The sequence below is a fragment of the Dehalogenimonas sp. W genome (assembly GCF_037094495.1).
Taxonomy (GTDB): Bacteria; Chloroflexota; Dehalococcoidia; order Dehalococcoidales; family Dehalococcoidaceae; genus Dehalogenimonas; species Dehalogenimonas loeffleri.
On sequence record NZ_CP146612.1, the window covers coordinates 1 to 115,343 of the forward strand.

The window sequence follows — 115,343 nt, forward strand, 5'->3', positions numbered from 1 at the left end:
AAGAACTTTGTCAGGCTATACTTGCAGGGTTAGTGAAATACTACCAATTTCCAATATTTGAATAAGGGTACCGAGATTGCTTCGCAGCAGGCTCGCAATGACGGGGGGGGCGAGCTATCAGCGGTCAGCCGTCAGGTATCAGATGAGAGGACCGAGACTGCTTCGGCGCAGCCTCGCAGTGACAGGTAAGAGTTGGCAGTATTCGGTTCCAGTGTATTGAACCGGATGCCGGTGTTCCGTCATAATTACGACAATGAAACTCATTGATTCTCACGCACATCTGGATTTGCCGGAGTTTGCCCCCGATTTTGACGTGGTGTTGCGCCGGGCGGCGGGCGCAGGCGTGGCGAAAATCATTACCATCGGCATTGATCTGGAGTCCAGCCGCAAAGCGGTGGGGCTGGCGGCGGCGCACGAAAATGTCTTCGCGTCGGTGGGTATTCACCCCTGCGACAGCGCCACGGCCACCTACGAAAATCTGACCGCACTGGCCGCACTGGCGACAAGCCCCGGAGTGGTGGCGATAGGTGAGACCGGGCTGGATTTTTACCACAAGCCGTTCTCGGAGGCGGAACAGCGGAAATCGCTGGATTTTCACCTGAACCTGGCGGTTAAGACCGGCTTGCCGGTAATCATCCACAGCCGTGAGGCTGATGAAGCGATGGCGCCGCTGCTGTCGGCCTGGGCGGCGGCCAATCCGGTTCATCCCAAAGGCGTAATTCATTGTTTCAACGGGGATACGGCGACGTCCGATAGCTACCTGGAGTCCGGTTTTTATATCGCATTGGGCGGTTATGTCAGCTATCCATCGGCCCGAAAGAATCATGACATCTACCGTCAGATTCCGCTGGAACGATTGCTGCTGGAAACCGATTGCCCGTTTCTGCCGCCTCAGGCATACCGGGGGCAGCGCAATGAACCGGCGTACCTTATGCAGACAGCAGAAGCGCTGGCGGATATCCGTGGGATTACGATGGAAGCACTGGCACGGGCGACGACAGAGAATGTGACGCGGTTGTTCCGGCTTACAGGCTGAGGTAACGCCTTTTTACCCGGCAGCCGGCGATTTACCCTTATCCAGCTTCAACAATAAACTATCCACCGCGGCTTCCAGCGTCCGGCGATTGAACGGCTTGGAAATTACCGGAATACTGATTGTTTTCAGATAATCCCGGATAACAACGTCCGAACTGTCTCCGGTGATAAAAATGACGCAGCCGGCCAGCCACGGCCATCTGGCGCAGATGGCATCGTAAAGCTCCATGCCGCTGGTACCGGGCATGCGGATGTCCAATAGCACCACGTCATAATTATTGCGCTCCAGTAAGTCCAGGGCTCGCGATGCCTCATCACACTCCTCCACCACATGCCCGTTTTGGACCAGGAGACGCTGAATTAAGGCTCTAACGAAGGGTTCATCGTCAATTACCAGAAACCGGGCTTTGTTCTCCGACCGACGGTTCTCTACCACCGGTGCCGTCGCCAATTGTCCGGCCGGATGGTGCGCCGCCGGCAATTCAATAACGAAGGTGGTGCCGTGACCGCGCTGACTCTCTACCCGGATGGAGCCGCCGTGTTCCTGAATTATGCCGAAGGACAGGCTCAGCCCCAACCCGGTACCTTCACCGGTGTCTTTGGTGGTAAAGAACGGTTGAAAAATGCTCTGTTGAATCTGTTCATCTATACCCGTGCCGTCATCGGTCACCAACACCCGCACGTTATCACCATATTGTTCGGTGGTGAGGGTCAGCGTGCCCTGGTTGCGGGCCTGTTTCATGGCATATTCAGCATTGACGATAAGATTCAGAAATACCTGTTGTAGTTGTCCCGGATCTGCCTTGACCCGGGGTAAATCCGGGGCGTAGCGTTTAACCACCTGAATATTGGAGGTTTTCAGGACATAGCTGCGCAAGCCGATGGTATTGTCAATAACTTCGGCTAAATCAGTGTGTATTTTTTCGGGGCTTGACTGCCGGGCAAAAGTCAGCAGCCGGGCGACGATGTCTTTGACTCGCTGGCTGCCTTCATAAATGACTTTTACTTCAGCCGCGGCGTTTTCCGGCAGGTTTTCCTCCAGCAACAGCAGTTCGGCGAAGCCGATAACACTGGTCAAAGGATTGTTTATTTCATGCGCGATACCGGCGGCCATTTCACCGATAGCCGCTAAACGACCGGATAACTCAGACTTTTCCCGCAGGCGCCGGTTTTCGGCTTCCTTCAACTTCTGATCGGTGATGTCCCGAATGAACACCACCAGGTAGCCGTCATCAACCGGGCGATACTGGGCACTGATTTCCACGTCGTAAATGTTGCCGTCTTTGCGCCGGTGTTGAGTTTCAAAACGGGCGTCACCGTATTCCCGGATATGCTGGATACGCTTTTTTGTCTCATCAATTGTTTCGTGAGCTTCAAGATCAGAAACCTTCATGGATTCCAGCTCTTCCATGCTGTAGCCGCTCATGCGGCAATAGGTATCATTAACCTCAAGCAGGCGCCCGTCAAGATCCGTCATCCAGAAACCGTCCAGGGCGGTCATCAGGATGGTGCGATGCCGCTCCTCAATGTTCTTAAGCGCACACTCAGCGATTTTACGCCGGGTGATGTCGCGGACGACCGATAAAACCATTTTCTGGTTGTCATGCCTGATGGTCTGAGCATGAACCTCAACGGGAAAGACGGCGTTGTTTTTACGCTGGTGGGACGTCTCATAGATAACTTCGTTGGAATTAACTGTTTTCCGACGGTTTTCTTCCCAGGTAGTCAACGCGTTTGGCGGTCTTAACGCCTTAATGTTGAGGCTGATAAGTTCAGTCAGGGTGTAACCCCGGGTTTTGAAAGCATTTTCATTGGCATAAATAATCTGGCCGTCCGGAGTTGTTAAGAATATTGAATCAGTGGCGGCGTCCAAAAGGCGCGCTTTCAGCTCCAACTCCTGCGACACCTTTTTTTGATCATCAATGTCATAGGTCAAATGCAGAAAGATTGGCTCCCCTTCATCCGTGAATTGACCGGTAGGATAAATAGCCGGTTTCAACCAACGGTTATGGAAGGCATCAAACGCCTCAATCTCAACGCCTTTTTCGGTGGCGATCGCCTGTTGCAACGGGCAGTATTTAAAGTGGTCAACACCGTGAACCAGTTGCGGACAGTACCGTCCGATAACGTCTTTGGCATCAAGTTTAAGCGCCCGGCACATGGTGTTGTTAGCGAATAAGATACGATGATTGGCATCTATCAGCATCACATAAAACGGTAGGGCATCAAGTGACCGGCCTATATCCAAGCCTTCAACGTTTATATGTGAATAATCACTTCCGCCGGTATTTTGAGCTTTTTCAAGTGAATTATAACCGGAACTATCGGGTGTCATATCCAGCCTCGCCACCTCTGCCGCAAAGTATTGAAAATATCTTAAAATCGGGTACTAATACTTAAGGTCTATGTTACAACGGATTTGATTAATACCGAAGGCGCATTATAACATTTATTTATATTAATTGGTATCAATTTATGAGCCGGAAAAGCCTTCATGGTGACCCGTGTGGGCCATTTGCGCCATGGTTTACGCCTGTGGTTATGAGACCGGACCAAGGAGAGTGATTCCCGAGCCTTCAAGGTGACGCGCGATGATGAATCGGTTCGGCCCGATTACACCTTAAACGCCGAGGGGCAGATATCGTTCAGAAAGCACTCGGCGCACCGGGGCTTGCGGGCAAAACAGACGGCGCGGCCGTGGTTCTGAATCAGGTGCGGAAAGCGGCCCCATTCATCGTGCGGTACCAGTTGCATCAGGTCTTTTTCAATTTTTACCGGGTCTTTCTGAATGGTGAAGCCCAGGCGCTGCGACAGACGCGCCACATGGGTGTCCACCGCGATACCCTCAATTTTTCCGAAAGCATTCCACAGCACGATGTTGGCCGTCTTGCGTGCCGCACCGGGGATTTGAATCAGCTCCGCCATGGTCTGCGGCACCTGACCGTTGAACTTTTCCACCAGCGTCCGGCCCATGCCGATAAGGCTTTTAGCCTTATTGTGATAAAAACCGCTGCGCTTGATGATGGTTTCCAGTTCGGTTATGTCGGCCTCGGCATAATCCCGGGGTGTTTTATACCGGGTAAAAAGCGCCGGGGTGACGGAATTGATGGCGGCATCGGTGGTCTGGGCGGACAGAATAACGGCGGCTAATAATTCCAACGGGCTGGAAAAATTCAGAGCAATCACGGTCTGAGCGTAGGCCTTCTTAAGCCGCTTAATAGTCTCAACAATATCTGCGGGTTTGTCAGTCATAAACCAAGTTTAACCCGATAACATCATTTTGACAAGAACGATTGCGTCCACTCAATTAAACCTATACCACGGGCACGGTAATTGCTATAATAGCGATTATGTCTGAAACAAAAGTGATTATGATCCAGGGCACATCATCCAACGTGGGCAAAAGCGTGCTGGTGGCAGCGCTGTGCCGCATCTTCAAACAAGATGGCTACAAAGTGGCGCCGTTTAAGTCCCAGAACATGGCGCTGAACGCCTTTGTAACGCCGGAGGGCGGCGAAATAGGCCGGGCACAAGCCATGCAGGCAGAAGCAGCCGGAATAGCCCCCAGCATCCACATGAACCCGGTGCTGTTAAAACCGGAGGCTAATTCACGCTCTCAGATTATCCTGCACGGCAAAGTGTACAACAATACCTCCGCCGCCGCCTATTATCAGCATACGCAATTTTTACTGAGTAAAGTTAAAGAGTCTCTGGATTACCTCAAAGAACGTTACGACATTATCGTCATTGAGGGTGCTGGATCACCGGCGGAGATTAACCTGAAGTCCCGCGAGATTGCCAATATGCGCATGGCGAAACTGGCCAATTCACCGGTGCTGCTGGCGGGTGATATTGACCGCGGCGGGGTGTATGCCTCATTCGTGGGAACGCTGGAAATACTGGACGAAGAAGAACGCAAGCTGGTCAAAGGTTTCCTGATCAACAAGTTCCGCGGCGATGTCACGTTAATCAAAGATGCCAACGATTACCTGGAAAACAAAACCGGCCGGCCAGTGCTGGGCGTGGTGCCCTATTTCCGCGACATATTGCTGGCGCAGGAAGACTCGGTGTACCTGGATGAACGGCAAAATAAAGATTCCACGGCTGATTTGGATGTCGCTATTGTCCGCATCCCGCGGATTTCCAACTATGATGATTTTGACGCTCTGGAAGAAGACGGAGCTAATATCCGTTATATTACCCGGCCGGATGAAATGGGCAGCCCGGACCTGATTATCATTCCCGGCTCCAAGACTACCGTGCCGGACCTTTTGGCTATCCGGCAGTCCGGAATTGCGGACGCTATTATTAAACGAGCCAAAGCCGGAACTCCGGTTTTCGGTGCCTGCGGCGGTTATCAAATGCTGGGCAAACTGATTCATGACCCGAATCATGTGGAATCAGAGCAGGACACCGTTGAAGGATTGGGCCTGATCAATGCTGAGACCACTTTTGCCGCCACCAAAGCGACTACCCAGGTTAAAGGGGTGATCACTGAGGACCGCGGACTGTTGGCGGGACTTAAAGGGGAGATTATCGGCGGCTACGAGATCCACATGGGCCGGACGGTCAGCCCCGACCGCCCCTTCCGCATCACCGAAACTCAGGACGGCGGCGCGGATTATCCTGACGGCAGCGTCAACGAGGCGGGTACGGTTTTCGGCAGCTATATCCACGGTATCTTTCAGAGCCACGGCTTCCGGCGCGGTCTGATGAATAACCTGCGGCGGCGCAAAGGCTTGCCGGAGCGCGTCTATGACGCGCCGCTGGACAAAGAGAAGCACTATGACGCCCTGGCCGACCTGGTCAGACAGTCGGTGGACATGGACGCCATTTACCGCATCCTGAACGAGGGTATTAAAACTTGAGCCAGGAGAACATTGAGAAGCTGCGTCAGGGGAGTCTGGTTGAGCCGGCCTGGCAATTGCTGGGCATCAAACTGGTTGAACTGGACGACGGATACGCCAAAGTCAGTTTGACGCTCAAGCCCGAATTTACGAACTTCGTGGGCAGTGTACACGGCGGAATTATTGTGACCCTGGCTGATTCAGCTTTCGGCTATGCCGTTAATGCATTGCATTACCCGACAGTGGCGGCCCAATTCAATACCCATTTCCTGAACCCGGCCTACCCGGACTCCGAGCTGACCGCAGAGTGCCGGGTGGTCAAAGCCGGCAAGCGGGCAATCATGGCCGAAATTAGCGTTGAAGACGCCACTGGCAAACTCATCGCCCGGGCGACGGGAACCGGCATACCGCTTTAACATAATCGCGATATCCAGGAATACATCGGCAAAGGTTTGTATACGGCAAAGTTAAAGCCGCCGGTTTAACGCCCGCTTAGCACCTTGACAATACCCGACACGGTTAACAGCGTGCCGAGAACGCCGAGAGTTCCGGTGACCAGCCACTGGATGAACGGCGAGACATAACCGATAGCCAGACCGCCGGCGGCCAGACCGAACACCATGGCGGCCCCGATCATCATTGAAACCCCCTGGTCCCTGGCGTCAACTGCGGCGGCGATGCTGAAAGACGAGTCTTGTTTTTTGTAATACTGTTGCTGTTCCATCTGCTTACTCCGGTGAATTCCTTACACCTCATATAACGCAGGAAATCAACAAAAGTCAGTTATCCCGGCTGAAAAGATATGATATAATACGCTTGATGAATAAACCGACCTGGCAACTGACCGCCACCACCATTAAATGTGAAGCCGTGGACGATGAGATTACCATCATGGTCAATCCAGACGGCACGGCGAAATGCGCCAGTTATGACAAATACGGCTCACCGGATAAAAAGACCCTGGCGGATATGGAAAAAAAGGCTCGCAAACTGGGGTTCAGCCCTAAATGCGAAGGCCCGATGTGCCGCCGGATCACCGACTATCGCGACCGGATAATAGCTGAAGAAGACTAAGTCTGAATCAGTGTTTGGCGCTCTGGCCCAGATAGGCTGAGATAACCTGGGGGTTGTTGCGGATTTCTTCCGGAGTGCCCTCAGCGATTTTCCGACCAAAATCCAGCACCACGATGCGATCCGCCAGATCCATGACCACGCCCATATCATGTTCAATCAGGACGATGGTATTCAGGCCGTCACGGAGTACCGGCGTATCCGGATAACATTCACCCTGACCCTCAAAAATATCCACGATAAACCGGGCGATGTCTTCTTTTTCTTCGCTGTTCATGCCGGCCATCGGTTCGTCCAAAAGCAGCACTTTCGGTTCCAGCGCCAGGGCGCGGGCGAATTCAATGCGTTTGCGCATGCCGTAAGGCAACGAGGCGACTACATGATGGCGTACCGCCTCTATCTCCAGAAAATCAATGATATCTTCCACCACCCGGCGATGCTTTATTTCTTCGTTATGGGCCGGGCCGAAGTACAGCCCGCCGGTCAGCAGATTCTGTTTCATGAAGACATGGCGGGCGGCCATGGCATTCTCCAGCGTGGTTAAGCCGGAAAAAAGCTCAATATTCTGAAAGGTGCGCGCCAAACCCATTTTGGCGGCCTTGTCCGGGCGGATACCCCTGATATCCCGGCCTTCAAAAATAATCTCTCCTTTTTGCGGCTTATAGAAACCGTTAAGGCAATTCAACAGACAGGTCTTGCCGGCACCGTTAGGCCCGATAATAGCCAGAATTTCATTTTCCCGAATGTCCACGGAAACATCTTTTAAGGCGGTGATACCGCCGAAAGACAGGGTGATGTTACGCATGCTGACCTTAACCGGATTCTGTTGTTTGACAAGGGTGTCTGTCATGCTAATCCCATTTCCGTTCATCAATGACTATTTTAGCGTCGGCGGGAATAGTTCCCGTCGCCAGCAGTTCTAAATCATCCAGTTTGACCACGCAGGAGTTGTGGAACGCCCGGGCGATTTCAGGCTTAAGATTACCGGTCTCAGAAATCGCTGCCATTTCCAGCCGCAGGGTCAAATAGTCCCGATTGCCGTCACGCCTTACAACCAGTTGAAAACGACCGGCATCCGCAAAAGAACCTAACATTTCCTGCACCTGCTTGGGCACGACAAACATGCCGCGCACTTTAACAGCTTCACCACTGCGGCCCAGCAGGCCGACCAGTTTGGGTGCGGTGCGCCCGCAGGCGCACTGGTCAACGATGAGTTTAGACAGGTCTCCGGTGCCGAAACGCAGCAAACCCCAATGCGGGTTATGTAACGGCGTGACTACAACTTCGCCGATTTCGCCCGGCGGCAACTGCTGTCCGGTGGCCGGATCAACAATTTCAATGACGTAATCATCCATCAGGTGCAGACCGGACTTGTCAGCACATTCATAGGCCAGCGCACCGCCCGGTTCGGTAACGGCATAGACCTGATAGGTATCAATACCGTAGTCAGCCTCAAGTTTCCGGCGGATTGACGGCGACAGCATTTCGCCGGTAAACCAGGCTTTTTTGATTTTCAGGTCCTTTTTAAAATCGCCGGTTTCCTGAACCTTGTTAATCAGGCCCATCAAATAACTGGGCGTACCGACAAAGCCATTGCATTTAAGTTCCTTCATCGTCCTGATATGCACGTCGGTATTGCCGGCACCGGCGACGACAACCGTTGCGCCGCATTGCCGGAGCGCCTCACCAAACAATGTACCGGCAGGAGAGAGGTGATAGGTAAAGGTATTGATAACGATATCCCCTTTGCGGAAACCGGCCGCCCAGAAAGAACGGGCAAACCACTCAATTTTGGGTGAATGCAGAGGCTCATAAACCGGCCCCGGCGAAATAAAAATGCGTTCAATATCCTCTGGTCGGCCGATGTAATAACCGCCGTACGGCAAGTCATTTTGCTGCTGTTCAATTAAATCCGGCTTACGGGTGATGGGCAGTTTTACCAGATCGGCAGCGCATTTTATGGCCGCCGGTTTTACTCCGGCGGCTTTCATCATCTTGTGAACTGCCGGCGCGCCGCGGTAAGCCCGGGCCACCGCCTTTTTCAGCCGATTGTCCAGATATTCCCGCCGGTCCTCCGGCCTCATTGATTCCAGTTTATCGTAATGTTGTTTCATCAAATACCTTGTGGTGATTTACCGCAATAATTATAACCAGCGTTTGCGCCGTTTGTAATGCTTGACGTCGCGATAGCTCTTTTTCTGGCCTACCGCGGACAGCCCCATATAAAATTCCTTGACGTCTTCATTGTTCTGCAGGAAATCCGCCGTGCCGTCCAAAACCACCCGGCCACTCTCCATGACGTAGCCGTAATGGGCAATGGACAGGGCAATACGGACATTCTGTTCTACCAGCAGCACAGAAGTCTGCTGTTCTTCATTAAAACGTTTGATAATGGAGTAAATCTCGTCCACCATCATCGGCGCCAGACCGAGCGAAGGCTCATCCAGCATCATCAGTTTAGGCCGCGCCATCATCGCCCGACCGATAACTACCATCTGCTGTTCACCACCAGAGAGATAGCCGGCAGTATTGTTGCGCAAATTCTTCAGACGGGAAAAGTAATTGTAAACCATTTCCAGGTCATCTTTGACCGCCTGCCGGTTGGTACGGTTAAAGGCCCCGACCATAAGGTTCTCCTCAGCAGTCAGGTGTTCAAAAACCCGTCGGCCTTCCAGTGCCTGCACCAATCCGAGCCGTCCGATGTATTCCGGATTCTTCTTATCAATGCGTTCGCCGTCCCATTCAATGTTACCGTCGGTGACTTCACCTTCTTCAATGTGCAACAGGCCGGAAATGGCTTTCAAAGTAGTGGTTTTGCCGGCGCCGTTAGCCCCCAGCAAGGTGACAATCTGACCGTCCGGAACCGATAGCGAAACGCCGTGAAGAACCCGGATAACATTCAAGTAGGCGACTTCAATATTGTTCAGTTTAAGCATGATATCAGATAATTCCAACCAGTTCGCCAGGCAGGGGGATGTTCGTAATCCCCCTGCCTTTGGTATTTTTAACTAAATCCGTAGTCAATGTAAACGGCATTAATCCAATCGGTTTTCGGAATGATAGCTCCTCCGGCGACTTCAAAAACCCGCATGGCTTTGCTTAAACGGTTGTCACCGGGGGTATAGTTTACCGGGCCGTGCAGCCCCGAAACGTCGTAGTTAGACAGCATTTGAATACCATATTTTTCAACATTTTCAGGTGTCAGATTTGCGGCCCCTCCGGGAGTATTTTGAATAGCTGTTTCCAGAATTTTGGCAATCAATAAACCTTCTGCCCAGGCGGTGATATAGTCCATATTGTCTTTATATGCCGGGTGATACTGGTTAACGTATTCGGTCATTTTTGCCATACCGGCAACATTATCGCCCCAGCTAACGGTGGGGAAGACACCCAATACGCCGTTAGCATTTGCGGCGCCAGCCAGCGCTATCATTTCGCTGGTAAAGCTTGCGTGCCCGCAGCCGATGGTAATTCCGGTCAGCCGTGGGTTAGCTTGATTAGCCTGAAGTGTTCTGATATTTTTGATGATCACAGAAGTAGGCGCAGGCGTACTGGAGATAAAAATGACATCAGGATTTTTAGACGCGATAGTAGTTAGAGCAGTAGTTTCATCCGACGTAGTGCCTGTATGGGTGGAAATATCCACAATCTCTATGCCCAAATCGGCGGCTAATTTGTCCGCCGCATCTTTGGCACCGGAACCTGTGGGGTTATTGAGCAACATAAGTGCCATTTTCGGCTTACCAGTGCCCTGCCAGACATTTTCCATATAGTATTTGGCAAAAATCGCCCAACCATCACCATAATCAGGCATTTGAGCATAAATATGTTGGGCAGGTTGAGTGATATTCGGGGAGCTGAACACCGTAAAGCCCGGCAACCCGGCTTCATTGGCGATATTCATTACCGGAGTCATCATGGCCGAAGCCTGAGTGGTGAACATCAGGACATTCTGAGAAATAAATTCATTAATTATTGTTGTGGCTCTAGAAGATTCGTAGGCATTATCTCTACTAACCACCTGAATCTCATGCCCCAAAACCCCGTCAAGTTCTTCGTTGACATATTTAATAGCGTCCAAAACCCCGGCTGCCATCGGCTGCCCTTTGGAGGCTGCGGCACCGGTTTGTGGATACATGATACCGACTTTCAGCGGTTGCTTCACCGTTTCAGTCGGATCAGGGTCACCGTTACCATCGCCGCAACCGGCCGCTAATACCGGCAGGCCAACCAGGATCAAGATAAGAGAGATGACTGATAATTTTGATAACCAATTCTTGCTAATCATGCGAAATCCCCTTTCTACTATTCTGTGTCTGTGACTTCCAATTTACGCTGCTCACATATTCCAAACCTCCAACTTTAGTGAGAAAACGGCCATAGCCGGTAGGAAGCTTTGAAGAGTTGCCAGCGGTGTGCCAGGCCTCTGGGTTCACGTACTAAAAACACGACGATTACCAGACCGAAAACCAAAGGCGCCAAACCGGCGGTAAAACCAGAAGGTGCATCCGGCAGGGCTGATTCCAATGCCGGCGATACCATGGTAACTCCCTGCTGAAGCAGACGAATGGCGACCACCCCTAATACAGGACCCAGTGTGGTTCCCGCCCCGCCGATAATAATCATGCCGACATACAAGATTGAATCTGTGATGGAGAAATGTTCGGTACTGACGAACCCTATCCAGTGAGCTGTCAATGACCCGGCTATGCCGGCAAGAAAACAGCCGATAAAAAAGGCGATTAACTTGTATCGGAACAGATTTATGCCCATAACTTCGGCAGCCAAATCATTATCCCGAACGGCTACAAACGCCCGGCCAAGCCGGGTTCTGGCTAAATTCTTGGCATAAAATACAACCATAACAGTCACCACAAAAATCAGGAAAAAAAGACTGGCCTGCGAACGGAAGGTAATGCCGAATATCTCTGCCCGCGGTACGCTGAGGCCGGTGAATCCCCCGGTAATCTCAAGATGACTGATAACCCACAAAATGATTATCTGCGCCGCAATGGTGGCAATGGCCAGATAAAAGCCTTTGACTCTAAGCGAGGCCACGCCGAAAATTACTCCGATTAAGCCGGCCATGATCCCGGCAGCCGGTAAGGCGATTAAAAAGGGCAAATCTAATTTGGCCGTCATTACTGCCGAAGTAAAGGCGCCGACGGCAATAAAACCAGCGTGACCCACTGATAGTTGTCCGCAGTAACCAGTCAAAATATTCAAACCGGTGGCCGCCACAATAGTGATACCAATCAGGTTGGCAACACCCAGCCAATATACTGATAAATACATTGGAGCAGTAAACAATACCAGCAACCCGATTATCAGCAGCGCCCAATGAGTCCTGGTGCGAAAAATAGCCATATCCTTGGCGTAGTTAAAGTTTCGCGTGCCGCAAGGCAGACCGGTACTCATGAATGGCTTAACCTTTCTACGAAGGATATATTATTGAAAATAATTGACAACCGGCTATATCCTTTCAATACGAACCTGCCCGAACAAGCCGTAAGGTTTAATGAACAATACGATTATGATAATAATGAAGGGGATAACGTCTTTAATTCCCGGCCAGGTGTATTGGGTTAAATAGCCGCCGCCAAGATTCTCGGCTAAACCGATAATCGGCCCGGCGACCATGGCACCAAGGAAGGAGTCAAGCCCGCCGAGAATAACCACCGAAAATGACTTCAGGCCGGTTTCCACCAGACCATGGGTAATGCCGCCAATGCTGGACATCAATACGCCGCCGATTGCCGCCAAGGCACCGGCGAACATCCAGGAAACCGAGAAAATCTTAGTCACAGGGATGCCGCAGGCCCACACCGCCATCTGGTCATCAGCTGTAGCGCGCATGGCCACCCCCATTTTGTGATAACGGAAGAAAATGCTGACCAGGACGAATAATACCAGCGCAATACCCGCCGCCCACAGATATTCCTGGGATACAACAGCACCGAATATCTGCACCGGTTCATCCGGAATGAATTTCGGCATAGCCGCCGTGGATATAGGCCAGAACATAGAAACGAGACCTTCAAAAATAAAGGCCACACCCAGAGTTACAGTGATAAGCGAAAGTATCGGTTGCCCGATAAGGGGCCGCAGCACAACCCTTTCCAGTATCCACCCCATCGTGGCCGCAGCGGCAATAGTCACCGGCAGTCCAAGCCAGAACGGCATACCCGCTTGGTGCATCGTACCATAAGCAATCCAGGAAAATAGTAACACCATCTGCCCAAGGGCCAGATTGGCGACGCTGGATGATTTCCAGATAAAGGTAAAACCCAGCGCGATCAAAGAGTAGACCAGACCAACGGTAATACCGGTCAGTACGAATTGCATCAGGTCAGCCATACTAAAGCTCCCTCACCTTGATTGATGTGGTCACGACACCCTTGCGGCCGTCACGATAGGTGACCGGCGCTTCAACTTTGACCTCCTGGTGTTCACCATACATGGCTTCTATAAGTTCCTTGTAGCGGTCATACATGGCGCCCCGGCGCAGCTTGCGGGTGCGGGTTAGCTCAGCTTCATCCGGATCAAATTCCTTATGTAAAATAACAAACTTCCTGACTCTGGAATGTTCCGGCAGAAAGCCGTTGACTCTGGCAATATCTTTGGTAACGAGGTCGGCCACCTCTTTTTTCTGAGAAAGGTCAACGTAAGTGGTGAAGTTGAGGTGGTTATTCTGGGCCCATTTACTGACCATGGAAAAATCAATATTAATAATGGCCGAGACAAAATCCTTGTCTTTGTCCCCCAGCACCATCGCGTCCTTAATATATGGTGAAAATCTGAGACGCCCCTCTATATACTGCGGGGCGAATTTGACCCCGCTCCTAAGTTCGCCCATATCTTTCAGACGATCCAAAAATATTATGTGCCCATCCGAATTGATATTGACGGCATCACCGGTGCGGAACCAGCGGCCCGGCGCAAAGCTCTCGGCGGTTTTGGCTTCGTCCTTGTAATAACCGGAGAACATACAGTCTGAACGGACAAACAGCTCCCCTTCAGCAGTCAGGCGGACCTCGGTGTTCAAAGCCGGTCTCCCGACGCTTTCAAAGGCAATCTCCCCACCGGAATGGGAGGAAATAAAACCGGCTTCAGTGCTGGCATAATTTTGCCGCAGTTCAATGCCGATAGCATGAATGAGTTTAAAGGTATCCAGCGCAAGAACTGATGAACCGGTAACGGCACAACGAACGCGGGACAAGCCTAGTCGATCCTTAAGTGGCCGGAACATCAGACCGTCTGATATTTTACCCAGCACCTTCCACATCGCCCCGGGGTCCTTACCTGACAACCGGGCCTCCGCCAGACGATAACCTACTGGTAAAAATGTCCGATAAGCCAACCGTTTGAACGGATGAGCGTCCATCATCTTGACCTGAATGTCAGAAACCACGCCTTCCCACTGCCGGGGACCGTAGATAACGAAATGAGGTCCGATTTCCCGGGTATCAGCAGCAATTGTTTCCGGTTCCTCCGGGAAATTCAGCCGGGCACCGGATATTAAGTGAGGAATGGTGGCAAAGAAACTGTCGCCGACCCAAGCGGCGGGAAAGTTGGAGATGAGGTCACTCTTGTCATCCAACGGATACCGGGTAACAAATCCGGAAGCGGTGGCAATAAGCGCGCGGTGATTCAACATAGCGGCTTTTTGCTGACCGGTGGTTCCGGAGGTGTAGTAGATAAAGGCGGTGTCGGAAGGGTCAATCCGGTTGAGGTTTTCTTCAAACATTTCCGGGTGCTCCCGTTCAAATGCTTTGCCCAGCTCAAGCACTTCGGGAAAACTAATCAGCAGCGGATCATCATAATTCTTCAGACCTTTGGGATCCCAATAGACAACCTTTTTTAGCTGTGGGGTTTCAGCGTGAATTTCCAGGAACTTATCAGCTTGCTCCTGGTCATTAACAATGGCAAAAGAGGCACCGGAGTGATTGACCACGAATTTAACTTCTTCAGGTACAGCATCAACATAAATGCCGGTAGGAATAGCCCCGGCGCCCTGTACCGCAAATTCAGCCCAAAACCATTCCGGCTCATTGTCGCCGATAAGGGCTACCACGTCAGCCCGCTTCAAACCCAGGGCGATCAACCCCAGCGAAAAATATTTTACTTTTTGGAAATATTGAAGCCACGTATAGCGGTGCCAGACGCCAAAATCCTTATAACACATGGCGGTTTTATCCGGCCAGCGTTCGGCATTTCTTTTTATTAGTCCCGGTACCGTCTGTGGATCCACCTGGTTGCTTCTACCCCCATAAACAGAAACCACCCCCGCTTGGGAGGTGGTCTTAAATTCGCCTTCTAAGTATTTTAGTCTGTATTCGACCCGCCCAAGCGCACTCTGGTGCGCTTGGTAAAGGCGAATTTAAAGCTGTGCCTGTCAAAAAATACCATAGCGCGGTAAGAGTAACATACGCCATAATACCTGTCAAATCTGCTATGACTTAAGAACTAAGACTCAATGAATACTGACAGCCGGTTTGGGTGGGTGGTATAATTATATTTAGACAAGCTGAACCTCAGAGAGGAGGATGCAGTAATGAATATTGCCGGTATCCTGCTGATTGCCGTGGCGATTGGTCTGTTTGCCGCAGAGGCATTAACTTCCGGTTATGTACTGTTCGCCGCTGCCGGTTTAATCGCCTTGATTTTAGGCGGTATTCTGTTATTTGATTTTGCCGTAGCACCGTGGGTAACCGGTTTCCTGCTGGCATTGATTCTTATCCTGTCACTGACAGCAACCATTCTTATAGCCCGCCGTGTCGCAGCGGCTCACCACCAAAAAATCGCCACCGGCAGCGAAGAATTAATCGGGCTCACCGCCAAGGTGCGTTCTCCATTGAAACCAACCGGTACCGTTTTCATTGAAGGTGAAATCTGGACAGCGGTTCTGCCGGAAGGAACCGCCGCCATTGGGGATACCGTTACGGTCACCGCCGTGGACGGGTTAAATTTAAGGGTAACTAAATAATATTTTGACGGAGGTCTGACATGGATGAAGCAACCATCAATGCCATGGTGCCCTGGCTCATCGTATTCTTTTTCCTGATTGTTTTAATGGCCATGAGCATCAGGGTAGTCAGCGAGTACGAACGAGGCGTTATCTTCCGGCTCGGGCGGTTAATAGGAGCCAAAGGACCAGGTTTGTTCCTGCTTATACCTTTTATTGACCGAATGGTGAAAGTAGACCTCCGCGTAGTCACTATGGACGTGCCGGCGCAGGAGGTTATCACTAAAGACAATGTAACGGTCAGAGTCAACGCAGTGATTTACTTCCGGGTGGTTGACCCGCAGTCTTCGGTGGTGAAGGTCGTGGACCACATCCGGGCAACATCACAGATTGCCCAGACCACCTTGCGTAACGTGCTTGGTCAATCCGAGCTTGATGAACTCCTTGCTGAACGGGATAAACTGAATGACATTGTTCAGGATATCATTGATAAACACACCGATCCCTGGGGTATTAAGGTCAGCACCGTTGAGATCAAAGAAGTTGAGCTGCCTGAAACGATGCGCCGCTCAATGGCTGCCCAGGCTGAAGCCGAACGTGAACGCCGGGCTAAGATCATCCATGCCGAAGGTGAATTCCAGGCCGCGGCCAAGCTTTCCGAGGCCGGCGCGGTGATTGCCAAGGAACCGGTTACCCTGCAACTGCGTTATCTCCAGACCTTGACGGAGATTGCTTCTGAACGCAACTCCACCCTGATATTCCCGGTTCCGATTGACTTAATCAGCATGTTCATGAAGCATGTGGAAGGCAACAAGAAGGAATAGTGTTTCAATTCAGGAGACGTGCCGCAGCATGACATCGCCGGCAATGATGTTATGACTGCGGCCGTCGTCCGACCGTATGATTAGAGACCCGTCCATTTTAACGTCCTCAGCCAGACCCTCTATAATTGCCTTGCCGGTAACCGCCGTGACCCTGCAACCCAGAGTAACCAATCGTTGACGCCATTCGTTATATATGCCTTGGGAATTAAAATTGACATACAAGGCTTCCGCTTCAACGATAATTCCCCGTAATAACTTCAGAACATCAACCTCGGCACCCGATTCTACCGACAGGCTGGTGGCAATATCGGCGATCTCGGCGAACTTCATGGCATCCAGATTCACGTTAATGCCGATGCCGATAACCGCGAATTGCCGGCCCTCGACATAACCGCTCTCTACCAGAATGCCGCCAACTTTCCTGCCTCTGATAAGCAGGTCATTAGGCCATTTAAGGTCAACTTGTATTAGAGCCGCGTCTGAAATAGCCCGGGCTACCGCCAATCCGGCCATCATGGTCAACGACTGGAGTTTATCCTCCGACGGATAAAGCAAAATAGATAGAGACAGCGAACCTTCCGGCGATGACCAGGAACGGGCCAGTCTCCCCCGCCCTCGGGACTGGCAGGCGGCCATAACGACGGTGGCTTCAGGCGCTCCAGATGTGGCTGCTTCCCGGGCGACGTCCATGGTTGAATTGACGTTGTCATAGGTTAGGATATGCTGAACCCAGCGACAGCCGCCTAAAGCACGTTCTACATTTGTTTGATTAATCTCAGCCATGGCACAAGTATAACATCGGGACTATTCAGCTTCCATTGACACAAGACCTAAGCGGACTGATAATAGTTTTCAGGAGCAGAATTTATGACTGACGAAGACAAGCTGAACCAATACCGGGCTAAACGTGATTTTCAACGCACCTCCGAGCCACCGCCCAAAGCCGAAACAACCTCGGATAAGCCGGTGTTTGTGATTCAAAAACATGATGCTTCCCGACTGCATTACGACTTCCGGCTGGAAATTGACGGCGTGCTTAAAAGCTGGGCTGTCCCCAAGGGACCTTCCCTGGACCCTCAAATCAAACACCTGGCTGTGCCGACCGAGGATCATCCGATGGCGTACGCCAACTTTGAGGGCACAATTCCAAAAGGCGAATACGGCGGCGGGACAGTCATGGTCTGGGACTTCGGGAGCTATCAAAATATCCAAGCCACCAAAGAAAAACCGCTGTCCATGACCGAGGCTTTCCAGGCCGGGCGGATAGAGGTTTTTTTGCAGGGCAAAAAATTAAAGGGTCTCTTTGCACTGATCCGCACCGCCCGCGGCTGGCTCTTTTTTAAGATGAAAGATGAATATGCTGAAACCCGGGATATTCTCACCGAAGCCCCAACTTCAGCCCTGACCGGCCGCAGCCTGGAAGAAATCACTTAAACAAATCTGCTAATTTTGGCCTCAAAATCAGCCGGTCTATAATAAATTTACAACAATATCTTAAGGGGAATAATCATGGATTCAGTGGAACTTTTAATCATCGGCGGCGGCACCGCCGGGGAAACTGCCGCCGGCAAAGCAATCGGCGCGGTTAACTCCATAGCCGTCGTTGAACAGGACCGGGTCGGCGGCGACTGCGTCTATAACGCCTGTATTCCGACTAAAGTCCTGGTCCATGCTGCCCGCGTCTATAAAAGAATGAATAATGCCGCATTCTTCGGTCTGCCGGATGCTGATGTCCGCGCCGATTACGCCAAAGTTAAAGCCGCCAAGGACGACTTTATCAATAATATCTCCCAGGGCCGGGACCGCAAGCTGGAAGCGAAAGGCGTCAGATTATACCGCGGTCAGGCACGTTTCAGGTCACCGCATGAAGTAGAGGTTGGGGATACGCTGATCAGGGCGGACAAGATAATAATCACCACCGGCTCCGCCCCTTCTGTCCCCCCCATTCCCGGACTGGCCGAAACCGGGTACCTGACCAACGTCACCGCCCTGCAACTGGAACAAATTCCGGAGCGCATCGCCATTATCGGCGGCGGTGCGGTGGGGGTTGAATTCGCCCAGATATTCAACGCCTTCGGCGGGCAGGTGCATATCATTGAGTCTGCGGACCGCTTACTGGCAAATGAAGATGCTGACATTTCCAGCACCGCCCGGGTTTTGTTTGAAAAGGCCGGTATCAAGGTATCAGCAGCAGTCAAAATATCCAAGATTGAAACCACCGCTTCCGGTAAACTCATAAGCGGAGTTGACGGCAAGGGTCAGGAATTTCAGGAAGTATTTTCCGAGATTCTGGTGGCAACAGGCCGCCGGCCGGTTTTGGACGATTTAAACTTAAAGGATGCGGGCGTGGACTTCACCCGCAAGGGCATCATGGTTAATGATAATCTCCGTACCAGCGCCGGGCATATTTGGGCTGCCGGGGATGTGACCGGCATCGCCTTATACACTTTTGTCGCCTGGGAACAGGGCGGAGTTGCGGTGGAGAATGCGTTGAATAATTCCGGCAGGTCATTGAATTATGATATTTTGCCCCACGCCACGTTCAGTGACCCGGAGATTGCCGGTGTCGGGCTCACGGAACAGGCGGCCAAGGAACAAGGGTTCAAGGTCAGCACCGGAACTTTCAATTATGCCGACCTCACCCGGGCTATGGCCGCCGATGAAACCGAAGGCTTTATCAAGATTATTGCGGAATCCGGTACCGGCCGGATTTTAGGCGGCCATATCATCGGCAATGAGGCTTCTTCTTTGATACACGAAGTCGCTGCGGCCATGATCCGAAAGGCTACAATTCAGGATATAGGCGGGACCTTCCATGCCTTCCCCACCCTGTCGGAAGGGGTTCGCTATGCCTGCCAGGCGGCTCAGGGCTAACAATCCTCAACCTGGGCTTTTTACGATTGCGGGCTATCAATATTTGCCCCGTTTAACCCTGAATATACCCCTTGGTTACCATACTCTAATGCTTTCTAAGCATGATGGCGGATACCGCTCAGGCATATTTCGTCGTACAATTTAAATGTAGTAAAAATGAACTATTTCGTCTGTGTAAAATTCACAGCGACACATGGATGATAATGGTTCTTACTACCTGTAACTGGTGTACCACCGCAAAATTTAAAATAGAAGGAGTATTTGCATGGGAAAGTATCATCCAACGGTCAGCCGCCGGGATTTCATGAAAGGAATAGGTTTGGCCGGTGCCGGACTCGGCGTTGCCGCCGCCGCATCCCCGGTTTTCAGAGACCTTGACGAAATGGCCGCCGCCAGCGAGATCTACACCAAGAAACCCTGGTGGATTAAAACCCGGGATCATCTTGATATGACCACCGAAGTGGATTGGAATCAGGTGAAACGTTACAGCGAAGACGACACACTGCGGGGCAGCCGGGCAAATGATTATAAGCTGGATTTATACCCTCAAACCGAATGGGACCGCCGCGGTACCGAGAAATCTGAAAAGGAAAACCAATGGCTTCAGGAAGGCCGTGCCGGCTGGTCTTTAAAAGATTTTGCCTTTTCCGGCAATGTCGGTGCCAACCAGTCTACCACCCAGAGCTTCCTGGGCCCACAGAAATCAACCACCCCCGAAGGCCGCGGCGTCGCTAAATGGCAGGGTACCAAGGAAGAAGCCGCGGCTATGCTGCGGACATTCCTGCGGTTTGTCGGTGCCATGAATGTTGGTTTCGTAGAGCTGGAAGAGGCAAATACCAAGAAATTCATCTACGATTATGAGCAGCGTAAAAAAGTGCGTAACATCTGGGTTGACGATGATAAGCCGTCTATAAACGTGGTATCCAGTTCATTTTCTGAATATCGCATACCCAACAGTTTCAAACATGCTATTGTAATCATCAATCAGGAATCAATGAAGTCATTCAAAGTGAACCCGACCCAGTTGATGGCTCAGATCCGCTACCAGCGTAACGTCAACATTCAGGCCGCGACCATGGAGTTTATCCGCAGCCTGGGTTACCAGGCCGTCGGCCAGTTCGCCACCAATGCCATCGGCATCGGCCCGGCGCTGGCAACCGTTGCCGGCCTTGGTGAAATGGGCCGGGTCAATCGCCTGATGACTCCGGAACACGGTCCGGTGGTCGGCGTCTTCACCATGCTAACCAACCTCCCGTTACCCGCTGACAATCCAATTGACGCCGGCTATCTCAACTTCTGCCGCACCTGTATGAAGTGCGCCGATGCCTGCGGTGAAGGTGCCTTGTCATTTGAAAAGGACCCCTATTGGGAGACCATCGGCCCCTGGAATAACCCCGGTCACAAAACGTGGTTTGAAGATTCAGTCAAATGCACCGCCTATCGCGCGTTGCCTGATGCCTGTACTTCAGGCAAATGTCTGGCGGTCTGCACCTTCTCCAAGGACCATGTGGCTGCGGTACACGAAGCGGTTCAGATGACCGTTGCCAATACCGGCTTGTTTAACGGATTCTTCAAGAATATGGACGATATCTTCTACGGGGAAGGACTGCACGATCCGGCCAAATTCTGGGAAGCCGAACATCCTATTTACGGCATTGATACCACCATCCATGCACCTGATACTCACGCCTAGAAAATTGAGAAAGACCTGAGAGCCATCAGGCAAAACCAAAGAAGGGGGAAGCTGTACAGCCTCCCCCTTCTCGTTTTCCAGACGTTGTTTAAACCGTCTGTCTTAAAGCACGCAGGTTAGATTCCGACACACTGATAGAGTAAGTACATCCCGGAGTCAGGATCAAACGCCGGCCGCCCATACGCTCCACCGCCTGCCGCCCCTGAGCGGCAACTTCTTCCGGTGTCGCGTTCGGCAGAGCCTGCTGTTGTTCAATACCCCCCATCAGAACACCGGGGAAGATACTGGCTGCCGTTTCCAGATCAATGTCCGATGTAACATCGTGCCAGTTAAGCGCCTGAACCGGATAATCAGCCAGCAATTGCATCATTGGATGCTGCCCATGCAGATGCAGAACATTGAACCAGCCTTGACTGGTGGCATTCAGCACTTTCAAATCACCCGGACGTCCAAACGATAGATACTCTTGCGCCGTCATCATTTCGTAACTGGCAAACCGGGTAGACAAAAATACGCCATCGGCTCCCAAGTCAATACAGGATTTAATAAATTCGGCGCTGGTTTCAGCGAGCACCTCAAGCGCCGCCGATACCCTTTCCGGATATTGCCTGAGGTGGGCCATCAACAGTTCATCCCCCGCCAGATAAGCGGCCATCGCCAGTGGATTAAACATAGTCACGATAATCGGCGTATCAGCGTCTTTTTCAGCAATTATGCGTTTTAATGAATCCAGGTGCCAACCGTAGGTCCCCTGCCTGATATCAAGGTGTTTAAGTGCCGTCCAGTCTTCAGGTTGAAAAATAACTCGTGACAGATACTCCCGGTCACCGTTGCTGTTGCCCTGATAGGCATGAGTAATGCCATAATCGTCGACACAATAAACCGATGAAACGGGCAACTTAATAAAATCAAGGTCAAAGCGTCGCTGATAATCCAGCGTTACCGCGGCCAGTGTCTCCGGTCTTTGATCATCGCCCGGCCAATGCCGCCAAAAACCCACCGGAACCCGATCAGTTTCACGTCCGGCGATTACTGCCTGAATTCTTTCTCTTTTATTCATACAGCCAACGCTCCTAAAATAACATTTTCTTATACATGAAGGATACAGTCGCAGAACTTTGAAAATTGCGGGGTGCATTGAGGTTGGAAATTAAATTGGAGCGGGTGACGAGACTCGAACTCGCGACAACCTGCTTGGGAAGCAGGTACTCTACCAACTGAGTTACACCCGCAAGGAAATAAACACCGGATATTTTAGCGGTTAAACGCATCCGATGCAAAGGATTAAAAAGCTGAAAGTGCTATTCTTCGTCTTCCGGCGGCGCTACCGGCGGGGCAGGCTTTTTCGGCTCAGCCTCAGCGGCGGTGGCTGGTTCAGTTGTTTTTTTACCTTCAACCGTAGCGGTGACGTTACTCACTTCCTGAGTAATATCCTCCTGAGCTTTTTTGAAAGACCGCAACCCGCTACCAAGCGATTTACCCAGCTCCGGCAGTTTGCCAATACCGAAAACCAATATAACAATGACCAGGACAATGATCATTTCCGTAGGCCCGATTCTCATATGAAACCCCGCTGCTTTTTAAGGCATTATACCATAAGCTCAATTGTTATCGCGTAGCCGTCAGACACCTGGTTAGTAAATATACTGATTGGTGATGGCTGAATGCCGGAGTATAATTGGTGTTGAATAGGAGAGTAAAGATGGAAGTCGCTGTTTTTGCCGGAGGCTGCTTCTGGTGTCTGGAAGAGATATTCAGGCGATTAAAAGGGGTCAACACCGTCACCTCCGGCTATACCGGAGGCCATTCATCCGACCCAGATTACAAAGCAGTCTGCACCGGCAGTACAGGCCACGCTGAAGCCGTCAGGATAGAATTTGAGCCCGACACCATCAGCTATCAGGAGTTACTTAACGTCTTTTTTGCAGCTCACGACCCAACCACCTTGAACCGCCAGGGTGCCGATGTCGGCAGTCAGTACCGGTCAGCGATTTTTTTTACCAATGAGTTACAAAAATCAGTTGCGGAAAACACCATAGCAGATCTAAACCGCGGGCAGGCATTTCCAAAACCACTGGTAACGGAATTGCAGAGACTGGCAACATTCTACCCGGCCGAAAAATATCATCAAAGTTATTATCAACAGCATGCTAATCAGCCTTATTGCCGGGCAGTGATTGAACCCAAACTCAAAAAACTGTTCAAAGATTAAATAAACAAACGGAGGATACCATATGAGCTGCAAAGCAACATTCAACGGCAAGACCATCGCGGAAAGCGATGCCTGCCTGGGAACGGAAGGGAATCTGTATTTTCCGCCGGAATCGGTGAATAAAGAATACCTGACACCTTCCGAACGGCGTTATCACTGTGTCTGGAAAGGAGATTCCGGATATTATAATGTGGTCGTTGACGGCAAAACAGCAAACGACGGCGCCTGGTATTATGACCAGCCTTCCGAAGCGGCAAAGGAATTAAAGGATTATGTCGCTTTTGATCAAGGACTGGGAATCCAGGTGGAAGGCAGCGCTGAAAAATCAATTATTAGGCCATGGACAACCGGTTACCGCTAAATCAATTTCCACAGGGATACAAACCCATGTCAATGAGAATAATTAACCGTAATTTCCGGGTCTTTAAGAACCGCGGCGAGGCGGGACGGTTGCTGGCGAGGGAACTTAGCGGCAACGATTTAAACAATCCGATCGTGCTGGGGGTGCCCCGGGGCGGCGTTATTGTCGGAGCGGCGATAGCTGAAGTGCTTCAGGCTGAACTGGACATCGTCATCTCCCGCAAGCTCCGGGTGCCCCAACAGCCGGAGCTTGCCTTCGGCGCCCTGGCCGAAAACGGCAGTATTTCGCTGAATGAGTCATTGATAAATAATCTCGGGATCAGCCGTCAGGCGGTTGAGCACGAAATAAACTTCCAGCGAACAGAAATTGGACGGCGCCAGCGGTTATTCCGCACGAACAAGCCCAAAACCAGTCTCCTGGGTAGATCTGTGATTCTGACCGATGACGGGATAGCCACCGGCGAAACGTTCAGGACGGCTCTAGAGGCGGTGAAACTGGAACACCCTGTTTCACTAACGGCAGCTTTGCCGGTCGGTCCGGAAAGCACCGTCGCTTCACTAGCTGCGATTGCGGACGATGTGATCTGCTGGAACTGCCCGCCGTCATTCAATGCCGTCGGGCAGTTCTACGAGGATTTCAGGGAGATCACCGACGCTGAGGTACTCTCAGTGCTATCCCCCTGATTAGAGTATCATCGCTCCAGAAATCAACCAGTTATTTAAAAAAAGATTTAACGCCGACCACGGCGGTTAAGTTGTTCAGCTTTCGCCTGTTCTAAAGGCAATACGGCTTCGGGATATTCCACGTAACCGCATTGAAAGCACTGGGCATAGCTGCCGTATTCATCTCTGTCCTCAAACAAATCACCTTTGTCGCACCGGGGGCAGCTTTTGATCAGATACATCTTATGCCTCCATTTATTATAAGGATTTGTGCTGGCAACTCAACCGGTCGTTGAAATTACGGGTTAATTGAACACTATTTTACCGGGCTTGAACATCCGTAAAAGTACCTAGTCCAGGCAAAAAAAGCCCTGAATTTTTCCGGTGATAACCCGACATTCACCCTGTTGGTATGTCGGATATTTAGGAGTATAATGCTGGTCGGTTAATCGCTAACCATTTGGCCAAAGTCACACGACATCAGGAAGGCGGGGCTTGGTGGCAATAACGATATTTCTGGCTGATGACCATGCCGTTGTCCGTAGCGGCATCAAGGCCTTGCTGATTGCTGAAACAGATTTTGATGTTATCGGTGAATCGGATGATGGACTGACCACGGTTCAGTCGGTCACCAGACTAAACCCCAATATATTAATCGTTGATCTGATGCTAAACGGTATCTCCGGCATTGAAGTCTGCCGGCAGGTTACGAAGAATTCCGCCAGAACCGGAGTAATTCTTCTATCCATGTACGGTAATGACGCATATGTTCAAGGCGCTCTGCGGGCCGGGGCTAAAGGCTATCTCCTCAAGGAATCCACGGTAGATGAACTGGTGAACGCGGTGCGCGAGGTCGCCGCCGGACGTCACGTCCTGTCATCTGAACTTTCCCAGCGGGCGATTGAATCTTATATCAGGCAAAATGAAACTGAGGCCGCTGATGACCCCTACGAGCAATTATCCACGCGGGAACGAGAGGTATTGCACCTGGTGGTCCGTGACCATACCGGTGCCGATATCGCCAAAAAACTATTTATCAGCCCCAGAACGGTGGAAGCTCACCGGGCGAATCTGATGCGTAAGCTCAGATTGAAAAATCGGGGCCAGTTGATTCGTTATTGCCTTCAAAAAGGCATCCTGCCCCCGGATACCAACCTGCCTTCCGGACCGTCAGTAGAAGCTGAAGATTAACCGGCGTCTTCTGAATCAGGAACGAGGTCTTCGTCTACCCAGCCCGCTGCCTTACCCAACAAAACATTTGCCACTTTGATATAATGCATCCCATTTCCAAACCTAAAGGTGGCCCATGTCCTTAATAAATAATTGGCGGACATCCCCCCGCCTGGCAGCCTTTGCCCTGATCGGCGTAGCCGCTGTCTGGGGTTCAACTTTTATAGTGGTTCAGGAAGCTGTTTCCCGGATGCCGGTGATGGATTTCCTGGCGGTACGCTTTTCTATCGCCGCTCTGGTATTGATTGGCTTGCAGCCCAAATGCCTCCGCGGTCTGAGCCGTTTGGGCTGGGTACGGGCGCTCGGCCTGGGATTGGTATTGGGTTTAGCGTACATCACCCAGACGTTTGGCTTACAGCACACTTCAGCGGCCGTTTCCGGCTTTATCACCGGTTTGTTTGTGGTTTTGACCCCATTGTTAAGCGCGATACTGTTGCGCCGCCATATTAACCGCAACGTTTGGATCGCGGTAATCCTGGCGACCGCAGGCCTGGCCTTGCTCAGTCTGAACGGCTGGGCAATAGGGCTAGGGGAAATGCTAACCTTACTGTGTGCTTTGTTTTTCGCGCTGCACATCGTCGGTTTAGGCGAATGGTCTGCTCGACATGATGTTTACAGTCTGGCAGTGGTTCAAATAGGCTTCGTCGCCGTATTATCACTGGTATTTGCCCTGCCTGACGGATTAACGCTGCCGCCGGATACCCTTACCTGGGGTGCGGTTATGTTAACCGCGGTATTTGCGACAGCCGCGGCATTTTTTATACAAACCTGGGCTCAATCCCTCATTTCGCCTACCCGGACAGCAATTATCATTACCATGGAGCCAGCTTTCAGCGGTGTGTTTGCGGTGTTGTTCGCCGGCGAATTATTAACCCTCAGGCTGGTCACCGGTGGCGTACTGGTGCTGGCAGCGATGCTGCTGACGGAGTTGAAACAAAAACTGCCCCCGGCCGGTCCGCAAACCATCGTTATTGCCACAGACGGCGACCTGGATTGCCCGACACAGGAAGATACCGGCCTTAAGCCGTAATGCAATGTTCTTTTTGACCTCGGTATCCAAAGGTCTATAATCTTCTTATCAAATATCAGCGGAGGTAAGAGTCATGAGCGACACCAGGGTTCCGTTTACGGTGGAAAATGTAATGAAGTGTATTTGCGGCAAATGCCCGGTTCAGGCAGAAAGCCAATGTTCTAAAGCTAAAAAGCCCGGCATCCCGGAAGCCTTGAAACAAAGTCCGCTTCAGGCTGATGCGATTCCCGGCATGTACTGCGCCACCGGTAAGGCTTCCTGCACCGACCTTGATATGTCCAAAATGTGCATGTGCGGCGCCTGCCCGTTGTGGGAAGAATATTCACTGGCAGCCACCACACCTATGGGCTACTATTGCCGCGACGGTAAGGCAATCTAAGACCGTAAAAAGGCCGTTTCCGTCAACTTTAACTACTTATGCGGAAACGGTCGGTCTTAACACCGCCCGGGCAGGTGCCCCGTCCCCGTGCTTGATCTTCAGCGGCAGACAGATTAAATCGTATTTCCCGGCGCCCACCGGAGAGAGATCCAGCCCCTCAATCAGCCAGATACCGGCTTCAAGCAACAACCGGTGCACCTGACTGCCGTTCTGCTGGTACCCGCCAACGGACAGGTAATCCACGCCGATGACGCTGATGCCGGTTTGAGCCAGATAGGCCGCACTATCTACAGTAAAGTGCACAAAGTCTGGCTCAAACCGGGTTGAATCATGCCAGAACGCAGAGTTGCTGGTTTTGAAAAGGATACGTTCCCCCGTCTGAAACTGATGGCGCCGGAGCTCTTCAACATTGACCGAGTGGTCATCCGTAATTTCAATTACCCGGGCCGGGCCGATCAGGACATCCGGCATTAAATCACTGATGGACGGCGCACCTTTGATGAAGTGAGCCGGTGCGTCCACATGGGTGCCGGAGTGAGACCCCATGGTTAGGTTGGAAAGAGTATGGGAGTCGCCTTTGTCCAAATCCTGCACCCGGACAATATTTATGGCCGGATCTCCGGGCCAATGGACCATCCCTTCGCTCAATTCCACGGAAATATCTATCCATCTGTTTGAACTAGTATTTGTCATTACCGGCGTTCCTTCCATCCCGATTTGCTTCCCCATCATACAATAAATCATGGCGGGGAAAAATAACTTCGGTAAAGCTTTCTATTTTTGCCTCAAATTTACCTGCGGTGCTATAATCCGCCGAGTTATGGCCCAATATTTTATTGCTGTCATCGGCGCTTCCCGCGCCGGCGCAGATGAGCTAACAGCGGCAGAAGCCGTCGGCCGGGAGATTGCCCGCAACGGCGCAATTTTGGTTTGCGGCGGACTGGACGGCATTATGGAGGCCGCCTGCAAAGGGGCCAGTGACTCCGGCGGTCTGACTATTGGGATCCTGCCGGGGGAACACCGAGAAACAGCTAATCCTTATGTAAAAATACCGGTGGTTACCGGTATGGGCTATGCCCGGAATGCCATCGTGGCTAAAAGCGGTCAGGCGGTGATTGCCATCGGCGGCGGATACGGCACCCTTTCGGAAATCGCCTATGCCCGGCAGGCCGGTATTCCAGTCATCGGCTTAAATACCTGGCAGTTAAGCCGCCACGATATTCAGGACGGCTCTATTGTCATTGCCAGTAGTGCCGAAGCTGCCGTTAGTCTGGCAATCAGCCGTATCATGGAAAACAGTGAGTAATTAACGTAAGGATCAAGAAACGATGCTGACAATCAAAAAAGTTAAAGGCCACGAAATTTTAGACTCCCGCGGCACCCCGACAGTGGCCGCCACGGTAGAACTGTCTGACGGCAGTAGCGCCTGGGCGGCGGTCCCGTCCGGTGCCAGCACAGGCACCCACGAAGCGGCAGAATTGCGCGACGGAGATTCCGGACGCTACCACGGCAAAGGTGTCTTAAAAGCAGTTCATAATATTGACAAAGAGCTGGCGCCGATGCTTTTGGACATGCCGGCTAACGACCAGTTAACCGCCGACCAGACCATGATGGCGCTGGACGGCACCCCGAATAAAAGCCGGCTGGGCGCCAATGCCATTCTGGCGGTTTCCCTGGCCCTGTCCAGAGCTGTGGCTAACTCTAAAGGCGTTTCTCTGTTCCGGTCATTGAATCAACTTGGGGGCTACCTGTTGCCGGTGCCCATGCTCAATATCCTTAACGGCGGCAAACACGCCGTTGATTCCACTGATTTTCAGGAATTCATGATCATGCCGGTAGGGGCACCGACTTTCGGTGAGGCCTTGCGGATGAGCACTGAAATTTTTCATACTTTAAAATCAATTTTAAGGAAACGGTGGCTCAGCACCAATGTTGGTGATGAAGGCGGCTTTGCGCCTTCACTGGGTTCCAATGCCGAAGCCCTGGAACTGATCCTTCAGGCGATTGAGCAAGCCGGTTATCAACCGGGCAGCGACTGTTTTCTGGCTTTGGACGCCGCTGCCAGCGAGCTCTATCATGACGGAAAATACGTTCTTGAAAGGGAAGGGCGGACCCTGACCAGTGCAGAACTGATTGAATTCTACGAAAAATGGGTGGCCGACTACCCTATTATCAGTATTGAAGATGCCCTGTTTGAAGATGACTGGGAAGGCTGGCAGCTGCTGAACACAAAGGTGGGAAATAAGGTACAACTGGTTGGCGACGACCTTTACGTCACTAACATCCAGCGGCTGGAACAAGGCATTACCTGCCGGACATCCAATTCCATTCTGATTAAACTCAACCAGATAGGCACGCTCTCGGAAACGATTGCAGCGGTTGATTTGGCGCATCGCAACGACTGGACGACCGTCATCTCCCACCGTTCCGGTGAAACGGAAGATACGACGATTGCCGACCTCGCAGTCGCCCTGGGGGCTGGCCAGATTAAAACCGGCGCTCCGTCCAGAGGTGAGCGCACCTGCAAGTACAATCGGCTGTTGGCTATTGAGGCGGAACTGGGAACTGAGGCCCGTTTTGCAGGCAAATCCGCCTTTAAACATCTCAAATGAGACTGATTGGCATTACAACTACCGTACCGGTGGAAGTAATCCTGGCAGCCGGGGCGGTGCCGGTTGACCTCAATAACCTGTTCATCAGCGCAGCGGAGCCCCAAAAGCTAATCGCCCTGGCTGAAAACGACGGCTTTCCACTTAATACCTGCGCCTGGATTAAGGGTATATACGGGGCGGTACTGGAAAAAGGCATCCGCGAGGTTATTTGCGTCACCGGCGGAGACTGTTCCAATACCGTGATGCTCATGGAAGTATTGCGGCAGCGCGGCATCAAAGGCATCCCCTTCAATTACCCAAGCGAACCGGATCCGGCGGCCATGGCCGCTGCAATACAAAAACTGGCCGCTGATCTCGGTACGACAATGACCGGTGCCGAGGAACAACGCAGACGGTTATTGCCGCTGCGGTCATTATCGGCCAAGGCGGACCGGTTGACCTGGCAAGATAATGTCCTGTCCGGTCAGGAAAACCATGTCTGGCTGGTCTCAACGTCTGATTTCAACGGCGATCCGGACCGGTTTACCCGGGACCTGCAAAGTTTGGTTGACGAGGCCGGAACGCGACCACCGTATCCGGATGATGAGCTTCGGCTGGGTATCATCGGCGTACCGCCGGTATTTGCCGCCGGTCTGTATGACTTCCTGGAACGCCAGGGTGGTCGGGCGGTATTTAACGAAGTGCAGCGTCAGTTTTCCATGCCCTATCCGGCCGCCGACCTAGCTGAGCAGTACACGCTATACACCTATCCGTATGCCACGGAAATGCGGCTGACCGACATTAAAAAGGCGATTACTGAACGCCGGTTGGACGGCATAATTCATTATGTCCAGTCCTTTTGCCACCGAGCTATAGGTGATATACTGATGCGGCACGAAATAGACCTCCCCATACTCACTATTGAGGGTAACACCGACCTTGGTATCAGCCAACACCTGAAAACCCGTCTGGAAGCATTTCTGGACATGTTAAGATTCAAAAAACAAATTTAAGGAGAAATGATGGTTACGAGAATCGGCATCAACGGTTTTGGACGTATCGGCAGACTTGCGTTGCGTTCCATGCGGAAATATCACCCGAGTGAATTGGAAGTTGTGGCCATCAACGACCTCGCCGATACCGCCGCCAACGCTCATTTATTGAAATATGACACCTCTTACGGCCCTTTTGATGGGACGGTAACTGCGGGGCAGAACGATATAATTGTTGACGGCAGCACTATCCGAGCCTTTTCCGAAAAAGACCCGGCCAAAATCCCCTGGCGGAATTACGACGTTGATATCGTCATTGAATCCACCGGCCGATTTTCCGACCGTGACAAGGCCGCCGGGCACCTGGAAGGCGGCGCGAAGAGTGTCATCATCTCCACGACCTCAGGCTCGGCCGATATTACGGTAGTCATGGGCGTCAATCATCAGGATTATGACCCCCACCGCCATCAGATTATTTCCAACGCTTCCTGCACCACCAATTGCGTCACACCGCTGGTGAAAGTTATCTTTGATAAATTCGGCATTGAAAAGGCTTTGATTAACACCGTCCATGCCTATACCAACGACCAGAGCCTGCTGGATATTTACCACAAGGATTTGCGCCGGGCCCGGGCCGCCGCGCTGAACATCATCCCCACCACTACCGGTGCGGCTAAGGCCGTGGCTCAGGTGATACCGGAACTGAAAGGTTTAATCCACGGTATTTCGTTACGGGTTCCGGTGGGTAGTGTTTCTATCGCCGATGTCACCGCCATCGTCGGCCGGGATGTGAGCGCCGAGGATATCAATCAGGCTCTCCAATCCGCCGCTGAAGGGCAGCTCAAAGATATTTTAGCCTACTGTGACGAACCACTGGTCAGCTCAGACTTCAAGGGTAATCCGGCCAGTTGCATCATTGACGCCGCTTCAACGATGGTCATGAGCGGCAACATGGTCAAAATCCTGGGCTGGTACGATAACGAATGGGGTTATGCCACTCGTTTGGGTGATCTGGCCGCCTACATGGGTGCTAAATCCGGATGATGGTCGCCGGGCTGTTTTAATAAAATAGTAATAACGTAGTGGTTGACATCACTAATGGAGGCACATACAATGACACTTAACAATAACAGGAGGCACTCATGAAGCTAATAGTTGTCGGGTTAGGCCAGGCCGGAAGCCGGATTGCCGATGAATTTGCCCGGATCAATAAACGCGCCAAAAGCCAGCGGAATATTGAGATTTGCCCGGGTATTTTCGCCGTTAACACTGATGCGGCGGATCTCACCGGTTTAACCACCATTGAACCTGATTATCAACACCGGATACTGATCGGCGGCCGCAAGACCGGCGGCCACGGCGTTGGTAAAATCAACGAACTGGGTGCTGAAGTAGCCCGGGCGGATGCCGATAAGGTCATTGACGCCTTGCGCAGCGCACGGCACTTTTATGAAGCCGACGCCTTCCTGCTGGCGGCCAGCTCCGCCGGCGGTACCGGATCCGGCTCCATCCCCATTATTGCTCAGCGTATCAAGGAACGGTATCCTGAAAAGCCACTCTATACCTTGCTGGCTTTACCCTTTGAACATGAACGCGAAACTGAAGAGCGCGCTTCCTACAATTCTGCAGTATGTCTGAAATCCGTATATGGCATTTCCGATTGCGTTTTTCTGATTGATAATCAACGTTATGTGATGAAAGACTCATCGCTGGGCAACAACATTTCCCGCATCAACGAAATGATTGTGGAACCGTTCTACGACCTGCTGTGTGCCGGCGAGGAAAAGAATCCGCGGTTTATCGGCGCGAAAACGCTGGATGCCGGAGATATTATCCAGACCCTGTCCGGTTGGTCGGTCTACGGCTGGGGACATGCCGACCTGAATAAATCCTTTAACCCGTTTGAGCGCAGCAACGATTTCCGCAAGAAAACTTCAGAGACTCACAAGGGTATCCAGGCCATGGATGAAGCGATCAGTGAGATGTCACTGCGCGTCAATCCCAAGGATGCCGGACGGGCTATCTACCTGGTAACCGCTCCCGCTAAAGAGATGAATATGGACATGATGCGGGAACTCAATGAATGGATGAGAGAATTATGTCCTAATGCCATCATCCGCAACGGTGATTACCCGCGAGGCACCAGCCGCATTTCGGTCAATGTCATTCTGTCCGAATTGTCAGATGTTGAAAAGGTGCGCAATTTCTACTCAGACTCTATTGATCTCATCCCGGTAATCAAGCAGCGGCAGGTAGAACTGCGCAACAAGCTTGATGACATTGATGATATGAGTAAAGACATTCCTTCATTACTTGAAGAATAATTGCCGGTATAAGAAAAAAGCCCCAGGCTAAACACCTGGGGCTTTTTTTCTTTGCCAGCCGCAAACGGTTAATATACAATGCAGTTATGTTCTTGGTGAAGTTCAAAAACCCGCTGTTGCTGATATCAGGAGTTCTGTTGCTTACTCTCACCGTATCATCTGCAGCGGGATTATTTCCCCTAAACCTGTCGGCCGAAGATTCGCCAGCAGCCATCGCGGCTGCAACAATCCCACCAGCTCAAGACCAGCCACAAGGCATCGTTGAATTTATTGACGGCGTTGACCTTCAAATCCCTCCTAACTGGTGGGTGAACATGATAGCCGCCGCCGGCGGCGTCCTGATAGCTTACGGTGTTTATTTTCTCAGGTTAAGAGCCGTCGCGCGGCAACGTAAGATTCTGGAAGATGAGGTGGCCGAAAGAACGGCGGCGTTAAAAATTCTGAATCAGGAACTGGACCGGGAAATCCAGCGCCGGGCGGAATTCAACCGGGCTTTGGTGCATGAACTGAAAACGCCCCTGACGGCCATACTAGCCTCGGCTGAACTGTTTGTTGAAGAATTAAAAGGTGATCCGCACCTGGGGTTGGCTAAAAACATCTATCAGGCGGCCAGGAACCTGGATCGGCGCACTGATGAACTGCTGGACGTCAGCCGCGGGGAAATTGGCATTCTGGCAGTCAATCCTAAAACGGAGCGGATACAGCCGTTGTTACTGCAAACCGTAGATACCTTGAAACCGGCCGCTGCGCGCAAGCACCATTCACTCTCCATAGACATTGTCGGGGATTTGCCCGCTGTCGCCATTGATGAGGAACGACTGCGCCAGGTGTTATATAATTATCTGGCGAACGCCATCAAATACACCCCTGAAGGTGGTAATATCCAGCTTAAGGCCTATCGGGTATATGATGAACTCAGGGTGGAAGTGACAGACGACGGCCCAGGGATTTCCAAAGAAGACCAGCAACTGTTGTTTGAACCTTATTACCAGGTACCCCGCAATGGCGGGGAGCGGCTGGGAGGCCTCGGTTTGGGCTTGTCGTTGTCCAAGATGATCGTGGGATTGCACGGCGGTCGGGTGTGGGTGGAAAGCAAACCCGATGAAGGTTCCACCTTCGGCTTTGCCATTCCGGTTGCGTTGTACAAAGGAGAGAATACAACATGAGAGCATTGATGATTGAGGATGATCCCCAGATCGTTGATTCTGTAGGCTGGGCTTTTCGTATGCGGTGGCCTGATATGGAATTCCTGTCCACAGACTCCGGTAATCAGGGCGTCACCATGGCCCGGGAACAACGCCCTGACATCATCATTCTGGACCTGGGATTGCCGGATATCAGTGGATTTGATGCCCTGAAGGGTATCAGGAAATTCTCGGATACACCTATTATCGTGCTAACCGCCCGAAAGGAAGAGTTTGACATCGTCAAAGGTTTGGAGGCCGGGGCCGATGATTATCTGGTCAAGCCTTTCCGTCAGATGGAGCTTCTATCCCGCATCAAGGCCCTGTTACGGCGAACTTCAACCCACAGCCCGGAGTCAGCTTTATCTGCCGGTAATATAAGATTGTCCCCGGCAACCGGCATTCTCCACATTGGTGAGCGGGAGATTTCGCTGACCCGCACTGAGGAAATCATCATGAGTAAATTAATGCAGCACCAGGGTGATGTCGTGACCTATGCCACGCTGGCGGAAGCACTGTGGAACGATTATTACCCTGATTGTGTCGCTGCCTTGAGGGTTTATATTCGTCAACTGCGGCAAAAGACAGAAGAGGATATCAACAATCCTAAAATCATCTTAAACAAACATGGCGTGGGGTATATTTTGTTCACGCCGGGTTCCAGGTCCGCGACGGCTTCCGGATAACGGCTCTAAAATTATCGTTTACAATTGCGGGTTCTTCTGCTATATATACATTTTGAGAGGTTTCATTTGGCCATAGCCAGTCTTATCATAGGTGTCATCAGTATAATCGCGATGCTGATTGCTTTTTTGCCCTTTCTGGGGTTTCTGCACTGGTTTGTGGTTCCCCTATCGGTTATCGGATTTTTCCTCGGTTTAACCGCCCGGAGTCACAATCGCACCAGCACCATTGCCATTTTTGGAATGGTTTTTTGTGGAATTGCCCTGATCCTGGGTACCATAAAATTAGCGGGGTTTGCGGATATTCTGGTCTAAATCAGAAATCCACCAACCTGACGGGAGGTATTTAATGAGTAATCCCGAAACCGGCAGCCCGGGCGGCGAAAGTGATTCCCTGTCCATTGGTAAGCTTCGGAAGGTAAAGGTGTTGATTTATACCACTAACGGCATTTTTTCCGGGATCACGATGTGCCAACCTCAACAACGCCTGCTTGATGCACTTAACAAGGGGTTTTATTCCTCCAGAATGCAAGCCTTCGCCGATTTCCTGCCGTTATCAGAGGTGATGTTTTTCAACTCGCTCAACGAATCCCGAAGCATGGAAACCGCCTATATCCGCAAAAACAATATCCTGTTTGTGGGAGAGCAATTTGCCGCTTCCGGTACTCCTCAAACCAACGTGTACCCGATGCGCCGAAAAAAACCTCTTGAAGCAGTCATTAACCTGCCGCAATTATCTCTGACCGGCAATATGCACTCTGAAATGTGGGAAGAGCTACAGGAAGCGCTAAACCGTACTGACCAGTTCATTCCGGTTACTGATGTGGGTTTTAATCCGCCCTTGCCGAATGGCATCGACCGGCTGGATTTTGTCGCCGTCAACAAAGATCACATCATTTACGTCGGAAAATAGTATTTCCGAAAATCCCAGCGGTTGGATTAAGGTTTCAATTCCAACTTGATATTAAGATAGTTCAGCAGGTCAGCGCGCGAGACCAAACCCAAAAACGCTCCGTTATCCAAGACAGGGAGTTGATTGTATCCCGTTTCATGCATAATCTCCATTACCAACGTCAAGTCATCTCCCCTTTTCAAGGTTCTTAAAGAGGCGGCGGGCGTGATGATGCTGGAAATTTTCTCGCTGTCCCATCGCTTCCGGTCAAGGTGTTTCAAATCGCTCAGTGTCAGCATCCCCAAAAAGTACCCGTCGCCGATAACCGGCAAGGCACGTTGACTGTGGCGCAGCATCAGCGCCATGGCCTGTTCAACACTTAAATCCGGGCCCGCAGTAATAATGGCGGCGTTCATGACCGTCCCTACGCTTGTGCCGGAAAGAGACTCCGAGACCACCGACTTTTGATAGCTGGCTGAAGCAGCTGAGGCCAGAAACCAGCCGATAAGGGCCAGCCACAGACCACTGATGCCAACGATAAAGGCCAATGCAATACCACCGAAAATGAACATGTAGGCTATAGCCTGACCGGCACCTGCTGCAATACGAGTGGCTTTCGTTTCGTCCCTGGTAAGTTTCCAGACGGCCGCGCGAAAAACCCGACCGCCGTCGAGAGGAAAACCCGGCAACATATTGAATACACCCAAAATCAAATTGACCTGGGCGAGATAAATCAACACCGCTGAAAGAGCGTTGGTTGCCTGTCCAAGGCTGAAGAACGCCGTGAAAAAGACGGCTGAAAGGCCGAAACTAACCAGCGGGCCGGCCACGGCCATGCGGAATTCAGCGCCGGGAGATGCCGCCTCTCTGGAAATGTTGGAAGCACCGCCGAAAATGAATAGAGTGATATTTTTAACCGGAATTCCATTGCGTTGAGCAACAATGGAATGACCAAGTTCATGGGCCAAAACGGCCAAAAACAAACTCAAACTGGAGATGGCACCCAATATCCAGTATACAAGCGCCGTCTGACCGGCCAGAACACCATCTTGCGGGAAATAGCCTACCGCCAGCGACCAGGTGAGAAACACAAATATGAACAACCAGGATATATGAATCCCGATTTCAATGCCGAATAACCGCCCCAGAACCAGAGAAGCTTTCACCGGTTAACCCCTAACCCGGCCTATTCAATGGCCTCGATGCAGTATTTAATAACACAAGCAGGTGCGACTACCTCTATGGTATCCCCCACCGAACAGCCCATTACGGCGCGACCGATAGGTGAGACGGGAGAGACACAGCCTTTTCTGACATTCACTTCCCGGGGAATAACGAGTTTATAAGTGCTTACCGTGCCACACGACAAGTTTTTAACCACTACGCTACGGCCGAGCTCCACTCTGGAGCTTCTCTTTTTATGTGCGCCGGCCACCGAAACAACGGCGTGCTTCAGCAGCATCTCCAGCTCGCTCACTTTACCGTCCAGCTTGGCCTTTTCTTCGCGGGCGGCATGGTATGGGGCGTTTTCTTTCAGGTCTTTGTCGGCAGCAGCACGCTTAATTTCTTCTAAAATATTCACCCGTTTTTCTTTTAAAACTGCTAACTCCGCTTCCATCTGGGCTTTTTGCTCCGGTGTCAGCTCCAAACCGGTAGACTGATTTTGCTTTTTCGCCGTTGCCTTAGCCAGAGTCTTGGATTTTACGCGTTTGCCCTTAAGATGGGAAGAAAGACCTTTGTCAATTATCCCGGCTTTTGAGATTGAATTCAGAAACTCCCGGACTGCTTTGACTCTTTCGGCACCATCAGGGCTTGCCGGTTGTCCATCTGCATACTCCGCCAGACGATGGGGTGACAAACTGTCAGGTTTATGACTGACACCGTACCATCTGACAAAATTCATTACGGACTGAGACACCGCCTCACGCTTGGCATTGGACAACGCCGTCAGATAGGTGGCGGCTGCTTCACCCAGATTGGCCGGGTTAGTATTGATACCAGAACTCATAAATACGTTACTCCACACTCTCTCATTGTTTTATTACCGAATTGAACACCTTTATTATCGCACATTCACACAGATGATTTAAGTGGCGTCGCCAGCGCCTTGATTATCAGCGTGACGGTTCACCAGATTCACCAGGTCATCTAAAAACACAAAGCCAACCGGATCCGATTGACCACCTGCCACCGCGATGTCGCTACCGGTTTCATTCATTCTTTGCACTACCTCCAGCAGGTTATCCCCGGTTTCTACGGCAATGGTCTGATCCAGTGGTATCACCAAATCCGCAACCGTGGTTTCAGGCAACGTAGCATCTTTTGCTTCAAACCACACTATGCCGGTGATTTCCCCAATTTCCGGAATCACAAAACAATGCCTATCAGGGTATTTATCATGCAGATATTTTAAACTGGTATCCCTGGATATTCTGGGACAGTCTCTTCTGATTACGTCGGCTACGGTATGTTTTTTCAGCCATATTTGGAGTTCAAACTGTTTCAAGCTGGTCCGAGCCGTGCTTTCCAGGTACCAGCCCAATAAAACCAGCCATATCCCGGCCAGCCAATCACGATGGACAATAACAAAGTAAAGTCCTGAAACACCGACCAGAACGCCGACAATTCGTCCAAATAGTATTGCGCCCCGGGTAGCCCCCGGGTAATCGTCGCGGACATGCCACCAGATACCTCTGAGCACCCGGCCGCCGTCAAGGGGAAAACCCGGCAGTAAGTTAAACACGGCGACGATTAAGTTAATCTGGGCCAGCCATAACGCAACGGCCGCGATTGCCAGTACCTGAGAAATATAAAAATCATAGACTATCCAGAACAGTGCGGCAAGGAGAAAACTGGCCAACGGTCCGGCAATAGCCATCTTTATTTCGGCTCCAGGCGACGCCGGTTCGCGATCCATCTGGGCAGCGCCACCAAACAAATAGAGGGTGATTGACCTGACGGGGATGCCGTTGGCGCGCCCAATCAGGCTGTGGGCAGTTTCGTGAACCAGAATTGAAAGGAAAAAAAGTAGTGAGGTGACAATGCTCATTATCCAGTGTGTTGACCGCGTCTCACCGGGAACAGCATAGGGGAACACCTGCCAGACCAGAAACACGGTAATCAGTGCGAATATAAAAACCCAGGAATAATGCACCCGGAACTGGATGTTAAACACCCTGCCAATGTTGATACCGCTATCCAATCAAACGCACTTTCAAAACCGGCAAGTTTAACATCTGGCGGTTTTAATACCCAGATATCTTTCGGCCATTTCCATGGCGCAAAACTCGCCACACATAGCGCAGGCATCGCCTGCGGTTTTGTGAAGGGCATGGCGCTGTATTGAAAGTTCGGGATCAATGGAAAGCCGTGCCTGCTCTTCCCAGTCCAGTCGCTTGCGGGCTTCAGCCATTTTTTGATCCCAATCAGCGGCCCCAACCACACCCTTGGCGATATCAGCCGCGTGACCGGCAATTCTGGAGGCAATAACGCCATTTTTCACATCATCAAGATCCGGCAGTGACAAATGCTCCGCCGGAGTGACATAGCACAAGAAATCGGCACCGTACATGGCGGCCATGGCTCCGCCGATGGCGGCAGTGATATGATCATAACCCGGTGCAATATCGGTAACCAGAGGTCCGAGCACATAGAATGGGGCTCCCCGACACACCGATTTTTGCAATTCAATATTTGTCTGAATCCGATTAATAGGTACGTGTCCCGGGCCTTCCACCATCACCTGAACCTCAGCCTGTCTGGCGCGGTCAACCAGTTCACCCAGCACGAGCAATTCCTCAATTTGAGCCCGGTCAGTGGCGTCAGCCAGGCAACCCGGCCTGAGTCCGTCACCCAGACTTAAGGTAACATCATACTCCCGGCAAATATCCAACAACCGGTCGTACTGCTCATACAAGGGATTCTCCCGGTCATGGTAAACCATCCAGCCGGCCAGCAACGCTCCGCCCCGGGAAACAATATCTACCACCCGGCCCTGCTTCTTCATGGTATCCACGACGCTGCGGGTAACACCGCAGTGTACGGTGATGAAATCAACACCTTCCCGGGCATGCCGGTCAATTACACCGAACAGATCATCCGCGGTCATCTCCACAATGGAACCTTTAGACTGCCTGGCCATCACCCCGGCTTCATAAATCGGCACGGTACCAAGAGCCACGGTACATTTCTCAAGAATCCGGCTTCTGATGGCCGGCAAGTCACCACCGGTGGATAAATCCATAACCGCGTCGGCTCCGACCGTTTGGGCGATATCAAGCTTGGCCATTTCCAAATCAATATCAACCAGATCCGAAGAAGTGCCGATATTGGCGTTCACCTTGGTACGCAGTCCCCGGCCAATCCCGCACGCTTTCAAATTCAGATGGTTGATATTGGCGGGAATAACAATCGTCCCATCAATCAAACCTGAGGCTATCTGGTCAACGGGCAGGTTTTCTGTTTCAGCGACTATTTTGACTTGGTCAGTAATAATACCCTGAGCGGCTTTTTGTATCTGCGTTGTCATCAAGAATTCCAGAAATTTATTTTTGAATAAAACGGCCTATGCCTTTTCGCCTCAGCCAAACGAAACGCAAGGCCGAAACGAACGTTGCAAGGTGGGTAATTACAGATTACCCGACGCCTAAGCATAGCACAACCGTATATACCGCAACAAAATGCTATAATCTTAAAGTGACTGATAAAATGGCACTTTTACACTGGGAAGCCGATTCCCTGGGCATTAACCTCAGCGATGATCAGCTAACCAAGTTTGAAACATATTACGCCCGTCTGGTGGCTTGGAACAAGCGGTGCAATTTGACATCGGTCACCGATTATGAAGCCATTCAAACCCGCCATTTTCTGGATTCTCTCAGCATAATTCTGGCAGATGGCGACTTGAATCATAAAACAATAATTGATGTCGGTGCAGGGGCCGGTTTTCCCGGTCTGCCATTGAAGATCGTGTTTCCGGATATGTGTCTGACATTGCTTGAAGCCACCGGTAAAAAGACTGAATTTCTGTCTCATTTATGTGATGAATTAGATTTAAAAAGTGTAACCGTCATTAACGACCGCGCCGAAAATGTGGCTCATAACGCCGGGCATCGCGAAAAGTATGACCTTTCAGTATCCCGCGCCGTAGCCTCTTTGGATACTTTATGTGAACTTTGCCTGCCATTTTGTCGCACCGGCGGTAATTTCATCGCCATGAAAAGACAGGCTGATTTAGAGTTAACATCTGCCGATCAGGCTATGAGCGTACTGGGCGGGCAGCTTAGACAGCGCATCGCGGTAAAATCCAATGCGCTTCCTGACGGAAGCGAACTGCTGGTGATAGAAAAAACGAAAAGCACTCCTTCCGGATTCCCCCGGCGCAACGGTATTCCCGGTAAAAGGCCGCTGTAATAATTAGCCGTTTGCCCGTTTGAGTGCTGAATAGTAAAATATCGTTGTGAAAGCGTTTAGCCGGAGGCAGCTGTTTGGCGAACTTGATTACTGATGACCTAAGTACACTGCTGGATATTCTTCCCCCTGAAATCCGGCTACCGCTGAACAAACAGTCCGACCTCAGTCAACTGATTGAGGTCGTTATGGACCTGGGCCGCCCGCCGGAAGCCCGCTTTCCCCATCAGGAAATCACCTTGCGGCCGCAAGAAGTCACTGAAGCCGACCTGGAATACGTTATAACTCGGGTGAGCACCTTCGGCGGCGATAACCGGGCGGGCATTGAACGGACACTGCACCGGATATCAGCCATCAGAAACCGTAAAGACAAGATTATCGGCCTGACGCTGCGAGTCGGCCGCGCAGTCTTCGGCACTATCAAGATTATTGAAGACCTTATTGAATCCGGAGAAAGCGTTTTAATCATGGGACGCCCGGGTGTGGGAAAAACGACCATGTTACGAGAAGTCGCCCGGGTAGTGTCGGACGACCTGAAAAAACGGGTAGTAATTGTGGACACCTCCAATGAAATCGCCGGTGACGGGGATATCCCTCACCCGGCCATCGGACGGGCTCGCCGGATGCAGGTTAAAGCCCCTGATATGCAACACGCAGTGATGATTGAGGCCGTTGAAAACCATATGCCCGAAGTAATCGTCATTGATGAAATTGGAACTGAATTAGAGGCGCAGGCAGCCAGAACCATTGCCGAAAGAGGCGTTCAGCTGGTCGGCACCGCCCACGGTAATACTTTGACCAACCTGATGCAGAATCCGACACTGGCGGATCTGATTGGTGGTATTCAGGCGGTCACCCTGGGTGATGAGGAAGCCAGACGGCGAGGCACTCAAAAAACCGTACTGGAAAGAAAAGCGCCGCCGACATTTAACATTATTGTGGAAATTCAGGAGCGTGACCAGGTGGCCGTTCACCCTAACGCTGCTGAGGCTGTTGACGCCATTCTCCGGGGGCATCCGCCGGAAACGGAAATCCGCTCCGTCGGTGAGGACGGCAAAATTGAGACTAAAACACTGACGCTGGAACCGCAGAAAAACGGCGTTCATCATCAACCTGATGTCGCCGTCAAGGCTGAAGATGTTGAGACCCCCCGACTGTACCTGTTCGGTATCAACCGGGCCCGCCTGGAACAAACCGCTCAGGAAATGCACCTCAATCTGGTAATAACCGACAAACTGGCGGGGGCCGAAATGTTTGTAACGTCCCGTAACTATTTCCGCCGGCGTCCGCAGCGGGTGCGGGATGCGGAAGACCGCGATATTCCGGTTTATGTTCTTAAAAGCCACACACCCGCCCAGTTCCGTCAATTCCTGGGTATGCTCAGTCACCGCGGACCGGAACTGGAAAAAAGTCCGGATTCACTGACGACCGCCCTTGATGAAGCCCAGGAAGCGGTTCATCAGGTCACCGGAGGCGTTGAACGAGTGGAACTCAGCCCGCAAGGTGCGTATATCAGACGGTTACAACACATGCTGGCGGAACGCAACAAACTAAACTCTGACAGTCTGGGCAAGGAACCGAAACGACGAGTGAGCATCTCCAAACCATGAGCCGGGGACTGTTCATTACCCTGGAAGGCTGCGAGGGTTCCGGTAAAAGCTCGCAGGCCAAAATGTTAGCCGCCCGCTTGAAACAAGAGGGATACGACGCAGTACTGACCAGAGAGCCAGGCGGCACACCTTTGGGAGAAGCGGTTTCCAAGATTCTGAAATGGAGTACACCAGGCTCAATCAATCCCATAGCCGAATTACTGTTGTTCAACGCCTCCAGAGCGCAGCTTGTTACTGACATCATTAACCCTGCCCTTAACACCGGACAAATCGTAATCTGCGACCGCTACACTGATTCTTCCCTGGTGTACCAGGGACTCGGCAGAGGTTTATCTCCGGAAATAATCCAGCACATGAATGATATCGCCATACAGGGGTTGACCCCCGACCTCACCATCCTGCTGGATATTCCGGTGGAAACTGGCCGGGAGCGCAAACGTCACGATACCGCCGACCGCTTTGAGCAGGAATCACTGGATTTCCATTGCCGGGTCAGGGATGCCTACCTGAAACTCGCCGAAGAAGAACCGCAACGCTGGCGCATCGTCAAGGCCGACGCGCCCAAACAGACTATATCCGAAGCCATCTGGCTTCATGTGAAAGGTATGCTTGGTGCCTGATACATGCCATCTGAAACCACACTAACCCTTGAAAGGCGGACAGTTGAAAAAATCCATCTTCCCTTTACTGCTTTTTGGTTTAACATTATTCCAACTGTTTTCCCTTAACGGCACGGTCCAGTCACTATCCGCACTGAACAACAGCCCCGGCACATTTCTTACCGGCCAGACAATGACTAACGCACCCAGCAAGGATGTGGCCCTCGGCGACCTCAATTCCGACGGGTTTACAGATATATTCCTAGCCAACGACAGTGCCGTTGAGGTCTGGATTAATGACGGCTCCGGCACATTTACTTTGCATTGGACTTCGCCTTCCACAGCCAACTCCAAAGCCGTGGCGCTGAGTGATGTAGATGACGATAGCGATTTGGATGCCTTTATTGTAAGAAATGGAGACAATGAGCTTTGGCTTAATGACGGGAACGGTAATTTTTTAAATAGCGGACAAACGCTTGGCAGCGGCGATAGCACCGATGTTGCCACGGGCGACTTCAATGGAGACGGATACCCTGATTTTATTGTAGTCAATTATGCCTCGGCAAATATAATTTTGCTAAATAACGGCGATGGCAGCTTCGGGCTGCCCTTAACGCTTGCATCCAGTAATAACAACAGCAACGGAGTGGCACTCGGTGATCTCAATAACGACGATCATATTGATATTTTCGTCGCCAATACCGGCACTAACAAAGTCTGGTTGAACGACGGAGTGGGTAATTTTCAGTCTTTCTGGACATCACCAAACTCTAAAACCAGCTTCGGCGTGGCCCTGGGCGACCTGAACGGCGACGGTTTTCAAGACGCTTTCGTTACCAATGGCAATGCGCCAAACGAGGTATGGTCCAACACTGGAACCGGCAGCTTCACCGACAGCGGTCAGGCTTTAGGCGGCAGTGCCTGGAGTACCAGTATCGCGTTAGGCGACTTTGACGATGACGGAGACCTGGATGCATTCATTACTAACGGTGTCATTCCGGGTCCGGACAGAGTATTTTTTAATGACGGCACCGGCAATTTCACCGACTCAGGTCAGGTATTTCCCAATAATACCAGCAACAGCGTGGCTCTGGGCGACCTGAACAACGACGGCAGTCTTGACGCCGTAGTCACCGGAGCAAACGGGGCTGTGGTCTGGTTCAACGCTCTTCCAGGAATAACGGTAACGGTTCCCTCTTTAGGTAACGTCTGGACCATCGGCTCTGCACAAATCATCAGATGGATATCCTTTAATGTACTGGGAAACGTTTCAATTGAACTTTCCTACGACAACGGTAACAACTGGACCACCTTGGCAGCCGACACTGCCAATGACGGCGTTTTTGAATGGACGGTAAACGGTACGGCAACCGACCAGGCAGTGGTCAGAATTACTCCGCTGGCCGACACAGATTTGCTGGGAGTAACCGGCAATTTTTCGCTGGAATATCCCGCGCCGGTTGCGATGGAGGATTCCTATGAGACAGGGCAAAATGAGAACCTCATCGTTGATGCCGAGAATGGCGTTCTGGTAAATGACGTTTATGCCGGATTGGAAGCACTGACGGCGTTGCTGGTTGAACAGCCGTCCCATGGAACGCTTAACCTGGCTTCCGACGGCTCATTTACTTATATCCCTGCTGCTGATTACTATGGCAGCGACACGTTTGTTTATCAGGCATCCGACGGCACTGACTACTCTAATGAAGCCGTTGTCACCGTGGCCGTAAGCCTGATAAATGATTCTCCATCAGCGATAAATGACGATTATAACACTCAAAAAAACACTAACATCACCGTGGATGCCTCTTCTGGAATCCTGGCAAATGACAGCGACGCTGATGACGATGAATTAACCGCCGTACTCATAGCAACCGCATCTAACGGAATATTGGAGCTTAACAGCGACGGTTCTTTTATGTACACACCGGTCAATGATTATACCGGTGCCGACTCTTTCAGTTATCAGGCATTTGATGGTTATGAATATTCAAATACTGCTACCGTAACCATCAATGTTGTAGATACATCCCCGGTCATCGTACTAAATCCGGTTGATGTCGCTGCCGTTTATGGAGCCGATGCCATTTTTGAGGCCTCGGCGACTGGTACTCCCGAACCCACAATCCAATGGCAGGAAAGTGTTGATCATGGAATTACCTGGTCCGATATCCCCGGGGGAAACGAACTCTCCTATACTGTTAACCAACCGGACATGGATTTTAATGGACGACAGTTCCGGGCGGTCTTTTCCAATATACATGGCACAACTGATAGTGCAACCGCGATTTTATCCGTCACTCAGCGGGCAGTAACCGTGGCTGCCGATGACGCCGGTAAAATTTATGGCGACGCCGACCCGTTACTAACTTACCGACTGACTGAAGGCGCAATGGTTGAGGGGGATCAATTTACCGGCGGCCTCACCCGTGACATCGGTGAAATTGTCGGCAGTTATGAAATCAAGCAAGGCTCATTGGTCCTGAATCCAAACTACAATCTGACTTTTATCGGCGCAGATTTCGACATTGAGCCGCGTATTGCCTCAGTCACGCCGGATAATAAAAGCAAATTTGTAGGTGAAGCCGACCCGGTGCTGACTGGAACCCTGACCGGTTTTTTAGCTGAAGATAACATCAACGCCGGCTTCAGCCGCATCTCAGGCGAAACTATCGGAGTTTACGAAATAGTTGCTGAGCTTACGCCGGCAGACACCCTGACCAATTACACCATAACCTATCATCAAGGCGTATTTTCCATTGTAGTCAATCCAGCTCCGATCATCATAATTCATCCTCAGCCACAAACCATAACCTATGGCGACAACGTAACCTTCTCCGCCACGGCCGCGGGTAACCCGGCGCCGTCAATTCAATGGCAGTTCAGTGCCGATGACGGGACGACCTGGACAAATATCTTGGCTGAATCAGGCAATTCTGTCACTATCATTGTTCCTGAAATAACCCGAAACGGCTATCTGTACCGGGCACTATTTACCAATGAACACGGTACCGCTGCCAGTAACCCGGTTATACTTACAATAAATCCCAGAATAGTATCCCCAAATGTCACGGTCAAAGACAAAACCTATGACGGCACTATCGTGGCGGAAATAGAAACGCAGTACCTCTCGGGCAATCTGGAAAATGATGATCTTGCCCTCACCGGGGGAATTGCGGTATTTGACTCCCCCGCTGTGGGTCAGGACATACCTGTGAATATAACCGGACTTAATTTAATCGGCGACGATTCGGCGAATTATCTATTATCGTCAGCGGAAACCTCTGCGACCGCAAGTATCCTGAGCCCCGTCTTCAATGGAGAGGAATTTAATGGATCCAAAATAACCGGCGCTGGTTTCTCCGGAAATTTACCCTTCATCGGCGAGGACGGCTTCACCGTCACCAGCAGTTTAGCAACCACGGATAACGGCCAATTGTCTCTATCAATAGAATCGGGAACGTTGGTGGTGGCGCCTGTGAGAGGAGCAGCGGTCACGATATCGGCCACAATTTTGGATAACCCGCCGACTTCTCCGCCGGAACATACCCTGATATCGGCTTACGAACTAGGTCCCGGCGGCATTACATTTGACCCGGCGATTACACTGATCTGGTATTATGAGGGTATAGACCTCCCGGAAAAAGCCGAAGAAACCGCATTGATTGTCGCTTTCTGGAACGGAGCGAACTGGATTGAAATACCCAGCACCTTGGACCCGCAACGCAAAACCATCACCGCCCAGACCAGTCATTTTTCCGTATTCGGTTTAATGGTGCCGGTGCCAGCAACGGTGGTAATTGAAACTCCGGCGCCGGAGCCCACGTCTACACCGCCGGAGGCCACAACTGACCCCACCCCCGTAACGCCGGCTCCTTCAACAGAACCTGCGGATCCGCCATTAACCACTGAGGAGGATATTGACTTCCGTTACCCGGCCGCAGCTTTAGTCGGGGCAATCATTGCCGGAATAATGCTGCTGATTACCAAACCACGTCAGTATCAGTGATTCGGTCAATATTTAACTGGTTTGCCTCAATATATCAACGACGGCCCGGCTCCAGCCATCCGGGCCGACGCCTTTAACAAAAACCAGTTGGGGTACTTTTATTTTGCTCCAACGCTGGGATACCCCCTGGACCTGCATCGGTCGGTCCACCGCCAGCAACATCGGTGTATCATTTTCCGAGTCACCAATACCAAAAGTGAGAATATTCCCATAATTCAGTTTATACAACTCAGTCAGAATCTTTACCGCTTTACCCTTGTCGCTGCCTGAGGTCACAGTATAAAATTTGCCGCCAAAAGCATAACTCAACCCGGCATTTTTGAACTCTGTCAGCAGCAGGTCAATGGCCTGACGGCTTCCCTGTATCTTGAGCGTTTCAGAATATTCCCTCTGTCTGGCTAGTTCCGCAGCCCGGAGATTGAGGCCGGTTTCAATGGCGACTTCCTCAGTGCTCATATCACTGAAAGCACTGACTGCCAGGCTGCCAACGCTCGCATTATTCAAAAGCTGGGCATTGACTTCTTCCAAAACCTGATTCAATCTATGTTTCAATTCCTGATACGGTTGTCCGATTTCCGTCACCACATAATCATCAACCACTTTGTCATAGGAATGAGGGCGATGAAAATAACCCTTGGGAACAAATATGGCCGACCCGTTTTCGGTTATAAAAGGGTCATTAACGCCCAATTCCTGGCGCAATGCCGCCTGCTCCGCCCGGGTCTTTGAGGAACAAAATATCAATGGCGCATCATTTGCCTGCACCTGGCGCAAGGCATTCAAGGCTTCGGTATAGGAGTAATTTACGGGATGGAGCAAGGAGCCGTCCAGGTCAGAGAAGATAATCTTCTTCAATTCCTCCCCCACGGGTCTCATCCCTGGAATAGGCAGAGGCAAGTCTTCCGGCACAAAATATCGGCGAAACTCCCCGCTCAGCGAAGCCGAAAAACGGGACATGTCCACTTGGCGTGGCGGCGGCATCAGCCCCACTAATGGCGGTTCCTGGTCCGGCTCAAGACAACCAGCTTCTACCAATTCATTAAGAATCAGTCGGCGGGTTCTGTCCTGGCACAGCGCGCTGTGATAAATGACAGACAGACTGGGCTGCATCATTTCCAAAACTACATGATCATCGCCTTTTTCAGCGTGCAAATGCGGGTTTACCGTCTCAGTCTGATAGATTTCCACACCTTTTTCTGAGGCTTCTTTGTTGGTAATCGGTAGCATACCGGTGAATTTTTCTAAAATGGAAATGATTTCTTCGGTTTCCACCGCATATCCGGTGCCGTAATCCAGGCGTTCCGCCAGCGCGATGCTCATTGCGTGCTCACCTGCATTGCCGGTTTTTACCACATCAGTTTCAAACTGCCCCATCCCGGAAACCATATTGTTAAGGTGCTTGTTGGTAATCTCGGATACCCGGCCCCATTTTTTAAAATAGATTTCGCCGAAAAGTTTAGGCTTATAGCGCCACAGAATCCGGGCCATAACATAGGGGGTTTTCGCCATACTGAAGGCTGCAGCGTAATGTTTAACATATTCCAGTGCCGCACCTGGAATATAATTATCGGTATCTATAAAGCCGACAAATTCCTTACCCAGAACCTTTGTTAGAATAATCCCCAGAATCATCCCTTCACTCTTGCCGCTGCGGATAAGGTTATCTTCACCCAGAATTTCAGAATAACCAGCCGCGGCGAAAGCGCCGGCTATCGCCGGGTCCTTCTGGTGGACAATCATTGCCTGACGCCGGGTAATCTGGCAAAAACGGCTTAAAATATCATGTTCCACGCGAAAGGCGTCAATGTCGCCGCGCTGACTGTTGGATAATACAATGATAAAACAATCATGGGGAATAGCCGAGAGCACACCTTCAAAGACCTTTACATCCTCATCTTTGATCGGCAAAACGATAACCATTTTCTTTTCAATCTCATCTATAGCCTCTCGCTCAACCTTTTGAACGTCCGCATTTTCGCTGACTTGCGGATTTTTGGCACCAGAGTCTAATTCCAGCACCCGCCGGACGCCAAATATCGTTACTGAGCCGAGATGCTCGGCCTGACGAGTTCGTTCTAAACGCATTGAAACCTCCGGAAAAAACGAAATTAAGGGAATCACACCGCTTATGGAGTTGTAGTTCGCTTATTATTATATCATCAGCAACAACATCACTAAATTTTTAAGGCAATATTCGGGTTTAAAAATAAAAGCGGGGTACGGTTGGACCGTACCCCGCTTTTAAAACCAGACACTATTACTAATAGTCCTAAACGACAGACTCTCCGGTTTCACCGGTTCTGATGCGATAGGCAGCCTCAACCGGTAACACAAATATCTTACCGTCCCCAATCTTTCCAGTTTTAGCTGCTTTTAGAATAGCCTCAACCGCCACATCGCAATCGTCGTCATGACAAATCAATTCCAGTTTCAGTTTGGGCAAAAAGTCTATCCGGTATTCTCCGACCCGCCATTGCAGCGGGATACCTTTTTGCTGACCCCGGCCTGAAACTTCAGTAACGGTCATTCCGATTAAGCCTTTTTCTTCCAGTGCCTTTTTTACGGCATCCAATCTTTCTTCACGAATAATGGCTTCAATCTTCTTCATTTTATTTGATTCCTCCGTAAGCACGTTCCCCGTGTTGAGAAAGGTCAAGCCCCACAATTTCTTCGGCTTCTTTCACCCGTAAGCCCATGGTTTTATCCAGTATTTTGCCGATTATCAGAGTACCGAAGAAAGCGTAGGCCATAGTTGCAGCAACGGCTATTGCCTGGATACCCAGTTGCTCCAGATTGCCTGCCAAAGCACCGTCCACGCCACCAACGGCCGCCGTAGCAAATATACCGGTCGCGAGGGCGCCCCAGATACCCCCGACACCATGCACGGACATGACGTCCAGAGAATCATCAAAGCCTTTACGCGCCTTAAAACTCATTGCCCAGTAACAAACCATGGCGGCAACAGCACCAATGGCCAGGGCTGCCATAGGGGTAACAAACCCTGCTGCGGGAGTAATTGCCACCAGTCCGGCTACGGCACCAGTTACCGCACCCAGTAGGGTTGGACGTCGGCTGCGCCATGACAGGAGTATCCAGACAAAGGCTGCGGCAGCCGCAGCGGTGTTGGTGGTCACAAAGGCATTGGCTGCCGCGCCGTTGGCCGCCAGAGAACTACCGCCGTTAAAACCAAACCAGCCGAACCAGAGCAAGGCCGCCCCCAGCATAACCATGGGGATATTGTTGGGTTCCATAGGTTCCTTGCCCAACCCTCGTCTGGCCCCCAGAAGAACAACCAGAGCAGCAGCGGAAACACCCGCGTTGATATGAACCACTGTACCGCCGGCAAAATCAAGCGCCCCTAATTGGCCAATCCAGCCACCGCCCCAGACCCAGTGAGCGATGGGACCGTAAATAAGCGCCAGCCAAACGCCTGCGAAGACCAGCAGCGTGCTGAACTTGATGCGTTCCACCACTGCACCGGTAATGAGCGCTACAGTGATAATAGCAAACATTCCCTGGAACATCATGAACAGTAAATGGGGAATGGTGGAGCCTTCGGTCGGTTCCATTCCTACGTTATTCAGTCCCAAGAAATCCAGGTTGCCGACGAGACTACTGATATCGGAGCCAAAGCTTAGAGTGTATCCGAATACCACCCATAAAATAGAAACCAGCGCCAGTACGGCAAAGCTCATCATCAGGGTGGAGATGAGGTTCTTTTTCCGTACCATACCGCCGTAGAACAAGGCTACCCCGGGTGTCATCAGCATCACCAGGGCAGTTGAGACCAGAATCCAGGCTGTATCACCTGAGTTCACGTTAGCACCTCCCTTTCATTTTGATAAATCCAGTTTACCAGCCGGTTATTACCTGCCAATTACATTCATGTTACAAGCTTATTAATAGTTTGTTACCGTCAAGTTTCGGCCTTACCCCAACATTTGGCCGTATCCGGCCACCGGCATTTCAATTTGCGCCGCATATTTGAACCGCTTATAATGTCGGTTTGGGAAAATATTGATAATTTAGGCGAAGGACGTATATTTCTGTGGAAGTATCTGAAATCAGTAAAAACAATAAACTTATGATTGATGGGACGCCCTTCGCGGTGGAAAGCGTCAGCTTCGTGAAACCGGGCAAAGGGCGTGCCATCTACCGTCTCAAATTACGGAACCTGTTGACCGGAGTGCTGGCTGAGACCACCTATCATTCAGGTGATAAGTTTGACGAAGCCAGCATAAGCGTACGAGATATGCAATATCTGTTTGAAGAAAACGGCCACTTTCATTTTATGGATACCGAAAGCTACGACCAGCACATCATGGACGAAACCAACGTCGCCGACAAGAAGTACTATCTGAAAGATAGTCTGGGTGTCCAGGTAATGATGTGGGAAGACCGGCCGATTGATTTGATACTGCCCAAAGCCGTGGAACTTTCCGTGATTGAGACGGAGGACGCCATTAAAGGAGCGACGGTCAGTGCTCAACAGAAGACTGCCAGGATGGAGACCGGTCTGGAAATGGGAGTTCCGGCATTCATTAAGGAAGGCGACGTCATCCGGGTAAACACGGGAACCGGCACATATGTGGAGCGGGTGGGCGGCTGATCCCGGCCAATGGATCTGTCCGACTTAGGCGATAAGCATTCCAATCTGAAACTACGCAGTGCCGTTGTCAGGCTGGTAAGGCAATTCTTCCATGAACGGCATTTTTTAGAAGTAGACACCCCGCAACTCGCTCACAACCCCCTGCCCGAGGCCTTTATTGAACCAATCAAGACTGAGTGCGGTTTTCTGTTGCCGTCACCAGAATTGTATATGAAACCTTTGCTAGCGGCCGGTTTTGGCGATATTTTTCAAATAGGCCATTGTTACCGAAAGAACGAATGTGGCATGCATCATCTGGAAGAATTCACCCTGCTGGAATATTACCGTACCGGATTAAATTATCTTGCTCTCGCCCAGGAAACACAATGTCTGTTTACGTTCCTGGCAGAGACGTTGGGTTATTCTGACTCACTGAATTACGAGGGATATGCCATTGACCTGACACCGCCGTGGCCGGAACTATCTATCAGCGAAGCTTTTATGTCTACCTGCGGGTGGGACCCGGTAAAGACGCCTGACCCTGAGAGATTTGACCTTGAACTGGCGACATCGGTGGCCGAACTTAGCCGGCGGCGACCGCTGATAATTTTTGATTTCCCGGCTGATATGGCATCTCTGGCCAGATTACGCACCGATAACCCATCGGTTGCTGAAAGGGCTGAAATTTTCATCGGCGGGTTGGAACTGGCTAATATTTTCAGCGAACTGACTGATCCTGCTGAGCAGCGCCGACGTTTTGAAAAAGAAATGTCAGCCCATCAAGCTACCGGCTACAAAGCGGAGATGCCGGAGGATTTCCTTGACGCATTGCAGTATTTACCCGAATCAGCGGGCGGTGCGCTGGGAATTGACCGTTTAGTGATGCTCTTTTGTGACGCCCCGGATATCAGGAAGGTCAACGCCTTCCCGATCTAAATCTCTACTTCTGCCAGAAATTCTAATGATTCTAGTGCTTCCCAGATTGTACCTTCGGGGGTAGTGACTGCGCTACGGCTGGCCAGCACCTTGCCGCCGAAAGTTCCCATCCGGGTTATCTTGATGACGGTGGCCCCGTGCTTTTTAGCGATTGCTTCAGATAGCGGATGTCCGGTAAAGGGCGGGTGATTAGGATCAGTCAGGGAAACCGGTAAAAAAACATATTTGGAACCGGCGGCTACCGCGTCCACGACATCCCAGGAGATACAATCTGCGCAAATCATCAACCCGATTTGGCCGAATGGGGAAGCAAACGTCACCGGGTCTTTTCCGGGACAGATTTGGAGGTCAACCTCTTCACGGGTGATTTTAATTTTACGGTATGAGGTAACTAAATCACCGTTTTTCCAGACGTAACAGGTATTGTAATAACAATTCCCGTCTCGCTCCAGAATACTTCCGCCGATAATATAGCCAGGAAAAACCCGACTGGCCTTCTCCAGCATGTCATATGCCGGCTTACCGGTTTCCTGATAGCAGCTTTCAAGCGTATACTGCTTTTTATAGTCCCCTCCAGGTATTGCAAAAAACTCAGGCAGGGCAAAAAAGTCAGCTTCCGATTTAGTAATAGCGTCATAGGCTTTAGTGATATTGGTATCGGCGTCACCGGTGTCGGCAATTTGATAAATAGCAACTTTCATGTTAGTTACAGTGCTCCCCGATCCAAAGACGGAGACCGCATCATATTGTTCATATAGCGGGTCAATTGCTCAAGCAGTTCTTGTACAGCGGCGCTTTTATATTCTTTTACCAGCGAATCCACCAGCTTTTTTACCGGTACAATCTCCGTAATCCGGTGTACGTTAGAGCCGCAGAAGGCGAAACCGCCGCTCAACCGCCCGCGTTGGGCGTTCAACAGCGCCACAAATATGCAATATGGACTTGTCTGGTAATCGCAGGTTTTAACACAGTGCTGCGGACACTTAAAAGGCTGTTTCTTTCCAGCGGCGACGTTGGCCAGATATTCATTGCCCAAAGCCCGACCGGGCATGCCGACCGGACTTTTAATAATGACCGCATCACCCGCCTCAGATTCAACATAAGCTTGCTTAAATGCCGGAGAGGCATCACACTCATCTGTAGCTACAAATCTGGTGGCCATTTGAACTCCGGCGGCACCCAGTCTCAAAAACTTAAAAATGTCTTCACCGGAATAGACGCCACCGGCAGCAATGACAGGTATCGGTTTCCCGGCCTTAGCAGCGAAAGGTTTAACCGCCTCAATCACTTCGGGTACCAACCGCTCCAGCTGGTTTTCAGCCGCGTCAAGTTCTTCAGCCTTGAAACCCAGATGACCACCAGCTTTAGGGCCCTCAACAACAAACCCATCGGGCGTATAATTGAAGTCATCCTGCCATTTTTTACACAGAATACGGGCAGCCCGGGCCGATGACACTATGGGCACCAGCTTGGTGTGTTGATTGCCGTCTAAAAGTTCCGGCAACCGCAATGGTAAGCCGGCTCCGGCAAAAATTATATCTATTTTCTCTTCAATTGCAGTTTTCACCAGTGTTGCGAAATCAGTAAGGGCTACCATGATATTGACGCCCAGAACACCTTTAGTCAACGACCGAGCCCGCCTGATTTCTTTCCGTAAGCCACGGATGTTGGCTTCAAAAAAGTTTTTATGAAAATCAGGTTCAAAAAGACCGACCCCCGGAGCGGCAATAACACCGATACCGCCGGCGTTGGCCACGGCCGAAGCCAGTCCGGAAAGGGAAATACCAACCGCCATACCACCCTGCACAATGGGTAATCGGGCTTTATGCGGCCCTATCCGTAAAACCGGAGGTTTGTACCATTTGGCCAATTCTTCAATTTCAGCAACCACACTCGGTTTGGTTGTCGTTTCCAATTGTGTCTCCTTTGGAGTATCCCTCATAGCTGAAGGGTATAGAAAATTGATTCCGGCGTCAAGTTAATTCTGGTTTTTTATTTCACCTGAAATATGGTAACCCATACCCGGCTTGCTCTGAATAACCGGCCGGGAATTACGGCCCGTTTCCAACTTACGGCGGAGACGTCCGATATACACCCTCAGGGCATTGATGGAACCCGGGTAATTCTCGCCCCAGATAATCTCCGAAAGCTTTTCATGAGCTACCACCTTACCCTTGTTGCGCATCAACAAAGCCATGATCAAACCTTCAGTACGGGTTAATTCAATCGGCTCACCATCTCCGGTATCCAGATGATTTCGAGCGGTATCCAGAGTAAATCCACCGTAGTTAATGATCGCCGGTTCACTAGCCGCCGCCTGTCGCCGAAGCAAGGTCCTGACTCTTGCCAGCAGTTCCAACTGGCGGAAGGGTTTGACCACATAGTCATCCGCACCCCACTCCAGCCCTTTTACAATGTCCTTTTCATCACCGCGAGCAGTCAGTACAATTATAAGTACCTGAGAAAACATCCTTAATTCTTTCAAAACGTCAAACCCGTCTTTGTCCGGCAAACCCAAATCAAGAATGACTACGTCAGGAGATTCCCGTTGGGTTAACGCCACTCCCTCCTCCCCAAACCGCGCAGTCAACAGCTCCACTTCCGGCATATTCATATTGAAGGCCAGCTCGAGGTAATCCACAATAGTCCGGTCATCCTCAATTATCAGGACTTTCATTCAGTCGCCTCCTTATTCAAGTTCTCTCGTTTGGTGACCGGAATCCGCACAGTAAAGGTACTACCAACACCTTCCCGGCTTTCCAAACTGATAGTTCCGCCATGTAGATCTACCAGCCTTTGGGCCAGCGCCAGACCTAAACCTAAACCACCGTGGCGGGAACCGCTTTTTTTCAGCCGGCGATAAGGTAAAAAAACGTCTTCCTGTTCGTCAGCAGCAATACCCAGTCCATCATCCTGGACCCGTACCGACAGAAACTCGCCGTCAATATCAGCGGCGAGTTCAATCTTCCCGCCCCGAGGTGTGTATTTGAAGGCATTGTTCAATAAATTCATCAATACCTGACCCAAACGGGTCGGGTCCGCCCAAACCCGACCCAATCCGTCCGGAACGGTAACGGTAAATATTTGTTCATTGGCTACAGCTTCCTGACGGGCATATTCGGCAGTTTCACTAATCAGCCTGGCTGCGTCAACAGACGAACAATTTAACTCCAATAGCCCCATTTGCCCTTTTTCCAAATCAAACAGCTGGCCGACGGTCTGATTCAGATTCAGAGCCCCCATCCGAACATTCTTTGCCAGTTTACGCCATGGATCCTCTTTCAAGCCGTTAGCCAGGGCTTCACTGGCGCCCAGCAACGGGGTCAAAGGAGTTTTAAGATCATGAACAAGCGCATGGGTGAATAACCGCCGCTGTTCAATTTGCTCGGTAAGCTGGGTATTCACCTGAGCCAGTGCCGCGGTACGTTCTTCAACAAGCTGTTCAAGTCGGGTTTGATGTAATATCAATTCCTGTTCCATCAGTTTGCGGTCGGTAACATCGGTGACGATGATTCCCAAACCGTCATTAACCTGGAAAACCTTAACCTCAAAAAAAAGACCTCCTTTTTTAGGGTCAGTGGCGGCAACAGCATAACTAATGCTCCGGCCGCCAGCCAGGACACCCTGATATTCATCGGCATGTTCCGCCACTCCGATGCGGTTTCCAAGTTCAAACAGATGCCGACCAAGCGCTTGTTCCCGCGGCATCCCAAGCTGGGTAAGCGCTGCGGCATTGAACTCAACCAGCTTTAACGCCCCATCATAGAGATAAAAAGCATCGGTGGCTGAGGTAATGAAAGCAGACAATTGTTGCTGCGACTCCTTGAGGGCACACTCGGCTTCTTTACGGCGGGTGACATCCCAAGCAAAGACAAAGTTGTACTCCTTCTCGCCGTACTTAACGTAGCTGCCACTGATTTCAACCGGAAACATCCGTCCATCGCGGGTTCGGAATAACGACTCCAGGACGGCGGTTTGGACTTTTTTGAAGTGTTCCCACATCATCGGCCAGAGTCCGGGTGAAAAATTGGTATCCACCTGGTGGATGGTCATATTTAATAGTTCATCCATAGAATAGCCCAGCAGCTTGACGGCACCTTCGTTAGCGTAGACAATTTTCCCGGACTGATCTACCCAGAAGATCAAGCCTCCGGATTTATCTAAAAAAAAGCGGCTGATATATAATGCTTCGCTGGTCTGCCGGCGCCGGGTGATATCCCGGACGAACACCGCCGCTCTTGTTTGTCCGCCGACCTGAACCATCCGGCTGCCGACCTCAACAGGAATCCGGATGCCGTCAGATTTAATGATTTCATATTCCTGATCAGCGTGTGCCGTTTGGAATGGCTTTGTGTCGGTAGCAATTTGGAAATCAGGAATCAGATCTGTAATATTTTGGGGCAGAGTGTCAACAGCTCCCAGACCTGACAGTGCTGACATCGCCGCATTAACCGCCAGAATGCGACCGTCGGGATAATCAATTAACACGACGCCCCAGGGCATTAGCTGAAATAACTGGTGTATTTCGCCCGCCAGGGCGTCGCCAATCGTCACCGCGCCTGTCCCGTCCGGCGGTTTCACCGGTTCATCATGTACCCGATGCAATTCATCGCCCATCAGGGTACATTATAATTGATAACTTTGCGTTTGTGAATTTATTTTTCAAGTACAACATCCTGAATAACAATATTTAATCTTCTACCACCACAGCGTTTGACAGCGCCTTCAGCACCACTTCAGACAACGCCGGATGAATATGGATACCGGATGCTATATGATTCAAGCCGCCGTCAACGGCCATCGCGTTAATAACTTCCTGAATGAGCACTGAGGCCCATGGGCCAACCACATGAGCACCCAGTATTCGGCCGGTTTCCCGTTGCAGAATAACTTTAAAAAAACCATCTTCATTCATCATCGCAGTTCCCAGCGCCGTATCCTTGTAATCAGCCCGCCCAATCATGATTTTATATTCCTTGGCGGCGGCTGACTGGGATAGCCCTACCGAGGCAACCTGGGGATGGGTAAAAACCGCATGCGGCGAGGCCTTATAGTCCATTTTTTCCCTTTGTCCGTGGAGACCGTTGGCGGCCGCGACCGCCGCTTCAGCGTGGCCGGTATGGGTAAAAAGTTCCCGGCCGTTAATGTCCCCAACGGCGTAAATACCCTTAAGGTTGGTTTCCAGATATTCGTCAACATTGATAAACCCATTAGGGTCTTGCTTAATCCCGCCCTTATCCACCTTCAACAGGTCAGCATTAGATTGCCGGCCGGCGGCCACCAGCAATTTTTCCGCGGAAATCGTTTTAACGTCACTGGCTCCGGATTGTCGGTAAGACACTTCTATCCGACCATCCGCAGCCTGACCCGTTGCCGTAACCTCGGCACTGGTCAACAACGTCATCCGCGCTCCCAATGCCCTGGTCACAACTTCAGAAATTTCCGGCTCTTCTCCAGGGAGAATGGTTGATTGCATCTCCAACACCGTAACCTCGGTACCCATGGCTTCAAAAAAATGGGCAAATTCAACGCCAACGTAACCACCGCCGATAATTATCAGGCTCTCGGGCGCATGGGTCAGATTTAGTAAAGATTCATTATTAAGATACTCTACCGTATCCAACCCCTTAATCGGCGGCAGTAGTGGCCGGGTACCAGCGGCAATAAATATTTTTTCAGCTTTAAGCTTCTGGTCCCCGACCTGCAAAGTGTAAGGCGCGATAAATTCCCCTGTTCCGTCATAAAATTCCAGTTCCGAAGAATTTTCCAAATACCGGCGAATGCCCGCACGATCATCATTGACCACCTGGTGCATGCGCCGCATGATCGCGCCAAAATCAATACTGCTGACCTCCGCAGATATTCCCAATCTGGAGGCCTCTCTGATTTCCATCACCCGATCCGCCGGGAAAATCAGCATCTTGGATGGGATACAACCGGCATTCAGGCAGGTGCCCCCGGTCGGCCCCCGATCAATCAAGGCAGTTTTCATCCCGTGCTCTACAGCCATATCCAGTATATCCAGCCCCGCTCCGGAACCAATCACAATCACATCGTATTTTTTCATCAGAATATCCTCCAGTCATTCATCATTGTAACATCCGCTAAACCTAAACCGTAACCATTGATAAAATTTTGACTGTCGGTTGCCTAAACGCAGGAACGCTTCTATACTGATATAAACAGGCAGAGGTGAAATATGTGGCATTTTGAAACCAGTTTCTCTGAGATAATTACCCGTGCCCCCGGCGTTAAGTCTTTCCGGTTTCCCATATCCTCCGCCACCGCGCCGTTTCAACCAGGCCAGTATTTCTTCGTCACCTTAAAGGTAAATGGGGAGGAATCACTGCATCATTTCACGATATCCAGCGCTCCCAGCGATCCGCACCTGGAATTTACCAAACGAATCACTGAACATCCCTATTCTCTGGCACTAGATGCCGCCAAACCCGGCGAAAAAGTCAGCATTCAGGGCCCGATGGGCAATTTTTTGCTACCGCATGAACCTGCCAAAATCGTCTTTCTGACCGGAGGCATCGGCATAACTCCGGTCAGAAGCATGATCGGGTATATCGCCACCAAAAATTTGGATTTTGATATCATTATTATCTGTGGTAACCAGCGGCAGCAGGATATCGTTTTTCACGATGAATTTGAGCTCTTAGCGAAGGGGCTGAGTTCAGTGCGAATCATCAACGTTCTGACGGAACCCCCGGATGGCTGGGCCGGATTGACTGGACTGATTAATAAAAAGTTAATTACGGACACGGTTCCCGACTACAGAGAAAGGATATTTTATGTCTCGGGGCCGCCCAAAATGGTAATGGCGCTTCAGGAACAACTCGGAGCGCTTAAAATACCGATGAACAACATCGTAAGGGACTCATTTACCGGTTATGATGACTAAACGGTTGCCGGCCAGCCAGACAGGAGAAACAGATTGACCGAAATCCGCCAAGGCACCGCCGCGTTCGGCCATCCGGGTTTACCGCCAAACTGGACTGAGGGGGCCAAAGAAGGTGTCGGCACCGCATATAATTCCCTCAGCCGGGTGTGGTTCACCCTGGCCGGCGGTATTATTACCGAAGTCTATTACCCGACCATTGACCGGCCACAGGTACGCGACCTGACGTTGCTCATTACCGATGGGGAAACTTTCTTTCAGGCGGAAAATACCCATCTGTTTACCGAAACCCGCACCAACTCACCAACCAGTCTAAGCTATCAGATTATCAACTCTGACCCTGACGGACGTTATGCCATCACCAAGAATGTTATTGCCGATCCGTCATCTGCCTGTGTTTTACAGAATGTTAGACTAGCCGGAGCTCCCGATTTCCTATCCAGGCTTAGGCTTTATGTCCAATGCGCCCCGCACCTCAATGTCAGCGGCTGGCACAATAACGGCATGGTGATTGAATCAGCCGGCCGCACCATGCTGGCTGCCGAAAAAGACGGCGTTTGGATGGTGCTGGGCGCAAACATTCCGTTCAAACGGGTTTCCTGCGGCTATTCCGGTGTCAGCGATGGCTGGACCGACATAAGCGACAACTTCCAGATGGATTGGGAGTATGCTGAAGCCCGGGATGGCAATATCGCCTTAACCGCCGAACTGGATTTCAACCCGAAAGCTGATTTTACCCTGGGACTGGCTTTGGGTGATAGCTTGCAGCACGCCGTCACCAATCTTTTCCAGGCCCTGGCACTGCCCTTCAAGGACCGTCAGAAAATTTATGACCAACAATGGCAGCAACGAAATACTGCGCTACGTAAACTAGGGGAATACTCCGGCGATACCGGCAACCTCTATCATGCCGGCACCAGTCTGCTGGCGGCCCACGAGGATAAGACCTACCCCGGAGCTTTTATTGCCTCGCTTGCTATCCCCTGGGGGACCAGCCGCGGCGGCGATGAAGAAGCCGGCGGTTACCACCTGGTCTGGACCAGGGATTTGGTAAATTCAGTCACCGGACTGCTGGCCGCCGGGGACAGCGAAGCCGCCCGTCGGGCCCTGATCTATTTGGCAGCCGCCCAGCACTCTGATGGCAATTTCCCCCAGAACTTCTGGCTGGACGGCCAACCGTATTGGGAGGGCGTCCAACTGGACGAAGTAGCCTTCCCGATAATATTGGCCCGAAAGCTTCATCAATCCGGCATAAAGTCAGATTTTGACGACTATGAAATAGTAAAACGGGCCGCCGGTTTTCTGGTCAACTACGGCCCGGCCACCCAACAGGAACGCTGGGAGGAAAACTCCGGGTATTCTCCCTCTACTCTGGCGTCCAATATCGCCGCGTTGATCTGTGCGGCAGCTTTTTGCCGGGAGAAAGACGACACCGCCACCGCTGAATTCCTGGAAGATTACGCAGATTTCTTAGAAAGCCACTTGGAAAAATGGACCGTGACCAACCAGGGAACATTGGTTTGTAATCTACCGCGGCATTACATTCGTATCAATCCAGTTGCCATTGACGACCCGCATCCCGATGACTCGCCGGATAATAAAATACTTACCATCCGCAATCACCCCTCCGGTGAAAAAAGCGAGTTTGAAGCTCCCGACATCGTTGATGCCGGCTTTCTGGAATTGGTGCGCTACGGCATTCGCCGCCCGGACGATCAACTTATTGAAGACTCGCTTAAGGTGGTTGATGCCGTGCTCAAAACACAAACACCATTCGGACCGGTGTGGCGCCGCTATAACCATGACGGTTACGGGCAACGGCTGGACGGCTCGGATTATCAGGGCTGGGGATTCGGTCACGGCTGGCCATTGCTGACCGGAGAACGGGCTCATTATGAACTGGCTGCCGGGCGGGATATCACCTCGTATCTGGAGGCGTTAGAGGGCTTTTCTTCTTATACAGGTTTACTGCCGGAACAGGTTTGGATAAAAGATGACCTGACGGAGGCCGGAATGTACCTTGGCCGCCCGACCGGGGCGGCGATGCCACTGATATGGGCTCATGCTGAATACATTAAACTGCTGCGGTCCAAGGCAGATGGGGTGATTTTTGACCTGATTCCGGAGGTGGCCGCCCGTTATCTGACTGACAGAAAGTCGGCCGGCTGCCATGAAGTCTGGAAGTTTAACTACCGCCCCCAACATGTTAAACCCGGCGAACGGTTAAGAATCCAGACTCAGGCAGCCTTCCGCCTGGTTTGGACCATGAACGACTGGCAAACCGTCAATCAGGACGACGCAGTTGCAACCGCAGTAGGTATATATTATGTTGACTTAATAGCCGTCAATGATTCGGTGAGCCCGATTCGGTTCACTTTTTACTGGACGGCTAGTGAACATTGGGAAGGCCGGGATTTTGAAGTGGCGATATCAAGTTAATTAAAGGAGCAAGTCTATGAAAATCGGTATCATTGGGCTGGGTAAGATGGGTGGTAATATAACCCGGCGTCTTATCAGAGCAGGGCACGAAGTGGTAGCCTGGGATCCGGTCATCGAAGCAGTGACGGCCGTCGGCAATGAAGGGGCGCAGGTCGCTTCATCGGTGGAAGATATGGTTTCCAAACTAGCCGCACCCCGGGCAGTCTGGGTGATGGTACCCTCCGGACAGCCGACTGAAGAAACCCTGAATAAACTGGCACAATTGCTGACAGCCGGTGATACTGTCATTGACGGCGGTAACTCCAATTATAAAGACAGCATGCGCCGCGCCGGCAAGCTGGCCCAGAAGGGTATTGCATTATTGGATACCGGGACCAGCGGCGGTGTCTGGGGATTGAATGAGGGCTACTGCCTGATGGTCGGCGGCACCTCAGAGGCCTTCAAAGCACTGGAGCCGATATTTCAAGCCCTGGCGCCCTCTCAAGAGCATGGCTATGCCCATGTCGGAGCATCGGGTGCCGGGCATTTTGTTAAAATGGTTCACAACGGTATTGAATACGGCCTGATGCAAGCCTATGCAGAAGGCTTTGAGCTGATGAAGGCCAAAGACGATTTTGGGCTGGATATGGCTCAAATAGCCGAGTTATGGCGCTATGGCAGTGTCGTACGCTCCTGGCTGTTGGACCTGGGCGCGGCCGCCCTTAAAGACAATCCGGAACTGGACAACCTGGCATCCTGGGTGGCTGATTCCGGCGAAGGCCGCTGGACGGTGACAGAAGCCGTCGATCTGGGAGTGCCTTTGCCGGTAATTACGCTGGCACTCCAGTCACGTTTCCGTTCCCGTCAGGAGCAACCATTTTCCGGCAAACTGCTGGCAGCTCTCAGACAGCAATTCGGCGGCCATGCGGTCAGGGAAGCCAAACCATAAGACTTCTATAAGGCAGTAATTAAGGAGGCTGGTACATGATAGGGATAGGCATGATCCGGGGAGAAAGCGGAGTAACCGAATTCAAGCTCCCCAAGCCGCGTATTAAGGCAGATGACGAAGTGCTTATCAAGGTCCGGGAAGTCGGACTTGACGGTACTGATTTCGGTATATTAGCCAAGGGGGCGCCTGACATTGCCCCCGGCGCCGACAGCATGGTGCTGGGTCATGAAATGACCGGCTTCGTTGAAGAAATCGGTTCTGCAGTCACTACGGTTAAACCCGGGGACCTGGTCACAGTAACCGTCCGTCGCGGCTGCGGCATTTGCCACCCCTGTCTGGAAAACCAGAGCGACATGTGCATGACCGGTCTTTACACCGAACGCGGCATCCATAAATTGGATGGTTTTTTGACCGAATTCGTGGTGGATAAAGAGCAGTATGTGGTTAAAGTCCCTGGTGATTGCACCGACATGGCAGTACTTTCAGAACCACTGTCAATTGTGGCTAAGGGTATTGAGCAGATCCGGCTGATACAGAGCCGGATGCCCTGGAACTGCGCCCATCCGGATCACAGCTTCAGCTCGCCCATGTGGGGCGGCTGTAAGATTGCCATGGTTATCGGCGCCGGGCCACTTGGGCTGATGGCTGCGGCCCAGCTTCGGTTAGCCGAAGCGACGGTTATCGTCACCGATATCGTTCCCGAAAATCACCCCAAAGCCAGGTTGGCCGGTTATCTGGAAGCACAGTATATCAACGTCAAAGGACTGAACGCCGCGCAAATCATGAACCATGATGCCATTCGGGGCGAACGTTTGGACGTTATTATTGAGGCTTCGGGTGCCTCTAATTTCGCGCTGGAACTGGTTAACTACATGTCCCGCAGCAGCATCTATGTCATGACCGGCATCCCGCAGCAAGAGCAAATGGTCTGCGTTGACGCAGCTTCCATTCTTCGTCAAATCGTACGTTTCAATCAGGTAATTGTCGGCAGCGTTAATTCCAATCGCCACCACTTTGAGTCAATAATGCAGATCATCCCTGAGATAAAACGACGCTTTCCGGAACTGCGCGACCGGGTGCTGACCGACCGATATCCGCTGAGCGAATATCGGCGCGCCTTCACAGAAAAATCATCCGAGGGTATCAAGACCGTCATTGACCTAGCCTGAGGCAATTACCGAATCATATTAAATACACAAAATGATTATTCTAATTCCGGGTCGGGTTCCGCTTCACAGCGGCGTTCGATAAGCTCCCACCGGACCATGCCGTCTTCTATCAGCTGGCGGATGCGCTTCTGAGCCGGGGTCAGCTGTGGGTTCTGACCACTCTTGATCTCCATGATAACGATTTCCCGAGGGTCTCCGGCAGCCAGACCGGGGAAAACCACCAGGTCAATGGGGCTACCGATAAAGCGCGCCTCGGTTGGGTCATACCGGAATTCCGGCAAGTAAGGAGCCATTTGCTCGGTAAAACGACCGCCCAGAACCGCTCGGCTCTGGTTGACCGCCTGCTTTGATACCCGGGAGACTTCGGATTGCCAATATTCCTGCTCCTGTCGCTGCCAGTCCCGAAACCGGACCTCAAACCGCCATTTGATGAGATAGTAGTTGACGGTGATTATCAAAAAGGCCGCCACTGTTGCCAAAACAATAATCAGCGGCGTGTCCACTAACTACTCCCTGGTTTGGTGAGAGGTTCGCCGGCTTGACACAACGGACATTTTTCCGGCGGGTAAGCCGGAGTCGCCGCCTTCAGACAGGCAAAAAGCGGAATACCGCCAAAGACCAACGGTTTTTCGGAGCGGTCTACCAGAATACCGATGCCCCGAACGTCGGCTTGATGACGGTTAAGAGCCTCAATTACTTCACGGGTACTCTTGCCGGTGGTCAGCACATCATCAACAATCAAGACACGCTGACCGGGATCAATCCTAAAACCGCGACGAAACTGACGTTCCCCGGATTCAACTTTTTCAGCAAAGGCAGCCGGCAGTCCCATCTGACGGGCGACTTCAAAAGCCAGAATGATACCACCGGTGGTCGGGCCGACCACCAGTGCAATCCCTTGGTCACGGAATTGGTCGGCAATCAGACCGCAAAGCGGTACCGCAGCTGCAGGATTTTCAATAATCCGGAATTTCTCCCAATAGACCGGGGAGTGCAGTCCGGAGGTCAGCTTGAAATGCCCGTTGAGCACCGCCCCGGATTTAATAAACAACTCTTCAACATTATTTATTTTTTTGTCCATCAGGCCTTGTCCCTTCCCGGCCAAAGGAGCAACGGCAACAGCAAAGCTCCGGCACCGACATCTTCAAATGTGTGATTCGGCGCTCCCCCGAAGCTGCCCAGCGGCCAGAAAACTATCCAGGCTTTGCCATGAATATCATCCCGCTTGATCGTCCAACCTTGTGATGAATCCAGACTAACCGGACGGTTATCGCCCCGAACGTAGTATTCACCCGCCGGCACGGTTATCAGCGCGAGAGTCTTACTGTCCCGATTGACAATGTATGGTTCATCAAGTAATTGGTCGTTAATATAAATATATCCATCAATGACCTCCACTGTTTCCCCGGGCATGCCGATAATGCGCTTAATAAATTCCCGGCCGTCATTATACGGAGAAGGAAAAACAATGATGTCGCCGCGTTCCGGTTCACCGAAGGTATAAGCCACCTTACTGACCAGCAACCGGTCAGCATCGTTCATATTGGGCGCCATACTGCTACCATCAACGATTGAGTTTTGTAAGGTGAACTGGAACAGGATAAAAATCGCCAGTGCGCCGACCAGAATGTAGGCGAGTTCTATTAGTGCGGCTTTAACTGCTTTCAAAATTACTCCTTGAACGGAGGTATTATAACAAACTCTTTTTAGATTTACATTGACACGAACCAAAGACAGTCATAGAATGGCTAATATTGCATTGTATGGGCTCGATAGTCCAAAACTGGGTCAGGAGGCGAAACGTATGAGTACCGGATTTCGGAATTTTATGATTGCGGCCTTAGTTGTTTTACTGGGTTTGAGCGGATTCAGCAGTTATACGGCAACCCAGACGAGGTCTGATTTACAAGACGCTCAAGATGACATTACCAGCCTGACTAGTCAGTTATCCACAGCGCAATCAACCATTAACAGCCTTCAGAACCAAGTCGGCGAGAACAACGAAGATATCGCCTCTATCATCGCCAGAAACAACGCTGTAGAGACAGCAGCGGCGAAGGCCCTGCCTTCTATGGTTTATATTGAAACACCCTATGGATCAGGTTCGGGGGTTATAATGGACGCCGTCAACGGCTACATCCTTACCAACAAGCACGTCGTGGAAGGCGCGACAGAGGCGAGAGTGATAACTCAAGACCGTAAAATCTATGACGTCGTGAACATCTGGCAGGATTCTTTGATGGATCTGGCAGTTGTTGAGATAGATGCCAATGGTCTGACCGCGGCCGAATTTGGAAACACATCAAACTTGAGGGTCGGGGATACGATTGTAGCCTTAGGCAACCCCCTGGGGTACTCGCCTGCTGATTACGGCAGTACCGTCACCGCAGGTATCGTCAGCAATTTATTGAGTTACTGGTATTTTTCGGCTGATTACTGGTACCCGGACCTCATCCAATATGACGTTTTTATCACCAATGGCAACAGCGGCGGGCCGCTGATAAACCTTGACGGCGAAGTCATCGGCATCAATAGTCTAGGGGAAGAGGCCGGCATTAATTATGCCATCAACGTTGCCACTGCTGAACGCGTCTATAACAACCTGATCACTTCACACCAGAGCATTCATCCATATTTAGGTGTTGATGTCTGGGACTACGAACAACCAGTCCCCGGTGACCCCTTTGCAACCCAACTGCTGGGTGCAGAAGTGTTTGATGTTGTCATTGGGTCACCAGCGGATGGCATCGGGCTTGAAATTGGAGACGTCATTCTCAGTGCCAACGGACAAACCATCGGACTGTCAATTGAATTTATACGGTTACTGTGGCGATTGAACGTGGGCGATACATTAACGCTGACGGGCCAACGCGACACAACGGAATTAAACTTAACGGTTGTCCTGGGAGAGAGACCGGCTACTGCTGAACCGTATATATTCTAGTTCCGAGTGTTTATAAAGAAGGCCGCGGGATTCACCGGCGGCCTTCTTTGTTTGGGTAGCCTAAAAGATTTTCATAACTGTCAACACCCCCAGTATGGCCAGAAACCAGGGCAGGATGAAAGACACCTTCTCTCGTTCAATTTTCCGGGCTAAAATAATGCCTGCCTGGGCGCCGATAATCACCCCCGGTATGGCAAACAAGGCAATCCGCACGATGGTATCAATGTCGCTGGAAGAAGCGGTGGAAAAATAAGAAATATTAAAAATGGAAGCCGTCAGCGCCGTGACGGCAATAACAAAAACCGAAGTGCCCGCCGCCAGCGCAGGTCCCATACCCAGCTTCTTCACAAAATTATAGCCGTTGAGTTCCCCTAACCCGGCAGACACCAAACCGACCATCAAACCACCGAAAGAACTGCTGATAAAAAGCCATGGATTCTGCCTAAAATCCCGCCAATAGTCATACCGAAGGCGTCTGATAGCCTCAGGGCTATCATGCGGATGCAAAGGCGTATTGGAAGGGGTGATGCCGCTTTCTTTGTGCAGGAAGGCTGCGGCCAATAAAAATAATAGCAGAGCCAGCCCAAATTCCAATACCTGCCCGGGTAAGTTTTTACCAATAAGCGCACCGACAATAGCAAATAATGTCGTCAGCGGCAAAATACGGGAGCCCAAATGGAAATTAACCATACCTTTCTTGGCAAACCCGATGAATCCGCTGCTGAAACCGGCAACTTCAATTAAAATACCCAACGCTATGGCGATATCAATGCGCAATGACAACGCAATGGCGAAAAATGGAGAAAAAAGCACCGCACCGCCGACACCGAAAAACATAGCGATGGCGGCAATCGCGACTGCCACTGGAAACATGAACCAATAAGAAAATATTTCCATTTATACCAGTTTATATATGATGGCCTGTTCAGGCAAACCAGCTTGTACGCAGGCCAATTTGACCGAGGCCAGTAACGCCCCCTGTGATGCCCCCCGGTATAAATGTGACCGACAGCAGCAGTCGGAACAGCCGAAGCCCGGCACCGGCGTCAAATCAGGGAGGCCACGCGCCACCTCGCATTCGTGCCGCTTTTCTGCTGCCGCCGAAACCACGCCGATCACCGTTCCGTACTCCAGCAAATAATCAACATGCCAGTGTTTGTGTTTGAAAGTAGAAAGATGCCTCTTTATCCGGGCTTCTAGCCCGTTCATCGCTGAACCGACGTAGGCGTAGTATCCAGCATCCATTTGAAACACCTTACGGCGAGTCTGAACGATAACCGCACTCGGCAACTTAATCAGCAGAACATATATACCTTTTTTCATAATCAGATAAACTTGATTATAGCAACAGCCGAGCCATTTTGACATCGTGCGTCGTTTAATCAATAATCGTCCATTCTATGGAAATATCGCTGATAATACTGATCATTATAGCCGCGCTGGCGGCTTCTACGGTTGCGGCGGTCGCCGGCTTTGGCGGAGCAATAATCATGCTGCCGGTGCTGGTACTGGCTTTCGGGGTCCAGGATGCCATCCCCATCCTGACCATATCCCAGCTCATGGGCAACCTGTGGCGGGTTATCCTGAACCGGACCGAGTTAGACTGGGCGGTAGTCCGCCGTTTCGCTCTGGGGGCAATACCTGCCGCCACCATCGGCGGAATAATATTTGCCACCGCTCCGGCAACAGCTTTGACACGGGTACTGGGAATATTCCTATTGTTGATCATCGTGTACCGTCATACCAACTGGGGCAAAAACCAGCGCATGAACTTGAAAGGATTCCTGCCGTTGGGTGCTGCCGGCGGTTTGATGTCGGCTATAATGGGCGTTGTCGGTCCGGTAGCGGCGCCATTCTTCCTGGCATACGGGTTGGTCAAAGGTGCCTATATCGGCACTGAAGCTATGACCACCGTTGTCATGCATATTACCAAGCTGGGTGTTTACGGTGGATACAACCTGTTGAGCCTGAATACGGTGCTGATTGGACTGAGCATCGGCGCAGTAATGTTCCTAGGCACTTTTCTGGGCAAACAGCTGCTGGACAGGGTCTCAGACAGGGTTTTCCCCTATATCATTGAGGGTGTGCTATTGATTTCAGGCATTCTGTTCATAGTCGGGGGCTAGCCCCCGACTATTCCTTCACCGCTTCTTTATACCCGAACGCGAGCACCTGTATTACAAATAATTTTTATCCCCTATCCCCGTCATTCATCCGCCGTTATATATGGTGAAACTATTTAACAAGGAGAATTATGATGAACAAGAAATTTCTGGTGTTGCTCTCGGCAGTAATGCTGGTGGCTCTCGGATTGGGCGCCGCCGGTTGCGCTGCTACGCCGGCTGCGACCGGCAACAATCAGCAATCTGGAATCTGGGTGAGCGGCAACGGCAAAGTGTCGGTAACCCCGGACACCGCCAATATCTCGCTTGGAGTCCAGGTGGAAGCGGTAAACTTGAGCGACGCCAACCAGCAGACTGCTGATGCCATGGACGCGGTAATTGCCGTCGTAAAAGCTCACGGAGTGCCAGACAAGGATATCAAAACTCAAGGCTTCAGCGTTTATCCGGTGTATGATTATGACAAGGATACCGGGCGAAGCTTTATCCGGGGTTATCAGGTTTCCAATACGGTTGAAGTTAAAGTTCGTGTCATTGACCAAACCGGTAGCGTTATTGACGCCGCAGTAGCCGCAGGCGGCAACGCCGTGCGGGTAAACAACATCTATTTCAGCATTGACGACCTGGCCGGGGCTCAGGATGATGCCCGCGAGCTGGCATTGCTGGATGCCAAGGCCAAGGCAGAGCAAATTGCCCGGGTAACCGGCGTCAGCCTGGGCAAGGTAACTTATGTCGCTGAAACCTCCAGCGGCGGTGCAAGAGTGGAAGCCCCTGCCTTTGACAACAAAGAAGGCTCCGTCACCCCAATCCTGCCCGGAGAAACTGCTGTGACTGTCACCGTTCAGGTTATCTATAATATCAAATAGCGTTTCCCAGCCTTCTGGAGATAGAAAAAGCGCCCCACATTCGGGGCGCTTTTTCTTGTACCTTAAACTGTAATTTACCCTTTGGTCAGTTTGGCAAAACTCAACAACAGCTTTTTCAACCCAACCGTCTTGAAAGACACCACGATCTCGTGGTCGTTCTTGACCGGCATAGTACTGATAACTACGCCATCACCGAAAATTGGATGACTGACCTGGTCGCCGGTTTTAAACAGCGGAGCCACTGGTCTATCCGACTTAACCGGCCGACCGGCTGAAACAACTGGAGCCATTGAGGTAGCCGGTCGCCTAGTTTCCATCCGGGGAGGTGTTTGGGCCTGACGGGTGGAATATTCATAAATTTTCTTGACACCAGTTTGCGTTTTAGGCGCATCCGCTTTTGGCAGAGATCCGGTGGTCAGGTCTGACCGGATAGCACCCAGGAATCGCGACGGCTCATTGACCTTGCTGCTGCCCATCATACTACGCCGGAAAGCCCGCAAAAGATATAGACGCTGTCGAGCCCGGGTCACCCCGACGTAGCACAGACGGCGCTCCTCCTCCATTTGAGAAGGATCTTCCAGTGAACGGAAATGGGGCAGGACACTTTCCTCCATGCCGACAATAAACACCACCGGAAACTCCAGGCCCTTGGCCTGATGGAGAGTAATCAGGGTTACGCCACCTTCGTTCTCTTTAAGATTATCTACGTCTGAAACCAGACTGACGCTTTCCAGAAAGAAGCTCAGTGCATCGCCCGATGGCAGATTATTGAACTGTTCCGCAACCGTACGCAGTTCAGCGATATTCTCCAGCCGTTCCTCGGCATCAGGTTGAGTTTTTAAATACAACTGATAACCGCTGCGCTCCAAAATTTCTCCAAACAACTGAAGCAGAGACAACTGGCGACTGTCTTCAATAAGCGTCTGTATCAGCCGATAAAAATGGTCAAAGGCAGCCAGCGCACGGGAAGTCAGCGGCGGTTTGTCATCGCTGCTTGAGGCGGCCTCAAGGGCTTGCCAAAGAGTCAGGTCCCGCTGCCGGGCCCAGGCTTGCATGTCCACGATGGATTTGTCACCAATGCCGCGGGTGGGCACATTGATTATGCGCATCAGGCTGACCGAATCTGCAGGATTGTGAATCAACCGAAAGTAGGCAACAAGGTCTTTGACCTCACGCCGTTCGTAGAACCGGGTACCGGCTACCAGTTTATAGGGAACACCGTAATGGATAAAAGATTCTTCCAGAACCCGGCTCTGAGCGTTGGTGCGGTAAAGGACAGCCATATCAGCCAGACGGTATTTACCCGACGCGCTCATGCGCTCTGCTTCCCTGACCACTATCTGTGCCTCCTCCTGTTCATTGTAGGCTTCAATGAGGCACACCTTGTCGCCCGGTTCATTCTGCGTCCACAGCTTGATTTCTTTACGCTCCCGATTGTCGGCGATAATACCCGAAGCCACTTGAAGGATAGTATCAGTGGAGCGGTAATTCTGCTCAAGATAGTGGACCGACCGGTCAGGAAAGTCGCGTTCAAAATTAAAGACATTTCTCAAGTCTGCCGCCCGCCAAGAATAGATAGACTGGTCAGGGTCGCCGACAACGGCAATATTACGGTGATGCCCGGACAACTGCTTAACCAATTCATACTGCACCAGGTTGGTATCCTGAAACTCATCCACCATGATATGAACGTAACGTTCCTGATAGCGTTTCAGTACCGACGGCTGCCGCTGAAACAGAAAAACTGTTTTCAGGAGCAAATCATCAAAGTCCACGGCATTGTTCGCTCGGAGCATTTTTTCGTAGTGCTCATACATCCGGACGACAATTTCATCAAAATAGCTGTGGGATTTATCCCGAAATCTTTCTGGAGTCTGTAACTGGCTCTTGGCATGAGAAATAGCCGATGCAATCTTTTTCAGCGGAAATTTCTTAGGGTCAACACCAATCTCTTCAGCGGCCCGTTTTAGCAGTTTTTCCTGATCGTCGGCATCAAAAATGACAAAATCACGGTTAATACCGATGGCTTCACCCTCGCGGCGCAGGATTCCGGCGCAGATAGAGTGAAAGGTGCCCATAGTGATGTCTTTAATGGAACCAGGCGCCAGCTTTTCCAGGCGTTCCTTCATCTCCCTGGCTGCCTTATTGGTAAAGGTTACCGCTAAAATATGATAAGGCCTGATACCAACCACATTAATCAAATAGGCGATGCGGTAAGTAATGACCCGGGTCTTACCGGACCCGGGGCCGGCGACAATAAGAACTGGCCCGTCAATTGATTCAACCGCTTTACGCTGGTCAGGGTTTAAGGCGTTAAGTAATTCTGTATTCAAAGCCGCCCATTATAGCATTATTGACGGTCTTGATTCAGGTGAGGTTGATGAATATTTCAATTATGTTCAGAAATTAAAAGCGGGAGGGTTGTGTACCCTCCCGCTCATTATGATGGGGTTTGAAGGGACCTACCAGCTCTTAACGCCGAACCCCAACAATGAATCTTCCTTCCAATTGCTCAGATTACGACTCCACCAGGCCAGGTGCTCTTCATCGCTCCGCTGATCGCTATACCCCATTACTTTGTCCATTTCAGCAAAGAAGCCGTTGAAAAGCGTAGTCGTTGCAGCGGTAGCCCTGATGACTGGATGAATAATCGCGTCTTCAGGATGATTAAACGGGCAAATGGTATGACAATTAACGCAATCGAAAGGTCCGCCAAAATCATTACAGGCTGTCCAATTCATCGGCCAGCATTGGTGACCGGGATTATTGGCCGAGTCCACCGTATCCCAAGTCTGTTCTGTATCCAAAGACAAGGCTTTGGACGGACAGTTTTCAGCGCATCGTTTACATGACTTACAGAAATTTACTACTCCAGCATCAATTGGACGAGTAGCTGCCAATGGCATGTCAGTAACGGCGAAATCGCAATAACGAATCATATTACCGTAATCCGGCGAGCACGCATGACTAGCGCGCCCCTGTTCAACAATTCCCGCAAAAACCCCAAAAGGCACATTAGCCGTTGCTGCCGGTTTAAGGGCTTGATACCCCAGCCCTTTGATAAATTTGGTGAGCTGATTTCTGACCTGTGGAGCATGCGAATATGCCTGATTCTCCGCTGCCTTACCCTGACGGAAAACCGTATTGTACCAAGGGTCCTTTGGATTATTACGTAGTGCCAAAGTAGACATATAGTAATTCTGCTTAACCAGCCACACCAGAATATATTTGCACTTATTCGGTACGTGATACACACCCTGCTCGTCAATAAACCCCGTATCAATATCTTCCCAAACGACGTTACCATCAAACAACCGCTTCATATGCTCGTTAATAACGATGGCGCCGACTCTGGGCGCACCGTAAAAATGAGCTGCCGCGCGGCACGTCTGGAGATTTTCCTCCGGAGAGCCTTGCCATGGCCCGGTGGCTCCGCGGGATTCCGGCGAGGAAGCGCTATTTGAGTCCCAAGGTATAGCGGGTGCATTCCCCCCGGTTGCCCCGTCAAGTGACAAGTCCCGAAGGGTGGTACCAGGCCAGTTATTTAAAATGCCCTGCTTATGGCGTTCGGCTCGGGCTTCTCGCAATTTAGGGCTCATCGGACCAGTAGCAAACATATCAGGCCCCGGATGTGCTTTCCGATCATAGGACCGCCAAACATTCCAATCTACAGGCGAGGTGATATCCTCATATTCATTTTCGTTAATCCACCATCTCTTATAGGGATGGGTTGCCTCGGACGAAGTCAATTCATCAATGTCGTTGAATTTTGGACTGACCAGAGACGCTGCGCCCAGACCGGCTCCGGCCAATCCCAGTCCTTTCATGAACTCACGGCGGCTGACGGTTGAATGGTAAATAGACATACAATTTTCTCCCTTTCATTTTTTAGTTCAGATTCGTTCGCAAGTTGATTTTCATTATAGTTACACTCGTCCAGCACCTCCTAGCCTACCGTTTTATCACCAAGATATATCTTTTTATAACCAGTCGTAAAATTATACCCTGTTTTCTCTTCTTGTCAATACATTTTTGCCCCAATTTGCCTGAAAGGTACCCGTTCCTTCATAATTCACTCACTTTGGAAAATGCAATCATTGTGATTATCATTGCCTTTGTCATCTTTATGGTGTTATGGGTCATCGCCGGTGTGTACCGGCATCTGCAATAGCCAGGTAAACTAATCGGAAATATATTTTGAAGATACTGCTGGTTAATCCCGCTAATAAAGACAAGGCCATTTTTGGCCATCACTCGGTCTTCCCCAACAGCCTGTTGTATATCGCCGTGGTGCTGGAACAGGCAGGGCACGAAGTGCTGATTTATGATAATCAGGTGGACCGGCGCGACCCGGAAGATTTTCAGGAGTTTAACCCTGATATCGTCGGCTTTTCGGTTTTAACCGGTCCTATAATACGGGAGGCACTGGACCAGTCAGCCGCCTTCAAACGGCTTAATCCGAAGGTTAAAATCGTCTGGGGCAGCGCCCACCCCAGTGTCCTGCCGGAACAGACCATTGCCGAAGAGGTCATTGATTTTGTGGTCGTCGGTGCCGGTGAATATACTCTGCGGGAATTGGTGGCAGAGCTTGAGTCACCGGAACCACATCTGGAAAATATCAGCGGACTAGTCTGGAAACGCGGCCGAGAAACAGTAATAAACCGCCCGCGGCCATTCATTGACAACCTGGACGAACTGCCCGACCCTGCCTGGCACCTGATTGAGGTACCGAAATACTGGGACAAAGCACTCAATACCAGCCGGGGCTGTCCCGGAAAGTGCACCTTTTGCTACAGCCCGTTATTCCACAAAGACTATATCGGTGAACTTTCGGCTGAACGTATCTTCGCCCAGATGGAAATCCTGTACCAGCGATACGACATCCGGTTCATCCGCTTTTTTGAAGACACTTTTACCGGCAACCGGGACCGATTACGGAAATTCTGCCGCCTGATGATTGAGCGGAAGTTGCCGGTATATTGGGACTGTGATTCCCGCATCGGTTTGACAGATGACGACATCTCGCTGATGTCCCGCGCCGGGTGCGTTTCAGTCGGTCTGGGGGTGGAAACCGGATCAACCAGAATGCTTAAGTTCATCAAAAAGGGTATCGGTGTTGAAACCGTAGTAAAGACAGTCGCCCGACTGGTAAAACACCGCATCATGCCCCGGCTTTACTTCATTGCCGAATTACCAACCGAAACGGTGGACGATTTCCGACAAACCCAGGCGCTCATTCGCCGACTGGGGCGGCCGCCATACCAGTACATGCCCTATATGCCATTCCCCTGTACCGAGTTATACAACTATTGTGTCAAAGAACGATTGCTTAAACCACCCCAAAATCTAAAGCAGTGGGCGGACATGACCAATTTATCGGCAATGAACTCTCACTATCTGGAAATCCCCCGGGATATGATTGACGGCGCCTTCGCTGACCTTTATAACGGTTACTTCTTGCGGCCGTTATGGTTCAGCCTTAAACGTATGCCGCTCTATTTTACACGGCTGAAACCAACGCCGCCGGAGCTGTGGCGGGGCTTCAGGCGTTTCCTGAAATACTGGCGTTCAAGTCCTTGAACGCTCAATTACACATTCTAAACATCATTTAACAAACAAACGGCTCCGTATCCAATCGCGGTTGACCGATAACACCAGAAACGCTACGCTTTTACAAACACGCCAATGCGAGAGGTAGCCTGGCTTTATGACCAAAATAGTTAAACGGGAACTTGTCGGTGAAAGCCACGGTATCAGAGCGGAAATTGTCACCCATAACGTCTGGCCTCTGGAAGCCAATACTCTGGTATTGCAGCTACCGGAACCGCGGCCGGCCCTGACCGCCTATCAGGGCTATCGGCGAGTATCGGCCATATGCAATTTTTATCACCCGCAGGACCTTTGGTATGTCATGGATAACCGCCGTCTGACCTTCGGCCACTACTTCCGCTGGATTCACCGTGAACCGCTACTGGCAATTGTGCCGGGTCAGCAGGCGGCAGTACTGTCCACCGGCGTTAATATGGACCGGCAAGCCGTGGCAGAAGAATCTTTTGAAGAAGTGTGGGTGCAGGTCTGGGCAACGGCCGGCGTCAAAACCAACGCCATCCGGGTCGGCCGGGATACCGCATTCGGTATTGAACGCGGCGGCAACTGGCAACCGTTTGAGGAACAGGATTTCCCGTCTCCCGGCACCATCAACATTATTGTGCTCACCAGCGCCAAATTAGGACAGGCAGCATTGGCTTCAGCATTTATCACCATTACCGAGGCTAAAACAGCGGCACTGCTGGACCTTGATGTTCGCAGTTCTTATCACCCGGAGTGGCAGGCAACCGGCACCAGTACTGATCAGATCTGCGTGGTGTCCGGCGACGGTGATGAGTGCTGGCACGTTTCCGGCCAGGTCAAACTGGGAGAGCTTATGGCCCGTGCGGTTACCAAAGCGGTAACTGAAGCGATAAATAATTCCCGCACCGCCGACGTTTAATCTAACGCCTTAACAGGCTGGAATGTCAATGTCGGCAGCGCCCCGGCTTTTTCAGCGGCTGACTCTGAAACTACTCCGCACTATGGACAAGCTCAATCGGAACCACGGTCTGTGAACGACATTCAATATGCGTTAGACAATACCGTAAAGGCAGACTACAATAAAATTATGAATAACCGCTCCGGTAAACTGCTGACCAAGTCCAAGTTCATGGCCGGACTGCAATGCCCGCGTTATTTATGGTTTTATGTCAACGAGCCGCAACGGCTGCCGCCACCGGATATGGTCACCCAGCATACATTTGACCAGGGTCACGAGGTGGGCGAACTGGCGAAGCAGCTTTTTCCAGCCGGGATTGATATGGCCGGACTGGGTTTCAGGGAGATGTTAACCAAAACATCGGCCTGCCTCCGGGAACGCAATCCCATCTTTGAAGCCGCCATCCAGTCAGGTCAGCTATACGCCCGAATAGATATCCTTTCACCGTCGGCGGACGGCACCTGGGACATCGTTGAAGTTAAAAGCGGTACCTCGGTCAAGGATGAAAACATCGCCGATGTCGCTTTTCAGCGCTATGTCTGTACCCAGTACGGCCTCCGTGTTAATCGCTGCCGGTTGATGTACTTAAACCGGGAATTTATTAAACACGGTGAAATTGATCCGGCGGAACTTTTCCTGGATACGAATATCACCGAGGAAGTGGCTGAACTTACCGGCGGCATGGCTGATATGGTTGAAGACATGTTGCTGACGATGGCAGGCACACCCCCCGACCCGATCATCAGCCGTGCCTGTAATTCTCCCTATACCTGTCCGCTAAAAAATGAATGCTGGCAGGCACTTCCGGAGAATCCGGTGACGGGGTTGTACCGGATCGGCGACAAGATAGACGGACTATTACGACGGGGTATCACGGCCATCACCGAAATCCCGGAGGATTTTGAATTAAACGACAAACAACAGATACAACAGCATTGTATCCGAGCAGGTCAGCCGCACGTCAATATCAGAGAAATAGCCTCATTTCTGGAGCAGTTGCCTTATCCCCATTATTATCTGGACTTTGAGACCTTCGCTACCGCTGTTCCCCGGTTTGACGGTACAAGGCCGTACCAGAACATCCCCTTTCAATTCTCACTGCACATTACCGCCGATGAAAAAAGCCCGCTGGAGCACCATCACTTTTTGTATCAGGGAAACGCTGACCCCCGGCCCGAGTTCGTCAGTGCGCTGCATTCAGCCATGGGCGAGGGCGGCCGGGTCATTGTCTATAACCAAAGTTTTGAACAAAAAATAATGGAGGAACTGGTGGCGGAATTCCCTGATTACCGGGAATGGGTGACTGACGTTGTAGCCCGAATGGCCGACCTTATCATCCCCTTTCGGGCATTTCACTATTATCATCCGGCCCAGCAAGGCAGCGCCTCGCTCAAATATGTCCTACCGGCGCTGACTGGCATCGGTTACGACCGCCTCAATATCAGCAACGGCCAAATCGCCAGTCTGAAATATTTTCAAGCAGCCTTCGGCAACGACACCCCGGCTGAAGCCAAAACCGCCCTGTTTGAAGACCTTTTGGAGTACTGCGGCCAAGATACGGAAGGCATGGTGCGCATCATTGAGGTACTGCGGGGGTTGGTGGCCGACTCAAACAGTACTAATGACATGGCTTGAATATACTTAGGTACTATTGACGCCGGTGACATCGGCTGTTACTGTTAATTCCGGAGGAAAGTACCATGTCCGTTCCTTTGGAAAAATTACTGGAATTCATCGTCGCCCGCAACGCGACTGATCTGCATCTGACCGTACCCAGCGTGCCGGTGCTGCGCATAGACGGAGAACTCATCCCCCTACCGGAAATCCCGCCGCTGACGCCGGAAGAATTGGAAACAATCTTTGAACGCATTACCACCGACGACCAGAAAACGGCTTTCGCTAAACGTCGGGAATTGGATTTCACTTATAGCATGAGCGGCATCGCCCGTTTCCGAGTCAGTGCTATCCGGCAACGAGGTTCCATCAGTCTGGCCATCCGGCCAATTCCATTCAAAATCCCCTCCATTGACGAGTTTGAACTGCCACAGATCTGTAAATCACTCATTACCAAACCGCGGGGATTAATCCTGATTACCGGAGCCGCCGGCACCGGTAAATCCACCACCCTGGCGGCCATGATTAACCACCTCAACGAAACAGTCAAGCGTAATATCGTCACCGTTGAAGACCCGATTGAGTTTTTATTCCCCAACAAACAATGTCTCATCCGTCAGCGCGATCTGGGTGACGATACCATATCCTTCGCCACTGCGCTGGTGCATAATCTGAGACATGACCCGGATGTGCTTGTCATCGGTGAAATGCGGGACCTTGATACCATCAGCACCGCGATTACGGCCGCAGAAACCGGGCATCTGGTGATTGCTACCCTGCACACGGTGGACGCCGCCCAGACCATTGACCGAGTGGTGGACGTATTTCCGCCGGAACAACAGCGCCAGATACGCTACCAGGTGTCCCAGGTTCTTTTGGCGGTACTATCCCAGAAACTGCTCCATCGCCTCACCGGTGGGCGTATCGCCGCATTTGAAATAATGTTAAACAACCCAGTGGTATCGCGGCTGATCCGGGATGAAAAGGTTTTTGACCTGCAATCCAATATTGAGGTCAGCACCAAGGATGGCATGCGGACAATGGATCAGGCTTTAGCCAGCCTAATTCGCCATAACGTCATCAGCCGAGATGAAGGCATTCTTCACGCCACCAGTCCGGCCAGACTGCAGCAACTACTATTGCCGGATTATGACCCTCATCGTTAAGATGTGAATTTTCAGCCAACCAGCCGGCGATTTTCTCGGAAACGGGGGGCGGAGGTCTTTTCTTCCCCGTATGCAAACAGACTCTCAAATCCGGCCAAAATTCGGTCCATGATAATAGCCAAAAAGGCCGCCGGAATAACTCCCTGAAGAATATAGGCGACATTATCCTGGGCCAAGCCGGCGACCACCGGCATCCCCAGGCCGCCGGCACCGATCACGGCCCCAATCATTGCGGTGCCGATATTAATGATAACCGAAATGCGTATGCCCGTCAGGATTACCCGCGCCGACAGTGGTAATTCAACGCGAAACAACGTTTGTCCCCGGTTCATCCCCAGCCCCCGGGCGGCATCAACAGCGGCAAATGGAACCGCTTGAATACCGGCAATGGTATTACGGACCACCGGCAGCAGGCCGTATAGAAAAAGAGCCAATACGGTTGGCTTTAAGCCAAACCCCAGCACCGGTACCGCCAGAGCCAGGACGGCCACGGGTGGAAAGGTCTGACCGATGGACACCAGGTTATTGACAATCGGCTGAAAGCTGAGCCCGGAACGACGGGTAACCCAGATACCCAGCGGTAACCCGATAACCATGGTCAAACCGCTGGATAAAGCTACCAACCGCAAGTGTTCCAGTGTTAACTGCCACAGCGAAGTTCGAGTATAAAGCACCTGCCTTTCATCCGGAAACAGGTACTCTAAGCCGGCGGACCACCATTGCGGGTTGGCGATTATGACTAAAAATACAATCACCCCGGCGGTGATAATCAGCCATCCCCGGAGGCGATTGTTCAACCCTCGCCCTCCGCGGTAGCCTTTTCAATATCGCTCATACGGATTTCACCCAGTAACCGGTTGCCGCGGTCAATGACCGGCATGTTTTTAATCCCCTGACTGAGCATCCGGGATAAAACTTCTTTAAAGGACGCATTCTCCCCAACCGCCAGGTCATCCGGAGCCACCCTTTCCACGACCTCGGCGGGCGTGACGCCCGGTTTGATCATCGTCCGATCCAGCCAACCCAGCAACTGGCCGTCTGTGCCGGTAACCCACACCCAGCGGCAGGTACGGCACGCCTCGGCTGTTTCTGCCGCCGAGGCGGTAATGGCTACCGAAGGCGCCGGATGAATAAACGGTAAAATGTTGATGCGGGACAGCCGCTTCAGCGCTCGATCAGACCCCACAAAATCATGAACAAACTTATCCGCCGGGTGGCGTAGCACGTTTTCAGGGGTATCGTACTGTACCAATTTACCGGCGCGCATGATGGCAATGCGGTCGGCCAGCCGAATAGCCTCATCAAGGTCATGCGTAACTAAAATAACCGACTTTTTAAGCTGCCGCTGGATATCTAAAAATTGGTTCTGTAACCGTTCTCTGGTTAAAGTGTCAACCGCTCCGAAAGGTTCATCCATTAATAGTATCGGCGGATCAGCCGCTAGTGCCCGGGCCACTCCCACCCTTTGGGCTTCTCCGCCGGACAACTGGTGTGGGTATTTGGTGGCGTGGGTCTCAGCATTAAGCCCAACCAGCTTTAGAAGTTCCTTAACCCGAGCGCCGATCCGCCCCTTATCCCAACCCAGCAACTCCGGCACCACCGCGATATTACCGGCCACCGTCATATGTGGAAAAAGCCCAACACTTTGGATGGCGTACCCGATGGAACGGCGCAGTTCTGCGGGACGCCGGTCGCTGATGTCATGCCCATCAATCAAAATCCGGCCGGAAGTCGGCTCAATCAACCGGTTGATCATCCGTAAAGTGGTGGTTTTACCGCAGCCCGAAGGCCCGATAATAACGGCGACTTCGCCGTCGCCCACCGTGAGGGACAAACCGTTAACGGCCGGGGCAGCTGTCTGCGGATAGGTTTTGGTGAGTTCTTTCAGTTCAATCATGAATTGCTCCGCTTTAGTCCCCGGGGCGAGCCAAAACTTACAGCCAAACGCATCAGGCCGTCCACGATGACAGCCATGAATATAATCGGCAATGTCCCAAGCAGTATCATGTCCGGAGCCGCCTGGCCCAGCCCTTGAAATATGAACCAGCCCAACCCGCCGGCTCCGATGAGGGCGGCCACCGCGGTCAGACCCACTGCCTGTACCGAGGCAATGCTGATGCCCTCCAGAACCAGCGGTGCAGCCAGCGGTATTTCAATACGCCGAAAAAGCTGACCGCGATTCATCCCCATGCCGGCACCGGCATCCATGACTGCGGGGTCAATCTGCTTCAAACCAAGAAAGGTATTCCGTACGATCGGTAATAACGCGTAGATAAATAAAGCGATAATCGCCGGGGCTGCGCCGATACCCCGGATTCCAAGTTCCCGCAAAAATGGAAATTGAAAAGACAAAAAGGATAAAGGCGCAATCATCAATCCGAAAAGTGCCAGACTGGGAACGGTTTGCGTGATATTGGTAACGGCGAAAATATATTTTTCTGTCCGGCGGCGGCGCGCTGCCCAGATACCCAGACCGACTCCGGCCAGCGCGGCAGCGGCCACGCTGGCCCCGGCTAGAACCAGGTGGCGAATAAGTTCCTGCCCGAAACGTTCATGGTTGGCGGCGTACTCCCGCATCACCGACAGGTCATCAAAGGCACCCCCGGCCAGCATCAGAATCAAAACTAAACTACCAGACAAAGCCACGGCCAGCTGCCGCCAGCGCCGTCCGCTTAAATTTCTGTAAGCTGTAAAAACAACAAAATAAACCGCCAGCAGCGTCAGCCATACGCCACCGCCCAGGGCTACCCGGGTAGAAGGCCCGGCACCGTCCAGTAACCCGGCAGCTGCAGATGAGATAAACAGCCCGGTTAGAATCAGTATCAAATTAGCCGTCAAGCCCAGCAAGGGATAGGTAAACCGCCATTGCCTGAAAAAAGAAAGCAACAAACAGGCCAGCCAGAGAATAAGCAATATCAAAAAAGCACCGCTACCGGCGGCGGAGGCCACGCTGAAATACTCACCTTCGGCCAGCCTGTTTGCTTTCAATGTGAACCAGCCGGCGGATAGTGAGGCGATACCAAACACGGAGCCGACAACGGCGACGCTGTCGGCTCCTGTATTTATGTGGGGCAACCTGAATTTCACAGGCTCTCCTGAATTGTTCTAGTCTATAAACCCTTTGGACTGCAGATAATCCCGGGCAACCACAGCGGCTGATTGCCCGTCAACGACTATTTTACCATTAAGCGTCTGTAAAGTTACCAGATCCAATGATGCAAAAACCGGATTCAATATCTGAGCAATCTCAGGGTACTGCGTCAACACTTCAGCGCGCACCAGTGGTGCCGGTGCGTAAATCGGTTGAACCCCCAGCGTATCTTCAAGAACGATGAGGTTGAAGGCATCCAGACTGCCGTCGGTGCCGTAGGCCATGGCGGCATTAACACCATCGGTGCCCTGAGCTGCGGCTTGTTCCGTCTGTGCGGTATCACCGCTGCCGACAATTATCAGTTGACCGGACGTCAGAGTAAAACCGTAGGCTGCTTCAAAAGCCGGCATGGCGACTTCACTGTCAAAAAACTCGGCAGAACCGGCAATCTTGAAATTGCCGCCGCCGTTGATATAATCAGCCAGGTCTTCCAGTGTTGCCAGACTATTGGCGTCAGCCAGAACCTGAGTAACCGCAATTGCCCAGGTGTTGTTAGCCGGAGCCGGGGTCAGCCATTCAATACCGTTGGCCGCATTATCCAGTTCCTTGACCCGGAGATAACCCTGTTGGGCGTCATTCCACACTGATGAGGCGGTTTCGTCAAAGAAAAACGCGCCGTTGCCGGTGTAGTCCGGATAAATATCAATTTCACCCGAGATGATGGCGCTACGCACCACCGAAGTAGTCCCGGTGCCGGTTTTGTCGGTAACCTCAAAGCCGTTGTCCCGTAGTAACAGAACTATCATCTGCCCCAGCAGGCCGCCTTCGGTGTCAATCTTGGAACCGACGGTAACGGATTTTACGATCGGTTCTTCTTCTGCCGGCTCGTTACTGCATCCGACCACCGCGCCCGACACGATCATTAGACCTGCCAGTAAAACCAGAAGTTTTTTCTTCATGGTTCCTCCTAAATAAAATCCAATGGGGCAAACACCAGTTTTTTCAATATATGGCAATATAGGAAATATGTCAATTTTAAGCGAACTAATCGTGTTTCAACCAGCCCCCAAATAATACTTGTTTTAGATTAAAACGAATGTTATACTTGAGGTAATTAAGTAGATCCCACACCTTTAATAAACAGTCCTGTGAGGCTGGCAAGGGAATCGGGAAGCGTGTTATTACGCCTCTTGCCGGCAAAGGTTGGCGAGAGGTTTTTTAATGCCCGCAAAAACGGTAATGAATCCGGAAGACATCCGGCGGACGCTGTCCCGCATCGCCCATGAAATCACCGAGCGCAATAAGGATACCTCAGCTCTGGTACTGGTAGGGATGCAAACCCGCGGTGTCCCCCTGGCTAACCGGCTGGCAGCCTTGATTCAAGGTTTTGAAGGCGTTCAAGTACCAGTTGGGGCGCTGGATTTCAGCCTCTACCGGGATGACCTTAACCGGCGTAATTTCAATCCGCAGGTCAAATCAACTGACATTCCGGTCAGTATTGACGACAAGATTATCATTCTGGTTGATGACGTGCTTTATACCGGGCGTTCCACCCGTGCCGCCATGGACGCTCTGATAGACTACGGCCGACCGCGAGTGATTCAACTGGCAGTGCTGATTGACCGCGGTCATCGGGAACTGCCGATTCGGGCTGATTATGTCGGAAAGAATATACCCTCCGCCGCCACCGAGGATATCAAGGTGAAGCTGGCAGAAACTGACGATACAGACGAAGTCATCATTGCCTCAGAGGAGGTGACGCCTTGACCGTCTCTGAAACTCCGGTTCCGAATACCACCGGCTGGCACCGCCGGCACCTGCTGGACGTGGACGATTTTACTGTCAGTGAATTCCAGATGGTTTTTCAAACCGCTGATGCCATGCGCGACGTTCTGGCCCGGCCGATCAAGAAGGTTCCGGCACTGCGCGGCCAGACCGTGGTCAATATGTTCTACGAGAACTCCACCCGGACCCGCGCTTCATTTGAAATTGCCGCCAAGAACCTGTCTGCTGACGTGCTGAACATCACCGCCTCGGCCTCCAGCGTTACCAAGGGCGAGAGTCTGATTGATACACTGAAAACGCTGGAAGCTCTGGGCGGCAACATCATTGTCATGCGCCATCAGTTGTCGGGAGCACCCAGCCTGGCCGCTCGTTACAGTCAGGCCGGCATCATCAACGCCGGCGACGGCTGGCACGCCCACCCGACACAGGCTCTGCTTGACCTGTACACCATAAGGCAGCACAAGGGAGAGTTTAGCGGCTTGAAGGCAGTCATCGTCGGCGATGTCCGCCACAGCCGGGTGGCCCACTCCAATATCTGGGGTATGACCCGGCTGGGTATGGAAGTTACGCTATGCGGACCGGCCACCCTGATGCCGTATGGCCTTGACGGGGAAACCGGAGAGTACCCCGGCGTAACCGTGGAAGCCGACATAGACCGGGCGCTTGAAGGTGCCGACGTGGTCATGACGCTGCGCCTGCAGCGGGAGCGCCAGCAAAGCGGTTTGCTGCCTTCGGTCAGGGAATACATCCGGCGTTTCCAGGTGACCTCGGGCAGACTCCAGCGGGCGAAGGGTAACGTACTGCTGATGCACCCCGGCCCGGTGAATGAAGACGTTGAACTAACCGCTGAAGCCGCCTGCGGCAGGCAATCAGTGATTGACGAGCAGGTAGCCAACGGCGTAGCGGTGCGCATGGCCATATTGTACCTACTGAGTGGAAGACAGGGCGAGTTATGAAAAATATTCTAATTACAAACGGCCGGTTGATAGACCCTGCCCTGGGTATTGACGGCAAACTGGATGTCGCACTGGCCGGTGGCAAAGTCGTCTGGACCGGCAACGGCCACCCACCGGAAGGACAATGGGAAATCATTGAGGCTGAAGGCAAAATTGTCGCCCCCGGCTTCATTGACCTGCACTGCCATTTGCGACAGCCCGGCTCTGAACATAAGGAAACCATCGCAACTGGAACTCAGGCAGCCGCTCGCGGCGGTTTTACCACCGTCTGTGCCATGCCGAATACCGACCCGCCGATTGATAATCAGGTAGCAACCGCCTTCATCCTGAACACAACGGCCGCAGAAGGTGCGGTAAGGGTGCTGCCGATAGGCTGTATCAGCCGAGGCCGCCGGGGTGAGCAGTTGGCGGAATTGGGCGAGATGGCGGAGTTCGGGGTCATCGGCTTTTCCGACGACGGCTCCAGCGTCCCCTCAGCCCGGCTGCTGAAGCAGGCCATGGAATACGCCTCTACCCTGGGGCTGCCGGTGCTGGAACACTGCGAAGAAATGAGTCTGGCAGAAGGCGGGCAGGTCAACGAAGGCATTATCGCCACGCGGCTGGGGTTAGCGGGCATCCCGAATGCCGCGGAGGATATCATCGTCGCCCGAGATATTGCCCTCGCCCGGCTCACCGGTGCCCGGCTGCACCTGTGCCATATCAGTACCCGGGGCGCGGTATCGCTTATCCGTCAGGCTAAAGCTGAGGGGATAAGGGTGTCGGCGGAGGTTACGCCACACCACCTGACGCTGACCGAGGCGCGTTGCCTGAATTATGAAACCAACGCCAAGGTTAACCCGCCGCTCCGGACCAGCGCAGACGTGGAAGCCTTAATTGCAGGATTGATTGACGGCACCATAGACGCCGTGGCTACCGACCACGCCCCCCATACCGATAATGACAAATGCTGCGAATTCAATCTGGCGCCGTTCGGCATTTCCGGCCTGGAGACGGCCTTCGGCAGCCTGATGAAACTGGTTCATACGGGCCGAGTACCGCTGGAATTGATTATTGAAAAGCTGACGGCCGCACCAGCCCGCATCATCGGTGGTCTTCACGGCATAACCGGTTCCTTGAAGCCGGGGGACCCGGCCGATGTGGTCATTCTGGACCCTAATGCCGAATGGACAGTGGATATCAGCGTATTTGTCTCCAAAGGCCGGAACACTCCGCTGGCCGGCGAACAACTCAAGGGTCAGGTTGCCTTGACCATCTATGGCGGCAAGATTATTTATCAAGCTGATTGAAATATGCAACGGAGAGGATCGGCTTCGGCCGGAACGAAAGGACAAGGATGATAAAGCGTGCGATACTGGTACTGGCCGATGGTACGGTTTATGAAGGCAACAGCTTCGGAGCCGAAAAAGACGCCGTCGGTGAGGTGGTTTTTGCCACCAGTATGACCGGCTACCAGGAGATGTTGACCGACCCGTCATTCGCCGGCCAGATATTAATTCCCACCTTTCCGCTGATTGGTAATTACGGCGTTAACCCGGCGGATTGGGAATCTGACCGGTTACAGGTGCGGGGCTTCGTCGTCAGGGAAGAATGCACTCAGCCATCCAACTACCAATGCGCCGCCGGCATAGATGATTATCTAAAACAGGGCGATATTCCCGGCGTCTGGGGACTGGATACCCGCGCCATCACCCGCAAACTGCGCAGCCACGGCGTGATGATGGGCATGATTACCACCGAAAAAACAACGGGACAGGCCGTGGAATACCTGCGGACGGTGCCGGATTACGGCACCACCGATTTCGTCAGAGAGGTCAGCACCAAAGCCGTCTATGACTGGGATTCGGCTGGTTTGCCGGCTGAAGCGCCCCGGGTCGCACTGCTGGATTTGGGTTGTAAATTCAACATCATGCGTATCCTCAGGAGCCATGGCTGTCGGGTAACCGTTTTCCCCTGTACCGCCACGGCTGCAGAAATGCTGGCCGTCAACCCCAGTGGCATTATGTTATCGCCCGGCCCCGGCGACCCGGAACTGTTGGATTACGCCGCGGCAACCGTCAAGACATTAACCGAAAGCGGAAAACCCATGATGGGTATCTGTCTGGGCAACCAACTGGTAGCCCGCGCCTTCGGCGGTCGCAACTTCAAGCTGAAGTTCGGCCACCGTGGCGGCAACCATCCCGTGAAAGACCTGGCCAACGGGCGCGTTCATATCACCGCCCAGAATCACGGCTATGCTGTGGACCCGGAGTCCATCCGCAACACTGGGTTAGAAATAACCCATATCAACCTTAATGACAATACGGTGGAAGGCATGCGCCATCAGACGCTGCCGATTTTTACCATCCAGTACCACAGCGAAGCGTCGCCCGGACCGCTGGATAATATTTACTTGTTTGAACAGTTTATGGAAATGATGGGAGCCCAATAAATGACTAAACCGTCTAAAGTTTTAATCATCGGCTCCGGACCGATTATCATCGGCCAGGCGGCGGAGTTTGACTACGCCGGTACGCAAGCGTGCAAAGCCATGCGTGAAGAAGGCGTTACCAGCGTCCTGGTAAACTCCAATCCGGCCACCATCATGACTGACGAAGAAATCGCTGATGTCGTCTACATTGAACCGCTGACGGTGGAGGCGGTAACCCGCATTATTGAACGGGAACGGCCTGACGGACTGCTGCCGACCCTGGGCGGACAGACCGGCTTGAATCTGGCGGTGGACCTGGCTGATGCCGGGGTACTGGAAAAATTCAACGTCCGCGTGTTGGGAACACCGATTGAAACCATCCGCAAAGCCGAGGACCGGGAACTTTTCAAACGGTTGCTGGATTCAATCGGCGAATATCAGGCACCATCCAAAACAGTGACCAACCTTACTGATGCCAGGCAAGTTGCGGCGGACATGGGTCTGCCGCTCATCATCCGTCCCGCCTACACGATGGGCGGCACCGGCGGCGGTATAGCTCAGACCATGGATGAATTTGAAGAGATTGCCAGCGGCGGCATCGCGGCCTCGCCGATACATCAGATACTGGTGGAAAAATCGCTGGCCGGTTGGAAAGAGATTGAATATGAGGTGATGCGGGATGCTGCGGATAATTGCATCACCGTCTGCAACATGGAAAATTTTGACCCGGTGGGCATTCATACCGGCGATTCCATCGTCATCGCCCCTTCCCAAACACTGACAAACAAGGAATACCAGATGCTGCGGACGGCCAGCATCAAGATAATCCGGGCGCTGGGCATTGAAGGCGGCTGTAACATCCAATACGCGCTGGACCCGGTGTCCGACAACTATTACGTCATTGAAGTCAATCCCCGAGTCAGCCGCAGTTCGGCTCTGGCCTCCAAGGCTACCGGCTATCCTATTGCCCGGGTGGCCGCCAAGATAGCAGTAGGTAAAACGCTGGACGAAATACCCAACGCAGTGACCGGAAAAACAGCCGCGTCCTTTGAACCGGCGCTGGATTATGTGGTGGTCAAGATACCCCGCTGGCCGTTTGACAAATTCGCCACCGGCGACCGTATTATCAACACCCAAATGAAGGCCACCGGCGAGGTCATGGCCATTGACCGCACCTTTGAGTCCGCACTGCAAAAGGCGGTGCGTTCCCTGGAATTCGGTAAAAAATCTATCCTATGGGAAGACCCGGAATGGACGATGGGCGACGACATCTCAGGTTATCCCCTGAAGCCGACCGATATCCGGTTATGGGCGATTATGGCGGCACTCCGGCGCGGCATCACCCCTGAACAGATATTTGAAGTTACCAGAATTGACCTGTGGTTCCTCAACAAACTGCTCAATATCGTCGGTATGGAAAAACGCCTCCTGTCGGAAACGCTCAATCCGGAGCTGATGCGACAAGCCAAACGACTGGGTTTCGGTGACAGCCAGATCGGCACTTTAGCCGACCGGTTGCCGGAGCAGGTCAGAGAACAGCGCAAGCAGTGGGGCATTCTGCCGACTTACAAGATGGTGGATACCTGCGCCGCAGAGTTTGATGCCGAAACGCCATACTTTTACTCCACTTATGAGTCTGAGAACGAAGCCGTACCGGACAATTGTGACAAAGCGCTGGTGGTCGGCTCCGGCCCAATCCGCATTGGTCAGGGTATTGAGTTTGACTATTGCTCGGTTCACGCGGCGATGGCTTTATCACAGGCCGGCTACCAGTCAATCATGGCCAACTCCAATCCGGAAACAGTGTCAACCGATTTTGATACCTCCAATCGGCTGTACTTTGAACCGTTAGACACCGAAAGCGTGCGCGACATTCTGGATAACGAAGACGCCGGATGTGACCGGGCTACCGCTTCCATCGTCCAATTCGGCGGACAGACGGCCATCAATCTGGCAGACCCGCTGACTAAAAACGGCAACCCTATTATCGGTTCTTCGTCCGAAACTATTGACCTGGCCGAAGACCGCCGCCGCTTTGAGGCCTTCCTGTCTGAGCTGGATATTCCTCAGGCGCCCGGAGCCGGAGTAACGACCCTGGACGAAGGTTTGAAGGTAGCGGACCTGATCGGCTATCCGGTGGTGGTGCGACCAAGTTATGTACTAGGCGGTCAGGCCATGGAAATCGTCAACGATGCCACTGAACTGGTCAGGTTCATGAAATATGCTATGGATCTGCAGACCGGTCACCCGGTGCTGATTGATAAATATCTCATTGGCAAAGAGGTGGAAGTAGATGCCATCGCCGATGGCGACCGGGTGCTGATCCCCGGCATCATGGAGCATATTGAACGTGCCGGAGTTCATTCCGGTGATTCCATGGCAGTTTATCCCGGTTTGAACCTGTCGGAGACCGAAACCGTCACCATCGTTGATTACACCACCCGTATCGGCCTGGGTTTGAATATTCGCGGATTGATGAATATCCAGTTTGTAATTACCAAAGAAGAAGGACAAAGCAAGGTGTATATTCTGGAGGTCAACCCCCGGGGGTCCCGCACCGTACCTTTCTTGTCCAAGGTTACCGGTGTACCGATGGTAGACGTTGCTGTTAATATCATGCTTGGTCGCAGTCTGAAGGAACAGGGGTACGAAGGCGGTCTGTGGCCGGCCAAACCACTGGTGGCCATCAAGGCGCCGGTGTTCTCCATGTCCAAACTGGTCGGCGTTGATACCTACCTCGGCCCGGAGATGAAGTCCACCGGTGAGGTGATGGGGATAGACCACGATTTCAATGGAGCCTTAATTAAGGCGTTAACGGCCGCCGGTCTGGCGCTGCCCGCCGAAGGCAACATCCTGCTGTCCATCGCCGACCGCGACAAGGCTGAAGCTCTGCCGCTGATCCGTAAACTTCACAACGCCGGCTATCATTTTTACGCTACTGAGGGCACCGCCGCTATGATAGAAACCGCCGGTTTACCGGTAAAGTTGATTTCCAAGAAACTGTCTGAAGGCCACCCGAACATTGTGGACATCGTCAGGAACGGAACGGTCAACAGCGTCATCAACACCGCTACCGGCGACCGTACTCCGCTCAGGGACGGGTTTCATATCCGTCGGGCGGCGGCGGAAAAGCGCGTTCCCTGCTATACATCACTGGATACGGCGCGGGTGGCAATTGACTCCATCAGCAATAAAGGTTGCCGCTATAATATCAAACCACTTACGGAATACCGCGATGGTTGATGCTAAACCGGTGCTCATTCAGGCACGGATAACGGCAAACAATCCGGTGATGCCCGGGGTCTTCCAGTTAAAGCTGCGTTGTCCTGAGATTGTTACTGCGGCACGGCCGGGGCAGTTCGTCATGATCAAATGCGGTGCTGACAGGCTGCTGCGCCGCCCGATTAGTATCTCCGGCACGGATATCGCCACCGGTGAAATAAGCCTGCTTATCGCCGCCGTCGGCAAAGGTACCGATTGGCTGGCGCAGCGAACGACCGGCGAACATTTGGATGTCCTCGGCCCGCTGGGTCGGGGTTTCAGCCTTGAGCCGGGCGCGGATAAGGTACTACTTATCGGCGGCGGCATGGGTATTGCCCCGCTCAATTTTCTGGCTGAGCAGGCTGCGGCTATGGGCAAAGCTGTCACCCTGGTTCTAGGTGCCCGTACCGGCGCCATGTTATGCCCGGCTTCCCACCTCCCGGAGGTGAATGAGCGTGTGCTGTGTACCGAAGACGCGTCAGTGGGCATCAAAGGCCGTGTAACTGAATGTCCCGATGATTATATTGCCGCAGCCGCTCAGATTTTTGCCTGCGGCCCTCTGCCGATGTACCGGGCACTGGCTAAGGATCCCCGTTTTAACTCCGGCAACATTCAGGTGTCGCTGGAAGTGCGCATGGCCTGCGGCACCGGCTTGTGTTACGGTTGCACCATCAATACCCGCGGTGGCCTCAGGCAAGTTTGCCGTCACGGCCCGGTTTTCAATATGAACGATATTCTCTGGGAAGAACTGGCGGATCTGTAACGAAAAACCCGAAAAGCAGCATTGTCTTCCGTGTGCCGATATATATTCCGGCATTTTACCCATCTCAGAAAGGATAATATTAAATCTGTGAATCCCATCCAAGAACCTCACCGGTCAGGGCGCGTTATCGTTATCGGCGGCGGGGCAGCCGGATTGATGGCTGCCGGACGTGCGGCCGAACTGGGCGCCGATGTTACTATAATTGAACGAATGGAAGCTCCGGGTAAAAAACTGCTGATTACCGGCAAAGGCCGCTGCAACATCACTAATTCTGCGCCGCTTAAGGAGTTCCTGAACGCCTTCGGCCCTAACGGCCGGTTTCTTTATGGCGCTTTTCATCGTTTCTTCCGTGATGACCTGCTGGATTTGATGCGTCGGTACGGGGTAGAAACTGAAGTTGAACGCGGCGGTCGCGTCTTCCCCGCATCGGATGCCGCAGCCGACGTGGTCGCAGCGTTGTTATCTTATGTCAACAATGGGGCAGCCATTAAACTTAACACCCGGGCAGCCGCCATTGAACACGATGACCAGGGGGTGACCGGCGTCCGCCTGGAAACCGGCGAATTATTAAAAGCCGGAGCCGTGATTCTGGCAGCCGGCGGAAGTTCTTTCCCGGCTACAGGTTCCGCCGGAGACGGCTTCCGGCTGGCCCGCATTGCCGGTCACCGGGTGAATAAATTATACCCGGCACTGGTGCCCCTGGTGCTCAAAGAAATGGGGTTCGCCCAGGCTTGCCAGGGGGTCAGTCTGGCCAACGTCCGTTTGACCGCCTTCGGCTGTGACCGGACAGCAGTGCCTGATATGACCATCAACTATGATTACGGCCGCGGCACCAAACACGAAAAACCTCCGGTTCCCATGATTGAAAGCCGCTTCGGAGAGATGTTGTTTACCCACTTCGGCATCGGCGGGCCGATAACCCTGCTAATGAGTCAGGCGGTTGCCAGGGCGCTGGACGATGGCCCGGTCACAATAGTTATTGACCTCAAGCCGGCGCTGACCAATAAGGTTTTGGACGCCAGACTGCAACGGGAATTTGCCGCCGCTCCCCGGCGGCAGTTACCGGCCCTGTTGCGCCAGCTTTTACCGGAAAAGATGGTGGAACCCATTGCCATTCTTTCCACCATCCCTCCGGGCAGAACGGCCGCCACCATCACCGCCGAAGAACGCCACGGACTGGTAAAACTGCTTAAAAACCTGTCTTTTGAAGTCAAAACACCGCTGCCGCTGACCGCAGCCATGGTGACCGCCGGCGGAGTGGAACTAACTGAGATTGACCCGCGCAGCATGTCTTCCAAACTGCTGAACGGACTTTATCTGGCTGGAGAGGTACTGGATCTTGATGCCGACACCGGCGGTTATAACCTCCAGGCGGCTTTTTCTACCGGCTGGGTCGCGGGAGAAGCCGCGGCGGCTTTTGCCCGGCAGCAATAGTTCAACTTCGGTCGCTGCAGGGTTATAATAGAGCTGTATGAAAAAGATAGCCGTGCTGACCAGCGGCGGAGACGCGCCGGGCATGAACGCCGCCATCCGGGCGGTAACTCGTTGCGGTATCGCCGCCGGTTGGAAAGTCATCGGCGTTAACCACGGGTATACCGGTCTTATTAACGGTGACTTCCGCCTTCTGGGCCCCCGGGATGTTTCCGGAATCATTCAAGCCGGCGGCACCATGTTGGGCTCCAGCCGCTCACTGGAGTTTGAAACTGAGGCCGGACGACAGCAAGCTCTCAGTAAACTTAAAGATCAGGAAATAGATGCCCTGGTGGTCATCGGCGGCAACGGCTCGCAGATCGGGGCCCACCTGTTGCATCAGGCCGGTTTCCCGGTGGTCGGTGTGGCGTCCACTATTGATAACGACCTGTATGGTACCGACCAGAGCATCGGCGTGGATACGGCACTGAATATCGCACTAGAAGCCATTGATCGCTTGAAGGTTACCGCCTCATCCCACCAGCGGGCGCATATCGTAGAGGTCATGGGGCGGCATCAGGGTTATCTGGCGCTGATGGCCGGTATCGCCGGTGGTGCCGAATATGTGGTGTTGCCGGAGATAGGCACCAGCCCGGAGCATATCGCCGAGGCCATTAAAACCAGCTACCACCGCGGAAAATCCCACTGCCTGATCGTGGTAGCCGAAGGTGCACACTGGAACGCCCAGAAATTACTGCATCATTTCAACAACAATACCGAACTGGGATTTTCCCTGCGAGCCACCATTCTAGGGCACGTCCAGCGAGGCGGTGCACCGACCGCTTTTGACCGTCTACTGGCCACCCGCACCGGCGCGGCGGCGGTGACCGAACTGGAAAACGGCCAGGCCGGATTGCTGCTGGGTTTGTCTTGCGGTGAAATTAAGGCTACGCCGTTGGAAGCGGTTGCCGGGAACCGGAAACAACTGGACCTGTCGCTGTTGGAAATAGCGGCAAAACTGGCGGGATAGAAGTTTGACAATCCGACCCCGGATTATTACAGTTAATCAATGACAACACTTATTCTGACCCGCCGCGATGTTGCCCACCTGCTTACCATGCCGGAAACACTTAGTGCCGTTGAAGGAGCCTTTTCCGCCTACGCCAGCGGTACCGCACTGATGCCGCCCAAAGCCTACCTAACTCTGGACAACGGTGATTTCCGCGCCATGCCCGCCGCGGTGCCGGGGGCGGCCGGCATGAAATGGATTAATGTCCACCTGGGAAACAGTAGCATAGGCTTACCCAGCATCATGGGGATTATTATCTACTCCGATCCGAACACCGGCTATCCGTTGGCCATAATGGATGGGACCGAAATCACCGCCTACCGCACCGGGGCCGCCGCGGCCATCGCCAGTCGCCAACTGGCCAAAAGAGACGCACGGGTGCTGGGACTAATCGGTGCCGGACACCAGGCTGATACCCAGATTAAAGCCCATCTGGAATATTTTCAATTTGATGAGATACGCGTCTTTGACCGCTCTCCGGAATCCGCCGGGCGTTTAGTGGAGCGCTTCCCTGAACTGCCCCTTACCGTAACCAGCCTAGAGAACGTCTGCGGCGCCGATATCATCTGCACACTGACGCCGTCAAGGACGCCATTTCTGAAGTACCGCTGGCTGAAACCGGGAGCCCACATCAACGCCATCGGCGCTGATGCATCGGGCAAGCAGGAATTGGAATTTGAGGTACTGCTGAACGCCAGAGTTGTCGTTGATGACGTCTACCAGGCCACTCACGCCGGCGAACTAAATATGTCCATCGCCGCAGGCACCTTCAACGAAAGCCGAATATACGCCACGCTGGGCGAATTGACCGCCGGATTAAAGACCGGTCGTACTGAGGATGAAACTATCACGGTGTTTGATTCCACCGGTCTGGCCATTCAGGATATCGCCTGCGCCCGGTATATCTATTACAAAGCCGGACAACAGGGTGCTGGCCAGGCTTTTGACCTGATCGGCGTCTGACCCGCGACGTCAACGCGTAAACCACTACCCGTCAGCCAACCGAACTGCCCGCCTTTTTGTCTTCTGACGTTATTAATTGTAAAGGCACCAGAAACCAGCTACAATAGGTTCAAATTATTAAGATTTTACGAACGTGAAACAAGACCATTCCGAAAAGCTACCGTCGGTTGCGCCTGATTCCCGCCAAGCGGAGGGTCCCTGCCGTACAATCCTGGATAACGCCCCTGATGCCATAATCCTCTGGGAGTTCTGCGGGGCTGACCAGCCTTTCCGTATTGTTGAAGCCAATAGAAGTGCCTGCGAACGATTTGGCTATAGCCGCCAGGAAATGTTAGGCCTGACCGGCCGGGAATTGAATGCACCGGATAGTTACATCAATGTCGGTGACATATCCCGACTCTTGTCTGAACGGGGCTACGCCGTCTACGAGATGGCGCATCTGAGCAAAGACGGACGGCGCATTCCTGCCGAGGTCGCCGGTCAGCAGTTCCAACTTGACGGCAAAACCATGGTCGTGTCCGTCATCCGGGATATTACCGAGCGAAAACGATTGGAACTGCGCAATCAGGGGTTGACTTCCTTCCCACTGGCCAACCCCAATCCAGTGTTACGGGTCAACCCGGATGGTAAAATCACCTTCGCCAATCCAGCCTCCGCGCCTTTGCTTGTACAATGGCAACCCGGCACCGACGGCCGGTTGCCGGCCCCATGGCCTGATATTATCGGTGAAGTGTTCCGCTCCGGTTGCCGGAAGATAACGGAAATCACCTGCCGCAACCAGGTATTTTCCTTAACCCTGAATCCGGACGTAGAAAATAGCTACATCAACCTTTACGCCCTTGACATTACTGATCGCCGGCGGATGGAAGACGAAATCAAGGAAAAGCGGGATTTTCTGGAGCGCCTGAATGACTCACTGCCGGAAGCTGTTTTTAACCTGGATCACCCGGGACACCGGATAGTATACGTTAATCAGCAGGTCAGTAAGATATACGGATATACTCCCCGGGAATGCCTCGGCCAGACAATGGAGTTCCTGTTTAACTCGCCGGAGGATTTCCAAGATTATGACGGTGAATTAACCCGGTCCATTGAACGTGATGAACATTACCGGGCTTTTGAGTTGTTCCAGCAGAACAAAAACGGAGAGCGATTTCCCTGCGAAATTATCCAGAACTTTACCCATCGGCCGGACGGTTCTCTGGGAATCATCATCATTGTCCGGGACATCAGCGAGCGCCGGCAAGCCCAGGCGGAAATTGAAATTTACCAACATCATCTGGAAGACATGGTTCTGGAACGAACCCGGGAACTGGAGCTGGAGATAAAATCCCGGTTGAAAGCCGAGGCGGAACTTAGAGAACTGTTTGAAAGAGAACGTTCCCTGAGTACGGAACTAAAAAAGCAAATTGAGGAACGATTGCTGTTCACCCGCGGCCTGGTGCATGAACTGAAAACGCCGCTGACGCCGCTGATTACCGCGTCTGATTATCTGGAACAACATCTAAACGATGACACTGCCCGCAGTTTCGCTCATAACATTCATACCGGCGCTTTGAATATGGAAAAAAGGGTCAACGAATTACTGGACCTGGCTCAAGGCGAAGTGGGCACGCTGAAAATCCATCCGTCCCGATTTAACCTGAATGAACTCCTGGTCAGTATCGTGGGATATATGCGGCCGGATGCCGAACGGCGGAACCAGCGGTTGGAACTGAACCTGCCGGAGCAGCAATTATTCCTCAATGCCGACCCCGACCGTTTGCGTCAGGTGATTTCCAATTTACTGGCCAATTCCTTCAAGTTCACCCGGCGCGGCGGCTGGGTCAAACTGACGGTTGAAGAAGAAGAAGAATCCGTGGTAATCAGTGTCACAGACAATGGTTCCGGCATTGACGAATCCGAACAACCCTTTGTTTTCCAGGCCTATCATCGCGGTCAGACTTCGGAAAAAAGCCGCTTAAGCGGCCTGGGATTGGGCTTGACCCTTTCCCGGATGTTCGTGGAACTCCACGGCGGACGGATCTGGTTTGAATCAAGCAAAGGCGAAGGCAGCACCTTTTATGTCAAAGTCCCCATCAATAAGCAAGGAGAAAAAGATGAAAATACTCATCGTTGAAGATGACAGCGCCATCGTGGAACTGGTCAGCCTGTGCCTCAAAGTCAGCTGGCCGGAGGCCCACATCCTTTACGCCGGTCTGGCGGAGGAGGGGCTTGAACTCGCCGAACAGGAAAACCCGGACCTGATCATACTGGATCTGGGTTTGCCGGACAAAAGCGGCCTGGAGCTGCTCAAGGAACTGCGTCAGAGTTCGGCGGTACCGGTGATTATCCTGACGGTGAGGAACGAGGAATCTGATGTCGTCCGGGGCTTGGAACTTGGCGCCGACGACTACATCACCAAACCGTTCCGGCAGATGGAGTTCGTATCCCGCGCCAAGGCCTTATTGAGACGCCAGAAAGCCGTGGACACCAGTTTGCCTATTACTATCGGCCCGTTGCATTTTTCAGCGTCCCGCCGCCAGATTACCGGTAACTGTAAAAGCATCAGAGTGACCAATACCGAAGGAAAAATGTTATATTTACTGGCTCAGAACCGGGGAAAAGCGGTCTCCCATGATGCCATTTCCCTGGCTATCTGGGGCGAAACGACTCCCGATGCCGCCAATTCCATCCGGGTGCACATGCGTAATTTACGACAGAAATTGGCGCAATTGGACCTCGGTGACCTCATCGCCACGCGCTCCGGCGCTGGTTACCTGATGAAAAAGTAGTCCGGCATTTTTAAACCTGACCCGCGGCGGTCGTAACAACACATTCCGGCCGCCGTTGTTATTCCTGATTCCAAACCGATGCTACCGGGAGCAGTACGGTGAAAACAGCTCCGCCGTCCGGATTGTTATCAGCATAGATCTGGCCGTAGTTTTGGGTCACGATACCGTGGCATACTGACAAGCCGAGACCGGTACCTTGCCCAACTTCCCGCGTGGTGAAAAACGGGTCAAACACCCGTTTAAGGTCTTCCTCCGGTATGCCGGAACCGTTGTCGCTAAAACTGACTGCAACTTTATCTGCCATCAGCCAAGTTGTAATGACCAATTGTCTGGGCTGATTTTTCGCTTTGAGTTCAGTCACCGCATTTATAATGACATTCAAAAAAACCTGTTGTATCTGGGCGGCATCAACAAAAAACGGCGGTAAATCCTCCGCCATGTCAGTCACCAGGTTAATCCCGTAATGCTCCAACTCGCAGGTCTGCAGTTCCACAGTTTCCCGGACCAGGCAATTGACGTCCACCGCTTCCCGCACCTGTAAGCGAGAGCCGGCAAAGGTCATCAGCCGCCGGACAATACCGGCCACCCGCTGGGCACTGGTATTGATGACTTCAACATCCTCCACTATTGATTCAGGGAGCTCCTGCTGAGACAGTAATTGAGCAAAGCCGATTACAGCCGTTAGAGGATTATTGATTTCGTGAGCAATACCGGAGGCCATTTCGCCGATACTGGCCAGATGCGCCGCCAGGTTCGCCTGTTTTTCATATTTCAGCCGATCTGCTTCGGCCTGTTTCTGTGTGCTGATATCGGTCAATACCCCGACAACAGTGACGATATGTTCATCAATGAATGCTTCCAGCCCAAGAATGACCGGCAGCTTGATGCCGTCAGCAGTTAATATTTGGCACTCTCTGGGCGGAATTTCTTCCCCTGCCAGCCGACGGGCCAGGTCTTGGGCGACCAGCGGCCGGCAATCATCTAAAAACAGCTGGATGATATCATAGCCGTCTTCCAGTGATACCTTGCTTAGATACCCTGACGCCTGTTCAAAACGACGGTTGGCGAAGGTTAATTCTCCATTTTTCAAAACAAACACCATGCTGGGCAAAAGTTCAGCCAGCGTACGGAACCGCCGTTCCGACTGCTGTAATGCCTGAGCGGCCAGTTGCCGTTCGGTGATATCCCTCAATACCTGAATAAAGCTATAACTGCCGTCGGCTTCCAGCAACGGAGCTACGGCCACTTCATAATATTTGTTGTTGATAAAGGTAATCCGGTCCGGCATACGGGTCCGGGCATTCACCTCCGGCATGGGGCAATTCTCACAGGGGTCTTTTTGACCCAGCACCGCGTAGCAGGTGTCGCCGATGTTCGCCCCGAAGCGCCGGCGTGCCGAGCGATTCATGAAGGTAATCTGCTTGTCACGGTTGACAATGATGACGCTGTCGCCCATGCTTTCCAGCCAGGCCTCAACACTACGGCGAACCGCCTGGCTGTCACGGTACAGCCGGGCATTTTCCAGGTTCACCGCCAGATGGCCTGCCAGGGCCAGTACCGCCCGCCGGTCTGGCTCTAAATAATCACCCCTCAAACGGGGACCAACAACGATAATTCCCACCAGCCGTCCGCCGCCGGCAGCAACCGGCACCACCAGTCTGGCATCCAGACTCTCCAGAAAACCAACTTCGGATGAACTCAGGTTCTGAAGTTCCGGCAAGGTATTTATTTCCTGCATATTCACTGTTTTTCGCTGCTGCTCCAGCCAGGAAACCAGCCCGCCCTGGCGTCGTAGTTTATAGCCCACGGCTTCTTTGGTGGGATGACAAGCCGAAACAACGAAGTTGTCATCATCGCGTTCCGGCAGCAAAAGCCAGGCGATGCGGCATTCCAGCGCACCGGAGATAAGCTCAACGACCCGATTGTCCATTGCCTCCGGATTGGCGATACTCTGGGTTTCACGAATAAATTCGTCAAGGTCTTTCAGATAATCGTAACGCCCGGCATAGTAGATACGGTCAATATGGTGCAATGCCCAGCGAAAAACCGGCCAGGAACTCCCTGCCAAAAAAATAAACAGGGCCACCAATATCCAGACATGTTCGCTTAAAACCACCAGTTGCCCGACCAACCATACTACGGCAATATACGGCAGCCCCACGACAACGGCTGTCACCAGATAGGCCAGAGCCCGGCGGGGGAATACCTGGTCAGTCAGAAATTCACGAAAGGCCATACCCACCCCTTGTGGACCCGTTTAATACAGCACCCCGGTGTGTCTTTACCACGTTTAACACCATTCACCTCACGTTTCATAGAGCGGTAACAGTGGACGGAAACGTTACGTTTTGTATCTTTTAGTTATTATCCATTTTACCCTAAACAGTATTATTGTCAATATATTTCTCTGTTTAAGTACAATAGTACTCTATACTAAACGTTAGTACTGGTATCGTTTAGAAATAAGTCGGGGAATTAACAGGTGGTGCCTGGTACTTTTGGTCATAAAAAGCAGGAAAAATGCGATATTAACGGAAGGGTTTGAAATGACGATCCAGAAACGAACTGACGCTTTCCTGGATAACGGGGTAATCATGCCAGTTGTAGTCATGGCCCGGAGCGCCGATATACAGCAGTACACTACCCGGTGACTGAGCGCTTCGGCCGAACAGCGCCATTATGTTGGCGGTGATCGCCCTGCGCCAGTGACCGTAACTGAAGGCATCCGGCGTTTTGCCGTTGGAACGCATACTTAAAATACGGTCGTTGAGAAAAGTTTCATACCAGAATGGCGGACCAAACTCTAAACTGTACAACCGCGGATCTTCCGGCAACAGCCGCATTACCTGGTTGGACATCACCGTTCCGTTGCTTTCAGAGGTTAAAAGGATTTGGAGGTTCGGCAAATGACGCCGCAAAAAACTCAAACGCAAAGCCAGCTCTTTAGGTTTGGCGATTGATTTGGCGCCGGCGTTTAAAATTTCACTGACATAGCCTCGTACACCGCGATAAGCCCGCTGGTAACTGAGTACAGTCACCCGGCACCCATCGGAAACTAGCTTCTCTTCAATGGCGTCGATGATGGTTGCGTACCCGGAAGCTTTGTCCAGATTGGACCAGCCATAGCCCCCGGAATTAAACAGCACAAAAACATCTGTTGTCAGTAATTCCCGGTAAGTGGCCAGCATATCAGTTGCCAGGCGCAACTGTTTTTTTCGGTCATGCCGGTGTGCCGCTATAGCCGTAGCCAAAGCATCATCACGGACACCCTTAGGCAGTTCTAGCGGTGAACCGGCCGGCAGAAAAGCACCATTGCGAGCCTGCCGCATGGTACCGGGTTCCGGCACCTGCCAGCTCAAGGCAGTTAATACCACTGCGGCGACAGCGAATAATACGAGGTAAATCATGCCCGGCGTTTAACCCTGGTCAGAAGAGCCGAGGCGAACAATGGCAGTATTCAATTTTTCAATGGCCTCATCTATTTCCTGTTGGGTAATATTCAAAGCCGGCATCAACCTTAAGGCATCCGGTTTAACGTTATTCACCAGCAGACCGTTTTCCAAACACCGTTTGGCCAGCGCCCCGGCTATATCACCGTTAAGTTGAACAGCAATAAGCAGCCCTTTGCCGCGAACACCGGCGATCATATTGGGGTGCTTCTCCTTCAGACGCATCAACCGCTCTGTAAGGTATCGCCCCATATCAAGCGCATTGCGCGAAATATCGTTTTCAATCACATACTTAACGGTGGCATAGGCGGCGGCGCAGGTTACCGGATTGCCGCCGAAAGTGGAACCATGCTCGCCGGCCGTGAATACGGAATACTTGTCTTTAGCCATAATAGCGCCAATGGGCAAACCACCGCCCAATCCCTTGGCTAATGTCATGATGTCAGGTTCCACATCATATGACTGATAGGCAAAAAGCGTGCCGGTGCGGCCGATGCCGGTTTGAATTTCATCAAAAATCAAGACTAAACCCTTTTCATCACACCAGCGGCGCACACCTTTGAGGTATTCCGGCGATGGCACGTTGACGCCGCCTTCACCCTGCACTGGCTCCAGCATCACGGCGCATACTGTTCCAGTGGTGGCCTGTTTGATAGCCTCCAGATTATTGAACTCCACATTGATGAACCCGGACGGCAGCGGGGTATACGGCTGCTGATACTTCTGCTGTCCGGAGGCGGAAACCATAGCTAATGTCCGCCCGTGAAATGACCCGGTTACAGTGACAACCTCATAGGCACCATTCAGATGCAGTTTGCCGTAACGCCTGGCCAGCTTGACCGCGCCTTCAGAAGCCTCAGCGCCGGAATTACCAAGAAATATTTTGTCCAGACAACTGTTTTCCACCAGTAACTCTGCCAGCTTTAATTGAGGAAGGGTGTAATAATGATTGGAAGTCTGGATCAGTTCGGCGACCTGTTGCTGGACGGCGGTCACCACTGCCGGATGACAATGTCCCAAGGCATTCACCGCCCAACCGGCAACAAAGTCCAGATAGCTCCGTCCCTGTTCATCCCAGACGTAACTGCCGGCACCTTTGACAATAGTCAGTGGCGCCCGAACCACGGTGCTCATGAAATATTTCTTTTCCAGTGCGACCCAATCCATTTAATCCATCCTCCGGATTTTACGCGATAATAGAAGTTCCGTTCAGCCCATTAATAACTTCATTGTACAGGATGTGAGGTTCCCGCCCATCAATAATGCTGGTTACAGTACCAGCGGCGCTGGCCCGCCGGGCGGCGCGGATCTTGGGCACCATACCGCCGGTGGCTACACCGGTAGTTACCATTATCTCGGCTTCCAGAGCAGTGATTGAACGGATAAGGTTATTCTCCGCATCTTTTATGCCGGGTACATCGGTGAGAAAAACCAAGCGGGCGGCCTGCAAGGCCGCGGCCAGCTCACCGGCTACCGGGTCACCGTTGATATTCAGCAAACGGGTCTGATTGTCGCCGGCATTCAACGACACCGGGGAAACAACCGGCACCATATTATTATCCAGCAATGTCTGCAGCAAAGTCGGGTCCACCAGCTCCGCATCGCCCATGTAACCCCAGTCAACACCGCGAACCTTGCCGCTGATAAGAGCCCCGTCAACGCCGGAAATACCGACAGCCTTAACACCGAGACTCAACAAATGAGCGACCGTCTCTTTATTAACCAGCCCGCCCAACACCGCAGCAACCACTTCCAGGGTATCCAGGTCGGTCACCCGTTCACCATCATGAATGCGGGTGGCGATACCAAGACGCTTCAGCCAGCCGTTAACCGTTGCCGCCCCACCGTGTACGACCACAGGCCGATAACCCTCATTTTTCAATCGCGCCACGTCTTCCAGCGAAGTATCCCTGCTGCCCAGCACCGAGCCGCCCAGCTTAATTACAATCGTCTTATCCATCAGCCAATCCTAAAAATAACAACACCTTTTTGTTCTTCCTCAGGTGGAATAATCCGCGTTAATACGAATATATTCCTCACTCATATCGCAACCCCATCCGGTAAGAGAACTGGATCCCGACCCCAAATCCAGACAGAGCGAGACCTCCCGACCTGACATCAGGGCAGCAGCCGAGGACTTATCAAATTCCACCGGCTGGCCCTGGTGAATCACTTTAATATCCCCAATAGTCAGACTCAGGCGCTCAATTTCAATATCCACCCCGCTGCGGCCGGCTGCGGCTACAATGCGCCCCCAATTTGGGTCTCCGCCGTGAACGGCAGTCTTGACGAGCGGTGATGATAACACCGTCCGGATTATTTTACGGGCATCTTCGTCAGAAGTAGTCCCCCTGACTTCAAGCTCTACTAACCGGGTTGCCCCTTCCCCGTCACGGGCGATAGCTTTGGCCAGATAAACACAAACATATTCCAACGCGGCAGAAAATGCTTCATATGCATTGGTATCCGGTTCTATCGTCGTGCCGGAAAGCCCGTTTGCCAGTAAAAACACACTATCATTGGTGGAGGTATCACCGTCAACGGAAATAAGGTTAAAAGACCGCCCGACCTTCTGCCACAACAGTTCCCGAAGCAACCTGGGGTCAGGCGCTGCGTCGGTGGTAATAAAAGCCAGCATCGTGGCCATATCCGGATGTATCATCCCTGAACCCTTGGCACAACCCCCGACGGTAAAACCAAACTCCGGAACTGAAACCGCGATTTCCTTGGGCACCAAGTCAGTGGTCATGATGGCGCGGGCAAAATCATGTCCGCCATCGTCGGAAAGGGCTATCCGGTCAAGCCCGGCTTTAATCCTATCCATCGGCAATTGACGTCCGATAACCCCGGTGCTGGCGACCAAAACCTCATCCTCAGCAATGCCCAAGTTGTCCGCCGCCCGGCGGGTCATCGCCCCGGCGTTCTCATAACCCAGACTCCCGGTGCCGGCGTTAGCACACCCGGCGTTAACCACAATGGCACGGCTGCGGCCGCTTTTCAGACGTTTTTCAGAGAGAACCACGGGAGCGGCCCGAAATCTGTTACGGGTAAAAACGCCGGCAGCACTGGCTGGTGGTTCTGTAACCAGTAAAGCCAGATCAAGCGCACCAGGTAAAGACTTAATGCCGGCCGAAACCGTTCCAGCGGAAAATCCGACTGGAGAAGTTACGGAACCATCAATGACAACAGTTATCCCGGTGTTCATAAGGTGATGCTAGAATATAGCATAGCCTGATACACAGGGCAAAGGTAGCGAATGTTAAAATCTGTACTTGCCTGGCCAAACTGCGCAATACGGCAAGCAGTTGTAGTATTGCTGTTTCACAATAATGCCATATATTAGTTTAAGTCAAGAGTATTTTCAATGAATATTACGGCATAATCCTTTTGATACTGCCAATATTTTTTCAGAATAAAATTAGCCAAGGACTAATCCTTATGATATACTCATGGAACTTTTTTAAGTAATGAGATTCTACCTGTCCTGGTTCGGACGCTTCTGGCGCAATTTATAAAACAAGTATAGGGGGGATGCATGCCGGAGAACTCAGTACTAATCGTTGACGCCGACCCCGCTGTCAAGGAAACAGCCGTCTGGCTTAAAGGCGCCGGTTTCCGGGTCGCCACCGCAGCCACCGGAGAGGAAGCACTTAACCTGATTGACAACCAGGACTTTAGTGTCATGCTGCTGGATATGCGTCTGCCCGGTAAACACGGTTTGGGAGTCATGCGGGAAGCCAAAATCAAGCGCCCCTGGCTTCAGACCATCGTCACCACCGACCACCCGTCGGTGGAATCAGCCACCGAAGCCTTGAGGCAAGGCGCCATGGATTACCTGGTCAAACCAATCTCACCCCAGGACCTGTCGCAACTGATTAAAGACACCATTAAATCAGCATCCCGTCAGAAAACCGCCAATATCCAAATCAGGGCCAAAGCTACCCAGACCAAAATTTTGCCCCAGGCAGCTTTTGTCATCAGCCGGGACAGCCTCAAAACCATGGTGAACACCCTGATTGGTGAACGTGAATCCATCGGCGTTAAAGCCAAACAGGGCAAATTTGTCTATGATAAAATCAAAAGCTTTGATGAGCTGACCCTGGATTATGATGTCACCGTCAATCCGCCGACCGCGTTCTTCATTCCGGCCTGTGAAACCATCCTGCGCTACAAAATGGGAGAAAATCCCGAGATATCACCGGTTACCGATAACACCCAGCGGGTTATCATCGGAGTCCATCCTGACGACATCAACGCCATTAACCTGCTGGATGAAGTCTTCATGACCAACAATCCAGACCCTAATTATACCGCCCGCCGCGAAAACACCCTGATTATCGGCGTGGATGTCATGACGCCGCAGCCGGCATCCTTCGCGCCCAGCATGGGCGCCCATACCGCCGACACCGGATTTGACCTGCTGCTGACCGATATCGGCAACGCCAGCTATATCGTTACCGTTGGCTCTGAAAACGGAGCCCAAGCACTGGCGCGTTATGCACAGGTACGGGAACCGACCGTGGCTGAAACGGCACGGCAAAAACAATTACGGGATGAAGCTCTGGCCAAATATCGCCTGTTTCTGGATATGCCGCGGGATAAAATCCCTAATCTACTGGATAACAACTACGACAACCCCTACTGGGCATCCCGCAGTGAGACCTGCCTCAACTGCGGCTCCTGCATCATGGTCTGCCCCACCTGCTTCTGTTTTGACGTTCAGGATGACGTATCATTGAATCTGGTTGACGGAGAAAGGGTACGCAAACCGGATGGTTGCATGCTGGTGGATTTCTCCCGGGTAGCCGCCGGGGCTAACTTCCGCGGCGACAAGATGAGCCGCTACCGCCACCGGATGTATCACAAGGGTAAGTACATCCTTGACCGTTACGGCAAATTCGGATGCGTCGGTTGCGGCCGCTGTGCCATCGCATGCCTGGCGGAAATCGCCAGCCCGTTGGAAGCCTACAATGCCATCGCCGCCAGTGAAAAAGCCAAGGAAAAAGCCCGCCGTACGGTCACTAATACCCGACCTCAACCGGAGCTCTACCTGCCTCACCTGGCCAAAATTGAGAAGGTGACGCCGCTGTCTGGCCGGGAAAAATTGTTTGAATTCCGGCTTAACGACGGAAACAAGCTGGGGCACCGGCCAGGGCAGTTCATTGAAGTGTACGTCTTCGGCATCGGTGAATCGCCAATCTCGCTAACCTCGTCACCCACCCGCGACCATACCTTTGAAGTCGCCGTCCGAAATGTCGGTAACGTTACCGGCGCCCTTCACCGCCTTGAGGAAGGGGCATCAGTGGGTATCCGCGGGCCTTTCGGCAACGGCTTTCCGCTGGAACAGATGGAAGGCAAGGATATATTATTTATCGCCGGCGGCATCGGGGTTTTTCCGCTACGTTCCCTCATTCAGTACGTCCTGGATCGCCGGGATTCATACGGCCATATCAATCTGCTGTTCGGCGCCCGGTCCCCGGCGGAACGGGTTTTTGCTGATGAAATGCAGGAATGGGCGCAGGCGCCTGACGTTACCTTCCTGGAAACCGTAGATAAAGGTGACGACACCTGGGAAGGCAACGTCGGTGTAATTACTACCCTGATTCCTAAAATTCAATTCAATCCTAAAAATACGGTGGCGATTGTGGTCGGTCCGCCGATAATGTACCGTTTCGTAATCAACGAACTTAAGAAACGCGACCTGGCAGATGACAATATCATCGTTTCCCTGGAGCGCAAAATGAAGTGCGGCGTTGGAAAATGCGGCAACTGCCAGATCAACGGTGTCTATGTCTGCCAGGAAGGGCCAGTCTTCAGTATGACCCAGTTGCGCACGTTAAGGGAGGCCATTTAATGAAACCAAGAGTAGCATTTTTTGATTTTACCAGTTGCGAGGGCTGTCAACTTGATGCCCTGAATCTGGAACCGGCAGAACTGCTGGACCTGTTGGGGGCGGTTGACATCGTGAACTTCCGTGAAGTTAAGACAGACCGTTCCGAGGAATATGATATCGCCTTCATTGAAGGCAGTATCACCCGGGAATCCGAGATTGCCCGCCTTCAAGACATGCGTGAGAAGGCCAAGGTACTGGTTGCGCTGGGGGCCTGCGCCTGTACCGGGGGTGTTAATTGCCTCAAAAACGCCTATGAAACTGAAGACCTCTTAAAAGGCGTGTACGGCGAATGCGCAGGATACTACAACTCTATACCAGCCCGCCCAGTTAATGCCGTCGTCACCGTTGATGCTTATATCCGCGGCTGTCCGCCGACCACCGCCGAATTCGTCAAGGTGGTCAAAGCCATGCTGCTGGGTAAAAAGCCGGATCTGCCGAATTACCCGGTCTGCACTGAATGTCGCCAAGCCGGCAATGTGTGTGTTTTTCAGCGGGGCGGCACCTGTATCGGCCCGGTGACCCGTGCTGGTTGCGACGCGCTCTGCGTCAGCGCCGGACGTTTCTGCTGGGGTTGTCGCGGTCTGGTGGATGACCCCAACACCGGCTCAGAGAAAGACGTCCTGACCCGGTACGGCCTGACGGTGGACCAGATATTGGAACATTTCAGAATTTATAACTCCTGCTCGGAGGCTTCTCAATGTCAGAAATAAAAATCAATGTCAATCAACTCACCCGCGTAGAGGGTCACGGCAACATTCATCTGGAAGCGACCGACGGCAAGCTTGACCGGGTACTCTGGGAAGTAACCGAGTCTCCCCGGTTTTTTGAATGGATGTTGAGGGGCCGCAATTACGATGACGTTTCCATAATTTCATCCCGTATCTGCGGCATCTGCTCTATCGCTCACACCACGGCCTCTCTTCAGGCGACCGAAGCGGCCTTCAACATCAAATTATCCGAACAGTCATGGCTTTTGCGTAAGCTGTTGTATAACGCGGAACTGCTGGAAAGTCACGTCCTGCATGTTTTGTTCCTGGTGGCACCGGATTTCCTGGGAGTTGACTCGGTTATCCCTCTGGTAGCTACCCACGGCGATGTCGTGGTTATGGCCGTTCGGCTGAAAAAACTGGCTTATAACCTGGCAGAGGTGTTGGCAGGACGAAAAACCCATCCCATCACCCCGGTAGTCGGCGGGTGGAGCCAATTACCCGACATTGATGCTTTGAAAGCCATCCGGGAGCGCCTGGAAAAAGCCATGGAAGACATGGATACGATGGTAGCCGTCGTCAAGACGCTGGCACCCGGCATTCCTGACTTTCAGCGTCCCACCGAATACGTCGCTCTCAAAGATAACAAAGAATACGCCTTCATCACCGGTAAAATAGCCTCCAGCGACGGCGGCACCACCAGCCTGAATGACTATCAGCAGGTGACCAACGAGTTCTGTGTCCCCCATTCATCATCCAAATTCACCAAACACAAGCGGGATTCCTACATGGTGGGTGCGCTGTCCCGCTTTAATCTGAATTCAGACCAACTGCTGCCCCGAGCCAAAAAAGTAGCCCGGGAGCTTGGAATGAAAGCCCCGATTAATAATCCGTTTATGATTTCCGTAGCCCAGACGGTAGAGACGGTACATGCGGTTGAAGATGCCATCAACATTATTGATAAGTTGCTGGCCCGTGGCCTCCATGAAGAAGAGGTCAAGGTCAAACCGCGCGCCGGCCGCGGCGTGGGCATTGTTGAAGCACCGAGAGGCATGCTGATTCATGACTACACTTATGATGATAACGGCCATATCGTATCCGCTAACTGCATCATCCCTACCGGTCAGAATCACCTGTCTATTCAGAAGGACTTTGATGCCCTGGCACCGACCGTTCTGGAAAAGCCGGAGGAAGAAATTCGGCATACCCTGGAAATGCTGGTACGGGCTTATGACCCTTGTATCTCCTGCTCCGTCCATTAAAATCCACGACTGGTATACCAGAAGCGCCCGGTTTATGAACCGGGCGCTTCTTTTTTGCAAAACTCCTTCTCAAGCAGCTTTGTGACCGGAGACGCTTCTGTTAAAATCTTCTTATGAACACTACATGGCATTCAGTCTCTACCTCGGAGGTACTAGAGGCCTTCAGCGTGACTATGGATGGCTTGAATGACAGCAATGTCACATCCAGGCAGGAACGATACGGCCTCAACCGCCTGGAAACCAAGCCGCCGAAATCACTCATCGTGATGTTTTTCAAGCAGTTTTTGAATCCTTTGATATATATATTGCTGGTTGCAGCCATCGTTTCAGTTGCGACATCCCACGTTATTGACGCCGCGGTCATACTGGTGATATTACTGATTAATGCCGTCATCGGATTCATTCAGGAAACCAGGGCGGAAAAGGCGATGGAGGCCTTGAAAGAACTGGCGGCACCGCAAACCCAGGTGCGCCGCAGCGGTAAATTGAGAAGGCTCCCCTCCGGCGAGATAGTACCCGGCGATATTATAATTGTTGAGGCTGGCGACAGAGTCCCTGCAGATGCCCGCCTCCTGGAATCGGCAGGGCTTAAGGTCAATGAATCCACCCTCACTGGCGAATCTCAACCAGGCGAAAAATCTATTTCACCCCTGCCGGCGGATAACTCTCTTGCTGACCGTCGGAATATGCTTTACCTGGGTACTTCGGTAGTCCAGGGGCGTGGTGTAGCCGTGGTCACCGGTACCGGCATGGGTACCGAACTGGGTCGTATCACCAGCAGTCTTGAATCTATTGATTCAGGATTAACCCCCTTACAAAAAAGTATCAACCGCCTCGGTAAAATTTTGGTAGTCGTCATGCTGGGCGTGGTCAGTGTTATCTTTACTGTGGGAATCTGGAGGGGATTGGACACAGTTGAGATGTTTTTCCTCGCAGTGGCCGCCGCGGTCTCAGCCATCCCGGAGGGTCTACCGGCAGTTGTCACCGTAGTTCTGGCCATCGGTATGCGGCTCATGGCTCAACGTAACGCCATTATCCGACACCTGGTGGCAGTGGAAACACTTGGTTCCGCAACAGTCATCTGTTCTGACAAGACGGGAACGCTGACTATGAACCAGATGACCCTGCGGAGTCTGTATTACAATGGTAGAAACGTAGAGGTGACAGGCGAAGGTTATTGTCCTAACGGAGAATTCAGATTTGACGGCCATAGGCTGGAACCGGAAACGGATGACTCCTTAAAGCTGCTACTAACTGCCGGTATTTTGGCCTCCGATTCCACTATTACCGTCGGTGAAAATGAATGCTCATTGTTCGGAGACCCTACCGAAGGAGCCATCCTGGTAGCCGGTGCCAAGGCAAATCTGCTCAAGGAGACATTGGCTGAAAACAATCCCCGATTGAGTGAAATCGCCTTTTCCAGCGACCTGCAATACATGGCTACACTCAATAACTCCCCGGACGGTCATATAGCCTACGTCAAGGGGGCAGCTGAAAAGCTTATTGAAATGAGTTCCCATGTTTGGCTGAGAGGAAAAAAAACAACTGTGACAAGCGACTACCGGCAGGAGCTTCACCAGCAGGTTAGTGACATGGCTACGCAAGCCTTGAGAGTGCTTGCCCTGGCGTATGCTGACATGCCTCGGGATCTCACCCGCCTCACTCCAAATGACCTGAGCGGCCGTTTGACGCTCCTGGGGCTGGTCGGGTTATTTGACCCGCCTCGTCCAGAAGCCACCGAAGCCATCCGGCAGGCAACCGCCGCCGGCATCCGGGTCGTCATGATTACCGGCGACCATGTAACTACGGCCGAGGCCGTAGCCCGCGAAATTGGCTTACCTGTCGGTAAAGCCGTCAGCGGGCGGGAGCTGGCGGCCATGAGTGATAACGAGTTGCAACAACAGATAGAGCACATTACCGTTTTCGCCCGCATTGAGCCATTACATAAATTAAGACTGGTTCAGGCATTACAAAGCCGCGGGCACGTGGTTGCCATGACCGGTGACGGCGTCAATGATGCCCCGGCGCTCAAAGCGGCAGATATCGGGGTAGCTATGGGACGATCGGGTACTGACGTGGCCCGTGAGTCAGCGGACATGGTGCTCACTGATGACAACTTCGCCTCTGTAGTAGCAGCAGTTGATGAAGGTCGCGCCATTTTTAATCGTTTGCGTAATGTGGTCTACTATTTATTGTCCAGTAATATCGGGGAGCTCCTGATGCTGACTGCCGCCATTGCTGTGCTGGGTCAGGCACCGCTGCTGGCGGTTCAGATACTCTGGATTAATGTCATGACGGATACCACCATCACCATTCCTCTGGGTCTGGAACCTAAATCCGGTGATGAACTCAACCACCCGCCTCGCTCGCCTAAAGTAGGCCTCCTCTATCCCGGACTCATATTACGAGTGGCTTACACCGCTGTCCTGATGGCTGCCGGAGTGTTCCTGGTTTTTGCCTGGGCGCGGGAACATATGGATATTGACGAGGCCAGAACACTGGCCTTCAGCACCATGATTGCGTTTGAATGGTTTAAAGGATTCATCGCCCGATCTGACGAAAAATCCATCTTTAGACTGGGAGTATTTACCAACCGCTGGCTACTAATAGCTGTCGGAATCGCCATAATCTTGCAGTTACTGGTGGTTTATAGCCCGTTCTTGCAGACGGCTTTTCATACCGCTCCATTTGAACCGCAATACTGGCTGATTGCCGTCGGAGCCGGGTTGACGCTCTTTGTAATAGAAGAGATTCGCAAGATATTGTTCCCTTTGGCCTTCTCCAAAGGCAAGTGGCGCAGGAGTTAAACATAAATACCGGCGGTCAATAAGTGGCACACAAGCCCCGTTTTGTAGCATAATGTAGCTACTCATAAACATTAGAAAGGGCTCTTATGGCTGAAAAAGTAGTTCTGGCGTATTCCGGCGGCATTGATACCTCGGCTGCCATTCCCTGGCTCAAGGAACATTACGACATGGATGTTATCGCCCTGACCATTGATGTCGGCAATGAACGCGATTTCACCGTTATTCGTGATAAGGCCCTCAAGGTAGGCGCCGTTAAAGCGCTGGTGATTGATGCCAAAAAAGAATTCGTTAACGATTATATCTTCCCGGCACTGGCTGCCGGCGCCCTGTATGAAAACGAATACCCCCTGGCTACCGCTCTGGGACGACCGCTGATCGCCAAACTCATGGTGGACGTTGCCCTGGCTGAAGGTGCCACCGCTATTGCTCATGGCTGTACCGGCAAAGGCAACGACCAGGTAAGGCTGGACGTGGCTACGGCCGCTTTGGCGCCCCAGCTCAAGGTAATCGCGCCGGCCCGGGAATGGGGCATGACTCGCCAAGAGACCATTGAATACGCTAAAAAGTTCAATATTCCGCTGCCGGTAACGGCTAAAAGCCCCTATTCCATTGACGAGAACCTCTGGGGACGGTCCTGTGAATGCGGCGTGCTGGAAGACCCCTGGGTGGAACCGCCGACCGATGTCTTCGGCTGGACGCGGGATGTAAACGACACACCCAAAAAGGCGACCTATGTTACTATCGGCTTCCGCAAGGGCATCCCGGTCACTTTGAATAACCGCCGTTTAGACGGCATCAACCTTATATCCAGGTTAAATGACCTGGCCGGCACCCACGGCATCGGACGCATTGACCACGTTGAGAATCGCCTGGTGGGCATCAAATCCCACGAAATATACGAAGCCCCGGCGGCGGCAGTGCTGTTGAAAGCGCATGCGGCTCTGGAATCATTAACTTTGGCCAAAGACCAGTTGCGTTTCAAATCCCGGGTGGCTCAGGAATACAGCGACCTGGTCTACAACGGTCTGTGGTTTTCAGCTCACAAAGCCGACCTTGATGCCTATATCAAAAGCACCCAGCAGTATGTCACCGGCACGGTCCGGCTGAAGCTGGAACGCGGCAGTATGCGCGTAGTCGGCCGAAAGTCTCCTTATTCCCTTTACGCCCACGATCTGGCCACCTACGAAACCGGGGACCATTTTGATGCCTCAGCGGCTGTCGGCTTCATCAAACTCTGGGGTCTGCCGGTCAGGACTCAGGCCCGGGCGCAGTTTCTAAAGAAGCAGGGAAAATAGGATGGGCTTAAAAACCGCCTCACCGATAATGCCGCCCTTGTTGTTCCAGGGCAAACGGTTGAGGACGGCATTGCGATAATGGGGAGAAATAATACTCGATGAGTCATGTTAGAAGCCGCTTTGACAAGCCCGCCGACGAATTGGTAATCAAATACACTTCGTCTTTGCCCTTTGACTGGCGGTTGTACCGGGAAGACATCCGTGGTTCGGTGGCGCACGCCCGCATGCTGGCCAAACAAGCCATCATCCCGGCCTCTGACGCCGAGACCATTGTTAAAGGTCTCAGCGAAATCGGTCAGGAAATTGAGGCTGGCGGTTTTACCTTCAAACCGGAGATGGAAGATATCCATATGGCCATTGAAGCACGGCTGAAGGAGAAGATCGGCGAGGCCGCCGGACGATTGCATACTGCCCGGTCACGCAATGACCAGGTGGCCACTGACCTGCGGCTGTACATGAAAGATACCTTAACTGCTACCATTGCTGCCGTGTATGAGCTTCAGACCGCATTATTGACCGTTTCCGAAAAGAACCCAGATGTCATCCTTCCCGGCTATACTCATCTGCAACCCGCTCAGCCGTTGCTGCTGGCTCATCACTATCTGGCTTACTTTGAAATGCTGGAACGGGACAAGGCCCGCTTCACTGACTGCGCTGAACGTACCGATGTGCTGCCTTTGGGTAGCGGCGCTTTGGCGGGTACTCCCTACAACACTGACCGTGAATTTGTCGCCCGGGAATTGGGCTTTAAGTCTGTGTCCCGTAACAGTCTGGACGCGGTTTCCGACCGTGACTTTGTAGTGGAATACCTTTCAGCGGCCGCTATCGCTATGATGCACCTGTCGCGTCTGGCTGAGGAACTGATTCTGTGGAGTAGTGCCGAATTCGGCTTTATTGAAATTGATGATGCTTATGCCACCGGTTCCTCAATCATGCCGCAGAAGAAGAACCCGGATGTGGCCGAACTGGGCCGCGGTAAAACCGGCCGGGTTTACGGTCATCTGACCGCCATGCTGACAACCCTCAAGGGATTGCCGCTGGCTTACAATCGGGACCTTCAGGAAGACAAGGAAGGATTGTTTGATGCCGTTGATACCCTGCTGTTGTCGCTTAAGGTCTTCGCGGGGATGATCAGCAGCCTAAAGATAAAATCTGACAAAATGCTTGGCAGTGTTGACAAGAGCTACCTGCTGGCTACCGACCTCGCCGATTATCTGGTGAAAAAGGGAGAAACATTCCGCAACGCTCACGGGGTAGTCGGAAGACTGGTCAGCCATTGTTTGAAAACCAGGAAAACTTTCCCGGAACTGTCGCTAAGTGAATATCGGGAATTTTCACCGCTGTTCAATGATGACGTATTCCAGATAACGGTCATGTCATCGGTGGATTCCCGCGACAACCCCGGCGGGACCGCCCGGCAGCGGGTATCCAGGGCCTTATCGGAGGCTAAAAAGATTCTTTCCGACGAATAAGAGGCAAACAATAACTGCCGCAGGGTTTCCTGCGGCAGTTGATTTTCGGCTAAAATTAATATTAAGCGGCGGTGGCTTTGGAAATGGTGCGGAGGCAACGGGTGCACAGCGACAGTTTCATCGCTTTGCCGTCCACCAGTACCCGGGCGGGATGACAATTCGGCTCAGAACGCTTATTGGTGCGTCGTTTGGAATGGCTGACATTATGTCCGTATTGAGCAGTTTTTCCACAGTAATCGCATTTCATAACCTTGGATATGGGCTCCTTTGACTATTCATTCAGTGATATAATAAAATCCA

General features: G+C 52.1%; 102 protein-coding genes and 1 tRNA gene. 58 read left to right on the forward strand and 45 right to left on the reverse strand.

The window, feature by feature from the left end; translation table 11 throughout:
* The first annotated feature begins 253 nt into the window (after positions 1-253).
* Entirely contained in the window at positions 254-1,036 is a 783-nt protein-coding gene (locus V8247_RS00005; protein WP_338737526.1) for a TatD family hydrolase, read from the forward strand.
* Positions 1,037-1,048: 12 nt separating this feature from the next.
* Here V8247_RS00005 and V8247_RS00010 read toward each other — a convergent pair whose 3' ends face one another.
* Together V8247_RS00010 and nth are read right to left on the reverse strand one after the other, a co-directional pair.
* Positions 1,049-3,370 carry a PAS domain S-box protein gene (locus V8247_RS00010; RefSeq protein ID WP_338737527.1) on the reverse strand — a complete coding sequence of 774 codons (2,322 nt, stop codon included), beginning with the start codon at positions 3,368-3,370 and terminating at the stop codon, positions 1,049-1,051.
* Positions 3,371-3,648: 278 nt separating this feature from the next.
* Positions 3,649-4,287 (reverse strand): endonuclease III, encoded by a 639-nt coding sequence (nth, locus tag V8247_RS00015; RefSeq protein WP_338737528.1) that lies wholly within the window; start codon positions 4,285-4,287, stop codon positions 3,649-3,651.
* A 98-nt stretch (positions 4,288-4,385) separates the two neighbouring features.
* Between nth and V8247_RS00020 the strand changes: the two genes are divergently transcribed.
* Together V8247_RS00020 and V8247_RS00025 are read left to right on the forward strand one after the other, a co-directional pair.
* Positions 4,386-5,903 (forward strand): cobyric acid synthase, encoded by a 1,518-nt coding sequence (locus V8247_RS00020; RefSeq protein ID WP_338737529.1) that lies wholly within the window; start codon positions 4,386-4,388, stop codon positions 5,901-5,903.
* Entirely contained in the window at positions 5,900-6,298 is a 399-nt protein-coding gene (locus V8247_RS00025) for a PaaI family thioesterase (RefSeq protein WP_338737530.1), read from the forward strand. The genes V8247_RS00020 and V8247_RS00025 overlap by 4 nt, the downstream gene beginning before the upstream one ends.
* Before the next feature lie 65 nt (positions 6,299-6,363).
* Here V8247_RS00025 and V8247_RS00030 read toward each other — a convergent pair whose 3' ends face one another.
* A complete protein-coding gene (locus tag V8247_RS00030) occupies positions 6,364-6,606 on the reverse strand; it encodes a hypothetical protein (RefSeq protein WP_338737531.1) in 243 nt (80 codons plus the stop codon).
* 95 nt (positions 6,607-6,701) lie between these two features.
* Here V8247_RS00030 and V8247_RS00035 point away from each other — a divergent pair, with 95 nt between their 5' ends.
* Positions 6,702-6,956, forward strand: coding sequence for a hypothetical protein (locus tag V8247_RS00035; protein ID WP_338737532.1), 255 nt, complete (start codon positions 6,702-6,704; stop codon positions 6,954-6,956).
* Positions 6,957-6,963: 7 nt separating this feature from the next.
* Here V8247_RS00035 and V8247_RS00040 read toward each other — a convergent pair whose 3' ends face one another.
* The 7 genes from V8247_RS00040 to V8247_RS00070 form a co-directional block, all read right to left on the reverse strand.
* Positions 6,964-7,803, reverse strand: a complete 840-nt coding sequence (locus tag V8247_RS00040; protein ID WP_338737533.1) for an ABC transporter ATP-binding protein — start codon at positions 7,801-7,803, stop codon at positions 6,964-6,966.
* 1 nt (position 7,804) lies between these two features.
* Entirely contained in the window at positions 7,805-9,067 is a 1,263-nt protein-coding gene (locus V8247_RS00045; RefSeq protein WP_338737534.1) for an AMP-binding protein, read from the reverse strand.
* A 30-nt stretch (positions 9,068-9,097) separates the two neighbouring features.
* On the reverse strand, positions 9,098-9,889 hold the full coding sequence (locus V8247_RS00050; RefSeq protein ID WP_338739380.1) for an ABC transporter ATP-binding protein: 792 nt from the start codon (positions 9,887-9,889) through the stop codon (positions 9,098-9,100).
* A gap of 68 nt (positions 9,890-9,957) precedes the next feature.
* Positions 9,958-11,241 carry an ABC transporter substrate-binding protein gene (locus tag V8247_RS00055; RefSeq protein WP_338737535.1) on the reverse strand — a complete coding sequence of 428 codons (1,284 nt, stop codon included), beginning with the start codon at positions 11,239-11,241 and terminating at the stop codon, positions 9,958-9,960.
* 74 nt (positions 11,242-11,315) lie between these two features.
* Positions 11,316-12,371, reverse strand: coding sequence for a branched-chain amino acid ABC transporter permease (locus tag V8247_RS00060; RefSeq protein ID WP_338737536.1), 1,056 nt, complete (start codon positions 12,369-12,371; stop codon positions 11,316-11,318).
* A 54-nt stretch (positions 12,372-12,425) separates the two neighbouring features.
* The gene (locus V8247_RS00065) at positions 12,426-13,310 is read right to left on the reverse strand and encodes a branched-chain amino acid ABC transporter permease (protein WP_338737537.1); all 885 of its coding nucleotides are present in this window, start codon (positions 13,308-13,310) and stop codon (positions 12,426-12,428) included.
* Position 13,311: 1 nt separating this feature from the next.
* Positions 13,312-15,204, reverse strand: coding sequence for an AMP-binding protein (locus V8247_RS00070; RefSeq protein ID WP_338737538.1), 1,893 nt, complete (start codon positions 15,202-15,204; stop codon positions 13,312-13,314).
* Between the two features lie 303 nt (positions 15,205-15,507).
* On the opposite strand from V8247_RS00070, the gene V8247_RS00075 reads away from it, so the two are divergent.
* Positions 15,508-15,939, forward strand: coding sequence for an NfeD family protein (locus V8247_RS00075; RefSeq protein ID WP_338737539.1), 432 nt, complete (start codon positions 15,508-15,510; stop codon positions 15,937-15,939).
* A 44-nt stretch (positions 15,940-15,983) separates the two neighbouring features.
* Positions 15,984-16,742 carry a slipin family protein gene (locus tag V8247_RS00080; RefSeq protein ID WP_375340893.1) on the forward strand — a complete coding sequence of 253 codons (759 nt, stop codon included), beginning with the start codon at positions 15,984-15,986 and terminating at the stop codon, positions 16,740-16,742.
* A 9-nt stretch (positions 16,743-16,751) separates the two neighbouring features.
* Here the strand turns inward: V8247_RS00080 and V8247_RS00085 are convergent, their stop codons facing one another.
* The gene (locus V8247_RS00085; RefSeq protein WP_338737543.1) at positions 16,752-17,525 is read right to left on the reverse strand and encodes a biotin--[acetyl-CoA-carboxylase] ligase; all 774 of its coding nucleotides are present in this window, start codon (positions 17,523-17,525) and stop codon (positions 16,752-16,754) included.
* A gap of 84 nt (positions 17,526-17,609) precedes the next feature.
* Here V8247_RS00085 and V8247_RS00090 point away from each other — a divergent pair, with 84 nt between their 5' ends.
* The 3 genes from V8247_RS00090 to V8247_RS00100 all read left to right on the forward strand — a co-directional run bounded on the left by V8247_RS00090 (position 17,610) and on the right by V8247_RS00100 (position 21,309).
* Positions 17,610-18,176: a DNA polymerase ligase N-terminal domain-containing protein gene (locus V8247_RS00090; RefSeq protein WP_338737545.1), complete on the forward strand. Its 567-nt coding sequence runs from the start codon at positions 17,610-17,612 to the stop codon at positions 18,174-18,176.
* A 75-nt stretch (positions 18,177-18,251) separates the two neighbouring features.
* A complete protein-coding gene (locus tag V8247_RS00095; protein WP_338737547.1) occupies positions 18,252-19,616 on the forward strand; it encodes an NAD(P)/FAD-dependent oxidoreductase in 1,365 nt (454 codons plus the stop codon).
* Between the two features lie 265 nt (positions 19,617-19,881).
* Entirely contained in the window at positions 19,882-21,309 is a 1,428-nt protein-coding gene (locus V8247_RS00100) for a reductive dehalogenase (RefSeq protein ID WP_338737548.1), read from the forward strand.
* Between the two features lie 88 nt (positions 21,310-21,397).
* On the opposite strand, the gene V8247_RS00105 is transcribed toward V8247_RS00100, so the two are convergent.
* The 3 genes from V8247_RS00105 to V8247_RS00115 all read right to left on the reverse strand — a co-directional run bounded on the left by V8247_RS00105 (position 21,398) and on the right by V8247_RS00115 (position 22,871).
* Positions 21,398-22,369, reverse strand: coding sequence for a uroporphyrinogen decarboxylase family protein (locus tag V8247_RS00105; RefSeq protein ID WP_338737549.1), 972 nt, complete (start codon positions 22,367-22,369; stop codon positions 21,398-21,400).
* Positions 22,370-22,465: 96 nt separating this feature from the next.
* Positions 22,466-22,541: transfer RNA gene (locus V8247_RS00110), tRNA-Gly, on the reverse strand.
* 69 nt (positions 22,542-22,610) lie between these two features.
* Entirely contained in the window at positions 22,611-22,871 is a 261-nt protein-coding gene (locus V8247_RS00115; protein WP_338737550.1) for a twin-arginine translocase TatA/TatE family subunit, read from the reverse strand.
* Positions 22,872-23,011: 140 nt separating this feature from the next.
* Here V8247_RS00115 and msrA point away from each other — a divergent pair, with 140 nt between their 5' ends.
* The 3 genes from msrA to V8247_RS00130 are packed head-to-tail and all read left to right on the forward strand — an operon-like array spanning position 23,012 to position 24,565.
* Positions 23,012-23,521 (forward strand): peptide-methionine (S)-S-oxide reductase MsrA, encoded by a 510-nt coding sequence (msrA, locus tag V8247_RS00120; protein WP_338737551.1) that lies wholly within the window; start codon positions 23,012-23,014, stop codon positions 23,519-23,521.
* 22 nt (positions 23,522-23,543) lie between these two features.
* Positions 23,544-23,882, forward strand: coding sequence for a DUF427 domain-containing protein (locus V8247_RS00125; protein WP_338737552.1), 339 nt, complete (start codon positions 23,544-23,546; stop codon positions 23,880-23,882).
* A gap of 32 nt (positions 23,883-23,914) precedes the next feature.
* A complete protein-coding gene (locus V8247_RS00130; protein WP_338737553.1) occupies positions 23,915-24,565 on the forward strand; it encodes a phosphoribosyltransferase family protein in 651 nt (216 codons plus the stop codon).
* A 47-nt stretch (positions 24,566-24,612) separates the two neighbouring features.
* On the opposite strand, the gene V8247_RS00135 is transcribed toward V8247_RS00130, so the two are convergent.
* Positions 24,613-24,786, reverse strand: a complete 174-nt coding sequence (locus tag V8247_RS00135; RefSeq protein WP_338737554.1) for a hypothetical protein — start codon at positions 24,784-24,786, stop codon at positions 24,613-24,615.
* Between the two features lie 256 nt (positions 24,787-25,042).
* On the opposite strand from V8247_RS00135, the gene V8247_RS00140 reads away from it, so the two are divergent.
* The 3 genes from V8247_RS00140 to V8247_RS00150 all read left to right on the forward strand — a co-directional run bounded on the left by V8247_RS00140 (position 25,043) and on the right by V8247_RS00150 (position 27,183).
* A complete protein-coding gene (locus V8247_RS00140) occupies positions 25,043-25,735 on the forward strand; it encodes a response regulator transcription factor (protein ID WP_338737555.1) in 693 nt (230 codons plus the stop codon).
* Positions 25,736-25,850: 115 nt separating this feature from the next.
* The gene (locus V8247_RS00145; protein WP_338737556.1) at positions 25,851-26,804 is read left to right on the forward strand and encodes a DMT family transporter; all 954 of its coding nucleotides are present in this window, start codon (positions 25,851-25,853) and stop codon (positions 26,802-26,804) included.
* A 73-nt stretch (positions 26,805-26,877) separates the two neighbouring features.
* Entirely contained in the window at positions 26,878-27,183 is a 306-nt protein-coding gene (locus V8247_RS00150; protein WP_338737557.1) for a DUF2769 domain-containing protein, read from the forward strand.
* Between the two features lie 36 nt (positions 27,184-27,219).
* Here V8247_RS00150 and V8247_RS00155 read toward each other — a convergent pair whose 3' ends face one another.
* A complete protein-coding gene (locus tag V8247_RS00155) occupies positions 27,220-27,876 on the reverse strand; it encodes a cyclase family protein (protein ID WP_338737558.1) in 657 nt (218 codons plus the stop codon).
* Between the two features lie 127 nt (positions 27,877-28,003).
* On the opposite strand from V8247_RS00155, the gene V8247_RS00160 reads away from it, so the two are divergent.
* The 9 genes from V8247_RS00160 (at position 28,004) to V8247_RS00200 (ending at position 35,870) form a co-directional block, all read left to right on the forward strand.
* Positions 28,004-28,489, forward strand: coding sequence for a TIGR00725 family protein (locus V8247_RS00160; RefSeq protein WP_338737559.1), 486 nt, complete (start codon positions 28,004-28,006; stop codon positions 28,487-28,489).
* 22 nt (positions 28,490-28,511) lie between these two features.
* Positions 28,512-29,795: a phosphopyruvate hydratase gene (gene eno / locus V8247_RS00165; RefSeq protein WP_338737560.1), complete on the forward strand. Its 1,284-nt coding sequence runs from the start codon at positions 28,512-28,514 to the stop codon at positions 29,793-29,795.
* Positions 29,792-30,787: a 2-hydroxyacyl-CoA dehydratase gene (locus tag V8247_RS00170; RefSeq protein WP_338737561.1), complete on the forward strand. Its 996-nt coding sequence runs from the start codon at positions 29,792-29,794 to the stop codon at positions 30,785-30,787. Before eno ends, V8247_RS00170 begins: the two co-directional genes overlap by 4 nt.
* 9 nt (positions 30,788-30,796) lie before the next feature.
* Positions 30,797-31,810, forward strand: coding sequence for a type I glyceraldehyde-3-phosphate dehydrogenase (gene gap, locus V8247_RS00175; RefSeq protein ID WP_338737562.1), 1,014 nt, complete (start codon positions 30,797-30,799; stop codon positions 31,808-31,810).
* Between the two features lie 98 nt (positions 31,811-31,908).
* Positions 31,909-33,090: a tubulin/FtsZ family protein gene (locus V8247_RS00180; protein ID WP_338737563.1), complete on the forward strand. Its 1,182-nt coding sequence runs from the start codon at positions 31,909-31,911 to the stop codon at positions 33,088-33,090.
* Positions 33,091-33,227: 137 nt separating this feature from the next.
* Positions 33,228-34,256, forward strand: coding sequence for a HAMP domain-containing sensor histidine kinase (locus V8247_RS00185; protein WP_338737564.1), 1,029 nt, complete (start codon positions 33,228-33,230; stop codon positions 34,254-34,256).
* Positions 34,253-34,960 carry a response regulator transcription factor gene (locus V8247_RS00190; RefSeq protein ID WP_338737565.1) on the forward strand — a complete coding sequence of 236 codons (708 nt, stop codon included), beginning with the start codon at positions 34,253-34,255 and terminating at the stop codon, positions 34,958-34,960. Before V8247_RS00185 ends, V8247_RS00190 begins: the two co-directional genes overlap by 4 nt.
* A 66-nt stretch (positions 34,961-35,026) precedes the next feature.
* A complete protein-coding gene (locus tag V8247_RS00195) occupies positions 35,027-35,272 on the forward strand; it encodes a hypothetical protein (protein WP_338737566.1) in 246 nt (81 codons plus the stop codon).
* A gap of 34 nt (positions 35,273-35,306) precedes the next feature.
* The gene (locus tag V8247_RS00200) at positions 35,307-35,870 is read left to right on the forward strand and encodes a hypothetical protein (protein ID WP_338737567.1); all 564 of its coding nucleotides are present in this window, start codon (positions 35,307-35,309) and stop codon (positions 35,868-35,870) included.
* A 26-nt stretch (positions 35,871-35,896) separates the two neighbouring features.
* Here the strand turns inward: V8247_RS00200 and V8247_RS00205 are convergent, their stop codons facing one another.
* From V8247_RS00205 to thiC, 4 genes are all read right to left on the reverse strand, one after another.
* A complete protein-coding gene (locus V8247_RS00205; RefSeq protein WP_338737568.1) occupies positions 35,897-37,015 on the reverse strand; it encodes a site-2 protease family protein in 1,119 nt (372 codons plus the stop codon).
* Positions 37,016-37,035: 20 nt separating this feature from the next.
* Positions 37,036-37,857 (reverse strand): GreA/GreB family elongation factor, encoded by an 822-nt coding sequence (locus tag V8247_RS00210; protein WP_338737569.1) that lies wholly within the window; start codon positions 37,855-37,857, stop codon positions 37,036-37,038.
* A 78-nt stretch (positions 37,858-37,935) separates the two neighbouring features.
* Positions 37,936-39,051, reverse strand: a complete 1,116-nt coding sequence (locus V8247_RS00215; RefSeq protein ID WP_338737570.1) for a site-2 protease family protein — start codon at positions 39,049-39,051, stop codon at positions 37,936-37,938.
* Between the two features lie 27 nt (positions 39,052-39,078).
* Positions 39,079-40,377 (reverse strand): phosphomethylpyrimidine synthase ThiC, encoded by a 1,299-nt coding sequence (gene thiC, locus V8247_RS00220; protein WP_338737571.1) that lies wholly within the window; start codon positions 40,375-40,377, stop codon positions 39,079-39,081.
* 179 nt (positions 40,378-40,556) lie between these two features.
* Here thiC and rsmG point away from each other — a divergent pair, with 179 nt between their 5' ends.
* The 4 genes from rsmG to V8247_RS00240 all read left to right on the forward strand — a co-directional run bounded on the left by rsmG (position 40,557) and on the right by V8247_RS00240 (position 47,476).
* Positions 40,557-41,261, forward strand: coding sequence for a 16S rRNA (guanine(527)-N(7))-methyltransferase RsmG (gene rsmG, locus V8247_RS00225; protein WP_338737572.1), 705 nt, complete (start codon positions 40,557-40,559; stop codon positions 41,259-41,261).
* A 74-nt stretch (positions 41,262-41,335) separates the two neighbouring features.
* On the forward strand, positions 41,336-42,868 hold the full coding sequence (locus V8247_RS00230; RefSeq protein WP_338737573.1) for a R3H domain-containing nucleic acid-binding protein: 1,533 nt from the start codon (positions 41,336-41,338) through the stop codon (positions 42,866-42,868).
* Positions 42,865-43,488, forward strand: a complete 624-nt coding sequence (gene tmk, locus V8247_RS00235; RefSeq protein WP_338737574.1) for a dTMP kinase — start codon at positions 42,865-42,867, stop codon at positions 43,486-43,488. Before V8247_RS00230 ends, tmk begins: the two co-directional genes overlap by 4 nt.
* A gap of 43 nt (positions 43,489-43,531) precedes the next feature.
* Positions 43,532-47,476, forward strand: a complete 3,945-nt coding sequence (locus V8247_RS00240; protein WP_338737575.1) for an FG-GAP-like repeat-containing protein — start codon at positions 43,532-43,534, stop codon at positions 47,474-47,476.
* 12 nt (positions 47,477-47,488) lie between these two features.
* Here the strand turns inward: V8247_RS00240 and V8247_RS00245 are convergent, their stop codons facing one another.
* From V8247_RS00245 to V8247_RS00255, 3 genes are all read right to left on the reverse strand, one after another.
* Complete coding sequence (locus tag V8247_RS00245; protein WP_338737576.1) at positions 47,489-49,561, reverse strand: bifunctional mannosyl-3-phosphoglycerate synthase/mannosyl-3 phosphoglycerate phosphatase; 2,073 nt, start codon at positions 49,559-49,561, stop codon at positions 47,489-47,491.
* A 184-nt stretch (positions 49,562-49,745) separates the two neighbouring features.
* The gene (locus tag V8247_RS00250) at positions 49,746-50,084 is read right to left on the reverse strand and encodes a P-II family nitrogen regulator (RefSeq protein WP_338737577.1); all 339 of its coding nucleotides are present in this window, start codon (positions 50,082-50,084) and stop codon (positions 49,746-49,748) included.
* Position 50,085: 1 nt separating this feature from the next.
* Positions 50,086-51,294 (reverse strand): ammonium transporter, encoded by a 1,209-nt coding sequence (locus V8247_RS00255; protein ID WP_338737578.1) that lies wholly within the window; start codon positions 51,292-51,294, stop codon positions 50,086-50,088.
* Between the two features lie 230 nt (positions 51,295-51,524).
* Here V8247_RS00255 and efp point away from each other — a divergent pair, with 230 nt between their 5' ends.
* Complete coding sequence (gene efp, locus V8247_RS00260; protein ID WP_338737579.1) at positions 51,525-52,085, forward strand: elongation factor P; 561 nt, start codon at positions 51,525-51,527, stop codon at positions 52,083-52,085.
* Between the two features lie 9 nt (positions 52,086-52,094).
* Complete coding sequence (locus V8247_RS00265) at positions 52,095-53,000, forward strand: amino acid--tRNA ligase-related protein (protein ID WP_338737580.1); 906 nt, start codon at positions 52,095-52,097, stop codon at positions 52,998-53,000.
* Here the strand turns inward: V8247_RS00265 and V8247_RS00270 are convergent.
* The 5 genes from V8247_RS00270 to V8247_RS00290 all read right to left on the reverse strand — a co-directional run bounded on the left by V8247_RS00270 (position 52,997) and on the right by V8247_RS00290 (position 59,067).
* Positions 52,997-53,701, reverse strand: coding sequence for a carbon-nitrogen hydrolase family protein (locus V8247_RS00270; RefSeq protein WP_338737581.1), 705 nt, complete (start codon positions 53,699-53,701; stop codon positions 52,997-52,999). The genes V8247_RS00265 and V8247_RS00270 overlap by 4 nt on opposite strands.
* Before the next feature lie 5 nt (positions 53,702-53,706).
* Positions 53,707-54,870: a nitronate monooxygenase gene (locus V8247_RS00275; protein ID WP_338739382.1), complete on the reverse strand. Its 1,164-nt coding sequence runs from the start codon at positions 54,868-54,870 to the stop codon at positions 53,707-53,709.
* Positions 54,871-54,978: 108 nt separating this feature from the next.
* Positions 54,979-55,677, reverse strand: coding sequence for a response regulator transcription factor (locus V8247_RS00280; RefSeq protein ID WP_338737583.1), 699 nt, complete (start codon positions 55,675-55,677; stop codon positions 54,979-54,981).
* Entirely contained in the window at positions 55,674-57,617 is a 1,944-nt protein-coding gene (locus V8247_RS00285; RefSeq protein WP_338737585.1) for a PAS domain S-box protein, read from the reverse strand. Before V8247_RS00285 ends, V8247_RS00280 begins: the two co-directional genes overlap by 4 nt.
* Positions 57,618-57,690: 73 nt before the next feature.
* On the reverse strand, positions 57,691-59,067 hold the full coding sequence (locus tag V8247_RS00290; RefSeq protein ID WP_338737587.1) for a dihydrolipoyl dehydrogenase: 1,377 nt from the start codon (positions 59,065-59,067) through the stop codon (positions 57,691-57,693).
* 132 nt (positions 59,068-59,199) lie between these two features.
* Here V8247_RS00290 and V8247_RS00295 point away from each other — a divergent pair, with 132 nt between their 5' ends.
* From V8247_RS00295 to V8247_RS00310, 4 genes are read left to right on the forward strand one after another with little or no spacing between them, the layout of a single operon-like run.
* The gene (locus V8247_RS00295; RefSeq protein WP_338737589.1) at positions 59,200-59,907 is read left to right on the forward strand and encodes an FAD-dependent oxidoreductase; all 708 of its coding nucleotides are present in this window, start codon (positions 59,200-59,202) and stop codon (positions 59,905-59,907) included.
* A 33-nt stretch (positions 59,908-59,940) separates the two neighbouring features.
* Complete coding sequence (locus tag V8247_RS00300) at positions 59,941-62,343, forward strand: glycoside hydrolase family 15 protein (protein WP_338737591.1); 2,403 nt, start codon at positions 59,941-59,943, stop codon at positions 62,341-62,343.
* A 16-nt stretch (positions 62,344-62,359) separates the two neighbouring features.
* Positions 62,360-63,271, forward strand: a complete 912-nt coding sequence (gene gnd, locus V8247_RS00305; RefSeq protein WP_338737593.1) for a phosphogluconate dehydrogenase (NAD(+)-dependent, decarboxylating) — start codon at positions 62,360-62,362, stop codon at positions 63,269-63,271.
* A 35-nt stretch (positions 63,272-63,306) separates the two neighbouring features.
* Positions 63,307-64,440 carry an alcohol dehydrogenase catalytic domain-containing protein gene (locus V8247_RS00310; RefSeq protein WP_338737595.1) on the forward strand — a complete coding sequence of 378 codons (1,134 nt, stop codon included), beginning with the start codon at positions 63,307-63,309 and terminating at the stop codon, positions 64,438-64,440.
* 35 nt (positions 64,441-64,475) lie between these two features.
* On the opposite strand, the gene V8247_RS00315 is transcribed toward V8247_RS00310, so the two are convergent.
* Genes V8247_RS00315 through lepB form a run of 3 tightly spaced genes read right to left on the reverse strand, consistent with a single transcriptional unit; the run spans position 64,476 to position 66,108 of the window.
* Positions 64,476-64,943 (reverse strand): Holliday junction resolvase-like protein, encoded by a 468-nt coding sequence (locus tag V8247_RS00315; RefSeq protein WP_338737597.1) that lies wholly within the window; start codon positions 64,941-64,943, stop codon positions 64,476-64,478.
* Positions 64,943-65,521: an orotate phosphoribosyltransferase gene (gene pyrE / locus V8247_RS00320; protein WP_338737599.1), complete on the reverse strand. Its 579-nt coding sequence runs from the start codon at positions 65,519-65,521 to the stop codon at positions 64,943-64,945. Before pyrE ends, V8247_RS00315 begins: the two co-directional genes overlap by 1 nt.
* Positions 65,521-66,108: a signal peptidase I gene (gene lepB / locus V8247_RS00325; RefSeq protein WP_338737601.1), complete on the reverse strand. Its 588-nt coding sequence runs from the start codon at positions 66,106-66,108 to the stop codon at positions 65,521-65,523. Before lepB ends, pyrE begins: the two co-directional genes overlap by 1 nt.
* 76 nt (positions 66,109-66,184) lie before the next feature.
* Between lepB and V8247_RS00330 the strand changes: the two genes are divergently transcribed.
* The gene (locus V8247_RS00330; RefSeq protein ID WP_338737603.1) at positions 66,185-67,384 is read left to right on the forward strand and encodes a trypsin-like peptidase domain-containing protein; all 1,200 of its coding nucleotides are present in this window, start codon (positions 66,185-66,187) and stop codon (positions 67,382-67,384) included.
* A gap of 60 nt (positions 67,385-67,444) precedes the next feature.
* Here the strand turns inward: V8247_RS00330 and V8247_RS00335 are convergent, their stop codons facing one another.
* Positions 67,445-68,281: a sulfite exporter TauE/SafE family protein gene (locus V8247_RS00335; RefSeq protein ID WP_338737605.1), complete on the reverse strand. Its 837-nt coding sequence runs from the start codon at positions 68,279-68,281 to the stop codon at positions 67,445-67,447.
* A complete protein-coding gene (locus tag V8247_RS00340) occupies positions 68,282-68,707 on the reverse strand; it encodes a GIY-YIG nuclease family protein (RefSeq protein WP_338737607.1) in 426 nt (141 codons plus the stop codon).
* A 77-nt stretch (positions 68,708-68,784) separates the two neighbouring features.
* On the opposite strand from V8247_RS00340, the gene V8247_RS00345 reads away from it, so the two are divergent.
* A complete protein-coding gene (locus tag V8247_RS00345; protein WP_338737609.1) occupies positions 68,785-69,510 on the forward strand; it encodes a sulfite exporter TauE/SafE family protein in 726 nt (241 codons plus the stop codon).
* Between the two features lie 131 nt (positions 69,511-69,641).
* Positions 69,642-70,370 carry an SIMPL domain-containing protein gene (locus tag V8247_RS00350; RefSeq protein ID WP_338737611.1) on the forward strand — a complete coding sequence of 243 codons (729 nt, stop codon included), beginning with the start codon at positions 69,642-69,644 and terminating at the stop codon, positions 70,368-70,370.
* 74 nt (positions 70,371-70,444) lie between these two features.
* Here the strand turns inward: V8247_RS00350 and V8247_RS00355 are convergent, their stop codons facing one another.
* Entirely contained in the window at positions 70,445-72,703 is a 2,259-nt protein-coding gene (locus V8247_RS00355; RefSeq protein WP_338737613.1) for a UvrD-helicase domain-containing protein, read from the reverse strand.
* A gap of 129 nt (positions 72,704-72,832) precedes the next feature.
* The gene (locus tag V8247_RS00360) at positions 72,833-74,236 is read right to left on the reverse strand and encodes a reductive dehalogenase (RefSeq protein WP_338737615.1); all 1,404 of its coding nucleotides are present in this window, start codon (positions 74,234-74,236) and stop codon (positions 72,833-72,835) included.
* Between the two features lie 331 nt (positions 74,237-74,567).
* Between V8247_RS00360 and V8247_RS00365 the strand changes: the two genes are divergently transcribed.
* The 4 genes from V8247_RS00365 (at position 74,568) to V8247_RS00380 (ending at position 79,679) form a co-directional block, all read left to right on the forward strand.
* The gene (locus V8247_RS00365) at positions 74,568-75,950 is read left to right on the forward strand and encodes a B12-binding domain-containing radical SAM protein (protein ID WP_338737617.1); all 1,383 of its coding nucleotides are present in this window, start codon (positions 74,568-74,570) and stop codon (positions 75,948-75,950) included.
* A 127-nt stretch (positions 75,951-76,077) separates the two neighbouring features.
* Positions 76,078-76,860, forward strand: coding sequence for an adenosylcobinamide amidohydrolase (locus tag V8247_RS00370; protein WP_338737619.1), 783 nt, complete (start codon positions 76,078-76,080; stop codon positions 76,858-76,860).
* Between the two features lie 168 nt (positions 76,861-77,028).
* Positions 77,029-78,534 (forward strand): DUF2779 domain-containing protein, encoded by a 1,506-nt coding sequence (locus V8247_RS00375; protein ID WP_338737621.1) that lies wholly within the window; start codon positions 77,029-77,031, stop codon positions 78,532-78,534.
* A gap of 65 nt (positions 78,535-78,599) precedes the next feature.
* A complete protein-coding gene (locus tag V8247_RS00380) occupies positions 78,600-79,679 on the forward strand; it encodes a PilT/PilU family type 4a pilus ATPase (protein ID WP_338737623.1) in 1,080 nt (359 codons plus the stop codon).
* A gap of 11 nt (positions 79,680-79,690) precedes the next feature.
* Here the strand turns inward: V8247_RS00380 and V8247_RS00385 are convergent, their stop codons facing one another.
* From V8247_RS00385 to V8247_RS00400, 4 genes are read right to left on the reverse strand one after another with little or no spacing between them, the layout of a single operon-like run.
* Positions 79,691-80,476: an ABC transporter permease gene (locus tag V8247_RS00385; RefSeq protein WP_338737625.1), complete on the reverse strand. Its 786-nt coding sequence runs from the start codon at positions 80,474-80,476 to the stop codon at positions 79,691-79,693.
* A complete protein-coding gene (locus tag V8247_RS00390; protein WP_338737627.1) occupies positions 80,473-81,576 on the reverse strand; it encodes an ABC transporter ATP-binding protein in 1,104 nt (367 codons plus the stop codon). The genes V8247_RS00385 and V8247_RS00390 overlap by 4 nt, the downstream gene beginning before the upstream one ends.
* A complete protein-coding gene (locus V8247_RS00395) occupies positions 81,573-82,766 on the reverse strand; it encodes an ABC transporter permease (protein ID WP_338737629.1) in 1,194 nt (397 codons plus the stop codon). Before V8247_RS00395 ends, V8247_RS00390 begins: the two co-directional genes overlap by 4 nt.
* Positions 82,767-82,784: 18 nt before the next feature.
* Positions 82,785-83,729 (reverse strand): ABC transporter substrate-binding protein, encoded by a 945-nt coding sequence (locus V8247_RS00400; protein WP_338737631.1) that lies wholly within the window; start codon positions 83,727-83,729, stop codon positions 82,785-82,787.
* 262 nt (positions 83,730-83,991) lie between these two features.
* Between V8247_RS00400 and pyrR the strand changes: the two genes are divergently transcribed.
* The 11 genes from pyrR (at position 83,992) to V8247_RS00455 (ending at position 98,158) form a co-directional block, all read left to right on the forward strand.
* Entirely contained in the window at positions 83,992-84,537 is a 546-nt protein-coding gene (gene pyrR, locus V8247_RS00405) for a bifunctional pyr operon transcriptional regulator/uracil phosphoribosyltransferase PyrR (RefSeq protein WP_338737633.1), read from the forward strand.
* Positions 84,534-85,511 (forward strand): aspartate carbamoyltransferase catalytic subunit, encoded by a 978-nt coding sequence (locus V8247_RS00410; protein WP_338737635.1) that lies wholly within the window; start codon positions 84,534-84,536, stop codon positions 85,509-85,511. The genes pyrR and V8247_RS00410 overlap by 4 nt, the downstream gene beginning before the upstream one ends.
* Positions 85,508-86,797 (forward strand): dihydroorotase, encoded by a 1,290-nt coding sequence (locus V8247_RS00415; protein WP_338737637.1) that lies wholly within the window; start codon positions 85,508-85,510, stop codon positions 86,795-86,797. Before V8247_RS00410 ends, V8247_RS00415 begins: the two co-directional genes overlap by 4 nt.
* 47 nt (positions 86,798-86,844) lie before the next feature.
* Positions 86,845-87,939, forward strand: coding sequence for a glutamine-hydrolyzing carbamoyl-phosphate synthase small subunit (carA, locus tag V8247_RS00420; protein WP_338737640.1), 1,095 nt, complete (start codon positions 86,845-86,847; stop codon positions 87,937-87,939).
* Entirely contained in the window at positions 87,940-91,161 is a 3,222-nt protein-coding gene (carB, locus tag V8247_RS00425; protein ID WP_338737644.1) for a carbamoyl-phosphate synthase large subunit, read from the forward strand. It abuts the gene before it with no gap.
* Complete coding sequence (locus tag V8247_RS00430; protein ID WP_338737646.1) at positions 91,154-91,942, forward strand: dihydroorotate dehydrogenase electron transfer subunit; 789 nt, start codon at positions 91,154-91,156, stop codon at positions 91,940-91,942. Before carB ends, V8247_RS00430 begins: the two co-directional genes overlap by 8 nt.
* Before the next feature lie 30 nt (positions 91,943-91,972).
* Entirely contained in the window at positions 91,973-93,376 is a 1,404-nt protein-coding gene (locus V8247_RS00435) for an aminoacetone oxidase family FAD-binding enzyme (protein ID WP_338737648.1), read from the forward strand.
* A 37-nt stretch (positions 93,377-93,413) separates the two neighbouring features.
* Complete coding sequence (locus V8247_RS00440) at positions 93,414-94,382, forward strand: ATP-dependent 6-phosphofructokinase (RefSeq protein ID WP_338737650.1); 969 nt, start codon at positions 93,414-93,416, stop codon at positions 94,380-94,382.
* Between the two features lie 39 nt (positions 94,383-94,421).
* Positions 94,422-95,384 (forward strand): ornithine cyclodeaminase family protein, encoded by a 963-nt coding sequence (locus tag V8247_RS00445; protein WP_338737652.1) that lies wholly within the window; start codon positions 94,422-94,424, stop codon positions 95,382-95,384.
* 133 nt (positions 95,385-95,517) lie between these two features.
* The gene (locus V8247_RS00450) at positions 95,518-97,503 is read left to right on the forward strand and encodes a PAS domain S-box protein (protein WP_338737655.1); all 1,986 of its coding nucleotides are present in this window, start codon (positions 95,518-95,520) and stop codon (positions 97,501-97,503) included.
* On the forward strand, positions 97,484-98,158 hold the full coding sequence (locus tag V8247_RS00455) for a response regulator transcription factor (RefSeq protein WP_338737657.1): 675 nt from the start codon (positions 97,484-97,486) through the stop codon (positions 98,156-98,158). Before V8247_RS00450 ends, V8247_RS00455 begins: the two co-directional genes overlap by 20 nt.
* A 58-nt stretch (positions 98,159-98,216) precedes the next feature.
* Here the strand turns inward: V8247_RS00455 and V8247_RS00460 are convergent, their stop codons facing one another.
* The 5 genes from V8247_RS00460 to argJ form a co-directional block, all read right to left on the reverse strand.
* Positions 98,217-100,394: an ATP-binding protein gene (locus V8247_RS00460; protein WP_338737659.1), complete on the reverse strand. Its 2,178-nt coding sequence runs from the start codon at positions 100,392-100,394 to the stop codon at positions 98,217-98,219.
* A 292-nt stretch (positions 100,395-100,686) separates the two neighbouring features.
* Positions 100,687-101,565 (reverse strand): hypothetical protein, encoded by an 879-nt coding sequence (locus tag V8247_RS00465; protein ID WP_338737661.1) that lies wholly within the window; start codon positions 101,563-101,565, stop codon positions 100,687-100,689.
* Between the two features lie 9 nt (positions 101,566-101,574).
* On the reverse strand, positions 101,575-102,774 hold the full coding sequence (locus tag V8247_RS00470) for an aspartate aminotransferase family protein (RefSeq protein WP_338737663.1): 1,200 nt from the start codon (positions 102,772-102,774) through the stop codon (positions 101,575-101,577).
* 19 nt (positions 102,775-102,793) lie between these two features.
* On the reverse strand, positions 102,794-103,567 hold the full coding sequence (gene argB, locus V8247_RS00475) for an acetylglutamate kinase (protein WP_338737665.1): 774 nt from the start codon (positions 103,565-103,567) through the stop codon (positions 102,794-102,796).
* A 39-nt stretch (positions 103,568-103,606) separates the two neighbouring features.
* The gene (gene argJ / locus V8247_RS00480; RefSeq protein WP_338737667.1) at positions 103,607-104,812 is read right to left on the reverse strand and encodes a bifunctional glutamate N-acetyltransferase/amino-acid acetyltransferase ArgJ; all 1,206 of its coding nucleotides are present in this window, start codon (positions 104,810-104,812) and stop codon (positions 103,607-103,609) included.
* 330 nt (positions 104,813-105,142) lie between these two features.
* Here argJ and V8247_RS00485 point away from each other — a divergent pair, with 330 nt between their 5' ends.
* The 6 genes from V8247_RS00485 to argH all read left to right on the forward strand — a co-directional run bounded on the left by V8247_RS00485 (position 105,143) and on the right by argH (position 115,043).
* Positions 105,143-107,461, forward strand: a complete 2,319-nt coding sequence (locus tag V8247_RS00485; protein ID WP_338737670.1) for a 4Fe-4S dicluster domain-containing protein — start codon at positions 105,143-105,145, stop codon at positions 107,459-107,461.
* The gene (locus tag V8247_RS00490) at positions 107,461-108,210 is read left to right on the forward strand and encodes an NADH:ubiquinone oxidoreductase (protein ID WP_338737672.1); all 750 of its coding nucleotides are present in this window, start codon (positions 107,461-107,463) and stop codon (positions 108,208-108,210) included. The genes V8247_RS00485 and V8247_RS00490 overlap by 1 nt, the downstream gene beginning before the upstream one ends.
* Positions 108,198-109,469 carry a Ni/Fe hydrogenase subunit alpha gene (locus V8247_RS00495; protein WP_338737675.1) on the forward strand — a complete coding sequence of 424 codons (1,272 nt, stop codon included), beginning with the start codon at positions 108,198-108,200 and terminating at the stop codon, positions 109,467-109,469. Before V8247_RS00490 ends, V8247_RS00495 begins: the two co-directional genes overlap by 13 nt.
* 113 nt (positions 109,470-109,582) lie before the next feature.
* Positions 109,583-112,276, forward strand: coding sequence for an HAD-IC family P-type ATPase (locus V8247_RS00500; RefSeq protein WP_338737677.1), 2,694 nt, complete (start codon positions 109,583-109,585; stop codon positions 112,274-112,276).
* Between the two features lie 86 nt (positions 112,277-112,362).
* The gene (locus tag V8247_RS00505) at positions 112,363-113,571 is read left to right on the forward strand and encodes an argininosuccinate synthase (protein WP_338737679.1); all 1,209 of its coding nucleotides are present in this window, start codon (positions 112,363-112,365) and stop codon (positions 113,569-113,571) included.
* 98 nt (positions 113,572-113,669) lie between these two features.
* Positions 113,670-115,043 (forward strand): argininosuccinate lyase, encoded by a 1,374-nt coding sequence (gene argH / locus V8247_RS00510; RefSeq protein ID WP_338737681.1) that lies wholly within the window; start codon positions 113,670-113,672, stop codon positions 115,041-115,043.
* Between the two features lie 61 nt (positions 115,044-115,104).
* Here the strand turns inward: argH and rpmB are convergent, their stop codons facing one another.
* The gene (gene rpmB, locus V8247_RS00515) at positions 115,105-115,290 is read right to left on the reverse strand and encodes a 50S ribosomal protein L28 (RefSeq protein WP_338737684.1); all 186 of its coding nucleotides are present in this window, start codon (positions 115,288-115,290) and stop codon (positions 115,105-115,107) included.
* Positions 115,291-115,343: the final 53 nt, after the last annotated feature.

Bases quoted from the DNA above. Each gene is read 5' to 3' on its own strand.
- V8247_RS00005 (WP_338737526.1), top strand. From the start codon at position 254: ATGAAACTCATTGATTCTCACGCACATCTGGATTTGCCGGAGTTTGCC.
- V8247_RS00010 (WP_338737527.1), bottom strand. From the start codon at position 3,370: ATGACACCCGATAGTTCCGGTTATAATTCACTTGAAAAAGCTCAAAAT.
- nth (WP_338737528.1), bottom strand. From the start codon at position 4,287: ATGACTGACAAACCCGCAGATATTGTTGAGACTATTAAGCGGCTTAAG.
- V8247_RS00020 (WP_338737529.1), top strand. From the start codon at position 4,386: ATGTCTGAAACAAAAGTGATTATGATCCAGGGCACATCATCCAACGTG.
- V8247_RS00030 (WP_338737531.1), bottom strand. From the start codon at position 6,606: ATGGAACAGCAACAGTATTACAAAAAACAAGACTCGTCTTTCAGCATC.
- V8247_RS00035 (WP_338737532.1), top strand. From the start codon at position 6,702: ATGAATAAACCGACCTGGCAACTGACCGCCACCACCATTAAATGTGAA.
- V8247_RS00040 (WP_338737533.1), bottom strand. From the start codon at position 7,803: ATGACAGACACCCTTGTCAAACAACAGAATCCGGTTAAGGTCAGCATG.
- V8247_RS00045 (WP_338737534.1), bottom strand. From the start codon at position 9,067: ATGAAACAACATTACGATAAACTGGAATCAATGAGGCCGGAGGACCGG.
- V8247_RS00050 (WP_338739380.1), bottom strand. From the start codon at position 9,889: ATGCTTAAACTGAACAATATTGAAGTCGCCTACTTGAATGTTATCCGG.
- V8247_RS00055 (WP_338737535.1), bottom strand. From the start codon at position 11,241: ATGATTAGCAAGAATTGGTTATCAAAATTATCAGTCATCTCTCTTATC.
- V8247_RS00060 (WP_338737536.1), bottom strand. From the start codon at position 12,371: ATGAGTACCGGTCTGCCTTGCGGCACGCGAAACTTTAACTACGCCAAG.
- V8247_RS00065 (WP_338737537.1), bottom strand. From the start codon at position 13,310: ATGGCTGACCTGATGCAATTCGTACTGACCGGTATTACCGTTGGTCTG.
- V8247_RS00075 (WP_338737539.1), top strand. From the start codon at position 15,508: ATGAATATTGCCGGTATCCTGCTGATTGCCGTGGCGATTGGTCTGTTT.
- V8247_RS00080 (WP_375340893.1), top strand. From the start codon at position 15,984: ATGGTGCCCTGGCTCATCGTATTCTTTTTCCTGATTGTTTTAATGGCC.
- V8247_RS00085 (WP_338737543.1), bottom strand. From the start codon at position 17,525: ATGGCTGAGATTAATCAAACAAATGTAGAACGTGCTTTAGGCGGCTGT.
- V8247_RS00090 (WP_338737545.1), top strand. From the start codon at position 17,610: ATGACTGACGAAGACAAGCTGAACCAATACCGGGCTAAACGTGATTTT.
- V8247_RS00095 (WP_338737547.1), top strand. From the start codon at position 18,252: ATGGATTCAGTGGAACTTTTAATCATCGGCGGCGGCACCGCCGGGGAA.
- V8247_RS00100 (WP_338737548.1), top strand. From the start codon at position 19,882: ATGGGAAAGTATCATCCAACGGTCAGCCGCCGGGATTTCATGAAAGGA.
- V8247_RS00105 (WP_338737549.1), bottom strand. From the start codon at position 22,369: ATGAATAAAAGAGAAAGAATTCAGGCAGTAATCGCCGGACGTGAAACT.
- V8247_RS00115 (WP_338737550.1), bottom strand. From the start codon at position 22,871: ATGAGAATCGGGCCTACGGAAATGATCATTGTCCTGGTCATTGTTATA.
- msrA (WP_338737551.1), top strand. From the start codon at position 23,012: ATGGAAGTCGCTGTTTTTGCCGGAGGCTGCTTCTGGTGTCTGGAAGAG.
- V8247_RS00125 (WP_338737552.1), top strand. From the start codon at position 23,544: ATGAGCTGCAAAGCAACATTCAACGGCAAGACCATCGCGGAAAGCGAT.
- V8247_RS00130 (WP_338737553.1), top strand. From the start codon at position 23,915: ATGAGAATAATTAACCGTAATTTCCGGGTCTTTAAGAACCGCGGCGAG.
- V8247_RS00135 (WP_338737554.1), bottom strand. From the start codon at position 24,786: ATGTATCTGATCAAAAGCTGCCCCCGGTGCGACAAAGGTGATTTGTTT.
- V8247_RS00145 (WP_338737556.1), top strand. From the start codon at position 25,851: ATGTCCTTAATAAATAATTGGCGGACATCCCCCCGCCTGGCAGCCTTT.
- V8247_RS00150 (WP_338737557.1), top strand. From the start codon at position 26,878: ATGAGCGACACCAGGGTTCCGTTTACGGTGGAAAATGTAATGAAGTGT.
- V8247_RS00155 (WP_338737558.1), bottom strand. From the start codon at position 27,876: ATGACAAATACTAGTTCAAACAGATGGATAGATATTTCCGTGGAATTG.
- V8247_RS00160 (WP_338737559.1), top strand. From the start codon at position 28,004: ATGGCCCAATATTTTATTGCTGTCATCGGCGCTTCCCGCGCCGGCGCA.
- eno (WP_338737560.1), top strand. From the start codon at position 28,512: ATGCTGACAATCAAAAAAGTTAAAGGCCACGAAATTTTAGACTCCCGC.
- V8247_RS00170 (WP_338737561.1), top strand. From the start codon at position 29,792: ATGAGACTGATTGGCATTACAACTACCGTACCGGTGGAAGTAATCCTG.
- gap (WP_338737562.1), top strand. From the start codon at position 30,797: ATGGTTACGAGAATCGGCATCAACGGTTTTGGACGTATCGGCAGACTT.
- V8247_RS00180 (WP_338737563.1), top strand. From the start codon at position 31,909: ATGAAGCTAATAGTTGTCGGGTTAGGCCAGGCCGGAAGCCGGATTGCC.
- V8247_RS00190 (WP_338737565.1), top strand. From the start codon at position 34,253: ATGAGAGCATTGATGATTGAGGATGATCCCCAGATCGTTGATTCTGTA.
- V8247_RS00200 (WP_338737567.1), top strand. From the start codon at position 35,307: ATGAGTAATCCCGAAACCGGCAGCCCGGGCGGCGAAAGTGATTCCCTG.
- V8247_RS00210 (WP_338737569.1), bottom strand. From the start codon at position 37,857: ATGAGTTCTGGTATCAATACTAACCCGGCCAATCTGGGTGAAGCAGCC.
- thiC (WP_338737571.1), bottom strand. From the start codon at position 40,377: ATGACAACGCAGATACAAAAAGCCGCTCAGGGTATTATTACTGACCAA.
- rsmG (WP_338737572.1), top strand. From the start codon at position 40,557: ATGGCACTTTTACACTGGGAAGCCGATTCCCTGGGCATTAACCTCAGC.
- tmk (WP_338737574.1), top strand. From the start codon at position 42,865: ATGAGCCGGGGACTGTTCATTACCCTGGAAGGCTGCGAGGGTTCCGGT.
- V8247_RS00245 (WP_338737576.1), bottom strand. From the start codon at position 49,561: ATGCGTTTAGAACGAACTCGTCAGGCCGAGCATCTCGGCTCAGTAACG.
- V8247_RS00250 (WP_338737577.1), bottom strand. From the start codon at position 50,084: ATGAAGAAGATTGAAGCCATTATTCGTGAAGAAAGATTGGATGCCGTA.
- V8247_RS00265 (WP_338737580.1), top strand. From the start codon at position 52,095: ATGGATCTGTCCGACTTAGGCGATAAGCATTCCAATCTGAAACTACGC.
- V8247_RS00270 (WP_338737581.1), bottom strand. From the start codon at position 53,701: ATGAAAGTTGCTATTTATCAAATTGCCGACACCGGTGACGCCGATACC.
- V8247_RS00280 (WP_338737583.1), bottom strand. From the start codon at position 55,677: ATGAAAGTCCTGATAATTGAGGATGACCGGACTATTGTGGATTACCTC.
- V8247_RS00285 (WP_338737585.1), bottom strand. From the start codon at position 57,617: ATGGGCGATGAATTGCATCGGGTACATGATGAACCGGTGAAACCGCCG.
- V8247_RS00290 (WP_338737587.1), bottom strand. From the start codon at position 59,067: ATGAAAAAATACGATGTGATTGTGATTGGTTCCGGAGCGGGGCTGGAT.
- V8247_RS00295 (WP_338737589.1), top strand. From the start codon at position 59,200: ATGTGGCATTTTGAAACCAGTTTCTCTGAGATAATTACCCGTGCCCCC.
- gnd (WP_338737593.1), top strand. From the start codon at position 62,360: ATGAAAATCGGTATCATTGGGCTGGGTAAGATGGGTGGTAATATAACC.
- V8247_RS00310 (WP_338737595.1), top strand. From the start codon at position 63,307: ATGATAGGGATAGGCATGATCCGGGGAGAAAGCGGAGTAACCGAATTC.
- pyrE (WP_338737599.1), bottom strand. From the start codon at position 65,521: ATGGACAAAAAAATAAATAATGTTGAAGAGTTGTTTATTAAATCCGGG.
- V8247_RS00330 (WP_338737603.1), top strand. From the start codon at position 66,185: ATGGCTAATATTGCATTGTATGGGCTCGATAGTCCAAAACTGGGTCAG.
- V8247_RS00335 (WP_338737605.1), bottom strand. From the start codon at position 68,281: ATGGAAATATTTTCTTATTGGTTCATGTTTCCAGTGGCAGTCGCGATT.
- V8247_RS00340 (WP_338737607.1), bottom strand. From the start codon at position 68,707: ATGAAAAAAGGTATATATGTTCTGCTGATTAAGTTGCCGAGTGCGGTT.
- V8247_RS00345 (WP_338737609.1), top strand. From the start codon at position 68,785: ATGGAAATATCGCTGATAATACTGATCATTATAGCCGCGCTGGCGGCT.
- V8247_RS00350 (WP_338737611.1), top strand. From the start codon at position 69,642: ATGAACAAGAAATTTCTGGTGTTGCTCTCGGCAGTAATGCTGGTGGCT.
- V8247_RS00360 (WP_338737615.1), bottom strand. From the start codon at position 74,236: ATGTCTATTTACCATTCAACCGTCAGCCGCCGTGAGTTCATGAAAGGA.
- V8247_RS00370 (WP_338737619.1), top strand. From the start codon at position 76,078: ATGACCAAAATAGTTAAACGGGAACTTGTCGGTGAAAGCCACGGTATC.
- V8247_RS00375 (WP_338737621.1), top strand. From the start codon at position 77,029: ATGAATAACCGCTCCGGTAAACTGCTGACCAAGTCCAAGTTCATGGCC.
- V8247_RS00380 (WP_338737623.1), top strand. From the start codon at position 78,600: ATGTCCGTTCCTTTGGAAAAATTACTGGAATTCATCGTCGCCCGCAAC.
- V8247_RS00390 (WP_338737627.1), bottom strand. From the start codon at position 81,576: ATGATTGAACTGAAAGAACTCACCAAAACCTATCCGCAGACAGCTGCC.
- V8247_RS00400 (WP_338737631.1), bottom strand. From the start codon at position 83,729: ATGAAGAAAAAACTTCTGGTTTTACTGGCAGGTCTAATGATCGTGTCG.
- pyrR (WP_338737633.1), top strand. From the start codon at position 83,992: ATGCCCGCAAAAACGGTAATGAATCCGGAAGACATCCGGCGGACGCTG.
- V8247_RS00415 (WP_338737637.1), top strand. From the start codon at position 85,508: ATGAAAAATATTCTAATTACAAACGGCCGGTTGATAGACCCTGCCCTG.
- carA (WP_338737640.1), top strand. From the start codon at position 86,845: ATGATAAAGCGTGCGATACTGGTACTGGCCGATGGTACGGTTTATGAA.
- carB (WP_338737644.1), top strand. From the start codon at position 87,940: ATGACTAAACCGTCTAAAGTTTTAATCATCGGCTCCGGACCGATTATC.
- V8247_RS00430 (WP_338737646.1), top strand. From the start codon at position 91,154: ATGGTTGATGCTAAACCGGTGCTCATTCAGGCACGGATAACGGCAAAC.
- V8247_RS00440 (WP_338737650.1), top strand. From the start codon at position 93,414: ATGAAAAAGATAGCCGTGCTGACCAGCGGCGGAGACGCGCCGGGCATG.
- V8247_RS00445 (WP_338737652.1), top strand. From the start codon at position 94,422: ATGACAACACTTATTCTGACCCGCCGCGATGTTGCCCACCTGCTTACC.
- V8247_RS00455 (WP_338737657.1), top strand. From the start codon at position 97,484: ATGAAAATACTCATCGTTGAAGATGACAGCGCCATCGTGGAACTGGTC.
- V8247_RS00460 (WP_338737659.1), bottom strand. From the start codon at position 100,394: ATGGCCTTTCGTGAATTTCTGACTGACCAGGTATTCCCCCGCCGGGCT.
- V8247_RS00465 (WP_338737661.1), bottom strand. From the start codon at position 101,565: ATGATTTACCTCGTATTATTCGCTGTCGCCGCAGTGGTATTAACTGCC.
- V8247_RS00470 (WP_338737663.1), bottom strand. From the start codon at position 102,774: ATGGATTGGGTCGCACTGGAAAAGAAATATTTCATGAGCACCGTGGTT.
- argB (WP_338737665.1), bottom strand. From the start codon at position 103,567: ATGGATAAGACGATTGTAATTAAGCTGGGCGGCTCGGTGCTGGGCAGC.
- argJ (WP_338737667.1), bottom strand. From the start codon at position 104,812: ATGAACACCGGGATAACTGTTGTCATTGATGGTTCCGTAACTTCTCCA.
- V8247_RS00485 (WP_338737670.1), top strand. From the start codon at position 105,143: ATGCCGGAGAACTCAGTACTAATCGTTGACGCCGACCCCGCTGTCAAG.
- V8247_RS00490 (WP_338737672.1), top strand. From the start codon at position 107,461: ATGAAACCAAGAGTAGCATTTTTTGATTTTACCAGTTGCGAGGGCTGT.
- V8247_RS00495 (WP_338737675.1), top strand. From the start codon at position 108,198: ATGTCAGAAATAAAAATCAATGTCAATCAACTCACCCGCGTAGAGGGT.
- V8247_RS00500 (WP_338737677.1), top strand. From the start codon at position 109,583: ATGAACACTACATGGCATTCAGTCTCTACCTCGGAGGTACTAGAGGCC.
- V8247_RS00505 (WP_338737679.1), top strand. From the start codon at position 112,363: ATGGCTGAAAAAGTAGTTCTGGCGTATTCCGGCGGCATTGATACCTCG.
- argH (WP_338737681.1), top strand. From the start codon at position 113,670: ATGAGTCATGTTAGAAGCCGCTTTGACAAGCCCGCCGACGAATTGGTA.
- rpmB (WP_338737684.1), bottom strand. From the start codon at position 115,290: ATGAAATGCGATTACTGTGGAAAAACTGCTCAATACGGACATAATGTC.